Raw genomic sequence first — 115,343 nt, 5'->3', positions numbered from 1 at the left:
TTAGGCGTTCGTCTCTTACACCTTCAAGTAGAACCTCCCATTGCTGGGCCACTGCTTGGTTACCGGATGTATTCATTTGACTTATAAAAGTCATCAATTGGCCATGGTCAAACTGTCCTGTTTGCGGATTGGTAAATGCTTGTACGATCTGAGGAGAAGGATTTGGTCCTTTTACTAGATCATTTAATTCATCTTTACCTACTGTCAAACCGATTTTTTCAATCTCTTTTTTCAAGATCTCTCTGGATAGGAATTGATTCCAAACCTGTTGTACGGCATAAGTTCTCATTTGAGGAGTAACTGCACCGCCCATTTGTTGTTTGAACATTTCTTCGGCCTGTTCCACTTGTTGGTTGAACGCAGGATACTCAATTTCTGTTCCGTTGACTTCCCCTACACGATTTTGATGTCTCGCCCAAAAAGGGGCTCCTCCTCGAACGACATCGCCTAGTAAAAATGCTAAAATTGCGATAGCCATCGCTGCGGTCAATATGACACCAGCTTTGTTACGCAAAAAGCCCATTAATCCCATAGTCTGCTTATTGTGTTTATATTGTGTAAATACTTGTATTTCGTTAATTTATGCATAGCATAGCAAAATGCGGTGCAAGATACAATTTTTATAAAAAAAAACGGAATATTTTCCTGAATGTAATAAAACAAATTTGAAAACTATTTGTATGCTGCTGTTTTTTTATTGAAAATCTCTCAATCAGGCGATGCCAATAGGCCGCAAGGGTTCTGTTGTTGAGTTACTTGTATTTTCCGGGGCTTTAATTGCTCAGACCACTTCGCGTGCCTGTGGGACTTGCACATACGAGCTATCTCCCTATCGATGGAAATAGACTATTGTCCTTGATAATGACAACACCGGTCGCATTCTGTATGTTGGCATGGAGCAGATCCTTGTCCGAACTAAAAGAAGAACCCTGTAAGTTGCCACGTTGATCCTTGAAGAAAGCCTGAACAGGAAGGTTGTTGTAAAAAGTCCTATTAGGATCTTTTGCACCTTCGTCATAGACGATTTCCTCCGTTTTCAGAATAGATCCATCAGCCATGGTCACGACCACATTTTTGGTAAAGATCGTTGTTTTTTCTTTTTCTCTCCGGACGGCATGGTCAGAAGTAATACGTTGGGTTTCCTTGAGGTTTTCATCATAGAATATGATTTTTATGCTCTTTGGAAATTCATAGATTTCAGTGCTATCGTGTCTGATCCGCATTTCGGGGGCCGTGAGGTTGGCTTTGACCCGGGTTGAATCACTATAGATGATATCCACATGACGTGAGATATCCACGGCTTCCTCTTTTTTTAGATTAGCGATCCGGTCAACTTCCTTTAGGTCCGGCTCACAGGAGGTCAATAAGAGCGCCCCTAGCAAAAATAGAATTACCAGGGGCGATATATTTTGAAATATGGAACTTGCGAATACTTTGCGTACCATTATGCTAATCAATTGGGTTTCTTCTAAACCAGCGGTCATTGAGTGTAAAGCCAATATTGAAGTTGATATAACGTTCCCGTAGGAGACCATTGGCTGCTTTTCCCATCTGTCCGAATTCTGCCGATAAATTGACTTTTGAAAATGCACCTAAATACAGCGTTCTAGCTAATGGTAATCCCACACCTACAGTTACAGCCATATCATTGATGTTTTCACCGGCCTGAAAATACTGTGTTTTGTTGTATCTGAATCCAAGACGATAGTCTACCTGTTTTAAATAGTTAAGAGACGATCTGTCCGGAGTCAATTGTCCACCAAGAGCTACACCATAATTTTTGCGGAGTCTATTTTCACCACTTCTGACCTGAAATCTCGACCAGTCTGCATATTTGAAATCTGCCCCGACTAGCCATTTGCCATTTCGAGCAAGTGTAACCCCCACATTGTGTTTTAAGGGAAGGGTTAAATGTCGGCTGATACGATCGGACATGTAGGTCGTATCGATCGGAATATTTTGATTGTCTGGATCAGATGATGGAGCGGTCCTTGTGTCGATAATTGTTGTGCGTTCCTTGATATCGTTGTTCAGTGATCCTGAATAACCGAAGCTCAATACATGCTCTTTTCCTAGAGGCTGTTCATATTGTAAACCGTAATCAAAGATAATACCTTGGATTTCACGCTTATTCTGGCGTTGGGGGTTTAAAGCTCCGGAGGTGACCGGAAATTCAACACGGCTATAGTCATTTAAGGTTCCGAATAGGTACGACATATTCGCACCGATGCTCAACCCTTTGTAAACACGTACACCCCATCCGGCGTAAGCTTTTGTCAGACCGCCTTCACCAGTAAATACCTTGTTATAGATTTCGGAATTAATACCCTCCGGCGAACTTGTTCGGTAACCAACATCCGAGAATGGCAATATACCCATACTGATACCGCCGAACTTTTTCATTGGAAAAGTCATCGTGATATGGCTAAAAGCAAAATCAGCGGTGTTGTCCGCTCTGGTAGTGGATTTGAGTTGCGTATAGTTGCCATATAGACCGGCATCAAAAACACTCACGCGTGCTGCAGAGTAAGACGCAGGATTGCTCGGGTTGGTATTGTATACTCCGTCAAATGTACGGATACCTGTATTAATTCCCCCCATAGCTCTGTACTGAGGCAATAAATCTTCACGGATTTGACCTATTCCCAGTTGAGAATATGGCGAAGCTGATGTTGTTTTTTGGGCAAATGCGGTAGTAGAACTAGCTAAAATTCCACCTGCTAACAACAGTTGGAGGGATTTATTTCTTAGAGAGCTTATAAAGCGTTTCTGCATGGTCAACCTATAAAATTGAGAAACTAATGTTTATTTAGTTTTTGTGAAATCTTTGAGTTTTTTGACTCCTGTAATTAAATGTTCTTTGCTTTTATTCGCATACAAAACTATTCAATTTTTGTGAGCTTGTTAAGCCGATTTTGTTAAAAAAGGTTAAACGCTTGTTGTACAATTGTTTAGAAAAATTGGAAGTAGATTATCGTTAATACAATAATGGCGTAAACGACTTCAAAAAACCATTTCTTTTTGGCATACGTGAAGTAATAGGCCATATAAATGGCGATTGGAGGGGCACAGAGTAAAAAATGAGCTTCTGTTAGCTTCTTGTTCCAATAGAAAGAAGCCACGGCCAGGCATAACATGAAAAACAACAATTGGAAAGATTTCCGGATGTGCACGATACTTTTGAAAAAATTATCCTTGAGGATCAACAGGAAAAGGATCAGGGTAAAAAGTACTGGAACCAATACGAGGTAGTCAACTAGTTGAATACGAATGGCTGTTGGAAACTTATAGGTAAAGGGTAACCATATGGTGTAAAATAGTTCCATTTTTCCTACCCATAAGTAGATTACTGCCAATATAAAATAGATTGTAGCCAGTCCCAATAATGGTGTGATCCACTCACGCCAATTAAATGGCCTAAAAATAAGAAGACTTATCCATAACAGGAAAAACATGCTCAAAAAAGGGAAGTAGATGAGACTTCCGATACCGACAATCATACCCAGGTCAAACATTTCCGCTTTCACATCGGTCTGACGATATAAGGAAAGCAATTTACTGAGCATCCATATTGAAATAAAGTTACAGATGAGCGTGGGAGACAGGACCAGAAAAGGTAAAAATAAACTGGCCAATGTCATGTACATCAAAGCAACCAGAAAACTAGGTTTTCCGAGCAAGTTAAAGTGACTTGTGATCCGGTTGAGTATGGTTGCCTGAAAAATGGTCAGAATGAGTGTGATAAAGACATTGGTTGCCGGAGATAGATTGATTAAATTGTTTTCCCCCAATAGATTACCAAGAGCCGGTTCAAAAATAACAGAATCCAGTTTATCCGGAAGGTGTAGGAATATGCCGAGGCATAATACAAAACCCACGAAGGATAAAAAAAGGATATTTACTGGTGTATAATTTCTGAACTGACTTATAATCATGGTATGCAATAGATAGCTGACTATTTATTCTTTTTTTCCAATTTCGTAATGCGGCGGTCGAGCAAGAAAAGAAAGAAGGCCAAACCTAAAAAAATGACCAGCATCACGAGCACAACCACATAGATTTTGCCTTCACTACGTAATCCTGTTGCCATATCAACGTCATCCTGAGCGAAGGCGCTTACAGTTGATAAGATTAATAATGCAATTGACAATGTTATTTTTTTCATTCTATTATTTGTCTTTTAATAACTGATGAGTACTCGGGTAACTCTCCTGTTTCATCAGAACTTTATTTTTGATCAGTGTTATCGCCATTTGATCCGCTATAAACATTAGTAACAAATGGCTTATGCTTGTTTTCCGTTTTATTTCATGAGCTTAGGACTTATTATTGTCGTAATGCCCATTTTTAAGGAGGTTATAGCCTGTTTCTGTTCTTTTTAAGAATCGATTTGCAGCTCTTTTCTTTCCAATAGACGTACTCTGTAACGCATTGAACAGATCCAAAAAGCAATCATTGGCCATCCGATCATGGCGGCATAGAATGTCGGACGGAGCTCGTTGCTCATTTGTAGCTGGCCAAAGGTAGCATTGCCACCGCTTCCGGGATGAAGAGAATCTGTCATTTTTGGAAGAATATAAAGCAATACAATAATGATCGGAAATGCAAAGATATTATAGACAGCAGATATTTTTGCCCGTTTCTGCTCTTCTTCGAGCGCATTGCGGAGTACGAGATAGGCTAAGTACATTAATGTCGCGATTGCCGAACCGTTTAACTTGGGGTCATTTGGCCAAGGTTCTCCCCAGGTAATGTTGGCCCAAAGCATTCCCGTTGCCAGGCCAAAAAAACAAAAGGTAATACCTGTATTTACGGCTTCTATGGCCATTAAATCGTATTCTGCTTTACCTGTATTAAGGTATTTGACACTATAAATAACAGAAATCAGGTACATCACAATCATTGCAGACCACATCGGAACATGGAAATAGACATTACGGATACTTTCGTGAAGGATAAATAGGCGGGGGACAGGGCCCAAAAGACCATTGATAATGACTGCGCAGATAATCAGAACAGCTAATATTTTCCACCATTTTTTTCTCATGGTAAATTGAATTTAATGTGTTTCAATCCTAAAATTTAATCTCGCCAAAGGTACGGAAATAACAATAAAGAAATAGTGATCGTGATTACATTAATTGCGAGTAATACAATTATTTCTCTCATACTTGCTGCTCTTTCCATGCCTTCTATTGCATTGCGGGAGAGTTTGATCAGTACGATCAACAGCGGTATAATTGCCGGAAAACTTAAAATGGCCATTAGCGTGCTGTTATTGCCGGCTTTCGAACTTATGCCCGAAATCATGGTAAATACACTGGCGAAACTGATGCTGCCCAAAATGACCGAAATGAAATATAGCGTGGGGTCCCCGAGAGGATTTTGAAATATGATCGAATAAACGAAATAAGCAATGGAGGCCAGGATAGTCATCAATAACATGTTGTAAATGACTTTGGCAAGGATAATTGCCCGTGGGTCAACTAAGGAGTAATAATAGAGTTGTCGGTTGGGATTTTCCTGAACGAAGCTCTTGTTGATGGCATTGATGGATGCAAATAACATGATAATCCAGAACAATGCGTTCCAAACTGTGGTATCTACTGACTTGAATGCTTGATAACAAACAAATACAGTAGATACGACATATAGTAGGATTCCGTTGATGGCGTATTTTGATCGCCATTCCAGAATGATGTCTTTAAGAATTAAAGTTTTTACCTGTTGCAGTAAAGTCATATTCCGCAAAGATACAAATGTATTTTAACCACCGAATGCGGTTAAACCACCAATTCTTAAAAAAACGTTTTTTTTACTTATGCATTAGAAATTTTTGATTTAGCAGCATCGGTTGTGTTGTCGATTTTATTTGCTAAATTTTGTGCCGCATTGTTGGCGTGGTCCAAAGCTTCTCTGCCTGCTTCTTTTGCCTTATTTTTCAATGCATCTGCATCGTCCGTCGCTTTGCTGAAAGCTGCCTGTGCTTTTGATTTTAAGTTGTCCAGCTCAGCTGAAGCTCTATTGGCTAACTTTTGGGCTTTTCTAGCTTCTTTTTTCGAAAGATCTTTCAATGACTTAGTTAAGCTTTTGATGCCATCATTTGCACGATCTAATTGCTTTTTCCCGTCATCTGTTCCTAAAAGATACCATGCAGCAGCTCCCGCAGCCAATCCTACCAAAGCAAATGCCACTAATCCATTTTTGCTATTTTTCATAATTCTTCTATTTTATTGTGTATTCAAATGATAATCAAGTATGATACCAAATGAACAATCACTGGGACAATTTGTTTAAAAAGAATCAATAATTAACAAAATTTTACATATCTACTTTTTGCTGTTTGGATTGCAGGGTATAGAGGTGGCGGTAGAGTCCGGTTTCTTTCTGTAATAATTCGAAATGTGTTCCGCTTTCCGAGACGATGCCATTTTCGACCACGATAATTTTGTCTGCATCGACTATCGTCGATAAACGGTGAGCAATGATGATGGATGTGCGGCCACGCATTAATTCTTCTAGGGCATCTTGTACCTGACGTTCTGACTCGGAGTCCAATGAGGACGTTGCTTCATCCAGAATCAGAATCGCTGGGTCTTTAAGTAAAGCCCTGGCGATGGCGATACGTTGACGTTGCCCTCCGGAGAGTTTTACACCACGTTCTCCGACTACGGTATCATACTCTTCAGGGAAATTTAATATAAATTGATGGGCGTTGGCGCGTTTGGCAGCTTCTGTTATTTCATTTTCCGTAGCGTCTAATTTACCATAGGCGATATTCTCGCGGATCGTTCCGCCGAATAACAGTACGTCTTGCGGTACTATGGCCACTTGGTTACGTATATCGCACAGCTCAAAGTCCGAGGCTGGCTTGCCATCATAAAGTACTTCTCCCTTATTGCTGGTATAGAACTGTAGTATTAAAGAGGCTATGGTTGATTTGCCGGTGCCGCTAGGGCCCACGATGGCGATTTTATCGCCAGCATTGGCGGTAAAGTTAATGTCTTTGAGAATTTCAATATCAGGACGGCTAGGGTACGCGAATGCCACATGATCAAAACGGAGATTTCCACTTATCTTTTTACTGATCTCCTTGCAGCTCGGTTCAACTTTGATATCCTCCTGTGGTTCATCAAGAATTTCCAGGATCCTTTCGCTGGCACCGAGTGAACGCTGTATGTTTGCGTATAATTCAGGGAAACTCCCCATAGATCCGGCAACAAACATCGAATAAAGGATATATGTTGTTAGATCACCGACAGACATCTCATGGATAGAAACCAATGCGGCACCATACCAAATAACGGCGATAACAGCACCGAAAATACAGAATATGATAAACGAAGCAAAGGCTCCTCGAAATGTTGCTCCCTTGACCGCTAATTTGACAACAGAATCCATCTGATTACTGTAACGGTTGAATTCAAAGTATTCGTTCACAAAAGCTTTAACATTGCTAATGCCTAATAAAGTTTCTTGAACTATGCTATTTGATTCCGCCATCTTATCCTGCGCCTGTCTGGATAATTCACGAATAAATTTTCCGAAGACAATTGCGGCAACCACAATGACAGGTAATATGCAGAGATTCATCAAGGCCAATTTGGGCGATACCCAAACGAGCAGAAATACCCCAAAACAAAGGCTGATCAATTGTCTTAAAATTTCAGCCAATGTAGTGGTCAAGGTGTCCTGGATCTGGGATAGATCTGCGGAAAGTCTGCTATTTAATTCTCCCACGCGACGATTGGCGAAAAATTCAATCGGCAAGGAGATAAGCTTATGATAGGTATCTTTACGAATTTTGGACAAAGCGCGTTCAGCGATCTCGACGAAGATACGGATTCGAAAAAAAGAAACGACGGACGTAAAAGATAGAATGATAAAGGCTATTCCTCCAATGTAATACACTTCAGGGGGCAGCCAGGTGTATTTTTGCTTGCCTTGGGCGGCATCAATCATCGCACCCAAGAGTGCAGGGAAAGCTAGCATGGAAAGACTGGATAATACCAAAAATAACATTCCGATTCCAAACTTAACCCGATAAGGCCTTAAATAGGTCATTATTTTCGAAGCCCGTAATAGGAGCTCCTTATTTAACTTTGGTTTTGGTAGATCTTCTTCTTGTTTATTACCACTATTGAAACCTCTTGCCATAATCCGCTACTTCAATGTTTTGTTGCGAGGACAAATGTAAAGAGATTAAAAATATTTTGCTATCATACTTTGGTCAATTTTTTGGCTTTTGACAGGTTTAGTTATCATTTGATCAATTCGCGCGGTACATGTCATCGCTACATGCCCAAAAACACAAAGCCCTAGTCCGTATTTTTAGGGATTGGGAGTGATTTTCGTGTACGGCTACGATACAATAAGAGTGCTAGCGCCATGATGACGAGCAAGGCCATGTAAAGCCATATATTGCCGGACAGTCCGTTTCCGGCTGATTTGTCCAATTGTGCCCTGAGTCTTTCATTTTCAAGCTGAAGTTTATTAATTGTACCTATATAGGATGAGATCTGCTTATCGTATTCCGTGGCCATCTGCCGAAATTTGTTCTTTTCGAAATCTTTGATTTTGAGTAGCTGCTGGGTTTCCAAAAAGATGTTGTTATCCGTGATCACGACATCTTTGAGGATATCGATGCTTTTCTGCATATCGTCCTTGGATTTAAACAGTCCAAAAAGCCCTGTTTTCTGAGTGAGGCTCGTATCGTAAGCGCCGAATTTCTGCTGTCTTGCCTCAAGCAGGTTATTGACACGTTTGCGCTGTACTTCAAAAGCACTGGAATCTGCATTTTCCTGCGCTATCAAATACCCGAGGTTAAATAATAAAAGAAAGGACAGTAGCGTGTATTTTAAAGACTTCATAAACAATGAACCAATCAATCCCATATTAAGTTTGCTGAAATTGCTTTGCCTTGGCAGCATAACTGCTACAAGCGCTACCCCTGTCTTGGAGCTTGACCCATGTGCGCAAATAATTTCTAAGAATGAATTTATGAAATTAATCTTTAAATTCGATACGGATGACATTGGAATCGTCATCGTGAAGTCCCAAAAGCTGGCTCGCGTTGCCCTTGTTGATGGCAATTTCCAAATAATTACTGATTCCAAAGAGACATAATTTTTCGCCTTCGCCGACCTCATTGTAATGCCAGGAAAGGTTGGTGATCGTTTCGTTGCGCTTGAAATACAAGACAAAATTTCGCCCTTTTTGGACTTTATTGAACAGGTCTTTTGAAATATTGGTAATGGCATTGCCAAAGGCGTCAACGTAAATGACATTGCCCCGTATCATATCCTTATCAAAGATCGGCTGTAATGTAACTTTTTCTATCAGTTGATGCATTGGCGTGCCCACATCTTTCAGTTTCCCTCCTTTTGCAATATGACAGGCTGATTTTGAAAGAATGTCAGCGAGCGGGAAATGGAGGTATCGCAGGTCCTGCATCAGATTGAGTTCATACAATTCCTGGGGCTCATTTCCATTTAACAGCAAACTGAAAATACCATTGTCCGCGCCGACAAAATAATGGTCCTTGTATTTCATGCCGATGTATTTGGATTCTTCATGAAACAAGGTGTTGATACCGATGATATGTACAGTTCCCTTGGGGAAATAATGATAGGCGTTGCCAAGTACAAAGGCTGCGCGCGGAATGTTGAATGCTGGGATCTCGTGGGTGATATCGACAATATTAACATCAGACAACTGCGTTAAAAGGCTTCCTTTTAGCGCAGCTTGATAAAAATCCTTATGTCCTAGATCTGTCGTTAACGTAATTACTGCCATTATAATCTAAAGTAGACCGAATTGCTGTCGAATTCCCTTTTTGAATGAATAGAAATAGATCTTCTGTTGCTTATTTGTTCTGATGCTAAAAAATCTATTTAAATAGAGAGCAAAATTACTATTTATCAGCTGATTTGTAAAGCTAATTGAAGAACTTATTTTGAATATATCTTTTTCCGGTTGATACACACAAACATAGCTTCGATTAATATAAAAAAGAATCGGTTTTCGCACCCTGAAGATCCACTTTTAAAAGCAAAACTCAGGTGTAAAATACAAAAAAAATAATTTGGTTTTCTTTTTGCAAAAATCTCTTTGGTATGGTCTATTTTCTCATTAGAATACGTTAATTTTGAATAGTATTACGCATAAGAGCTATTGCGTGGTAGCTACAGTCTAATTAATTCTAAAATAGGATAAAATTTGAACGAATTACTAATTGCATTAGATGGTCTGAATTTACCCGTATTATGGGGAGCAGACAATGAGCACTTTGATTATTTAAAGAAGCAATTCCCAAAACTGCGGATTGTGGCTCGTGGAAGTGAAATGAAAGTGTTAGGTGATGCGAAGGAGTTGGAGCTGTTTGAGCAATCGTTTAAGGAAGTCATGGCTCACTTTGAGAAATTTAACAACATTACCTTGTTGGATTTTGAAAATCTCCTTGGGGCAAGTGCAGGTTCTGCTGTGCAACAGGAAAAGGAAATTGCTGCCAAGCAAGCTGCCTTTGGGTCTGAGCCCATAGTTTATGGCCCCAATGGTTTGATTGTCCGTGCGCGGACAGCCAATCAGCGACGGATGGTCGATAGTATTTCGAAAAATGATATCTTATTTGCCATTGGTCCGGCAGGAACAGGAAAGACCTATACGGCTGTTGCACTTGCTGTCCGGGCACTTCGAAATAAAGAAATCAAACGTATTATCCTGACAAGACCAGCGGTAGAAGCTGGAGAAAACCTCGGTTTTTTACCCGGAGACCTGAAAGAAAAGGTAGATCCCTATTTAAGGCCTCTTTACGATGCATTGGACGATATGATTCCGGCCGAGAAATTAAAAGGATATTTGGAAAACCGTACCATCGAGGTTGCGCCACTGGCATTTATGCGGGGACGCACATTGGATAATTGTTTTGTCATTTTGGATGAAGCCCAAAATGCAACGGATATGCAGTTAAAGATGTTTTTGACCCGTATGGGGCCGACCGCAAAATTCATTGTTACGGGTGATATGACACAGGTCGATCTCCCTAAAAAGAATCAATCGGGCCTTTCGACATCGATCCGTTTGCTGGAAAATATTGAAGGTATTGATATTATCCACCTTAGTGGTGGCGATGTGGTTCGTCATAAATTGGTGCGACGCATTTTGGAAGCATACGGCGACATTTAGTCGTTCGTTGCAAAAAAGATCAATTGTAATATCCCCGATCAGAAGCCCAGTACGGACCAAGAGGAGTTAGGGATATTCATATCGTCTTTAAAAGACACAATAAACTGGTTCATTTAGGCCTTTAGGAAAGGCCATGGATGAACAATCGAGTCTTGTTTTCAGACATGGCTATGAAAACAAAGACTGATCAATAATTATTTATTTGAATTTTACTTTGAACATGAACGCTATAAAAGAAACAAATTTCAATTTCGAAAACCAGACTGCTTTTTACAGAGGAAAAGTACGAGACGTGTATACGATTGCAGATACCTACTTGGCTATGGTGGCTTCTGACCGTATTTCGGCATTTGATGTGGTACTTCCTCGTCCTATTCCCTACAAAGGACAGGTGTTAAATCAAATTGCGGCTAAATTTTTGAAAGCGACATCCGATATTATCCCGAATTGGGTCGTATCTGTACCGGATCCTAGTGTGACCATAGGTCAAATGTGCGAACCGTTTAAAGTTGAAATGGTTATCCGCGGTTACCTATCAGGACATGCCTGGCGTGAATATGCTGCAGGTAAACGGGAAGTTTGTGGCGAGTCTCTTCCTGAGGGATTGAAGGAGAATGATAAATTGCCTGAACCGATTATCACACCGACGACCAAAGCAGCAGTAGGTCACGATGAGGATATTTCCCGCGCGGATATCTTGAAAAAAGGGATTGTAAGTGAGGAGGATTACGTGCAATTGGAGAAATATACCAGAGCTTTGTTTCAACGCGGAACCGAAATTGCAGCACAAAGAGGGCTGATCCTAGTGGATACTAAGTATGAATTTGGTAAAAAAGACGGTAAAATAGTCCTTATCGACGAGATTCATACTCCGGATTCTTCCCGTTATTTTTATGCTGACGGATATCAAGAACGTCAGGACAAAGGGGAAGCACAAAAGCAATTGTCAAAAGAGTTTGTTCGTAAATGGTTGATAGATAATGGATTTCAGGGTAAAGATGGACAGGTGGTCCCAGAGATGACAGATGAGATCATTGCTTCAATTTCCGAACGCTATATTGAGCTATACGAGCACATCGTGGGCGAAAAATTTGTTTATCCTGATCAGGAAAATGTACTGGAACGCGTGGAAAGAAATGTGACAAAAGCCTTAAAAGAGCTAAATTATTAGTACATTGTATCCTCAAACTAAGGAAATAAACTTATGAAGTATACTATTGATAAACACGATCGCTATATTGTCATAGAGCCTCATGTCGAAGTGATAGATGCGGATAATGCAGCGAAACTCAAGGGTGAGTTTCTGTTGCGCAATACTATTGGCCAACGCAACATTGTCCTGGATATGATTCATGTTCAAAAGACGGATGAAGTTGGGATCCGTTTGGGCATATTGGCGCACCGCCTATGTCAGTCTGTTGGTGGTGTATTTATTTTGGTCAATCTTTGTCCTAAATTAATGGATATGGTTCGCGTGTCGCACCTGGATAAATCGATAAAGATCGCTCCATCACTGAAGGTTGCGGAAGATTTGATCTTCGCGCACGAACTGGAATCTGAATACCGGGGGACAATTGAGGATTAATATGAAGTTTGAAGTTCTGATATTAGGAAATAGTTCCGCGACACCGATGTTTGATCGCCATCCGACTAGCCAAGTGCTGAACTTTAATGAACAATTGTTTTTAATAGACTGTGGGGAGGGGACGCAAATGCAGCTCAGCCGTTATGGAATTAAAAGCAATCGTATAGGACATATTTTTATTAGTCACTTACATGGAGATCACTATTTAGGTTTAGTGGGACTGCTCTCTTCGATGCATCTTGTTGGCCGCAAAAGTGATCTTCATTTATACGGACCGGCTGCCTTAAAAGAGATTCTGGATGTCCAATTTCTGCATTCGGAGACAGTCTTGCGCTATAATCTTATTTTTCATCCGATTTCACCTGACGGACCCGGTATTATTTTTGAAAACCGGACCATGAAAGTGAGCGCGTTTCCTTTAACACATCGTATTGCCTGCACAGGTTTTCGCTTTGATGAGGGACCACGGGCCAGGACCTTGCTTGGTGATGTGGTTCAAGCGTTGAATATTCCCACAGTATACTATCCCGCTATCAAGAAAGGGATGGATTATGTGGACGAAAAAGGGGATGTTTACCCAGCGGATCAATTGAGCCTGCCCGCACCCAAATCCAGAAGTTACGTATATTGTTCAGATACGGTACGCACAGAGGGTTATCTTCCCTATGTTCAGCATGCCGATCTCATGTACCATGAATCTACATTTTTACATGATATGGTCGACCGTGCAAAAGAAACTTTCCACACAACGGCATTGGAAGCCGGAGAAATTGCCAAAGAAACCCATGCAAAAAAATTATTGCTCGGTCATTACTCCGCACGGTACCGGGATTTGGCACCCTTGTTGGAAGAAGCTCGAACAGTATTCCCCAATACCGAACTTTCGATCGAAGGGAAGTGGTTTTTAGTTTAGTTTTTTGTGAATTTTATACCACATTTCTATGACCAAATGCTTTTAAATTGCTTATTATATTGCATTTGATAAACAATTTATCTAAGTTTACGGCTCTAATTTTTTTATAATGGATAATCCATTCAACTTAAACAACCTATTACGGGAAAATATTAAGAAGCTCGTACCATATTCGTCCGCAAGAGATGAATTTAAAGGGGAGGCATCCATATTGATTGATGCCAATGAAAATCCTTTTGGATCCCCACTTAACCATGATTACAACCGATATCCAGACCCACTCCAACATCAAGTCAAAGCAAAACTTTCAACAATAAAAGGTGTTCCTGCGGAAAATATTTTTTTAGGCAATGGAAGCGATGAGGCGATTGATATTTTGTACCGCGCATTTTGTACACCCGGTGTGGACAATGTTATCCTCGTTCCGCCGACCTATGGTATGTATGAGGTATCGGCGAATATCAATGATGTCGCTTTCAAAAAAGTAAACCTTACCGCAGAATACCAGTTGGATCTGGATGGAATAGCGAATGCCATAGATGCACATACCAAGCTGATTTTTATCTGTTCGCCAAATAATCCGACCGGAAATTCTATCCGTCGTCAGGACATCGAAACGGTATTGAATAATTTTAAGGGGCTTGTCGTCGTCGATGAAGCTTATATCAATTTTTCAGCAGTAAAATCATTTACACAGGAATTGGCTGAATACCCTAACTTGGTGGTATTGCAGACTTTGTCCAAAGCCTGGGGGCTTGCAGCGTTGCGATTGGGCATGGCATTTGCGAGCAAAGAAATTATAGCAGTTTACAATAAAATTAAACCACCTTATAACATTAATCAGGCAACACAAGATATCGTGTTAGAGGCCCTGAATAATGTGGATCAAGTCAATGACTGGATCAAAGAGACTGTTTCGGAACGTGAGAAACTGGTACGTGAACTACTCGAACTGGACTATGTACAGTATATTACTCCTTCTGATGCCAATTTTATCCTGGTCAAGATGGAACAGCCGAGAGAAGTTTATGACTATCTGGTTCAGTATGGGATCATCGTCAGAGATCGGTCAAAAGTCGAACTTTGTGAGGGCTGTTTGCGGATCACTGTCGGGACACCTGTTGAAAACAGAACTTTATTAGAAAAACTTAATCAAATCAATAAATAATACTATGCCTGATAACTTAAAACGTGTACTGTTTATAGACCGTGATGGAACATTAATTTTGGAACCAGAAGATGAGCAGATCGATTCTTTTGCAAAATTAAAATTCTATCCGGGCGCCTTGCAGTACCTGCCACGTATCGCGAAGGAACTGGATTTTGAATTGATCTTGGTTTCAAACCAAGATGGCCTGGGAACATCTTCCCATCCGGAAGAGAACTTCTGGCCCGTCCATCATTTTGTAATTGATACGTTTGCAGCAGAGGGTGTAGTATTTGCCAAAGAACATATAGATAAAACTTTTCCGCATGAAAATGCCGACACTCGTAAACCGGGGATTGGTATGCTCGGTGAATATTTCGATCCGTCAAAATATAATTTAAGTGAATCGTTCGTTATCGGTGACCGAGTCAATGATGTGAAGCTCGCTCAAAATCTTGGGGCCAGAGCAATATGGCTGCGTGCCAATGATCAATTGGGGGCTTTAGAGAACGTTGACATTGATCCTACAGTCGTAGCTTTAGAAACAATGGACTGGAAAACAGTTTATGAATTTCTGAAATTGGGAACGCGCACTGCCGAACATCATCGTAAAACTAACGAAACGGATATTTTTATTCAGTTAAACTTGGATGGCTCCGGTAAATCGGAAATCGAAACAGGATTGCCCTTCTTTGATCATATGTTGGATCAAATAGCCCGACATGGTGCATTGGACTTAACGATCAAAGCGAAAGGCGATCTTCATATAGACGAGCATCATACGATTGAAGATACAGGGATAGCTTTGGGTGAGGTATTTTTGAAGGTATTGGGAGACAAGCGTGGTATTGAGCGTTACTCGTACACCTTACCAATGGATGATTGCCTGGCACAGGTTGCACTGGATTTTGGTGGACGCAATTGGATCGTATGGGATGCAGAATTTAAACGTGAGAAAATAGGTGACATGCCAACAGAGATGTTCTTCCATTTTTTTAAATCATTTTCTGACGCCTCCAAATCAAATCTAAATATCAAAGCAGAGGGGGATAATGAGCACCATAAGATCGAAGCAATTTTTAAAGCCTTTGCCAAATCGATTAAGAAAGCGGTACGGAGGGATGCGGATCATATGCAGCTACCAAGCACCAAAGGTGTTTTGTAGTTTTGTTTAATTAATAAAGAGAACCCATGGGATACATGAGTAAAGATGAGCGATGACCGCATGATGCATAAACTTGTGGAGCCAAAGTCTTAATACTCAAATCTCAATACTCAAATCTCAAAAATGATAGGAATTATTAATTACGGCGCCGGGAATATTTTTTCCCTGACTGCTGCGCTAGATCGCGTGGGACTGACCTACGGCATGATCAATACGGCGGAAGAGATGGATCTCTACGATCGGATTATTATTCCCGGAGTAGGCCATGCGGGGGCAGCCATGAATAAATTACGGGAATCGGGATTAGTGCCTTATATTAAAGCACTGCGTAAACCTGTACTGGGAATCTGTGTTGGGATGCAGTTGTTGACCGATTATTCGGAGGAAGGTGATGCCGATCTGTTGAAATTGTTCCCGTTGAAAACGTTACATTTTGAAACCAGAGTAGCCGGCAAAGTGCCTCATATGGGCTGGAATAGCGTTTCGGTGCAAGCAAATAATCCTTTATTTGCGAATATAGCGGATCAGACTTATTTTTATTTCGTCCATTCGTATTATATTGAATATGATACGATATTTACGGCCGCTAAATGTGACTATGGGTTGCCATTTTCAGCAGCAATTTCCAAAGATAATTTCTTTGGCGTACAATTTCACCCGGAGAAGTCGGGAAAAGCAGGTGAGCAGTTGTTGCTCAATTTTTCAACTATTCAATTAGACTAAAAATATTCGATTATGTATATCATTCCAGCAATTGACGTTTTGGACAAAAAAGTTGTCCGTTTAAGAGAGGGTAACTACAACGACGTTACAACTTATGCGATTAGTTTAGAGGAGCAGATCGAGAACTACCATGCGAATGGTACAGAATTGGTTCATATCATAGATTTAAATGGCGCAAAAGGTGATTTTAGCAATCAGGCCTATTTATTTGATATCATCCAAAAGACCGATATGAAAATTCAGTATGGCGGTGGAGTCAGAAGCATTGATAAAGTAAAGGAATTGGTTGATGCCGGTGTATATCGTGTCATCGTGGGTACGCAAGCGATCACAAATCCTTCTTTTTTGGAAGAACTGGCAACCCTAAATGAAGGGAAAGTTAAATACGCAGATCATATTGTCATTGCAATTGATGTATTGGACGAAGTCATTAAATACTCCGGCTGGTTAGAAAGTTCGCCAATTAAATTGATCGAGTATATTGATAAATGCTTGGCTTTGGGATTTTTTAGGTTCCTTTGTACCGATATCAGTAAAGACGGTAAATTAGGTGGCGCAGGCGTGGAGTTGTATCAAAAATTGCTGGATCATTCTCCGATCATCAAGCTGATTGCTTCGGGGGGTATCAGCTCTATGGATGATATTCAAAAGCTTCAGGAGCTGGGTGGTGTAGAATCCGTTGTTGTAGGCAAGGCGATCTATGAGAATCGTATCTCAATTGATGAAGTCAAAGACTGGAATCTCAAATCATTAATCCGATTTTAACATGCTGGCAAAACGGATAATTCCTTGCTTGGATGTTAAAGATGGACGTACGGTAAAAGGGGTCAACTTTGTTGATTTGCGTGATGCGGGTGATCCTGTTGAACTCGCCTATGAATACTCCCAGCAAGGAGCTGATGAACTTGTGTTTTTAGATATTACAGCTACACATGAAGGTCGCAAGACAACGATAGATCTGGTAAAAGCGGTAGCTCGTCAGGTAAATATCCCTTTTACAATCGGTGGCGGTATCAATGAAATCAGCGATGCGGATATCTTATTGAATGCTGGTGCGGACAAGATTTCGATCAACTCTGCTGCGGTACGAAATCCGGAGTTGATCAATCAGATGGCTGCAGCTTTTGGAGCTCAGTTTGTGGTTGTCGCTGTCGATACAAGGTCGATCGAAGGAGAGGATTTTGTCCATTTAAGTGGGGGGCGTATCAAAACGGAGATCAATACCCTGGATTGGATCCGTGAAGCGCAAGAACGTGGAGCCGGAGAAATCCTGTTGACATCAATGGATCACGATGGCACGAAAAACGGTTTTGACAATAAATTCTTAAAGGCCATTAACGATCGTATTCATATTCCGTTGATCGCATCTGGCGGGGCCGGTAATCAACAGCATTTCATCGATGTATTTCAACAGGCCAATGTGGATGCCGCGTTAGCCGCTTCTGTATTCCACTATGGCGAAATATTGATTCCGGACCTTAAGCAGACTTTACACCAACATGGTATTGTCGTAAGATAATTGCGGGTAGAGATCCAGAAATAAAGCGCAAAGATCCAGAAATATGGATCAAAGAATAAAGAATTAAAAGAGGAGAAGATAGATAGTGAGTAAGCCTTGGGCTTGCGCTACCAGAGTCTCAATACTAGATACTAAATACTAGATACTAATACAATGTTAGATTTCGCAAAAAGTGACGGACTTGTTCCAGTGATTGTGCAAGACGCCCAAACCCTGGAAGTGTTGATGTTAGGCTACATGAATGAGGAGGCTTGGCAAAAGACACAGGCAGAGAAGCGCGTGACTTTTTTTTCTCGTAGCAAAAACCGTCTCTGGACTAAAGGAGAGGAGAGTGGAAACTTTTTAAACGTAAAGAGTATCCATATTGATTGCGATAAAGATACCGTATTGATTAAGGCTGATCCTATGGGACCCACTTGTCATACGGGAAGCCGGAGCTGTTTCAGCACAGAATTCAATCAGAATTTTATACTGGAGCTCGAACGTATCGTCAATCATCGTTACGAAAATCCTTCTGACGAATCCTATGTTAACCGTTTGCGGTCCAGAGGAATTAATAAGATCGCCCAAAAGGTAGGCGAGGAAGCTGTAGAAACGGTTATTGCCGCATTAACTGAAACTGAAACAGACTTTATCAATGAGACTTCTGACCTATTGTTCCATTTGATCGTATTGTTGCGTGAGAAGGGATTTTCGTTGGAAACAATCGCTAAAAATCTTGAAAGCAGACATCAATAACGCTGTTCCCCAAGAAAGCCTTTGTGACTGAATAGTATATGTGCCGAATTCGAATATACACGCAAAGAAATTTTATGGAAATCGGTAATTGGGCGAGGCTTTAAGGTAATATGACAAAATAGTCTTAGAAGTGCAGTATATTTGTGAATATGCTGCACTTCTTTTTTATTGTTTTCCGGCTGTTTATTTGGAGTTGGTAAATTTAAATTGATGAGGAAGCGAATTTCATTTGCAAGCAGGGCCACTTCGGTAATCATCCGGAGAATTTGAATAGATAACTATGAATATTAAATTAAGAGCAACATTATCGGGACATCAAAACCCAATTTTTTGTGTAGAGAAGGGATATTATCCGCATACTTTTTTTACGGGTGGCAACGATAAGGGCGTGGTGGAATGGGATATTGAAAAGAATGGTTTTAAGCGTATTCTGTGTGCGGTGACCTCCTCCGTGTATGCTTTAAAATTGATTCCTGGAACTGCGATACTGACGATTGCGCTGCGGGAGGGAAAGTTGCTTTTCGTGGATGTACAGGAACAGAAACTCGTGGCGAGTTTGCAGCTCGGCAATAGAGCTATCTTTGCACTTTCCTATATCCGGCAAAAGAATGAGTTGCTCGCCGTAGGGGAAGAAGGACGACTTTATGTAATCAACCTCGCCACATACAAGCGTATCTATGACGTAGAGCTATCCCAAACGACAGTACGAAGTATTGCAGTGGATGCCGATGAAACCAAGATTGCTCTGGGCGATAAAGATGGCTGGGTATATTTGTTGGCTAGCGAGGACTTTCATGTTATCGAACGGATGAAGTTGCATAGTCTGCCCACAACCTCTTTGGCTTTTCTTCAAAATAAACTGTTAAGCGGTGGACGCGATGCACAGCTTATTATTTCGGATGTCAATCAACTGAGCAATAACTTTTCCTTTGTACCACACTTGTTCACAGTGTATGGGATCTATCCACACCCTTTTGAACCATTTTTTGCAACAGTAAGCCGCGATAAGTCACTGAAATTCTGGTCTAACGCCGATTTTGCGCTTTTGAAGAACATGAGCCGCGACAAAATGCAGGATGGCCATCATCTGTCCGTCAATGCAGGAATCTGGTCCGAAGACGGCCAATATTTCTTTAGTGTCAGTGACGACAAGCTTGTTAAAATTTGGGAATTACAATAAGATAAAGACCGTGAGTGCTCCCGTAGAAATCATTTGTATGAATGATTCGACTTTGGATTATTAGGTTTTTGAAATATACCTTTTTGCTCATAATGCTTAACGTGTTATTTATCCAACAACTGCAAGATTTGGGTAAGGTACTTTTCGTCAATTTCGTCGAAGCTATCCAATTCACTGCTGTCCACATCAAGTACACCGATAATTTCCCCCTTTTTGTAAATAGGTAATACGATTTCAGAGCGTGACAGCGAACTGCAGGCAATGTGCCCGGGAAATTGCTCCACATCGGGTACAATAAGTGTTTTTTCCTGTGCCCAGGCTCCCCCGCATACACCCCTTCCTTTTTTTATGCGTGTACAGGCAACAGGTCCTTGGAAGGGACCAAGAACAAGTTCTTCAGCACCGTCTACGAGATAAAAACCAACCCAAAAAAAATTGAATTGTTCCTTTAATGCTGCCGCAATATTGGAAAGGTTTGCAATCTGATTATTTTCTCCCTGTAGCAATCCACCTATCTGTGGAAGTAAGTTTTGATATTGTTCTTCTTTGCTGCCTTTGGCAATTAACAGATCCTCAGCCATAGAAATTCTTTTTAAATTCTTGTAGTGATACCACACGTCAATTAAAAAGCGCTGATATCTGTTCAAAGTTAACAGAATATTAGCGCTTTCGCATGGACGAAATGATATTATTTCTTTGTATTGATAATGTTTACCCTAATGTAATTGCTTCTTTTTCCGGAAGGCGTTACAACTACGGCTTTGAATACCCGTTCTTTACTGTTTGGAACCGTCACCTTGACCGGCCCGGTATATTCAAGATCCAATTCTGAAGGGTCATAATTGTCCAGGGTATAATAGATTTTGGCACCTTCTACAGATGGCTTTAAATCCCGGATGGTATATTCTGATGCATATATCGTCGTGTCAGTGATACCATATGCCTCAGGTACACGATAGAATGTGTTTGTCTGATCGAGCTTTGCCAATTGGCGTGCCGCACGTTGTTCGGAAAAATTCTTCCAGTTTTTATTCTCCGGTTGTGTCCAGGCAATTTCCGAAAGAGCCAGTACACGCGGTAGGATGGTGAACTCTACTTTATTGGAAGAACCGATATATTCTGTCCAGATATTCGCTTGTACACCCAAAACGTGTTTCTTGTTGTTTTCCGAAATTTTGGTAGGCATAGGGTCGGCAGCATATACTTTATGCAATGTCGAAAGTCCACCGATGCTCAATGGCTCTCTATTTTGATCAGCACCTTGTTTGTGGTCAAAGTAAAGTCCATAACTGTTGGCTGTGATAATGACGTCATGTCCTTGGTTTGCCGCTTCGATGGCTCCTTGGTCTCCTCTCCAGCTCATAACAGTCGCATTTGGTGCTAATCCACCCTCTAAGATCTCATCCCAGCCAATGATACGTTTGCCTTTGCTATTAATGTATTTTTCCATACGTTGAATAAAATAGCTCTGCAATTCATGTTCGTCTTTGAGGTTATTATCCTTGATTCTTTTCTGACAATGTGGACAAGTCTTCCATTTGGTCTTAGGACACTCATCACCACCGATGTGAATGTATTCGCTTGGGAACAATGGAATGACTTCGTCGATAACATCTTCCAATAGTTTGAATGTCTCTTCTTTGCCAGCACAGAAAACATCATCAAATACACCCCAGGTCTGCGCTGCTGTGTATGGCCCAGGGTGATCACCACAACCTAGCTCTGGGTAAGCAGAAAGCGCCGCCAAAGCATGCCCTGGCATCTCTATTTCAGGAATGACAGTAACATACTTCGTTTTTGCATAAGCAACGACTTCTTTGATCTGGTCTTGGGTATAGAAACCACCATAAGGGGTATTGTCGTAGTCACCGTCAGTTTTATAGTTACCCAATAATGTCTGGTTACGATAGCCACCTATCTGTGTCAGTTTGGGATGGGATTTAATTTCAATACGCCAGCCTTGATCATCTGTCAGGTGCCAATGAAAAGTATTCAGTTTGTAGGATGCCAAAATATCAATATACTTCTTGACAAATTCTACGGGGAAGAAGTGACGGCCAACATCAAGATGCAATCCGCGGTAAGCAAAACGAGGTTCATCCTGAATGGATGCTTGCGGAATTTCGATACTTGCTTTTTTATCGACCGGAAGCAATTGAATCAACGACTGCATACCATAAAATAGGCCGGCTGCTTTTCCACTGACCGTAATTTGGTCAGAAGCGATGTTGAGATCATAGGCTTCCGTATTGGTTGATTTTGCACTTTTAGAAGAAAAATAAATACAGTTTTTACCTGCCGACTTTACCAGCGATAAATTGAGATTGTAGTTGCTTTTTAAAAAATCCTGAAATAAAGCGGCAACTTTTTTGTCCTCTTCACTATCAAAAGCAATTCTTGTGTTCGCATTGGTTTTGAATGAGCCATTTTTGATCTGGACATGTTGCGGTAGAGGCACAATATTCAATGTGACATCTTTTTTTTCCTGCGCAAATACTGCTGCTCCTATACTTAAAGCAAGCGCAAGTGAAAATAGTTTTTTCATGAGTGCGATTATAACTGAAATAAGAAGCCCTAAAAATAAAGGAATAAATACGATTTAGCAAAGGCTTAATGTAACAAATAGCGTGTTGAAATAGGATAGGATACTCTTCTTTGTGTTTTGTAGTGATTTGATTTACTGTGTTTTTAATTAAAACAATCGTTTGCATTGCCCGCTGAGGATACTGGTGATTTATCCCATTTGGATGCATATTTATTGTCGAATAAAGTTTATCTCATCCGTAATTTTATCTGAGCTTACAGTATTGGACGGCCCAGCTTATTAAAAAGCAAACGGTTCGATTCAATGATTGAACAAAATGCAGATTAGCTCTCGTTTAACATGTTTTTTATACGAGATTGATAAGAATATTATACGCTTTGATCCGAATGAAGTCCCTATAAAAGTCCCTATAAATCTTATGGCATTTATAAAGATACATCCTAGCAATCCTGAAATTGAAGTACAGCAGATGAAACTTTATTTGAGCCAAACCTGTATGCCTCTTTTTGTTAAGCGAATTGAGCCCGCCGTTTTTTAAAGCCTCTTTAGCGCTAATTTGATCATATCCTCCACAGAGAGGTTGGCTTCTGTTTTTAGAATCGTATTCAATACTTTTTCGGCCGCAGCTTTATTGAAGCCTAACATGACCAGGGCAGATAAAGCTTCGTCCGGTATGGATTGCGATTGAATCGTAGTTGAAAGTGCTTCCACGCCCTGTTTTTTCAATTTATCCTGAAGTTCAAGGATCAGACGCTGTGCTGTTTTGGGACCGATTCCTTTAATTTTTTGAATTAAGGCAACCTGACCATTGACAATGGCGGATTGTATTTCATCGGGTGTATTGGACGATAAGATCATCCGGCCCGTATTAGGGCCGATACCTGAAACGGAGATCAGGTTCTCGAACAGTTTTTTCTCACTCTCCGTGGCAAAACCATATAGCGTATGGGAATCTTCCCGAACTTGCAGTGAAATAAATAATTTACAGTTTTCCTGATCCTTGATTTGGGAAAAGGTATAAAGAGAGATGTGAACATAATAACCAATCCCACTCACATCGATAACAACATGAGTGGGGGCTTTATATGCTAATTTTCCATTGAAATATTCGTACATAGTACTACGAATATAGGAAGATTTTAAGCGATTCTATAAATTTTTGAGATGTGCTTGAACATCAACTACGGCAATGGTTACCATATTGACGATTTCGCGTACAGAGCTATCCAATTGTAGTACATGGATCGGTTTGTTCATCCCCAAAAGAATTGGACCTACAGCTTCCGCTTCACCGACTTCCTGTAATAGCTTATAGGCGATATTACCGGATTCCAGGTTCGGGAACACAAGTGTGTTTGCTGATTGTCCATTTAGACAGCTGAATGGGAAATTGTCGGTCAACATATCGCTATTTAAGGCGAAATTAGCTTGCAGGTCGCCATCAGCAATGATGTCAGGGTGCTGCTCATGAATGATCTGTGCTGCTGCCCTCACTTTGGTAGGAGTCTTTCCTTCACTGGAGCCAAAATTAGAGTAAGACAACAAAGCAATGCGTGGTTGGATATTCATGCGTTTAACCGCTTTGTCCAAAAGTAAGGTGATATCAGCCAGCTCCTGTGCAGTAGGATCCTCATTCACGGTAGTATCCCCCATGAAAATAGGACCTTTTTTGGTTAACATCATATACATACCTGCAACTCGGCTGCCCGGTTTGGCACCGATGACATGCAATGCCGGGCGGATGGTGTTTGCATAGTTTTTGGTCATACCAGAAATCAAGGTATCTGCCTCGCCAAACTCAACCAAAGAAGCCCCAAAGTAGTTGCGGTCAAACATCAGTTTGCGCGCATCGTAACGGGTGATTCCTCTACGTTGTCTTTTGGTGTAAAGGTGCTCGATGAATTTTTTCGAACGCTCTGATTCACTGTCAACCTCAGCCACTGGATCAATGATTTCCACACCGTCCAATTCAAAAGCATACTCTTGGATCAAGCGTTGGATTTTCTCTTTCTTACCTAATAGGATCGGTATTGCAATACCTTCTTCTTTTACGATTTGAGCAGCACGTAATGTTTTGTAATTATCTGCTTCAGCAAAGACAACACGTTTTGGGTCTCTTTTAGCGGCCATCGTGAGGTTTCGCATGATCGCATCATCTTTACCTAGGCGCTTACGCAATGCATCGCGGTATTTATCCCAATCTTCGATTGCTGTTTTTGCAACACCGGACTCAATTGCTGCTTTTGCTACAGCCATAGAAACCTCCGTAATCAGACGAGGATCGGTAGGTTTAGGAATGATATACTCTTCCGAAAATTTTAAATTGTTGGTATTGTACGCTTGGTTGACTTCTTCAGGAACGGGTTGTTTTGCCAGGTCAGCAATAGCACGTACTGCGGCAATTTTCATTTCCTCATTAATTGCTGTCGCGCGGACATCCAAAGCACCACGGAAGATGTAAGGGAAGCCCAATACGTTGTTCACCTGATTTGGATAATCCGAACGCCCAGTACCCATGATAATATCGCTACGGGTAGCCATTGCCAGATCGTAGGCAATTTCTGGATTTGGATTGGCCATCGCCAAAACAATCGGGTTAGCAGCCATTGATAACAACATCTCTGGAGACATGACATCCGCTGCAGATAAACCAATAAACACATCGGAGTCTTTGACAGCATCTGCTAGGGTGTGGATATCACGATCTGTAGCGTACTGTGCTTTCATGCTGTCCAGATTTTCTCTATCCGTACGAATGACGCCTTTACTGTCAAGCATCACAATGTTTTCTTTGCTTGCGCCTACGGAAATATACATTGCTGTGCAGGACATTGCAGCAGCACCGGCACCATTGACGACGATTTTTACTTTGGAGATATCTTTTCCGATAATTTCACAGGCATTGATCAGTGCTGCACCGGAAATGATTGCTGTACCGTGTTGGTCATCGTGCATGACCGGAATATTCATTTCCTCTTTCAGGCGGCGCTCAATTTCAAAACATTCAGGAGCCTTGATATCTTCCAGGTTGATACCTCCGAAAGTAGGTTCCAATGCTTTTACAATTTTAACGAACTCGTCAACATTTTTGGTGTCCACTTCGATGTCAAAGACATCAATGTCAGCAAAAATTTTGAACAATAAACCTTTTCCTTCCATGACAGGTTTACCTGCTTGAGCGCCGATATCACCTAGGCCCAATACAGCTGTACCGTTACTGATAACAGCAACAAGGTTCCCTTTTGCGGTATATTTATAAGCATCTTCTTTATTCTCGGCAATAGCCAAACATGGCTCCGCTACGCCAGGAGAATATGCTAACGATAAGTCTCTTTGCGAATTTGTTGGTTTTGTCGGAACAACAGCTATTTTTCCAGGTCTACCCATTGAGTGGTAATTTAACGCTGCCTGTTTACGATTAGTGTTACTCATTACGATTTTATTAATTTAAGGCTACAAATCTATCATTCTTTTTGATATTTGAAAATATTTGCCAATATCTTATTATAAATAGACAATAATATGTTATTTCAAAACGTCCAGCAATTTAAACATTTGCCTGCGCATATTTGCTCCTGATCCCGAATAATTATTGACCAATAAGGTATAGGTAAAAGACTGTCCATTTTTTGCTGTGTGCACGCCGGTATAGCCTAAGGCACCAGCAATTGTTCCGCTTTTCATCTTCATCTCATTGTAGGTCGGCAGGCTTTCGTAGAATACGGGATACCAGTTTTGCTTTTGCGCGTACTGCATGATTTTGTTCATGGCCAGGGTCGTAACTCTATTCTGTGGCGAAAGCCCCGAACCGTCCACGCTATTGATCTCGCCCGGTTTAATCCCTAACTTGGCGTTCCAGTATTTTTGGATATAATTGGCACCATCGTCAGTGCCCGTTTTTCCAGCGGTGGTATAGGCGATAGCCTTTAGTAAGGCTTCCCCATAGAGATTGATACTTTTTTGATTAAACCAATAGACAATTTTGTCCATGGTAGGCGATAGGTGCACATCCAGTGTTTGCTTTTGGGATACGTCTATCGAATCCATCTTCGCCCCTGTTGCAGGCGGTTGGATAGCAACAATGCCCTGTTTGTTGAGACCTTCATTCAATTGAAAGGCTAGATCATATGCAGGGTCCGGGGAAGCGAGTTCGATGGTTTTCTTTAAATCCTGACCATAGCTGCCACGGACAAATATTTTGGTCGAATAAGGTGCCGCATAGGCATACACATTGTCCCCCGTACCAGCTTTACCAGTGGTGGTTTCGTTGATAATGTTCAGGTAAGGAGCGCGGGTCGTGTCTTGGATAATTTCGGCTTTTGCCCCCACTTTATTGCTCGGACTGAAATTTATACCAAAAGCATTTTCGCGCCAGTTGAGCGATGAAATGCCTGCGCCGTAATAATTGCCCATGTCTGTCCAGATCCACCCCCCCGGTATTTGGTTGCCATTATATAGACGGTCATCGGCAATCACTGCTCCATTGATGCTTCGTATCCCTGCGTTTTGAATGGCCGTAATCCATTTGTTTAACACAATAGCTGCATTGGTCTCCGGATAACGGTCACTCCCCAGTGTAGGGTCACCGGTGCCCGAAACAATGATATTTCCATTGAGGACTCCGTTTTCATCGATTGAACCTGTATAATATAAGGTCGTTTTAAACTGATAGCTCTTGCCAAGAAAATCCAATGCAGTAGCAGCTGTAATGACTTTCATCGTTGAAGCTGTAGCCAGCCCGATATTTTCGTTGGCAGCAAAAATGGTTTGGCCTGTCTTTCCGTCAAATACTGTCAAAGAACTTATTGCGTTCTTCAGGCTTTCTTGGTTTTGAAATTGATTGAATGCTTCTTGGATCCCGGTTCTGATATTCTGAGCAAACAGGGAGCTTGTCACCGCGGTAAATGCATACGTCGATAGTGTTATGGAATATAGGGCGATTTTTTTCATCAACATGTAATTTCTTTGAAAATGAACTGTACGATTCTTTGATATTGCACCGTTGGTCCAATGTATATATAATTTTAACTAGCGTATATACGCATTTAATTCGTTTGTTTTATTTGCCTTAAAGTTAGGTATTCGACCCTAAAAAATCCTAACTTGCATAAAATTGTATAGACAACATGAAGCATATCGAAAAATTAGCTGCTATTCGTGAGGCTATGAAGATTCAAGGAATCGATGGATATATTATCCCGTCATCAGATCCTCATATCAGTGAATATTTACCGGAACGTTACAAGTGTATTGCCTGGGCCTCAGGTTTTACAGGATCTGCAGGTACTTTGGCTATCACGCAAGATTTTGCTGGCCTTTGGACAGATTCCCGTTATTTTGTTCAGGCTGTGGAACAATTGGAAGGAACCGGTTTTGAATTGGTTAAGCTGAAAGTCCAGGCAGCGGCGGAATATGCGGATTGGTTAGGTGAGAAATTGAATGCAGGAGCAAAAGTTGCTTTTGATGGTAATCTAGCCTCACTTTTGGTGGCTCAGTCTGTCAAAAATGCTTTGGAGCCTCTGGATATTCAGGTGGACGGTCATATCGATCTGTTATCTGATTTATGGGAGGGCAGACCGGACTTACCAAAGGAGCAGGCTTACCTGTTGCCAGAAAGCACCACAGGGCAGTCTACTGTTGCGAAGATTGAGGCTGTTCGGGCTGAAATGAAGAAAAATCGTGCCGATGCACATTTAATATCTTCCTTGGATGATCTCGCCTGGTTACTTAATATCCGTGGCCAGGATGTACCCTGCAATCCAGTTGTTTTAGGATTCGTATTGATTACAGCGGATACAGCAACGCTCTACATTGAGCTGTCGAAGTTGAGCACCGAAACAATTGCTGAACTAAAAGGCTATGGTGTAGAAATAGCTGCATACGAAAGCATCTATCAAACGATTGAAACATTATCGGCTAAGGCCATCTTAATCGACCCGAAGCGTACTTGCTTTGCTGTATTTGACAGCGTGCCTGATAGCATTAAAATCGTAGAAAAAATAAATCCTTCTACGACCTTAAAAGCCATTAAGAATAAAGTTGAAATTGAAAATAACAGGCATACTTTTGTAAAAGACGGTGTTGCACTTACGAAGTTTTTTAAATGGCTGGAAGAAAATGTTGCCAGCGAAGAGCTGTCTGAGCTGTCTATCGCTGATAAGCTGCGCGGCTTCCGTGAGGAACAAGACGGATTTGTTGATGTTTCTTTCACCACCATAGCAGGATATCTAGACCACGGTGCATTGCCACATTATTCGGCGAATGAGCAATCTAACTATACCTTGCGACCCAAAGGGCTGTTATTGGTCGATTCCGGTGGCCAATACAAAACAGGTACAACGGATGTTACACGTGTTGTTTCACTGGGAGGTCTTACGCAAGAGGAAAAAGAGGATTATACCTTGGTATTGAAAGGCACGATAGAAGGTTCGCAGGCTATCTTTCCTGCAGGTACACGGGGATATCAAATTGATGCCATTACCCGTCGTCCACTGTGGGAAACGTTACGTAACTATGGGCACGGCACAGGGCATGGCGTTGGATTTTTCCTGAATGTCCATGAAGGGCCGCAGACATTTAATGCTGCCGCAATAGATGTTGCTGTTGAACCCGGCATGATTACCTCTATTGAACCTGGTCTTTACCGTGTTGGTAAACACGGCATCCGTATCGAAAATCTGGTATTGACGCGTAAAGCGGGATCCTCTGAATTCGGTGACTTCCTGGATTTTGAGACATTGACAATCTGTTATATTGCGACGGACTTGATTGAAAAATCTCTTTTGGAAAAAAGGCATCTTTCGTGGCTGAATAATTACAATCAATGGGTATTTGATCAGTTATCAACACATCTTTCAAGTGAAGAAAAGAACTGGCTTGCAGAGAAATGTAAGGCAATCTAACAATGCAGATAAAAAAGGAAATAGGCATCAGTCTTTTAACTGATGCCTATTTTGCCTCTAAAGAACAGACTAATTGTCTGTTCAATGCTGTTATCCAGCATTTTGGAGATGGAGCGATCATCTTTAATGAGGCGCTCTCAGAATTTCATATAATAATTCTTTGCCAAAAGGTTTCAAAATAAAGCCACTTATAAAAGGATAATTTGCCAATTGTTCCTGGTCGCTCTGGCTGGTGGAAGAGCTTATGATAAATATCCTGGTCTGCTTGATAAAATCGGTTTTATCCTCTAAAACGTCCATCAGTTCCCAGCCTGTCATAAAGGGCATGCTGATATCAACAAACAGTACGGCTGGCCCGGATGATGCACTGATGTCATGCGATTCCATAAAATCCAGCGCGTCCAATGCATTTTTGAAAGGGTAAAATTCAATTGGATAATCCGAAAACCCCTGTAGCATGTAGCCAAAAATAGTGCGTAAGATCGCATTGTCGTCTATAAGGATGATTTTTCTTTTATTTTCCTGATTCATTACGTTCTTTCTAAAAATTTGACTGAAAAGACACTGCCTTCGTTCGGTTCACTTTGTACATCTATTTTCCCCCCCAGTGACTCCACCTGATAGCGCGTGAGAAATAATCCAATACCCTTACTCTCAAAGCCGCGATGGAAAACTTTTTTGAACATAAAAAGCTGGGATTTGTATTTAGGTAGATTGATACCTAATCCATTATCCTTAACGGTCAATAATGTTCCATTTTCCTCTAGGGAAGTCCTGATTTCAATACATGGCGCTTTATCGCTCGCTGTAAATCGAAGTGAATTACTGATGAGATTGCCAAGGATACTTTCCAGATAAATTTTTGGATAGTAGATATTGGTCACATTGAATTCGACAGAAATAATGGCATTCTTTTGCTGTATTTCTCCAATATACTGTTGTTTTACTTTATAAAATATTTGGAGAAAATCACAGTCTTCAAATACGAGCGATTTATTCGACCTCAATTCAAGTATCTCACCCAAGTCGTGTAACGTTTCGGTAAGTTGCTCCGTGCTGATCTTCAAAAGGTTCAGAAAATCAGCCTTTACCGCTTCATCTGTTGAGACTTTAAGCTCATCGATGAGCATCGGCATATTACTTAGCGGTCCCTTTAAGTTATGCGCAAGGATATTCGTAAATTCTTCCAGTTGTCTGACTTTGGTTTCGAGGTCCATTTTAACCAGATCAGATTCTATTTTTTGCCGCTTTAATATTTCGATATTTTTTTTTGATTCAGAAATATCCTGAACCTGAACGATCAAAAATAGGGGGGCATTGGCATTGTCAAAGACTGCTGCAATTGTCACTGAGCACCACACATAATGACCGAGTTTGTGTCGGTAACGTTTTTGTATGGTAAACGTTTCAATTTCACCACGAATAAGTTTTCTCCTGAGCTCGATGTCACGTTCGACGTCATCAGGATGGGTGTTGTGTGAGAATTTCATTGTTGACAACTCTTCCTGTGTGTACCCCAGAATCTTGGTTAATGTATGGTTGGATTCAATGCAATAACCATCTAGATTTGTCAAGGCAATGCCCAAACCAGAGAAATGGAAGGCCTGATTGAATTTATGTTCGTTAAATCGGATTTTTTCGGTTGATTCAATCTGCTTTGTAATATCGGAGACAACCAATGCGATCCGGTTTTGCGATCGATGAATAGGTTTGATCTGTAGACTATACCATTTGTCTATATGTTGTTCGGAAGGAGACTGAAACTCCATTTTAAATTCCCTGTTTAACCGTAAAGATTTCTGGATCAGTTGAATCGTTGGTATAGCCAGATCTGCCGGGAAAAGTTCGGTCAGGCTTTTGTTTAAAAATTCCTCCGGTGGGTAGAATAGTAAACCGGGATCATTGGTCCAATAGTTTTTAAACACTCCGGTATCGGTTACTTCAAAGACCAGATCGTTGAGGGAGGCAACCAGCAGTTGCAACTGCTGTTGTTTATCTTTCAGGGCATGGTTCTGATTGATAACTTTTGAAATATCGATGAAAGATATTAGGAGGCCGGTGTTACTTTCTTCGGAGAAAGGGCTGGTATGGAAAACAAACCATTTAAACATATCCCCTGTTGCAATTCCTAAGATTATTTCTTGGTCGTTAGGATTGTTTTTGAGCGCGATCTGAAAGCGAGTCTGTTCTGCTGTAAGAGGCGATACGTCCTCAGATGAATAAAATGTAATTAATTGATGTAATTTTTTGCCTTTTGCATCCTTAATCTCTAACGCTAAAAGCTCGCATGCGTGTTCATTGAGATGTAGAATGGTGCCGTCTTCCAACGTTGTAATCAATCCTTCCAACCCCGAACTTTGCGTTTGAGCGGAAGGCGCAGATAAAGAGTTCCGTTCTAGATGCATTAACCAACAATATTTAGGATCAATTTACTCATTTATAAGATATGACACTTGTCTGGCCTCAATTTACAAAATTGGTAACTTTTACCACAAAATAATAAAAAAATATTAAAATAGGTAATTTTTGCATAACGAGTTGCAGAGTAGGTTATTATGTGTAACACAGTAAAGAGCAAAAGGTTTCAGAGGGTATTCAATAAATCCTTTGTAAAATTATCCAATCAAAAATGATTTGAAAATATGGATTTAAACTGTTGAAGGAGGTTACATTAAAAAAATAAAACACAGTTTTCGAATAGTAAAAAAGGCTTATGAATACAAAAAATCATAAGCTCTTTTTTAAGTAGTTATTAATCTAAATAACTCAATTTTTTGTTTTTTCCAGCCATAACCAATTAAACCAGAGTGGAAGCCGCTGTTGACTTTTGTACGTCAGGATATATTTCCCCGGTTTATCAAATTTTAATGTTCCGATACGCTTTTCTATAAATTCTTCGGTGTAGTTATTTTCATTTGGCTCGACAACCATTTTATCTGTAGGATCAAAACTTCCCCTCAGTTGTTGGTTAGCAACGCTAATTTCGAAAGGAATATTTTCTTTATTGGGATTGTGCGCAGAGAAATCTATCGCATATGTTCCGGCCTCCGTAACCGTCACTTCCCAGTCGATCTTCGTATTTCCCGTGAGGACAGCATGGGTTGGATTTTTGCCGTTATAACGTACGATTTTCAGGTCATTATTGAGGCTATTGGTTGATTTTAGAGAAAAACCACCAAAAGTAGATTCAGGGACGGTATTTTTGTCCAGTTCCAAGGGACCATCGAAGGTCAATTTTACTTCCGAAACATAATGATCCGGTTGATCAACAGGCAGGTCAATATGGATTGAACTCAGCTTCTGCTCATAGTTCAAAGTCGTTGAACTGTTACCTTTCATCACTGCTATATTGGACGGTTTGGATTTGATACCTGTAATACGAAGTTTGTGATCCAAAGGCCAGTTAAATACATGCGCATAGACCACCGTTTTATTTTGTTCAGTTTTTGTGGTCAGGTAACCCCAGTCAAAATGGTTGTTTTTTAAAGAAAGACCCGTGGCACCATAGATGCTTTTGCCATAGGTATTTAACCAAGAGCCTACATCATGTAAGCGGCTTACGCTCTCGTAAGGAACAGTACCATCGGCACGAGGACCGATATTTAAGGTGAATCCACCGTTGAGACTAACGTTTGAAATCAATGACTGAAAGATCTGACTTGTAGATTTCCATTCGTTTTCCTGACCGTTGTAGCCCCAGGAGTGTGCGATCGTGCCCGGCGTCTCCCAAGGGTGAGCGATATACTTGCTGCCAAACTGATTGTCGCCAAGGGTTTCGAAATCTACGTTTTCAGCATCTGTTGGAAGGCCCAGTCGTGAATTGATCAGGCAGTTCGGTTGCAGCTCGCGGATTAATTTTACGACCTGAAGCAACTGTTCTTTTTTGATGATGGATTTTTGATAGGGGATCCACATGTCAAACCATATCAGTGAAATATCACCGTAGTTGCTCATGAGTTCACGAAGCTGGGGTATTACTTTTTCCTGCCAGTACTGATTATATTGTGCATCCGTAACATGTCCGGACAATTCTTGCTGATGATTCCAGCCATAGGGATGTTCCCAGTCGATCCAGTGTGAATAGTAGAAGCCGAGTTTTATACCATGCTTTTTACAGGCAGCTGCGATTTCTTTGATCACATCGCGGTTGGAGCTACTCAGTTTAGGTAAACTATAGGTTCCTACTTTGGTATCCCATAGCGCCACACCATCATGATGTTTGGTCGTGATAATCATATATTTCATTCCGGCCTCCTTTGCCAGAAGCACCCATTTTTCCGGATCTATCTTGTTCCAGTCAAAGCGCTTGGCCAAGCTGCCATATTCTTCTTTCGATACGCGGTTGCGGTAGCGTAACCATTCCGCATAATTATTCATATACCGTAAAGGCTCACCTTTCCACATACCTTCAGCAGCGCTGTATAAGCCCCAGTGGATAAACATGCCAAAACGGGCATCTTTAAACCAATCCGCCTTTCCATTGTCCTGAGCAAAAAGCGGTATGGAAGCGCTGACCAGTAGTAAAAATAAGATCGCGATTCTTTTGAGTCGTGGTATCATAAAGGTTGTTCTTGTTCGGATTACAAGATAAGTAAAAAATCGAATAACAATAAGCTAAATCGAATTTTGAGGGAAGGAGAGGTATTTCAGCTGCTTTGGTGGTTCCATAAAAATAAAATCCCCTGATTGTACAATCAGGGGATTTTATTTTGCGGATAGCATAGTACTATCTATGGGAATCTGTTGGGATCGGATACCCGATCTGTAAGCAGTATTTTTTTAGTTCAGCCTATAAGCCTTCAGAATCTTTTTGAAAATTTCAGTATTGTTGTAAACACCTATAAAATGCTGTGAACCGGGACCGTAAGCAAAGACCGGAACCATAATGTTGGTGTGATCATCGCTGCTAAAATTTCCTCTGACTGAACCTTTTCTATAATTGGCATCCAATAAGGATAGTCCACCCGTTTCATGATCTGCTGTCACAATGACTAGGGTTTCACCATCTTGGTCTGCAAATTTTAAGGCTTCGCCCACCAGTCTATCAAAATCATGTTGTTCTGTGACAACATAAGATAGGTCATTTGCATGTCCTCCATAATCGATCTGCGCACCCTCAGCCATGATAAAGAAGCCATGTTTATTTTTGGATAACAATTGTATGGTTTTTAAAAGCGAGGTTTTTAACATGTCTCCTCGTCCGTCTAGCACTTTTCTTGTCGCCGAATCCGCCAGAAGCACCAATTGTTTGCCCGAAGTGGCTTTTTCGAAGTCGCTCAATGTGGTCTGTAGTTGGTAACCTTTTTCATTCAATTTTTGCATCAGTTTACCGTTCTTATTCTTTAGAAAACTTTCCTGATGGGAACCTACCAAGATATCGACATGACTGTGGAGGAAGTCCGCTGCAATTTCTTGCGACATTGTCCTGTCCATTTGATGTGCGTAAAATGCTGCAGGTGTTGCATCGGTAATGTCTCCTGAGCTAATGATACCACTTTTGATACCATGGGAGGCCAAAGTATCGGGAATTGAGGCGATCAATTTACCATTTTCATCCACACCAATATATCGGTTGTTGGTTTTATGCCCAGTAGCAATCGCTGTTCCACCGGCTGCGGAGTCTGTAAAATCAGAGTTTGATGCTTCGGTGCGGGAAAAACCAATATGCTGCATATTGATGATATTTGATTGGCCAAAATTAGCGCTTAAACCAGCTTGAATTTGGGCTAAGCCCATTCCGTCTCCAATCAACAAAATAACATTTTTTATGTTGGTGGTGGCACCATCACTTTTATAGTTGGGTATGTAGGGACTGTAGGACTGTGGATTGCTGTATTCAACCTTGGCATTATTTAGATAGAAATTTTTTAATGCGGTTGGTTGGTCCGTATTGATCCAATCTACACCCATGTGCGCCAATTCTTTCCAGCTGTTAGGGCTATCTTTTGTAGCCCAAAAGCGGAAAGGTTTGCCCATTTTATGCGCTTTGTCAATGACGGTTTTCATTTTTTCGAGATCAGGTGGAGTAGGTGTTCCTTTGCCGTTCCAAACCGAATAGTGAGCAATACTCTGACTGATCATTCCAATGCGCTTCAACTGTTCAGGCGAGTAATCTTTTTCGGGCCTCCCGTCGAAGTAGATAAATTGTGGATAATGATTAAATTTTTCGACCGGAGGAATATTCCCACTGATAACAATCTTAATAGCTGAAGGATTTTTCTGCTGATCAAATACAGCCTCATATCCTTTTAGATTTTCCAACAAGTTAGAAAGTACCTGTTCGTAATTTTCCTTAATATCGATCACCAATTGCAACTTTTGACTGGGATCGGCATATGGACGGTTGCCATTTTCTTTGAAGAAGGCAATTAGAGGTTCGATGTAAAGCTTTTTTAAGGTCTTCCCGGGCTTGATTTCACTGCTTTCGTGTGCAACGTAGAGCTCTCCATTACGATAGAAGACATCAGCTTCGATAGAGCCCATACCAGCGTAGTAGGCCGCCAGCAATGGAATCTGTTGTTTGTAATCGTTATGGCTGTGCCCTGCATTAGCAGTCAGTTTCTGCTGAGCGGAAACTGACTGAATACTTAGACTGGCAAATAATAACCAAATTAACTTATTGCTTTTTACCATCCTGCATTTTGTTTAATTACACCTGAGCTGTTGTCGATTTCACGTTGTGGTATCGCCCAAACATCGTGCACCTGTGGGTTGAAGGTTCTGGCTGGCCAGATAACCGTACCATCGAAATCATGTAAAGGTTTGGCATAAGTGGCTTGTGCATCACCCCATCTGACCAGATCACGGTGACGGTCCGCCCATTCGCCAGCAAGTTCATTTCGGCGTTCACGTTTTAAATCCACTAATGTCATTCCGCTTTTCGGTAATAATCCAGCCCGTTTTCTGATTTTATTTAATTCAGTATCACCAGCACCTGAGCCATTTAAATTTATGATTGCTTCAGCTTTAATTAAAAGTACTTCCGCATAACGCATCAATGGTACATTTAAATCTGTTGTTCCATTATCACCGTTTGGGTTGACGTGTGTTGGAATAGGATCTTTGTATGAAAAAGGCTCCATGTACTTCTTGAATTGATAGTTGGATGTCGCACCACCATCTTTTGTAAAAGTACGTTCCGCACCGAAGAACTGGAATTTGTCGCCAGGTTTTAAGATCGTTGCTTCGCGACGCGAGTCACCCGTCTCAAATGAATCGTACAGTTCTTTGGTAGGCAGATAGTACCCCCAGCCGTTGTAAATTCCCCAAGCTTTATTGGTCAACATAACTCCCGGAAGCTTGCTTCCCCAGCCAGTTCCACCACCATCCGGCGTACAGACAACAGACCAGATATATTCTTGAGACCAGTTGTTGGCTGCTTTAAACACATCGACAAAGGTCGGTAGCAAATTATGTTTGCCTGAATTGATGACCATATCCGCATATTTTGCTGCGTTCGTATAGTCCTTTTTATAGAGATAGACTTTTGATAGGTAAGACCAAGCTGCGGTTTTGTGTCCTTTGCCATAATCAGATGAACTCATATCTGAAAAATAGGGTAGATTTTCGGCCGCTTTTAAAAACAAAGAGATAATATAGTCATAATTTTCGTTGACATTATTGGCACGCGGGACCGGTACTGTGGCATCTGTTTCTGGTGTGACAATTGGCACACCAGCTTTGTCGTTTCCGTAATTTGCTGCCAGTTGAAAGTAAACTAAGCCCGCATTAAAATAAGCATCGCCAATAATTTGCTTTTTCCGATTTTCATCCATTGAGATGCGCGGGACATTGATAATAATGTCGTTTGCTCTTTTGATGATGGCATAGCGCATACTCCATTGTGTTTCTGTGTAACCACCACCAATGTAGCTGCGGTTAAAATTCTTAATATTATCTGCTTCAGGTTTATTGCGTCCTGTGACCATATCGTCGCTTGCATTGATAAACCAGAACATCCCACGTCCATAGTAATCCTCTTCATTGTATTTTTCGTACATGCTGGCCTCTGCTTTGATCGCATCTTGTTCTGTTTTCCAAAAATTCTGTGAAGAGGGGGCGCCTTCTGGAGAAATATCCAATTGTTTCGTACACGATGCAAAGAGTGCTGTTGCTGCTATTGCAAAGTATTTTATATTCGTTTTCATCATTTGCTTATTTTCTTTTTTAATGATTGATAAGGGCCTAGACCAAATGGCTATAGATTGAACTATCCTTTGTTTAGATCCTGTTGGCATTATTTTAAGATTAAAAATTGACATTTAAACCGAAGATAAAGCTTCTGGCTTGTGGGTAACGACCAACATCAAGTCCATTGTTATCCATACCAATCTCTGGGTCGAATCCTGTATATTTTGTGAACGTGAACAAGTTGTTTGTAGTGGCGTAAACTCGTACGTTCCCAAGTTTAAATTTATCAGCCAAAGATTTTGGAAGGGTATAACCCAAAGTAACGTTACGGATGCGGAGAAAAGAACCATTTTCGATATAGAAATCTGAGGCATTGAAGTTACCATTGGCGTCTGAACTCGAGATAATTGGCACTTTTCCGTTCGGGTTTTCTGGTGACCAAGCATCAAGAATTCCTTCTAATTTATTGTACGAAGGGCCACTGGCGCTGTACGTCGTTCTCTTGACTGCATTGAAGAGTTTGTTGCCTTGTACACCTTGAGCAAAAATATTGAAATCGAAATTTTTGTAGTTGGCATTGAAACTTAGACCATAGGAAAAATCAGGATAGGCGCTGCCAGCGTAATAGCGATCTTCGGGACCAATGGAGCCATTGCCATCGATGTCTACAAATTTAAAATCACCGGCTTTTGCATTGGGCTGAACTTTTTGTCCATTGGCATTTTTGTAATTATCAGCTTCTGCCTGGCTCTGAAAAATGCCATCCGTCTTTAAGACATAATAGCTATAAAGTGGTTGACCGACAGTTATTGTTAGGGGAGCCAACTCATTTCTAAAGTTGGTACCTACGGCAATATTGTTCAATCCTGGAGCCAATTCCTCAACGTTGTTGGTTAATTTGGTTAGTGTCGCATTGATGGAGTACGAAAAGTCCTTGTTTTTCGCACTGCTATAAGTTAATCCTAATTCAAAACCTTTATCCTTTACAAGTCCCCCATTAATGGTCTGGGTATTCAATCCAGCTGTTCCCGGAAGCGTTCGTGTTAAGATCATGTTGTTTGTCTCCTTGACAAAATAATCCGCGACTAAACTCAAACCGTTCAAAATGCCAAGGTCCAAGCCTATATTGGTTTGTTTACTTTCTGCCCAGCGTAAATCCTCATTCGGTAAGACATTTTGTGCATAGCCATTCTGCAGCGTTGGTTTTGCTCCGAAATAACTCGTCGTACGTACTAGAAGTGGGCTGACGTCCAATGGGCTTAGATTGGCCAAGCCGCCTAAAACGCCATAACTACCCCTTAATTTTAATTCGTTTAACCAGTCTACTGAGCTGAGGAATTCTTCTTTGTTAAGGGCCCAGCCTGCTGAAACGGAGTAGTAGTTCCTGTATCTATTTTTTTCCTTTAACATGGATGATCCGTCCCGCCTTCCGATCAATGATAGTAGGTATTTTTCATCGTAATTGTAGTTTGCTCTTAAAAAAAGCGATGAAATTGCTGTTGAGGTATAGCCGCTTTCGGGCGGTTGCACTTCATTCGCATTATCTAAGTACCTATATTGTTTGGATTCGTCATCAAAATCACTCGCTGAGGTATTCAGATGCGTGCTTTTAGTCTTTTGAAAAGTATACCCACCGGTCAAATCAAGTTGGTGGGCATCAAACGAAGTTTTGTAATTTAGGACTTGTTCAGCGAGAATATCATTTGCGTCGCTAGCCCTTTCAACTAAGCTATTGTTCAATACCGGTTTACCTATTTCAGGACGTTTTGGTGTGAAGCTTTTATATCTAGCGTTAGTTTTGGTAATGCTTAAATTCGATCGGAATGTTAAGCCTTTGGCCAATTGAATATTTGCATAGGGATTGACGACTAATACATTTTCAGGTTGATTGATGTCAATACGCATCAGTTCGGCAACGGGATTAATAATATCCCCATAATCACCTGGAAAAGGACCTGGTAGACCTGCAAAACTGCCATCAGGATTATAAGGAGTTCCATTGGTCGGATAATAAACTGCAGAAAGGAGTGCCCCGGTGTAATCACTGCTGGTATTGGCGCCATTTCCATTGGTACTGCTATAGGACATGTTTTCCCCTACTTTTAACCAAGGGGTTATCTGATGCTCTGAGTTTACCCTGAAATTGTAACGTTGTGTTTTTGTATTAAGCACAATACCTTCCGCATTGCGGTAATTGAAACTCAAGTAAAAATTGGATTTATCATTTCCGCCATTGATAGCGGCATTGTAGTCCTGCAAAGTTGCATTTCTAAAGACTTCATCCATCCAGTTGGTTTTGGTAACCTGTCCGTCTGGATATTTTGCGGGGTCGAAAGCAGGCAAGATGGCCGTGCCACCATTTTTTGCGGCGGTGGCCGCTACTTCCGCACGTTGTTGGGCATTTAGAGGTTTTAGTTTGCGCCATGCACTTTGTTGGCCGATTTTAGCATCAACACTGATTTGCATCTGTCCTTTCTTACCTTTCTTCGTTGTGATGAGCACTACACCACCCGAAGCTCTAGCGCCATAGATCGCAGCAGAGGCATCCTTTAACACTGAAATAGACTCGATGTCGTTGGGATTTAATTGTGGGGTACCTAAGAAAATTGAACCATCAATAACATAAAGTACGTTTTCGCCATTGATACCTCCGGCGCCCCTAATATTTATACGTGGCGGTGAAGTTGGATCACCACCTTCGTTGGTCACAATCACTCCGGGAGATTTTCCTGCGAGCACTTCGCCAACACTGTTTACTGACCGTGAGGATAATTTATCAAGTGATACCACACTTACGGCACCAGTTAATGTTTCTTTTTTCTGTGTTCCGTAACCAACAACGACAACTTCAGATAATGTCGAACGTTCCTCGCTTAAGGTTACATTAATAACTTCATTGTCGCCCACAACCACCTCTTTTGAGCGGAAACCAATCATGGAAAACGAAAGTGTCGCCTGTGCCCCTGCTTCAATACGGAAAGAACCTTTGGCATCAGTCGTTGTACCAACTTGGGTTCCGACCACTTTTACAGATACACCGGCAATAGCGCTACCGAGGGTATCCCTAACAACGCCGGTAATGACACGATCTGCTTTGATGTTTGCTTGTGCGGTAAGTATAATATGACCATCTTTTTCTACCGCACTGATTCCAAGTTTATTCAACAACGAACGTACAGATTCCGTTTTGAAATTTCCATTGACAACAGTATTGTGTTCTTGCAGAAGGTCCGGATTGTAAACAAAACTTAGCCCTGAAAGATTCTCCATTTTATGCAGGATAGCATCAAGTTGTTGTCCCTTGCTTATTTTAATGTTTATTCTGCTTCTATCCAATTTTTGAGCCATTCCTGGAGATGCCATCAGAGAACTGCAGAATATGGAGGTAATTGAAAATGTTAGGCACGGATACTTCAGGATCCGATAAAAAGAGAGTTCTCTTTTGAGTGGAGGTGTTTTCATTTTTTTGTAATAATTAGGTAATGAATTACGCATGGTGACCAAGATTTTTTGCGGTTATTTTTATACATTATTTATGGATTTTAAATATCTTGTGGTTTTCGGTCGCACTATATTTAATATGGTGTAGGCTACAGAGAATACCCAAAATCTCCTCTGGTTTTTGTGTGCTATTGAAGGTAGCTGTAGTTTTTAAGGTGGAAAGTGCTTTGTCTTTCAGTACGATTTCAATGTTGTAGACATATTCCAATTGTTGTATCACTCCTTGTAACGAAGTCCCATTAAATTCGATTGTCACTGGCGTGGTATCTTTTGTTAAACTACAGGATGCTTGTTCGGTCTGTGTGCTGTAGCGCAAACTCTGGTTTTTGGTCAGCAAGCCCAGGACTTTATCTCCCCGTTGTACTGCAACTTTACCTGTTGCAACGAGAACCTCTATGTTTTGGGAAGCTTGGTATGTTTTAATTCGAAATGAGGTTCCTAGCACTTTTACTGCTAGGTCGGAAGCTAACTGTACATGGAAAGGATGCTTTTCATCATGTGCAATCGTAAAAAACGCTTCACCTTCGGCAAGCTCAATTTCGCGTATGTTGCCGTTGAATTTACTTGGGTAACTAATTTTGGACGAAGGCTCTAGAATAATCTCCGAACCATCCACTAATGTAATTTTTTTACGTTCCCCAGCCTGCGTTGTTGTCACGATTTGGGAAACGGCAGAAACAGTCTGTTCGTTCAGTCGTCCAACAAGGAAGCTTGCGGACACTATGATTAAAACCGCTGCTGCTATTTTCAGAATCGGATAGCGCGAGAAGAAATGCTTTTTGATTTGTTTTTCTGAAATGGCAGACTGAATATTAGCTAACAATTTTTCGCGGAGCACAGTTTTGCGCTCTTCCGAAACCTTATTGTTCGTATTATCCAGTTGAGCATACCAATCTTCAACCTGTTTGATCTCGGCTGCATTGGCTTCCCCATTTAAATATTTTTGCAGTAGTTGCTTTGCTTTTTCTTCCATCATTTGAATACATGTCACTTCAAATGGCAAATGGTACTAGTAGAAAATATTAGGGATATATTAATTTTTTGTTAACTGAAAATCAGTGAGTCAGGCAAAAGCTATGAAAGGCTTTTTTTGAGCAATTTCATCGCTGAGGTAATCTGGTTTTTTACAGTTTGCACGGAGATATTCAACTCAGCCGCGATCTCTTTGATTGATTTTTCCTGCTTTCGGCTCATCAAAACAACTTGCCGCATACGTTCCGGAAGTTGCATTAAAGCTTCTTCAACTTTTTGTTGGGCATCTTGTAGGATGATTTGATCGTCGGCTGCGTCTGCATATTGTTGGTTCATTAGTGTAGCGAATTCCGCTTGATGCCCATTTTTAACCGTATTATTTCTGAAATAATTGATTACCTTGAATTTTAAAGCCCCGTGTAGATAGGCTGGGAGACCACCTGAGAGGGCGATCCGTTCACGATTTTCCCAAAGAGAGATAAAAATTTCCTGCGTGATATCCTGAGCTACATTCTCTTCACCGATTTTTTTAAAAGCCGCATCAAAAATGGTTTCCCAATACAGATTAAAAATCTTTTCCATTGCAAAATGGTCACCTTTCTTTAATAATGCTATTAATATTTCGCTCACAGGATCAATTTGATTGGGCAAAACTAGTAACCGTATGTTCCTTTAAAGTTAATAAATCTTAAAGAGTATATTTTGTCTGCTATGAATTAATCCTGCAAGTTTATTTTTAAATTATTTCATATTTCGACCCCCGTTTGTGTATCAAATTACAACGGGGCTTTTTTCAGGCGATCACCGGATGCTGTTCGCGTCCCAGCTCTTACTCGCGGTACGCTTTTCCGGTATAAATATCTATGTAATAGTAATTATCTTTATTTTCCGCATCTTTTTCCCGTACCAGTCCATTTGAGCTGATCGTGTCATAACTTTTGCTTCCGATCTGCTTTTTTGTTTTATTATCGTACAAGGTAAAAGGCCCATCTTTTTGCATCTGTAAGGAAAAGATTTGTTGTTTGCCATCCAAGATATCAATATGCTGAAAATTTGGCGGTAAATCCCATTTTTTGGTCTCGGCATTCCAGAGGCCCATGGTTGGATCCTGCTCTCCTTTTTTGATGTTGATGAGGTATAATGCCTCAGTTTGATAGACGTATTTTATTTTTCCCGTTTTCCAATCTTTTTCAAGGGTATTCTTCGTAAACAACATATGCTTATCAGGCCAGACCAGATAACCTACCTGGTCCAAAATAAAGAAATCCTTGACGTTGATTTTATCCAATAAATTGCCATCCTTGTCAAGATATAACCAGTCATAAGCCCAGACCTCATGGTCATAATTAAATCTCCCCAAAATAAAGTAAGGTGAATTGTTGACAGAATACACGAGAGAAACTTCTTTTAGAAAATCCAACTGTGCTGCAGTAGCCTGTTTGATTTGTTTTGGCAAAGCTTTCTCATATTCCGGAAAAACATAGATGGCACCTGTGCTGTTGTCTTTTAACAATTTAGGCACTGTTGGTTTATAGCGATCCTGATTGATGGAATCCAGCTGTAAAGGCTGGCCATTCCAAAGCAAGTCTATTTTATCGACACCGACCAGATTGGAAAAAATAGGCCGGTTCTGTTGAATATCGTAGATCTCAAAACGATTTTCAGCAGGAGGAATATATCGGCCATTTTCCAAAATCATATCAATTTTTGTATTAAGCTTTTTTAGATGCTGATTTTTTAGTTCATAAAGATTCCCATTTAGGACGAAATGTTTATCATCCAGATCGTATACAGCCGAACTGTATTCGTTTTCGTCATAGGGAACATCTTTGTCCAACAGAATCTGGTCGGTTTCTAGCACACGGATTTCTACCTTAACATAGGTCGCTGTTTTTTTTATGCCACCACCCATGATACTCCAGTCCCAGTTCCAGAAAGGCAGTTTTTTCTCATGCTCCCGACGTTTCATAAGCAGCGTCACTCGGCCTAGTGGTTGTAACCCAAGATCAGTATCAGAATAATTTTCGATAAAATCCCCCTTTGAATTAATTAAAGCCTGCTGGTTCTTCTCATTTGAGACGATAGCATAGCCAGCGGAAGTGAAAGGTTCGGCTCCATAGAATTTTTGTGTCAGCTGCTTCCGTAGCGAGCTGTCCACATAGACAAATTGTTTGTCCTGGGTCTGCATCGGAATCCAATGGATAGATTTTAGCGATGAATTTATGGTGGACTCTTGTGCACAGGCCGTCATACAAAGAATGGTTATTAAACCTACTAATATTGATTTGATCATCTTTTTTCTTTTTAATTGAAAGCGTTTGCTGTTAAAAGAGCAAAGAAAAGTTTCGTATATACTCATTATGCCAATGCAACGCTTTATGACAGGATCCATGTTAAATACAGGGATCCTGAGGCTAAAGTAGACGAAAATTGCCTTTGGAAAAATAGCCGAATTCAGTGATTACAAAGCGACTTGATTGGTTGCTGGACAGCCATGTTAAGCTCGTTTGTTCCTGTATTATTTTTTCGATGAGCCGATTAAATTGGCTAATCGGCTCAAAATTTTCTTATATTTGATCCGATTAGGGTTTAAAATCGGCTCAAATGTATAATTGGCAATATAAAGAATGGCCCCATTTCAGCTATAGTATCGAAGATATTCTACCTATAGCTGTTGCATTTGCTAAAGAAATGGGAGAGCTAAATGGTTTGTTAACAGGATTAAATGCGGAACTAAAACAGGAAGCGTTTATGGAGATTCTGATCGCTGAGGCAATGAAAACTTCAGAGATCGAGGGCGAATATATGAGCAGAGAGGACGTAATGTCCTCCATCAAAAGAAATCTTGGCATTAAAGACGACGTAGTCGTTCATGACCAAAGAGTTACTGGTGTTGCGAAATTGATGACAACCGTACGGGAGAGTGCGGTAAAAGAATTAAGCGTCGATTTGATCCAGCAGTGGCATGCCATACTTATGGCAGGATTTCCGAAAATTAATGCGGGAGTATGGCGTACAGGTGATGAACCTATGCAGATAATTTCCGGCTCATATGGTAAAGAAGTTGTCCATTATGAAGCTCCCCCATCTGTTGTTGTTCCGAAAGAGATGGAGCAACTGGTTCACTGGTTTAAATCCTATGAAATTAAAGAGTCGGAGTATATTATCGGTGCCCTTATCAAGACAGCTATTGTCCATTTGTATTTTGAATCTATTCATCCTTTTGAAGATGGGAATGGACGGATCGGAAGAGCGCTGGCAGAATACACTTTATCTAATACGCTACAGGCGCCTGTCTTGTTGTCGATATCAAAGACGATTGAAAAAAATAAGCAGACTTATTATGAAAATCTAAAAATTGCTCAGGCTAGCTTGGATATCACAGGCTGGATAGGCTACTTTACCCAAGTTATTTTAGAATCTCAAAAAGAAGCAAAAGAACTGATTGAGTTTAAAGTAATAAAAGCAAAGTTTTTTGATCGTAACCGGGATTTATTGAATGAGCGGCAAATGAAGGTTATGAATCGCATGCTCGAACAAGGGATTGAAAGATTTGTCGGTGGTATGACCGCAAAAAAGTATATGTCCATTACGAAGACCTCAAAAGCTACTGCGACAAGGGACCTGCAATACCTGCAAGAGCATGGTATAGTTGAACAAATTGGGCTTGGAAGATCAGTACGTTATGAACTTATACTTAGTTAGACGACCGATTTTAAAATAATAGCATCAAGCGATATCATTATTTCTTCTTCACCGGAATAAGTTCTGCACCTCCCTCCTTGGGCCGGTACCAGTACTTGTTGCCCAGATCATCCTCAAAATCGTGATTTACTTTTGCTTTATCTACACTTCTGAAGCTTTTGACCTCGGGACCTTCAAAGATTTTATTGCCGACGAAAATCTGCTTGGCATCTTTAGCAACGGCACGTTTTAGCACTTCAAAGGTTTTTGGGTCAGCTTCAGATAGGAGCTGTCCGTTATAATAAATGTGATTTTTGTCGCCGGACCAGAACGAATTCCCACCAATTCCTTCCAATATTTTGAAGCTTTCGGCATCTACATCTAAGAAGGGAAAACGCTTTCCCAGAATGATAACCAATTGATCAATAATAATTGATTTTCTGTCCAACAATCTGATTTTATTGACCGTGGGCAAAGCCACTTCGAGTACACCTATGCCTTGGTAAGGTTCGTAATACAGCAGTTTTTTGCCATCCAAAATAAGATATTCACTGTTGACAACCTTAACATGTTCTGTTGTATACTGGAGCGGATTAATACCTTTCTGTGTGACAACGTAGAGCCGGTTTTTATCTTTTACAAAATTTTCATTCAAAATTTCGAATGTTTTATAATCGACGTCTATGGGTAAGGATTGGTAGAAATATTGTGTTTTGTCTTTGGAGAGCGACTGAAGTTGATCATAGAGCGTGGTGTATGTTTCGGGATCCGCGCCCTTCACGACGGTAAGCTGTTGTTTGCTACATGCGCCTGTTGCTGATGGAGAGCCCGTGAAATGAAAGACATGATGTTGATCCACCGGTATATTTTCTTTGAGTTTAAAGGTCTTTGCGTCTACGAGCTGTTGCGGGCAACCCATAAAATAGATCGTATTTTTGTCGCGCGCATAGACATTTTTAATGACAGAAAAACTGCTGATATCGGCCTCCATCTTTCTCGAACTGCGCTCAAAACCATTGCCGCCCGGAATAAAGTAAATCGTTTCTCCTTTTTTATAGTAATCTTCGGACAACGGACTCACCTGCTTTTTGCAGGAAAATAATAAGCCGATGCAGGCACTGATCATTCCCATCTTAAAAATATATTTCATACTTCCTTGTTATGATTTGCTCCATGATGACGTGCTATCCAGCGTATTGTTTTGGCTTTGGCATACCTATCCCTCCTTAATTTACCTTAAAATACGATGCGTTTGCAATACATGGAATAACGGTTTACGATTCGCTTATGGCTATTTATGATTCGTTTACCGTATACTGTAAACTTTCCGTTCTTTAATTTTCTCCTGCGCTACCCATGATTAACCTAAGCATAAGTTAGTAAATATTTTTACGATTTAAACAAGCGGGATTGGTGATCTCCCCGGCTGGATAAAACGTGTTTGCAGTATAGTTGTAGTATCGATTAAGTATTGATCAGGTAGTTCAAGCTAGATACATATCAATACGAAAACCTTGCTGTACCATGTGCATAGCGTACCGGAGACTTTTAGTACCCCACGGACGCTTAGGCGCCTGTGATTCGAAATAAAATAATATTCTCTAAAAATAATTGGTATTATATTTTTAATTCATATATTTGTATATATAAACTATATTATTGTATCGTAATGGTGTTTTGGAATAACCTGTAGCACCAATATTTATCTGTCTCTTTGTCGGCAAACAGATAGCTATATTTCACAAGTGCATTAGAAATTTCGATACGATTTTTTATGTTGATTGCCGACCTTTCCTAAAATAAACCAAGGTGCAAACGCAAATGCATTTTACCTGTTGATTTTCTATTTAATCACCTTGGTAGTCACTTCTGTTTTTTTTCCAATATAGCTATTGTTTTTTTACAATAATAGGTTTTAACTATATGTTGTTCAATAGGCTATATGTTGTAAGTTTTTATACTCATTAAGTCATTATTATGGAAATTAATAACCAATTGATTATCGATCGTTTATCTCAGCGCATGGATCTCGACCGGGTTTATCTCGTTAAATATCAGTTTTTGGATCAAGAATACCAGCACTTAGTTTTGACACTTAAACCTGTGAGCGGACTTTCGCACAAGATATTAAAACCTATTGTGGAATTATGTCTGTTGGATCAAGAATGCATTTCATTTGAATTGATTTTTACGCCTGAACTGAAAAATAAGATCAAGATGGGAAGTTTATTCTATTGTTATGCGGCTTTACCCAAGCACGAGATTTTTAGTTCCGGTGAGAACATTACTGCAATCAGTAAACCGAAAGAGATAAGGGGAATACTGGATCTCTCCGATAAGCATTATCAAAAGGTGCAGGCCGCTTCTGCGGAATTTTTGCAGGCGGCACAGACATTTGCTGATACGGCAAACTATCTCCGTGCATTATTTATGGTTCATCAAAGTCTGGAAAGCCATTTAAAATTGCTGCAAGTGATGGTGGAAGCGAAAGGAACTAATGTACACAGTCTGGACAGTAGAATAAGAAGCCTTGACACACATTTCTCGATGTTTAAAAAAGTCTTTATAGGTGAAGGCGATGAAGAGAAAGAGCGCTTCCGCTTATTGGATACTTCCTTTAATGCTGTCAATCAGAATAAAGATCTGGAGATTTCCGCTATAACAGCCTCACAGTTATACGATCATTGTGTGGTTATGCAAACAGCAATAGAAAAACTCTACCGTTACTTTATGGAGGAATTGCAGGCCGTGTACGAAAAAAATATGGCGACTGAAGCGGCCGTCCAAGCTGATCTTGCAAAGGCTAAACTGGCGAAAGAAGAAAAATTTAAAATAGCACAACAGGAAACGCTTGTCGCAACGTCTACTTTTCATGCATTCCCCTGGCCTGAACAGTATCAGTCTGATATACAGCGGCTCCTCCATCAGATCCGTCAGGACAACCAGGCTGAACAGGTGATGTTGCTCAATTATTATGTGAGTAAAACCCATGGAAAAGGGTTATTCGACTATCCTCCAAAAGATGTCGGAAATGTCAGCATTTACTTGGTTGTTATAAAAAAACGGATTGGACAATGTTACTTCCATAAAGTTTCTTTTGGTCGGGCGACAGCAGTTATTTCATTTTTAAGCAGCAGCTTTATCGCAGCGAAATTAAATATGGGAAGTCGCTTTTCACAAACGATCTGGAACGACTCTGTTGTCCTTTACCGCAATCCGGGCTATAAGCCGACCTATTCGCTAACTCCTGTAAATTGGCCCGAAACGCTGTTGAAAACAACCAATGCTTGGACACGTAATGCAAAGCTGATGGAGGATCTGGTGGCCATATTTTCTGATGGTATTCTTTCCAGCAAGCAATTAGCGGTGCTGTTATTAAATCAGTTGGTCTTGATCGGAATACATAGCTACCTCTACCTGCGGATCGGTTACACACCAATGAATGCTATGTTGGAGGAGTTGGTCGAATGGAGCTGTATCTGTGATAAAAAAGTAAGCGATTTTTTCACCTCAAATGAACCTTCCGAAGCGCTGTTGTACCAGGAGTTATTAAAGGATATGAAAGGGCGGATATATGAGCTGCCTATCGAATTGGACCGGCTGGATATGGATTACTTTAAATCCTATGCTAGTCGAATTATAGCCTTTTTTGCTGACCTATGTGAGCAGAGTTTAAGGTATATGGAAGTGAAATCGGGTATAAAAATAAATTGAAGCCCGCTATGAAAGGCTAGACCCTCATCTAAGCATGGTAGACTTATAAAATTAAACCATTATAACTAAACATAAACCAATGAAAAATGAAATAGATGTAACGATACCATGGCAAAATAAGCAAGAAAAATCCCTGTCTATCGTTTATCTGAAAGGATTTTTTAACGAAAAACCGGCAAGATTAACTTCGAATTTTAAAATAATTCTGGAAGAGAGTGTTTTTAATAATAAATATGCGTTTGAGAGTTTGTGTAAGGAAAATATTCGTGTCCTGATCACGTTAACCGCCGATCATTTGAAAGCAAATTGTTCGTGTGGGAGAATGAACACGAAATTATGTGAACATGTCTATGGTTTATTGCGTGAAAAGTTAAGTGGGAATAAACATTATTTTTTTCATTTATACGATCCAAAATGGTTTTTAGTCCATCCTGACCAACGTGAATTATTTGGTTTATCTCTTAAAGATGAACATAAGAGAATACCGAAAGTTAAAATCAACGCAACAGCAGATTGTGGGAGTATCTACGGTTTTCATAACCCATCAGAATTATGCCATGTAGCTAGCAATAGAGTTTATGCAAGTGAACCTTCAATATCGAAGTCAGAGGGCAAATTTATCGTGGCAATTCCGATAAATAATACGATTGATCAATTACCTTTTTTACTCCCATTTTTAAGTGGAGAAAGGAAAAAAAATGTTTTCAAAGAAAGCTATTTGTTAAAAGATGACATGCCGCATCCTGAATATCTTACCAGCCATGAGATGATGCTTGATGCTGTAGCAAAAAAAATGATGCAGCTGGGAGCCTCTGCATTTAACGTTATCAGACCAAATGAACTTTCAGTCGTTGAACGGAATGAGAGGGATCATCGAATAATGGATTTATGGAGAGATCTTATTTCAAATCAATTGTCTCAAAATGAAGTGATTTTTTTCTACTCCCATACGAATAATTTTGGCCTAAGACACTACCAATTCCGATATAGCTCTGCTTACAATCAATCCCATAAATTGAAAATAGCTAATGGCGACTTTAAGCTTAAGATTCAAGTGGTAGAGAATCAAAAAGGTTTATTGATGAAGGTGCTGGGCTATTATAAAGGTAATTTGATAAAGAAAATTAAGTTTTTAAGTGATGTGCATAGTTTCTTTGTCGAATTAAGTTCCAAGTATGTACTTTTTATTGACGATATACAAGTCGGGAAACTTCTAAATCAATTCAGGCATTCCGCATTCAAAATTTTTGTATTGCGACAAGATATCGCTAAATTTTATGAAGAAATATTGCATCTAATAGCTCAACACTTTCCGATAGTGTATAAAAATGAAACGCTTCAAGATCATGCAGCAACTAAAAAGAGAATTGAGGAGACGAAAGTATTGGAGGTGTCGCTTCAAGATGATGCGTTGCTATTAAAAGCATCCATAGATTTTGGAACAGTTAGCCTACCCATTGTTGAGATGCCCAGTTCAACTGTTTTAACTTATGTTGATAATGAAATTCAGGTTCAAGTACGAGACGTTAACGATGAGCTAGCCTTTAGCGATTTTGTCAAAAATCAACATGAATCTTTTGCGGAGCAAACTTCCCCGCATACTTGGGAATTGCGAACATCTCTAATTGCTCGAACAAATTGGCTAAAAAATCTGCGCAAGACATGCCAAGATCATCAGATAAAGCTTAAACTTATAGGGCTTGTTAAAGGATCTTATTACTATCCTTTCTCCTTGAAATGGGATGTAGTGGAACTAAAGTCTCAATCAAATTTGTTATATATCAATATAAAATTTAAGCTGGGTAAACTACTATTGGAACCTAGTCTATTTGAAAATTATCTATTTGAAAAGAAAAATTGGTTCAAGATCGATACTGAGGATTATATCTATATAAGCGACTCGTTGAAATCACTTTTTTTACCTCTATTCGGGCAGGCGCGCATAGAAGATCCTTACATCATTTTAACCTCAGCGCAATTGATCTCTTTTCAAACGCAATTAGAAAAGATAGATCCTAGGATTATTAATGATAGCACAAGAGAAAGAAGGGATAAACTAGCCAATATGACTGAAATTCCTTTATTAGATGTTCCGGATACGGTCAAAGCAACGTTGCGTCCCTATCAGAGGATTGGTTTTAGTTGGATGGGATTTCTACAAGAATTTCAATGGGGTGGTATTCTGGCGGATGATATGGGACTTGGAAAAACATTGCAAGTAATTACTTTATTGGAATATTATTACCAAAATAATCCTGATGCAAACCCTTCTCTTATTATTGTTCCTAATTCATTGTTATTCAATTGGCAAAATGAAATTGAAAAATTCGTTCCGGAAAGAAATTATTATATCTATCATGGTATAAAAAGAAAAGGCCAAGAGACGTTAGCAAAAGCATCATTTGTGCTGACAACCTATGGGACAGCGATGGCCGACCTTTCCTTTCTTCAATCTAAATCATTCAGCTATATGATTTTGGATGAGTCTCAAATGATAAAGAATAGGAATTCTAAACGATTCGAAAGCTTGTTTACAATTATAGCCTCGTTTCGAATAGCAATGACCGGTACGCCAATTGAAAACGGCATTCAAGATATTTATGCACAAATGACTATGGTTAATCCTGGCTTTTTTGGGAATTACAGAAATTTTAATAAAATGTTTAAGTCTATGGGAGATGGGGAGGAGGTCGATACGCCACTCACGAATTTGCAAAAGATGATTGCTCCATTTATTCTGAGGCGAACCAAAAAACAAGTCGCAATAGACTTGCCAGATAAAACGGAGACTATTCTGTATTTGGATATGCAAGATGGACAACGGAGAATCTATGATAACTATCGTAAAAAATATCGAGATGAGATTGAAGAGAATTTAAACCGTGAAGAGTCTGCAAAATCCAAATTCTTAGCCATAGAGGCCCTACAGAAACTACGGCAGTTGTGTAATTCGCCTGTATTGATGAAAGAGGGTAATTTTGTTAACGAATCTGTCAAGATGGATTTTATAGACGAAATGATGGAAGAAGTAGCGCCAAATCATAAGATTCTTCTTTTTTCATCCTACACGTCTATGCTCAAGCTTGTAGCTCAACGGATCGAAAAGCACGATATAGGATATACCTATCTTGATGGTAGAATGAATCAGGAACAACGGCAAGCTGCGGTCAAAAGATTCCAAAATGACGATATGTGTCGTGTTTTTCTAATCAGTCTAAAGGCCGGAGGAACCGGCCTGAATCTGACAGCTGCGGACTATGTGTATATTTTGGATCCTTGGTGGAATCCAGCCGCTGAAGCCCAAGCGATCGACCGTTGCTATCGCATTGGACAAGATAAGCATGTGATGGCCTATAAGATTGTTTGTCGAGACTCTGTCGAAGAGCGAATCCTAGAACTTCAGGACAGTAAAAAAAGAATGGCTGAGGGTGTAATCTTGGACGAAGCCAATCTGATGAAATCTATTAGTAAAGAAGAACTACTGAAATTATTCGAGTAACCAATTATAAACTTAACTTATGAATACCGGATCTACAACCAAAACTTCCTATGCTGGAATGATGTATTCACATGATTTTCAGCTATGGTATACGTATTTCAAGCGGCGGATAGAAAAAGAATGGCGGCCCGAGGAGCTTTCATTCTTACTGGGCAAGCCTGATCATGCCTATCTGGATTTTGAGAAAATGTTTCAAGTCCGAAAGTTTTTAACGCAAGAATCTATTTTATTGGATGGAATATATGCTAGTTCGCGGATCGAAACTATGGAATTCCATAGAGAAGAATATGAAGTATCCGAGGAGCGTCTGGTACGTCTTAAAATTGAGGAGGATGAAGTGAAATGGAGTTATTCGATTGAGGTACCTTGGACTTTTGAAACGGGTAAAAAAAAACCTCCTGCGCCAGACTTACAATTTGAAGAATGGAAATCCGAGAAAGATCTTCAACTTGAATCGGACGCTATGCTCCATATCCGGCAAAAACTGGAAGCATTATTGGAGGGTGAATACTTTGAAAATGGTGCTACAGCGTTGCAAATGTTTCGTCAGGTCGAACCTACCGGTCTTGTTCATTTACAAATTTTCCCACGACACCTTAAAAATGTCTTGTATAGCTTCATCCAACAGAACAAACTCGTTGTTAGAAATATAGAAAATCGTTATTCTTTTTTCTTAACGGATTCTCAACAAGCTAGTCGCAAATAGTATTTATTAAATGGCTGGCGTTGAGAAAAAAACTATCATTATATTTATCCCAATGAATATAATGATTCCCGGACATAAGACAGCCATCGTACCAGCCCTTCTAAAAGGAATAGCTGGTACGATAGCTGTTTTTGCTGTTTTGACAGCGCTCTCTTATCAGAATCAACTGCCTGTAGATGGTAAACTGGTAATCGGATTTCCTTGGGAATTCTATTCAAGTGGCGCAGGCTACAATGTCGAACGCGATGAATATATGGGCTTTGAAGATTTTGAACCACTCAAACTGTTCGGCAATATCCTCTTCGCCGTCGTTGTGTACCTTATAGTACTGCTGTCGCTTCGTGCCCTTTTTTTGCGAAAAGGAAGCGCTAATTAATGTTATCCTTTTGTTAAAGTTCTATTGCTTGCTAACTCGGTTTAGTTAAGAACTATTAACCTTTTATTGATGCTATCTTCATATTGCATTTGTAATCTTGTACCCATAAATCAAATGCACTACTTATGAAAATTAAAACCAACAATGTCTTTTGGTTATTATGTGCTATTGCAGCAAGCTCATCCGCTGTTCAAGCTAAACCTCTTTCACTAACCGAAGTCCAGTTCAGGCAGGTACAAAATCCCGTTAGAGGCCGTGTGGTCGATGCGCAGGGTAATGCCGTTTCGGGGGCAACGATCCAAAATCTGAAAAGTAAAAAATCTGTTCAATCCGATGAAAATGGAAATTTTCAGATCGATGCGGAGATCAGTGATAGACTTAGTATCTCCTATGTAGGATTTAGTAACCTTATCCAGCCTATAACGCAATCCAATGGGCAGATCTTTGTCCTACAGACCAATGAAAACACGCTTGAAGAAGTAACGATTTCTATCGGTTATCAGAAAATACGAAAATCCGATGTTACTGGTGCCATTGCAAGTGTGAAGGCCGAAGAATTAAACCTAAGTGCGCCAAAACTATCACAAGCTTTAGTTGGTAAAGTAGCCGGGGTACAGGTGATGCAAACAAGTGGTGCCCCTTATGACGGGACCAAAATGCGTGTCCGCGGTATGGGATCGATCAACGCCGGTTCGGATCCATTGTACGTTATTGATGGTTACCCATCTGGAAACAATTTAAATATCAATCCCAATGATATTGAATCCATAGATATCCTTAAAGATGCGGCATCTGCTGCTATCTATGGATCCCGTGCAGCAGGCGGTGTGGTACTGATTACGACAAAGCGCGGTAAAGAAAGTAAAAACAATGTGGATTATGAAGTACTGGGTGGCTTTGGTCAGCTTTCAAAAAAAATTGATTTATTAAATGCCGAACAGTTTATTGATCTGCTGATCGATGGACGTAATAATTCTTATAAAGATCTTTTGGCAGCAAAAGGAATTGCATGGACCGATAGCAAGCGTTTTGATGATAACAAAACACGTGTAGCGAATGTGGGAAATGCAGGTTCGGTAAGTATTCCAGAAGAATATTATGATTTCCCAACAGGTACAGCAAAAAAATCAAAATACGACACCGATTGGCAGGACGCGTTATACCGTAATGCCCCTTTTCAACGGCATAACTTGTCAACCTACGGTGGCAATGAAAAAAACAGATATTTTTTAAGTGGTTCGTATCAGAATCAGCAAGGTATTATGTTGGGGACGGATCAAAAGACATTTAACTTCCGCGCCAATATAGATAGCAAAGTTAACGAAAGATTGACGGTGGGCGCCAATGTATCCTTCACCTACAACGATAACAATGAAGTGACCACGGGAAGGTACGACCGTAGCCCATCTATGGCGGCCCTTATCTATCTTCCAACATTGCCTGTCTATAACGAGGATGGTACCTATGCACAATTCTTAATGGGCGAGTTATCCGCTGGTAGTTTTGGTATACAAAACCCTGAAAATCCTTTGGCGTACGTGACCAAGATCAAAAATAACCGCCGTGGAAAAAGGGGACTTTACAATGCCTTCGCCGATTTTAAAATTATTGATGGACTGAACTTAAAAGTAAATGGTGGTTTATCTACCTACGATGAAAAGTACGATTATTACCGCCCAACAAGTATTTCAAACGGTGATAAAAGGCCTTATTCGCCTGAGGCCATTACTGCAGCTTACGCAGACGCCAAAACAAAAAATGAACTGGATAAGTTGTTGGAAACAACGTTGAATTACAATAAGACTTTTGGCGGGAAACATCAGATCTCAGCGCTCTTAGGATATTCTGCACAGCGCACTGATTATGACTATCAAGGAGTCAGAGCCAACGGCTTTAGTAATGATGCTATAGGCGAAATTACGGATAAAGGGGCTAACCCATCCAATTTCCAATTGTTGAAAGATGATACTTTTAAACGTATAACCACCCTTCAATCGTATTTCAGCAGGGTAAACTATAATTTTGATTCTAAATATTTCCTTTCAGCTTCGATCCGGACTGATGGCTCTTCACGTTTCGGCCCAAATAATAAATGGGCAACCTTTCCCTCTGTTTCTGGAGGCTGGACAATTTCCAAAGAAGATTTCTATACCGATTGGCTAGGACAGCAGTCGACGTTAAAGTTGCGGGCGAGCTGGGGACGTAGCGGTAATAACAATATCAAAGAGTATCGTTCCGTCTCGGTATTTAACTCGCCAGCAGGTGTTATTATCGGGAATGATGTAAAAACTGGTTATACCGCAGGTGACGTATTTGATCCCAATCTAAGCTGGGAAACAACCTCGCAATACAATGCGGGGCTTGATCTTGGACTACTGAAAGGCCGCTTAAACATTATGGCTAATTTTTATTTGAGCCGTTCCTTTAATTTATTATTCGATCAACCAATTTCCGCGGTATCTGGTTCAACGACAATATTGACAAACTTGCCAAATTCTCAGGTACAAAATAAAGGTTTTGATCTACAGGTCGACGCAACGCTAATTCGTAAGAATGACTTTGAACTTGGCTTTAGCGGAAATATCAATGTAAACCGTAATAAGGTGTTAGATTTGGGGGGATCATCGACGATCTTAACTAATGGTGCTGAGCGCTCTTACTTGACCCATATTACGCAGGAAGGCAGTCCTATTGGTATGTTCTATGGCTTTAAAGTGCTTGGCGTAGCAACAGAAGATAATTACAAAACTGTCGCGCCTTCTGCGGCTTCAACAACACCTCTACAACCCGGAGATCTTTACTTCGAAGATGTGGACGGCAATGGCATCGTCAATGACGCTGATAAACGGGTGATCGGCAATCCGCATCCTAATTTTACCTATGGCTTTGCCGTCAACGCACGCTATAAGGCATTCGATCTACGCGCATCATTTAATGGTTCCCAAGGGAATAAAGTGCTGGATGGCTATGATTATTACCTCTACAATATGGAAGGCTCCGGCAATCAGTATGCCGATGTCGCACAACGCTACCGATCAGCACAAAACCCAGGTAATGGTAAGGTGTACCGTGCTTCCCGGGGTGGCACGCAAAGTAACAGTACGCGTCTGTCAGATTTCTACCTGCAGGATGGTTCGTTTTTACGTATGACCAATATTGCTCTGGGCTATAATATGCCAAAAAACATCGCTGAAAAATTGAGTTTATCCGGAATACGGGTGTATGCAACAGTGGACAACCCTTTTACGATCTCCAAATACAAAGGTTATAATCCTGAACCAGATTACAACCAACGTGGTAATTTGACACCGGGTGTGGATTATGGTCTTTATCCATTGGTCAGATCCTATAACCTAGGTGTAAAAGTAACTTTCTAATATTCATGTTCATAAGGCCATTATGATTTGTTACAACATATCGAATGGCCACACTAATAAAAAAATATTTCAATGAAAAAAAGATATTTATTACCGTTTATGTTGTTTACGCTGTCTTCATGCAGCAAAGATTTTCTAAACCAGAAAGATCCTAATGCAGTACAGATTGATGATTACTTTAAATCTGAAAACGATGTATTGTTAGCTGTTAATGGTCTTTATCAAACGTTACGTTCAGGTAACACAATTGGTGAAGGTAGTACCCTCTACAATGAAGAACGCTCGGATAATACCGGACGAAACGATAACCAGTCCAATGCCGGAGAACCATTCCAGTTCAATGACTTTTCATTATTGCCGAGCAACACCTATCTGAAAACACACTGGGCTGCAATGTACGCTGGGATTAGTCGTTGTAATGTTATTTTAACTCATATTGACGAAGTCTCTTTTTCAAGTGAGGCACTAAAACAACGTTACATGGCCGAAACAAAATTTGTCCGTGCTTTATTGCTGTTCCATATGGTGCGTAAATTCGGTGATATTCCCATGGCAACTGTCCAGGTAATCAGCAAGGAACAGGCAAATGAACTGGCGTTTCGTCAGAAGGAATCGGCTATTTATGAACAGATTATTAAGGATCTTACCGAAGCCTTAACAAGTGATTTGCCCAATACTCAGCATGAGTATGCCGTAGGGCGTACATCAAAAGCAGCGGTGAATGCTATTCTAGGACAGGTATATTTGACTTTAGGAGCTACACAAACTACAGGGGCTGTAGAAAATCTTACAAAAGCGGAACAATATCTCAATGCGTCTTATCAAATGCGAACTTTTGACAAATTGAAAGAAATTCCTTATACACAGGTTTTTGATGTGAAACAAAAGATGGCATGCAAAGAATTAGTTTTTCAGATTCAATACCTACAGGGTGATCAAAATTATAGTTCAAGCATCGCCCGTAACTATCAGGCGAGAGGAGAGTCTATTAATTCGCGATTTACTTCAACAGGAGCGGGAGAAGTTGTAAAATTAGATCTGATCAAGGATTATGAACAAAATGATATCCGGAAAGATTTTTCGGTCAAATTTGCACCGGATGCGAAAGTAAATGACTGGTTTGTGACTAAATTTAGGGACAATAGTGCAGAGGCTGGAATCAACGGCTGGGGTGGAAACGACTGGATCTTGATCCGCTACGCCGACGTCATGTTATTATTGGCGGAGACCAAATACCGTTTAGGTAAAGAAGCTGAAGCTATTGCGTTGCTGGATCAGGTGCGTGAACGCGCAGGGCTACCTTCTTATGCAGCCTCAATGTTAAACAATGACTATCGCACAAAATACCCAACATTAAAAGAAGCGATTTTACATGAACGCCGTGTGGAACTGGCTTTCGAAAATCATCGTTGGTTTGACTTAATCCGGAACTATAATCCGCAGGAATTGGTGACGTACTTTAAAACTAAAAACCAGGCGGATTATGGGAATGCTAAAATCTCCAATATTTCCACAAAGGATAGGTACTATCCAATTCCTTTTGATGAATATAAATTGGATCCACAGCGTATGTATCAAAATCCTGGCTATTAATCTATCAGGGTATACGGGAATTGGGCTATGTTCCTTTGCCCGAATTTCGGATGTTATCGAATTTCGGGCAAAGGAAGAAACGTTGATGATAGATCCAGATGAGCCATTGAATCCCTGATGGATCGTTTGAGATATATTGGAAAAAGGTATATGGATGATGTCCATATACCTTTTTTTGTGCTAAGATCAATTTAATAAAATTGACTTTCCTTCCTTTGCGGAACGCTTGGCTGCCTCCAATATCTCAACAACCGTCACATTGTTGCTGATGGAACCTAAATCGCCTTCAGGCAGCTGATTTCCTCTTAATACATGTTCCAGATACTGGATGTGATTTTCGAAATAGTGCTGATCTGTTTGAATAACGGTCGGCTCCCCATTATGCTGTACATATTTCAATAGCTTTTTATCATTTTTTGCATAGAGCTGAGCCTTTGTTCCGAAAACTTGTAGATCCTTGACACTATATGGCCATGCCCAAGAGGCCTGGATAATACCTGTACTGCCATCGCGGTAATTTAAGATAATCGTGGCATCATCTTCGACTTTTGGATAAACTTCGGGCTTCAGTTGATGCGTAATGGCACTGACAGAAATAGGACGTTCACCATTCTTGATCCAGGTCATGAGATTGGCCCCATAACAGCCGAAATCCATTAATGCACCACCGCCATTTTTCTGTGGATCTGTTAGCCAATCGAGAAAATAGCTGCTACAGCCGATCTCTTTGGGCCCTTCATGTCCATCTTTTACAATCATCCGTGTCACTCGACCCACTGCATTTTGATCAATCAATTGCTTGAGCTGTTGGTTGCTCTTGTACCAGGTCGTTTCATAATTGACCAAAAAAGCCGTTTTGTTTTCCCTAGATAAAGTTGCTATGCGTTTGGCATCAGCCAATGTGGTTGCCATCGGTTTCTCTACCATGACGGGTATTTTGAGCGGTAGGCAGATTTCCGCTACATTGATATGCTCATTGGTGGGGTTGTAAGCAAGAACGACATCGGGCTTTACTTTTTTGAGCAAGGAACTTAGATCTGGGTAAAAAACGGACTTCGGAAGATGGTATTGTGCCAGAATTTTGCCGGCTAGGACACTGTTAGGCTCGGCTATTCCAATAATATCGACCTTCTTCTCTTTGTATAGGTTCAAAAGGAGGTATACATGGTCGTGATTGAGTCCCGCAACAGCGACTTTAAGTGGACTGTCCGCATAAGCAACATGCTGAAATAGCATCGTCAACAAAAAAAATATCTTTACTATATGTTTCATGGTATTCTGTTTAGGTTCGATAAAGATACCAATTTGAATTCTTTAAATCCTTTAGTAAATCCAGTCAATCTTTGGATGCGATTGTATTATTTCCGCTACGATATCGAAATAAGTCTGTCCTTTTCCAGCTTGTAAATCGGCTAGCTTTTGTTGGAAATAGGTATGATTGAATGGTGAATTGGCTGCAAGTTTCTCCTGGTAATAGGCGAGCGTGGTGGTCACACCTAATGCAGCCCGACTGTGAGCGATATCCCGCCAAATGATCGTATGCTTTTTTGCGTCCTGCAATTTCCCAAATCCCCCGTAAAGCAGGTCGTCGAAACCGTCCAAACTGCCAATTTTCCAATTCTCACCGGCCATATAGACCTTATTGATTTCGGTGTAAAAACTCGCAATATCTGCAATATGAGCCCCTTCGATAACAACAAAACCCCATTCGGGATGAAGGGAAATGAGTTTGGTAAAGTCTGCCCAGAGCTCCGCTATCGGGATCGGAAAAGACGCTTTTGACCATTTTTCCGCAAACCGAAAAAGGTTTGGCAAGAAGTGCTCCGGAGTACTTTCGCGTAGGCTTGTCAGGGACTCGGACAAAGCCTGCTCCTGAAGATTTCCGACCAGAACTTTAGCAATAATCACAAGTTGATTTCTGTCGTTTATTTCCATCAGCTTCACATTAGATTTACTTATATAAAGGACTAAAAAAAAATGAATTAACGAAATCGTTTTCGATTTTTTTACAAAAATACAATACATTTAAGGTTACATTTAGCTATAAATCTAATGCTATGGTCTATCGGAAAAATGTGCTTTCGTATACTTGCGGTGTTGAGTATACTTTCTCTAATCGAGATTCCTGTCTATGCACAACAGCGACCCAATGTTATTGTGATCCTGAGCGACGATGGTGGATATGATGATTTTGGCTGCTTTGGCGAAAAAGATGTTCATACTCCGCATATTGACCAATAAAAAACGAATGAAAATCATACTTATACTTTTACTCGCATTTGGAGCTGTCATGGCTAAAGCCCAGGACAGCCATACATTTGACCGCATCAAAAAACATGTGTACGACGACGAATTGCAAAGTTCGGCCGCGCCCAGTGATAAAGCCACAATTTGGAGGAGTCAATTGACTGAAGCTGGTACTTGGTCTGATATAGATTACACAAGTAAATCAATTTCACTCTGGCCTCCGGGAGAACACTTAGACCGCCTGAAAGCTTTGATCGTAGCTTATGTATCTCCCAAAAGTAAATTTTATCAGCAAAAGTCGCTTTATGACAAGATTGTACAGGCAGCGCAGTATTGGGCAAATAATCGCTTTGAATCAACGAACTGGTGGCACAATGAAATTGCCTCTCCCAAAGCAATAGGTGTCTGTCTGATCCTGATGAAATTTGGTCAGGAGAAAATTCCACCTACCTTGGAAATGCAGCTGGTGAAACTCATGGAGCGGGGAGATCCTTATAAAAAAACAGGTGCCAACAAAAGTGATATTGCCATGCATTACTTTTACCGGGCACTGATCCTGGAAGATGAGAATCTATTGGCTGCAGCAATGGAGCAATTGCTCCTTCCCATCCAGTTAGTGGATGGCGAAGAAGGCTTACAATATGATTTCTCTTACTTGCAACATGGCCCACAACTGTATATTGCGGGCTATGGTGAAGAATTTTTAAAGGGTATTTCCAAAGTCATGGCCTATGTCCGTGAGACACCTTATGCGGTTAATAAGGAGAAATTGGACCTCTTCGAAAAATTTCTTTTGGAAACCTACCTGCCGATCATACGCGCACGTTATATTGATTTTAATGTGCATGGACGCGGGATATCGCGACCAGATATATTGCGCAAGGATCAGGAGGTCGGCCTATTGCAGCAGATGCAATTGATCGATCCGGCCAACAATGCTGTTTGGAAGAAAGGAATGGCAAAATTAGATAGCCTTCAGGCTTTTGATGCTGAATTTACTCACCGGCATTATTGGAAAGGGGATTATACCACTCATCTCAGAAAGCAGTATCATTTCAACGTACGCCTGGCAAGTAAGCGAACCAACAAATCGGAATCGGGAAATGGGGAAAATATGCTTGGAAAAAATATGACGGATGGTGTAACCAATATTCAGGTTTTTGGACCGGAATACTATAATATCATGCCGGTATGGGAATGGGATAAAATTCCGGGTACGACAACACGGGATTATCCGGATGATCAGGAACTGAAAGAACAGTGGGGGGTTCTGGCGACCAATGCTTTTGCCGGTGGTGTCAGCAACGGTACGATCGGTGCATCGGCGATGTCTGTTCAATATGATGGTGTGAGTGCACAGAAGGCATGGTTCTTTTTCGACAGGGAGATCGTTTGCTTAGGAAGTGGAATTACATGTGCTGCGGTGGAACCGGTCGTAACAACACTGAATCAAACTTGGTTGAATGGCCCGGTCGTATGGAATGGAAAAGAGATCTCGACAAGGGATTCTCTGATCAGAAATGTAAAAGGTGGTGAATATGTACTGCATAATCGGGTCGGCTATTATTTCCCGGAAGCAATGAAAGTCGCTCTGACGGCAAAAGAACAATCGGGCTCCTGGTACCGCATCAATCGTTCCCGATCAAAAGATGCTGTCCGTGGTAAGGTATTTAAATTATGGGTTGAGCAAGCAGCGAAACCTGTAAATGGAAGTTATGCTTATATTGTTGTACCTGGTGTAGATCAGATAGATAAGAGGGCTATGCAGCAGCTAAAAATCTGGCACAATACACCTGCTATTCAAGCCGTAGAACATCAGGGGCTGGCTGCTATTCAGGCAGTGTTCCATCAGTCAGGTACCTGTCAAATTGGGGCTTGGTCTATTCAGGTGGATAAACCGGTCATTCTGCAAATTACAAAGGGAGATAGCGTATTCAAGCTGGATGTGGCAGATCCCTTACAACAGGAAAAAGCCATACATGTTCATCTCATCAATAAAAGTGCAAAAGTAAATCAAATCGTCGAGATAGCTCTGCCGCAAGCTGAGTACGCGGGTAGTACGGCGTCAAAAATAATCACGATCGGTAAATAAGTAAAGTCTTACCCCTTTCGTAATTGTCGTGAATATTAAAAAGGAAGGTCCAGGATCTGTAAGGAACCTGGACCTTCTTCATTTATTTGACCGTAGTTTGCTATTCACGTCGCTGGTCTATTAGAATTCTATTCTATAGTTAATCGTTGGGATGATCCCGGTCCATTTTTGTGGCTCAATGATACGTTTGCTAAAATTGTAATGCATACCGACCGTATTCTCTCTATTAAGGATATTTTGAATGTCCAGGATGATGAGGTGGCTCACTTTCTTGCGGTTGATGCGGTAGCTTGATGAAAAGTCAAGTCGGATATAAGGATCGGCAGTTAGGGTGTTAATCCGGCTTTGATCGATGATTTCCTCATCTAAACGTAAGGATTCATCTTCCAGCACCGGAGAGTATTTTCTTCCGCCGGCGTAGATCAGTTTGGCGTTCATCCCGAATAGGTTATTTTTATTTTTTCCCACTGTCCATTCTTTTCCCAATAATAGATTGCCGACATAGCGTGTATTGAATGTTGTATTGTATTCTTTGCCATTGAGTGCTTTGAATTTGGAATCAAATACCGAAGTGGTGGCCATAAAATAATAGCCCTTGCTGAGTGATTTTTCAACTGTTAGTTCAACGCCATAGTTTCTGCCTGTACCTTTATTGACCAATTGACGATAGGTCGACGTTCCGATTGCCGAAATATCCGATACGTTGAGCAGGGAGAAGTTCATGTCTGGATCTGAGGAGACAGGTACATTGTATAAATGTTGGTAATAGACTTCGGTTTTAAATCTCAGCGTGCGGCTTAGATTTTTTTCATAGCCCATAACAGCCTGCGCGGACTTGGTAGGGGATAGCGCTGTATTGTCTGTTGTATTTTGTCCGGTTCCTCCGCTCTTGGCAAAGTAATAACTGAGTGGTTCTAAACGATTGTAGAGTCCTGTGCCAAAGGATATCGTCTGATCTGCCGCGACTTTCCAGTTTAAGCCCAGTCTAGGTTCTGCAGTCCAGCTTTTACTTAAGGCAAAATAGTTGGCATGTACCCCCGTATTTAGTGTCAGGCGATCGGACAGTTCTGTTTTGAGCTGTGCAAAAGCGTCATAGGTACTGGTATTTCCCTTTTCATTGACCCGTTCTTTTAATGCGGCAAGTTCGGTATCATAGGTTAAGGCGTAGAGATCATAGCGAAGCAGACTGGCATTGATTCCCGCCCGGATCGTGTTTTTACTGTTTGCTCTGTAATTCAGGCTACCGGCATACCGTATTGCGGTATTTGTAAATTTATCTTTGTGATATAGGCTTGCCACGTAGTCCTGTGTCAGGGTATCTGTTTTATTGGAATTGCGGCTGATTGATGCTGAAATAATGTTATTGAAATACAATCTATCGTTAGCGATATACTGATGTTTTAGTCCGGCACTTCCAGCGTTAAATCCCAGGTTCATGTCCTGCGCATCTGTCCGTTCCTCCCATTCATGGAAATTGCGTTTGGCAGTTTCGTTTATCTTTCCGAGGCCGCCGATTCCAAAGAGCGAAAATGTTCCGGCCTTCTTGGTCGGAAAAACAAAATTAAAGGAGAGGTCCTGGTACTTTGGAATACCTGTATCCGAGACTTTTACACCTATTTTTTCCAATAGACTCAATGAGGAGTAACGATAGCTGATCAAATAAGAGGCATCGCTTCCTTTTTTGAAAGGGCCCTCTAAAGTTGCACCTACCCCCAACACACCGACATTGAATGTATATTCGCGTTTATCGGTATTTCCCTTTCTAAATTTAAGGTCAAATACTCCTGATATGGCGTTGTTGTATTCAGCAGCCAGTCCACCAGTATAGAAATCAGATTTTCCTAAAACCATCGTATTAAGCATACTTATCCCCCCACCAGCGGCACCTTCGGCTCCAAAGTGGTTGGGATTTACAATTTCGATGCCTTCCAATCGCCATTGTAAGCTTTTAGGCGAATTTCCACGCACAATGATCTCGTTGTCGTCACCACCGGCAACAACACCGGGAAAACTTTGCGCCATTCTGGCCGGGTCAAAAAAAGCTCCAGCATAACGGTTGGTCTCCTCTGGAGAAAAAGAGCGCCCGCTGGTCATCGCCATTTGATTTAATGGTTGCTTTCCAGTGTTGGCATAAACCACAGCTTCGTTTAAGGTGTTTGCCTGTGGTTCCATTTCAATATTAAGGATATTCTCACGGCCGGAGGTGATGAGCAGTTCTGACAGTTCTTCCTGTCTATAGCCCGCCATACGTACCCGTAATACTTGACGTCCAACAGGAACCTGCATTAGCCTAAATACTCCCTGCTGATCTGTACTAACGGATTTTGTATCACCGTCGGAGGAAAGGATAATGGTGGCACCGATCAGTGGTAGTCTTGTATTTTTGTCCAGTACAGTCCCTTTGACAGTCTCGGTCACCATCCGTCGGTTTGTCTTCGTCGAATCTTGTACCTGGGCAAGTGATTGCGTGGCCTGGGTCGCCATTGCAATTATTAAGATTGATGTTAGTTTCATATTGATTAAGCTTTATTTTTATGACAGCTAACTTTCGTTTTACCCTTAGCAACCGCGATAATTTTTTTAAACAGACTTTTTTGTCCTTGAAAATAGGATGAAGTAAAAACGTTATTAACATAAATAGCATTTATATAGAGCAAATTAACAGTGTTGTTAACATTTTTATGATTGCACGATACCTCGAAAGGATCGGGCGATGAATTGACTATTTCTTGTAAGCAAGCACAGAAAAATTACCCACCTCATGCTGGGCAGGTTTTCAACAAAATGTCTTTTAATGCTTAGGTACTTAACACGGTTATTAACAAAAATAAAGGCTTATTGTACAATATCGCTCCCATCTCATATAAATGGGAAGCTTGTGTTTGAAATCTTCCGGAAAAATTAACATTCCCGTAATCTTGCGCCACTATCTTTGTAAGGTGAAAACGACCAAAGGCCATGTAGATAACCATTATTTATCACGTTTTAAAGCGGGTGATCCCAAAGCTTTTACCTATTTTTTTGATTTGTATTGGGAGGAGCTGTATACAACGGTCTTTCGCCATCTTAGGGATGAAGCCTCCGCAAAAGATCTCGTACAGGAAGTTTTTATACACATCTGGGAAAAACGCCATCTCATTAACACCGATTATAGCTCCTTGAAATCTTATCTCTATACTTCTGTTAAAAACAAAGTACTCAATTATTATGCGACGGAGCGGGTGCGTAAACAGGTGTTTGATCAGGCTGCCGAACGAATGGAGCTATTTACCAATTTAGATGATCACAATCTGGCAAAGTACAAGGCGTTGGAGGTCATTGTGGAAGAGTCTATTGGACGGTTGCCTAAATTGATGCGATCGGTTTATTTGATGCGCTATGAAAACTATTCGATAACGCAAATCGCCAAAGAGTTAAACCTCGCCGAACAGACTGTCAAAAATTATTTGTCGGGTGCAAGAAGAATCCTGCGTCAGGAATTGACACAACGATTTGCTGATCGTGATTCTATTTTTTTACTCTTCGCCGGTAGTTGTCTGCTTCATTATTATTTAATATAAAAAACACATTGAATTAAAGTACTTCGAGGGTATTCACCTGTATTAGAATAAAAAATAATAACAGTGAATATCGAGAACTTTAAACGTATAATACAAGATTACCTGCAGGGAAAATTGACCGAAAGGGAAAGTGAACAGGTGGATAGTTGGTATCAGTCTATTACAGAAGAAGATATTAATCCGTTTCATGATGCAGCCCATCGTCATGCGGTAAAGGACGAACTGTCTAAACGGCTTGTACCAACCCTACGAGCTGAAAGAAAAAGCGCAGTTCGGATCCAGCGGTTTCGCTGGTTGTCTGCCGCTGCGGCAATTCTATTACTCGGTATCTCATCTCTTTTATTTTTGCGGAATCATCAACAAGCTCTTCCTTCTAGGAAAATATTAGCTGAAATGCAGCTTACGCAAACAGTGACGAAAGCTGGTGAATTGCGGGAGATTTTTCTTCCTGACGGAACTTCCGTTTTTCTCAATGGAAATACACAGATTCGTTATGATAAGATAAACTATGGGAAAAGTAGAGCCATTTTTTTAGATCGGGGCGAAGCTTTTTTCAAGGTCAAGCGTGATACCCTGCATCCATTTACGATAGCATCAGGAGCTGTCTCAGTCACTGTATTGGGGACATCCTTTAATGTCAATCGTTCGCAGGCTTCCGGACAAGTTACGGTTGAAGTTAAAACCGGACGTGTAAAGGTGTTCGCTGAAGAAAATGGGGAACAACGTATCCTGACTTGGGGTAAAGCTGCACGTTACAGTCTGGCAAAAAAATATTTTGAAATTTTTGATCAGAATCCAAATACCGTAAACCTATGGACACAGGGGGGAATGCTATTGAACAATGTGGGATTCAATGCGCTTAAAGAAATTATCTACAACCGTTATGGTGTTGTATTGATTGCAGACAACCTTGATACGGATAAATTCAATTACTCCCTGATGATTCCTCAGGTTGAGTCATTGGATCAGGTCTTGACTATGATCTGCACTATTCATCAAATCAAATTTAGGAGGGAAAAAAATGAAATAATCTTACACAAATAAGCTGCATTAGCAGGAAACGACGGAAAATCTAACAAAGGAAAAGTGCTCATCTGGCAAACCGCTAAATCGACCAGTGAGCACCTTAATAAGTCATGTTAAAAAACATTCGTACAAATATATGTATAAAATAACAAAGCTCACCAGCCTGGCAGCAAAGCTCGCGCTCTGTTCAGTGCTTTCTATTTCGGGAACAAATAGTCGTGCCGGGTCAATGGATAGCGTACATCTGATACCGAGCGATCTGATCAATATTCATCTTCGTAATGGTAATGCGGCTGAGGCTGTGCTCCAGCTGTCACAGGAAACAGGTCAGGCAATTGGTTATGATCGGAATATTCTCCAGCTGGAGCGTATAGCAATAACTGAAAAGGTATTCCGCAATGTGCGTGTCGATGAGGTATTGAACTATATTTTGAGAGGTACCGACATTCAATCAAGGAAAGTCGCGGGCGGGATTGTCCTTGTTCGAAATGCGAGCAAGCAAACCTCTTATCCGCTGAAGTTGCAGATTTTAGATGAGGACAACAAACCTGTAGCTGGTGCGTCGGTGCATGTGCTCCAGGCGGAACAGAAGAGCTTGTCCAATGCAAAAGGGGAGGTAACCATCAAGTTGCCCGCAGGTGAATATCATGTGGTGATTACACATGTTGGCTATGAGAAAAAGGAGCTTCATAATGTAAAACTGGACGATAACAATACTGCTGTACGTCAGGTGTTCTTAAAAGGAAATGATAGTGTGCTTGATGAAGTTGTGGTAACGGCACTAGGGATCAAACGTCAGGATCGTTCCCTGGGTTATGCCGTCGGAAAGATTAAAGGCGAGGATCTCAACCGTGTCAACAATGATAATTTTTTGGTTGGAATGGCGGGGAAAGTTCCGGGAGTCACGATCAGTTCAACGGGGCCGGCAGGCTCGACAGTCAATATGGTGATTCGGGGAGCTTCTTCGTTGAGTACAGACAATCAGCCGCTTTTTGTCGTCGATGGGGTGCCGTTAATGAATAGTCTGAATAATATCGGTCAAATAGGGGATGACAATAAAGTCGATTATGGTAATGCCATTGCCAATATCAATCCCGAAGATATCGAGAATATCTCGATCTTGAAGGGACCCAGTGCGGCAGCTCTTTATGGTTCCAGAGCAGGCAATGGTGTCGTACTAATTACAACTAAGACAGGTAAGAATGCAGAAAAAATGACGATTGCTGTCAATAGCAATACGGTATTTGATATTCCCTATAAGTTTATCGACTTGCATAACAAGTTTGCTAGCGGTACCATGCCCTGGAAACCCGGAGACCAGCCCGGAGATTTGATCATCGAGGAGGAGTCAAGTGCGATGGTCGGCCCGGCCTTAGACAAAGGATACAAAGCTGTTCAATGGAATAGCCCGCTTGATGAGCAGGGTAAGCCGATCCCAACGGAATTGAAATCGTATCCGGACAATATTAAGAATTTCGTACAAACGGGTATTACAAGCTCCAATGGTATTTCCCTGAGTAACCGTAGTGAACGATTGGATTACCGTTTTTCGTATTCTAATATGGCAAATAAAGGGATTATTCCCAATGCAGACCTTTTTCGAAATACGTTAAATATCAATTCAACAATGCGAATTCGAAATAGTCTGACTTTAGGTCTTTCACTGGATGCCAGCCGAAATAATTCAAATAATAGACCTGCAGGAAATCGGGGTACAAATCCCATTCAGGCAGCGTATGAGGTCGCTCCTCATATTAATATTCTCGATCTAGAAGAATATTGGCTCCCCGGACAGGAACAGATACAACAGCGTTCCCAATCCATTGGCAACCATAATAATCCATATTTTCTGGCCTATGGCGTCAATAATGCCTTCACACGGGACCGTGTATTTGGAAATCTACGACTGGATTGGAAGATTAAAAAAGACTGGACCGCGATGCTGCGCTATGCCACAGATGTTTACTGGGAAAATAGGGAAACGAAAATCCCTTATAGTTACACCAATGAACCCAGAGGTGCTTACGGTATCGTGAATCTGATGAATATGGAACAGAATATTGATTTTCTAACCACTTACACGCAGAAAATAGGCAATTTCAATGTAGCTGGTTCATTGGGTGGCAACCTCCGTTATAATCACGGTAAGTCTGTACAAAACATATCAAAAAATGGTGCCGGTCTGATCACACCTGGCTTATATACTTTGGCAAACATCAGTCCGCTGAATCTGGACTTCTACAGCTCTATCTCGGAAAGAGCAATAAACAGTGTGTATGGATTGGTGAATCTCAGTTATCGTGATATGGTTTATCTGGATCTGACAGGGCGTAACGATTGGTCTAGTACGCTTCCGGTAGACAACCGATCCTATTTTTATCCTTCGGCATCATTAAGTCTACTGGCCAATCAGGTATTGAAGCTACCTAAAGCTATTCATTTAATGAAGCTTAGAGCTGGAGTTGCACGTGTCGGAAATGACACCTATCCTTATAACTTATCCAATGTGCTGAGTAATCCGGGTAGCTGGGGTGATGTACTGCGCCTGACACGCTCCGGAGCGCTCTTGATTCCTGACCTGAAACCCGAGATCGCCACGTCTTATGAGTTAGGGATGGATCTGGGGCTGTGGAACAATCGCTTAAAGTTTGAGGGGACTTATTACAAGTTAGAGAATAAAAACCAGATCATCTCTACGACGCTCCCAAGTTCAAGTGGTTTCAATTCAAAAAATATTAATGCCGGCTTATTGAGTAGCCGCGGTATCGAGCTGGCCCTCTCGGGGCGGCCTATCGCCAAAGAAAATTGGTCCTGGGATCTCGGGCTCAACTGGCATCGCAACCGTACGCGTATTGATGAATTATCGGAAGGGGTCGAATTTTATACCTTTTGGACCGACGGCAGAGGCGGAGCACGAACCTACGTAGGGGAAGAAATCGGTGATTTATACGATTCGAAGCTGGTCACAGTTGAAGATCAGTCATCACCTTATTACGGATTTCCAATCCTGAACAAAAATGGTTCCTGGCAGGCTGTCCGGATCAATAATAGCCGGAATAAGATCGGAAACTTTAATCCGGATTTTACCATGGGGCTGCAGTCCAGCTTAAGGTATAAAAAGTGGACAATGAATATCGCGGCGGATATGCGTTTTGGTGGAAAATTCATGTCACAAACTTATCGGTATTTTGAATCCAACCTGACCACACAGCGTTTTCTTGATCAGCTGATCAACCCCAAAGGAATGACAGGAGAGACACTTCGAAATTACCTGATAGATAATAATCTGGTGCGAGTGGAAGGGAACCGCTATCCGATTGTGGGGGGGCCGGGGGAAGAGTATGGCGGTTATCCTGTGAATGTGGGCGGTGTCACCGGAAATTTCGGTGTATTTAACCCCGGGGTGATTGCCCAATACGATGATAAGGGAAATATCACAGGCTATACTGAAAATTTAGGCGCCGAGGGGACCAAATATATTGCTTACTCAGATAATTATCCCTGGGACTTTATGAATGCCGCAACATTCGATGCTTCATTTGTCAAACTTCGTGAACTTTCTTTTAGCTACGATCTGTCGGGAAAATGGTTGAAACGGCTCGGCATTGCGAATGGAAGCCTAGGGGTTTATACACGCAATCTGATCTTATGGACCAAAGCAAAAGTAGGAATAGATCCCGAAATGGCTTTCCAACCCGAAACAGGCATCGGATTTAAGCAAGGAATTGAGCGTTATAACGTGACGCCTTGGTCAATGCCGATAGGATTTAAAGTAAATGTGACATTTTAACACCGCTAATAACGATGAAAAAACAGTTGAAGACATTAACAACAATGATCATTGCCTTCGGGATGGTTTTGAATATTTCTGCTTGTAAAGACTTGACAGAACTCAATATCAATCCGAACGGAGTGAGTGAAGAGGATGCAAATCCCAATCTGCTATTGCCAACGATATTGACGGGAGCAGCACAAAAATACAATGAATTAAGTTTCTCCGATCTTGGTGGAGTGATGCAACATACGCAGTTTGATGCTTGGTTCAACTCGCACAATGACTATGAATGGACAGGGGGGATTTTGAGCTGGGACAGTTACTATGGTTTTCTGCGTGATAATGAACTGATGCGTAAACGGGCGGAGAAATTGGGGCTGGATTTTCATCAGGGTGTTGCCCTGGTGATGCGTGCCTATCTGTTTGGCCTGATCAGCGATTTATGGGGCGATGCGCCTTATACGGATGCCCTGAAAGCAGAACTTGGAGATACAAAATATAATTTTCCAAAATACGATAGCCAGGAGGTGATCTACAAAGGTATTATTGAAGAACTAAAACAGGCAAATGAACTGCTTTCACGACCGGATGCATCCTATGAGGTATTGGCGGGTGCTGATGTGTATTTTGGTGGTAAAGCCTCCAAATGGCGCCGTTTTGCCAATTCCCTAGCCTTGAGGTATTATATGCGTATTTCGGAGAAGGCGAATACTTTTGCTAGGCAAGGGGTTGAAAACATGCTGGCCAATCCCGATAAATTTCCACTGATCACCAATTCGGCAGACGAGGTACTGATGGATTTTGCTGGCAATAATGCCGCCGATTCGTGGCCGTCAAATACGGTGTATGATGCCAGTGGAAGCAATTTCAGAAGAATGAAAATGTGTGCGACATTTGTCGATCGACTTCAGGAATTGAATGATCCACGACTGGCTGTGTGGGCAAAAAAGGTCGAGATACCAATAGAAGTGAGCAGCACGGTACCCCCTGGTACTGATAAAATTGTTAACGGCATTCGCATCCTGTCACCCGATGTAGTCAAGGGGATACCTATTGATACAGACAAGGATTATGTGGGCTTACCACCAAGTGGATCGAAAAATCCTTCTGCCTATAATTTGAATCCAACGCCAGGACAGACTTCCATCAATCCGCATGTTTCTTACCTTAACGATATTTATCGCTCGGCCAAGGGAACTTTGCTCAAAGCGAGGTTGTTGACTGCGGCCGAAGTGGAGTTTATCTTGGCTGAAGCGGCCTGGAAGGGCTGGGCTGTACCTGAGACTGCGCGTGCATATTATGAACGTGGTATTCAAGCCTCGCTGACAAGCTGGGGAAAAGCGTCAAATTACGCAGATTATATTCGCCAAAAAGGTGTGACTTTTGAAAATACACAAGTACAGATTATGGAGCAAAAATGGATCGCTAGCTGGTCCACTGCTGCACAGGCTTGGTTTGATTATCGGAGAACGGGGTATCCAAAATTAAATGCTGGACCAGCAGCGATCCGTACACAGCTCCCGGTACGTGTACCTTACATGCAGACAGAAATGAGTGTGAATCAAAAGAATGCCGAAGAAGCGTTAAGCCGTATTGAGAAAACAGCGTATTCGCAGGCCGATAATGAAAATAGTGCCTGGTCCAAACCTTGGTTATTGCAAGGAACGGGCAAACCTTGGTAAAAATTACAGGATATATAGATTAAAATAACAAATGAAAATAAAACCTCTTTTTCTAGCAATAGCGTTATGTTGTTCCATGACGTATGGTCAGGCACAGTCCAGTGTGACAGATAAACAGCCGGATCGGATTATGTTGACCTGGTCTGACGATCCGAGCAGCACACAGTCAGTCTCCTGGCGCGCGACAGGTAATGGCGATAAAATAATAGGACAGATTGCCGAAGAGCAAAGCAATCCCGATTTAGAAACAAAAGCGCATACAGTTGAAGGTACCCGATCGTATCTGGAAAGGGGCGAGCAGAAGGATATTTACAACCATGTTAGCTTTCGGAATTTAAAACCCGGAACAACCTATACCTATCGTGTCGGTGACGGTATACACTGGAGCCCATGGAATCAATTTAGAACGGCGGCACAATCGGGTGATTTTTCCTTTATCTACCTGGGGGATGCACAGAATGATTTGCGTTCGCGCTGGTCAAGGACGATTCGTCGTGCTTTTCAGCAGGAATCAAACGCTCGTTTTATTGTTCATGCCGGTGATCTGATCAATCGTTCCAATACGGATGAGGAATGGGCTGAATGGTATGAAGGGACAGGGTTTATTCATCAAATGATACCTGCTATCCCCACGCCAGGGAATCATGAATACCGACGGGATTCGACAGGGCGTCTGGTTCTGGATCCGCATTGGAAAGTACAGTTTAACCTGCCAAAAAATGGACCTGAGGGATTACAGGATGCAGTTTACTATTTGGACTATCAGGACCTGCGCATTGTTTCTCTGAACTCCCAATTAATTATGCTGGATTCGGTAGCGGCTTCTACACAAGAAAAATGGCTGGAGCGTGTACTTTCCTCTTCCACAAAAAAATGGAATATCGTCGTGATGCATCATCCGGTATATTCTACAGCCAAAAGTCGTGATAATACGATATTAAGAGAACGATTTAAACCCATCTTGGAAAAATATGGTGTTGATTTGGTTTTGCAGGGCCATGATCATACCTATGCCCGGGGCAGTCTTGGCCGAAAGCGTCCTGTATACCTATTGTCGGTGGCCGGACCGAAGATGTATGAGTCCGATTCTGAACGATGGATGGATGTTGCAACGGAGCAAACACAGCTGTACCAAGTAATAAAACTCACGGCAAATAAGCTCTATTTTGCAAGTTATAAGCTGAATGGACAATTGTTTGATTCATTTGAACTGTCAAAAAAGTGATTTCACCTTATGGCTGAATAAAAAAATGCTTAAAAAATACCTGTATATGATGAAAAAGACGCTGTTTTCTACTCTCTTGTTGAGTATAATAATAAGTTTTACGACGAGTCTATATGCCCAATCAATTGATTTAATAAAAAGGCTGGACCAAAAAAGTCTGCATATCGTAGCACATCGTGGGGCACACCTGGAACAGCCAGAAAACTCGATCGCTGCTATTGAAGAAGCCATTCGGCAAGGCGTTTCAGTAGTTGAGGTCGATGTGAGAGCGACCAAAGACGGTGTACTGGTGCTCATGCACGATAAAACCTTAAACCGCACCACAACTGGAGAAGGTGAGGTCTCCAAACATACCTTCAACGAGATTCGACAGCTACGCTTACGTACCAAGGCTAACGGTGAAGCGTCGGAATATGCTGTACCCACGTTAGAAGAAGCTTTACGCGTAGCGAAAGGAAAAATTATTGTAGATCTAGACTTTAAGGAAGATCGAAAAGAGTTGATCGAGAAAACCTATGATCTTGTTGAAAAAGAAGGGATGGAAGATGAGGTGTTGTTCTTTCTTTATGATTATAAGGATATGCCTAGGATTTACAAACTCAATCCAAAGGTGACGCTCTTTCCACGGGCACGCAGCATGAATGATTTGAATGCCATTCTAAAGATGAAGATAACCTCAATCGTTCACCTTGATGAGTCGTTTACGGATACCAAAAGGCTTGATTCAATGCGGCAGCAAGGTATTTATTTTTGGATGAATAGTCTTGGTGAATATGACGATAAGGCAGGACAAGAGGGCGAAGACATTTATCGGTCTTTTTTGGAAAAATATCCTTTTGTACGGCTGATTCAGACAGATTATCCCAACCTTTGGCAAGAAGTCCTTAAAAGATTTTAATATGTTTTTATTACGTAGTATATTTCCTATAACATTCACTAGAAAGACGGCTTGCCGTCTTTCTCACTTTTTTATCAATACATTTGATATTTATTGCTAATTTTCAGTATCAGGGATCACAGATCACATTTTTTCGATCAGCTATGTAAACGAGAACATTCGTTGCCAAATTGATTATCGAGAGGACTAAGGAAACAAAAATATTAACTTGTTTATTTCTGCTAAATCGTTAATTTAGTGTTTTGAAACCGGTTGCATAAATCGTGTGATACATAAATTTAGGTTTCCGTATAAGAATAGAAAATAGAAAAATAATAATCTACTTATGAAAGTCCGCATATTACTTTTTACTGCAATGACAACATTGCTCTCGCCAAAAATTCAAGCCCAGCAATTTCCATATAAAAATAGCACATTGCCCACCGAAAGAAGGGTCAGTGATCTGTTGGGGCGAATGACTGTTGAAGAGAAAGTTGGACAGCTGAGTAAATTGCTTGGATGGGATATGTATGAGAAACAGGGAAAGCAAGTTGGGGTTAGCGATAAGTTGCGGAAAGCGGTCAAGGAGCAGCATATCGGCTTGTTGTGGGCCACGTTGCGCGCTGATCCCTGGACACAAAAAACCTTAGTCAATGGCCTTACTCCCACAGAAGCCGCACGGGCGACCAATGCCATCCAGCGATATATGTTGGATAGCACCCGCTTGGGTATTCCATTGTTACTATCTGAAGAAGCTCCGCATGGACACATGGCCATTGGTGCTACGGTATTCCCGACGGCAATAGGACAGGCGAGTACCTGGAACCCGGATTTAATTCAGCGTATGGCGTCGACAATAGCACAGGAAACCTACGCCGTAGGTGGAAAAAATGGCTATGGTCCTGTATTGGACTTGGCCCGGGACCCCCGCTGGTCCCGCACGGAGGAAACCTATGGCGAAGACCCTTACCTCATCGGACAGATGGGAAGTGCCATGATCCGTGGTTTTCAGGGTGAAAAGCTTGGGCAACAGGATAAAATTATTGGTACGTTGAAACACTTTGTCGCTTACGCGGCACCCGATGGCGGACATAATGGTGAGTCTGTATCTTTTGGTGAACGAAGCCTGAGACAGTATTTTCTACCGCCATTCGAGCGTGCAGTTAAATCCGGTGCGGGGTCGGTTATGACGGCTTATAATAGTATTGACGGTATTCCTTGCTCCGCAAACCCCTGGCTGTTAAAAGATATTTTACGTAAAGATTGGGGGTTCAAGGGATTTGTGGTGTCAGATCTATTAAGTATTTCTGGTCTCAACGGTGGGCATGCGACAGCGGCGACTGCAGCAGAAGCCGCTTCACAAAGTATACATGCCGGATTGGATGTGGACTTGAGCGGATCGGGATATGGCCCGAATCTGTTACAAGCGGTGCAACAAGGGCTGGTCGAGCCGGCAGTATTGGATACAGCAGTGGCGCGGGTGCTACGCATGAAGTTTAAACTTGGTCTATTTGACCGTCCTTATGTGGAGGAGAAGCTTGTTGCTCAGAAAGTTGCCACAGCACAGAATAGATCTGTTGCAAGACAGGTTGCACGCGAATCCATCATCTTGTTAAAGAACGAACAAAATATCCTGCCATTAAGTAAATCGTTGAAACGGATTGCGGTGATCGGACCAAATGCTGACAATGGCTATAATCAATTGGGTGATTATACTGCGCCACAGGCCGAAGGCAAGGTTCAGACTGTATTGACCGGTATTCGCTCGGCTCTGGGAAAAGGAACGCAAGTTGATTATGTCAAAGGTTGCGCCATCCGTGATACAGCAAATTCTAATATTTCAGCTGCGGTAGCAGCTGCTGAGCAAGCAGATGTGGTGATTTTGGTTCTCGGAGGTTCGAGTGCACGGGATTTTAAAACTTCCTATCAGGCTACGGGAGCAGCGAATGTAGATCCCAATACTGTCAGTGATATGGAAAGTGGTGAAGGATTTGATCGCGTTTCGTTGGATATGATGGGCGATCAATTAAAACTGATGAAAGCGATCCGGGCAACAGGAAAACCTCTAGTCCTGGTTACGATCATGGGAAGACCTTTAAATCTTAATTGGGCTTCGGAACATGTTCCTGCGATCGTCAATGCTTGGTATCCTGGACAGGAAGGTGGATTGGCTATTGCAGATGTGTTATTTGGTGATTATAATCCCGCTGGAAGGCTACCGATTTCTGTGCCGCGCGCTGTAGGCCAACTTCCTGTACACTATAATCATGCAAAACCCAAACACCACGATTATGTTGAAATGTCAGCTAAACCTTTGTATGCTTTTGGGTATGGGTTAAGTTACAGTAAATTTGAGTATAGCAACCTACAGGTCGCATTGACGGAAGGTGCAGCTGATTTTGTGTGTACGGTTTCCTTTGATGTCGAAAACAACGGTTCTGTAACGGGCGATGAAGTAGCACAGTTATATGTTGTCGATGAAGTCAGTTCTGTGGTAACCCCCATTATGCAATTGAAACAGTTTGCGCGTAAAAATATTGCGGCAGGGAAGAAGGAAAGTTATTCTTTTCAATTGACCAAAGAGGATCTTAAACTTTGGAATGCGAACCAGGAGTGGAAGACTGAAAAGGGAAAGTTTAAGCTATTGGTAGGCACTTCATCGGATGATATTCGACTTAAGGGAGAAATGGAATTAACGAAGGATTATTAATTAATCCTTCGTTAATTTATAGATATAGCTATTGTTTTGATAAGGAGCTTTTGACAAATTAAGATCTTTTCCATCGAAAGAATACGTGTAGTCATAGTTCAATATCAATGCCCAGTCGAAATCTGCAGTCCAAATATTTTTGTCTTTAAAAATAATTTGGTCTCCAACAATTTTGTACGTTCCTGAACCACCGGCAGGAAATCGGTTTTTGTTTGCTGTACAAAAGAAACTGTCTGCTTTAAATCGGACGGTTACGTCTCCAGTGAAGGTTTGGTCCTGATTTTTATAGTTGACTATAAATTTCCCCGAATAACTTCCTTCGAGATACCGGTTTTGATTAGAAGTTTCCTTTGAGCAACCTGCGCATACGAAGCATGCTAAGCATGTTAATAATTTTGATATTGATCTCATAACTCGGTTTTTAGAATATTACGAAGTTACTGCCATTTTTGCTACAACTATCCTACTTATTTGAGCACAACATGCTTAATACTCTTTCTATTCCATGTATACGTGATATGTATTAAACCACTGGTATCTTGAATAATTGTGGGGTAAGAATACTCGTCCCCCTTGACTCCGTCTTCAAGTATAAGAGCATCTTTCCATTGAAGACCGTCTTTTGAAATTGCTACATGAAGCTTTGTACGCCCTTCCCACCAATCCTTCCCAGCTATAGCGGGGTTGTAAACGATCATAAACAAGCCATTTTTTAATCGAATGGCATCAGTTGCCGAATTCGGATTGAGCAAGTTTGTTGCCTGCCAGGATCCCCAAGTAACACCCTTATCCGTCGAAAAAGCTGCCATAACCTTGTTTTCTTTACTTCGGCAGAGCACCTGAATGCGTCCATCCGAATGTTGGACAATGCTTGGCTGGATGACTTGAATGCTCGTATCGGGGCGTATGTTGCTGATGGACCAGGTTTTACCCTGATCCCGACTGATTTCTATATGCGCCTTCCATATTTCTTCTTTAGACTCTGTGCTGGAAGGAGATAGTATGTCACCGTTGGACAATGTAAATGGTTTATTTTTGATCGGACCCAAAATACCATCGGGTAATGCCTGTGCTGCAGACCAGTGGTAACCTTTATCGAGGGAGTATTTGACATAGCCTTTCCATTCGCGTGGATTAGGACCAATTTTATAGAATAAATATAGGGTGTCGTTCTTTGGGTGTTGATAGAGTACAGGGTTCCAGGTCGGATAACGCTTTTCTGCAAGAATCCCATCTGCGATTTGGACTGGTGTTTGCCATTTTCCATTTGTATAATGAGAACTCCATATCACCACATCAGGATTGGATTCTTGCGTGCCACCAAACCAGCAAGCCAAGAGGCTGTCTTTGCCGAAGGATTGTATGGTCGAAGCATGGCATTGTTTGAAAGCAGCCTGGCCTTCTTGAAAGATCTGCCCAGAAGAAACTATCTGTGGCTTGTAGGTTTTACATGAATAAAATGCTAAGAATAGGAGGGCTAAAAATGGGGTTATATTTTTCATTCGGTTACTATTTGCTGCCAAGTTCACAAGTGGCGTTTTTTATAGATAGTATATTTAGTTATTCGGATAATGATTAAGGGTAGAAATCGGGGGATTTGTATTTACTGGTTTTCAGCAGTAAAATGAAAGCCTCTGAAACCACCTGAAGTCGGATAACAAAAAAACAGCTGGATGTAATCCAGCTGCTTTTTTGTTACTTGCTTTGCAATTGAATCGCGGTAGCATAATTGAATCTTGTGCCCGGACTTCTCAGGGTGATCTGATTGTCACGTTGCGACCAGTCCAAGCGACCTTTATGGCCCAAAATTGCTATTTTTTTCACTTTAAAATTGTCTGGCACCTGAAAGACATATTCATTCGGTTGCTGATAAGTGTCACCTTCCGAAAGGTGAAATACATTGACGATTTTACTGTCCTTACTTCTGGTGTAATAGTAATCACCTTGATGGTAAGGGGCGATGGTACGCGTGGCATAAACGGCATTTTGGTTGATCTTCATCCAGCCGGCCAATTCGTTTAAGCGGTCATATGCGGCCTGATCATAATCACCTTTGGGACCGGGAGCGATGTTAAGCAGATAGTTTCCGCCACGAGAGATGATCTTGACGAGAGTCTCAACGATCTTCTTTGTTGGTTTGTAGTTATCATTGGGAACGTAGCTAAAAGAATCGCCCATGGTAATGCAGCTTTCCCAGGGGATATCCAGTGGATGTTCGGGTATAGCCTGTTCTGGTGTTACATAATTTTCCCAGTTTCCGGGAACGGTGCGGTCGACAACAATAATTCCCGGTTGATTTTTTCGGGCCATTCCGCCGATACGGTCCATGTCAATATCTTGTTCAACTTTAATGGTTTTTTGCCAGTCGACGGACTGATCGATCGTTTTGAATGGACGTACCCAACCACCGTCTAACCATAAGATATCGACCTTTCCATATTCGGAAGTGAGCTCGTTGATCTGGTTGTAGGTATAGTTTTTGAACTTTTCCCAACGCTCAGGATGTTTTTTGGGATCGTAGTTTACATTGCGATCTTTTGGTGGGAAATAATTCCACCAGTAAAAATCCGTATGCCAATCCGGTTTGGAGAAATAGGCGCCAATTTTAAATCCGTCATTGCGAAAGGTATTGAATATTTCTTTGGTGACGTTAGCTTTTGGGTTTGAAGAGAAAGGGGTTTTGCTGGAAGTAATTTTGTAATCCGATTCCTTGGTATCGAACATGGCGAATCCATCGTGATGCTTGGTCGTAAAGACGACATATTTCATGCCGGCTGCTTTTGCGGCGTCGGCCCATTTTTGTGGGTTGAAATCCGTAGGATTGAATGTTGTCTGTAGATTTTCGTAGTTCTTTACGTATTCGTTATAGGTTGCGCCGTGCTCTGGTTTACGCTGTGTCCATCCTTCATCTTCGGGACATAAGCTCCAGCTTTCCACGATACCCCATTGACTATAGGTACCCCAGTGCATGAAAAGACCAAATTTCATATCCTGCCATTGTTCGAGGTTTTCGATCACCTGTGGGTCGGTAGGTTTTTGGTAGCCACCCGACACATTGTGTGCTTGACCAAAGGCTAAAGTTGTGCTTGTCGTTAGCAGTGCGGTTGATATAAGGGTTGTCAGTTTTTGCATGTATAAATATAATGAAAATGATAAAAAGAAAGCCACTTGAAGGTGGCTTTCTGTAGGAGATGTAGTGTCGATTAATTGACGTCCCAGAAAATTTTAGTATCACGTGTATCTTTTGATCGTACAGCCTGATAGTTTTCACTATTGTTAGTAATCTCGGATGAAGGATATGTCAATCGCACAGGAGGACGTTGAAATCCATTTAAGCTGGAAGTTGGAAATGCTGGCAAAGTTGGATACCCCGTTCTTCGGTATTCAGACCATGCTTGTTCGCCCTGTAACCAACCAAAATGTAACCATTTTTGTGTTCCTATAAGCTTTAATTTTGCGTTTTTATCACCACTGAAGGCAATATTTGATTCAGTAACAAATTTATCGATTACATCATTACTTGGTTTAGTTGCTTTTGCGTTATTTGAAGAGCTTGCATTCAGATAATAATAAAAGTTAACAGACTGCTTTACTGCTGTTTCATATGCTGTTTTTGCCGCAGCATCAGTACCCCATCTTTCTTGGGCTTCTGCTTTAATTAAGTTTGTTTCAGCGGCAGTCATCAACACGCCAGGTAGTTTATTATTGATCCAAGCAGTTGCAGAATCAACAACTGAGTACTTCATGAATTGTGCATCTGCTTGAGCAGCGGTGAATGTAATTGGCATTGCTTGGTATTCCTTATTGGGAATAAATTTTTCACCTACTGTCTCTCCAAACTTGTCGAATAGCACAGCAGTCCGAGGGTCATTTGCAGTTTTTAAAACTGTATTTAGCATATAATCAGGAGCATAATAACTTGGAAGTTCTCTTACGGCATCTAGTAAACTTGAGGTATAGGTAGTTAAAGGTTTCAATAGAATATCTTCTGAACCTACACTATAATCGCCAGTGTTTTTACCATCAACTAGAGGATATTCTGTTGGGTTGCTTAACATGTCCATAATCTCAGTCTTAGCTTTATTTTCATCGACATTAGAGATTCTCATCAACAAGCGTAAACGTAAAGAATTAGTATATTTGCGCCATTTTTCTAAATCTCCAGAGTTTAATATGTCTGCTCTGTTAAATTCGGACGTACTATTTGCTGTTTTAAAAAAAGTATTGATTTCTTTTAGCCCATCGATAAATATAGTATACAACTCCTTTTGATCATCAAATTTTCCCAGCTTGATCACATCTGTTAAAGGAAGACTCCCAGCTTCTGAAAAAGGTATGTCGCCAAAGTTATCGACTAATTTCGAGGCTTGATCGTATAAAATGACTTTGGCAGCATTCATATATAGATCCCGGCTTACCTTTTCTTCAGTAGATAAGTTGTTATAAGATCTCTCCATTGATCTATAAACGCCGATTATGCCAGGTGAATAAAAATCTTTCCAATAGTCATTAATATAAGAATCACTTTGTTGATACATTGTGTTTTCATTTGCGAAATATGCAGTCTGCGTATATCTTGCTTGATGCATCAATATAAAGGTACGGTAATGCCAATATTCCGATCTTAAACGAGAATTATTCAGTATTTGTGAAAAAAATGCTGGTATATTGGGTAAAGTTGTCTGTTCTGGATCCGTATAGCGATCCTCTAATTCAGTTTTACAAGATTGAAAGCTTCCCAATGTTAAAAGAATACTTCCAAATAATAGTATTTTATTAAATTTTTTCATTGCTTTAAGTGTTAAAATTTAGCATTAAGAGAGAAACCAAAACTTCTTGTTGCTGCATTCGAGCCGATATCAATACCTTGCGAGTACCAATAGTTACCAACAGGTGCTTCTGGATCGATATCTTTGATCGAACGATAGAAGTAGAAGAGATTTCTTCCTATTAGAGAAACACGTAAACTATTCAATTTTAATTTTTGCGTAAATGATTCAGGGAGATTATATCCAATAACAACTTCTCTTAGCTTGATGAAATTATTATCTAGGACAGCAGCTTTCTCATTCCAAGCATTGTTGCCCCAATAGAAATTATTAATATAATATTCAGCTCCAGAAAGATGAACATCATTTTTAGCACCGGTATTTTGGTTAACTCCATCTAAAGTTATGCCTGATTCACGATATTCCAATGTGCTTTCTAGTCGACCAGCTCCGTAAGCATATTTGTGCGGCGTGGAGATCATTTGCCCTCCAAATCTGTAGTCAGCAGTAAAGTCTAAACTAAAGTTTTTGTAATTGAAGGTATTTGATAATCCTCCAATTGCTTTAGGCATAATATTACCCGCTTTAACATAAGTTGACTTGTCAATTACGTAATTACCTTCATCGCTGATTAAAAACTCTCCGTTTTCATTGGTAGCGCGAGGAAATACGTAAATATTTCCAAGAGTTTCCCCAGGTCTTGCTTCCATGCGGATAGAACTTTGATCCGCATCATAGAATATTAATTTTGGCACACCTGAAATTAGAGCGTCAAGTTTGGATTTATTATTCGAGAAATTCAGTCTAGCATTCCATCTGAAATTTTCTTTTTGAATAGGTGTACCGCTTAATGAAATTTCCCATCCTCTATTGGAGATTTTACCCACATTAAGGAATTGTGTTGACGCTCCAGTTGAATGTGCCGTAGTTAACGGCATAATTTGATCATCTATAAAATTAGAATAATAGCTTACATCTAAACCTAATCTATTTTTTAAGAATTTCAAATCTAATCCAATTTCCTTTTCTGTTTTTTTCTCAGGTTTTAAATCTTCATTTCCATATGCAGAATTAGTGGCCAAAGATGGTACTGGACCATTAACCGTTATTAATGAAGTTTGTTTAAAAGCGAGATTTGACGCATAAATTGGTGCATCATTACCAACTATGCCATAAGATGCTCTTAGCTTTCCATAGCTAAAGAAATCAGGTAATTTAAATGCATCAGAGAATACAAAACTTGTATTTACAGAGCCATAATGATACGGGTTATTTTTTGCTGGCAATGTTGAGGAATACTCCTTACGTCCTGTACCTTCCAAGAATAAATAGTTTTTATAGGAGAGGTTTAACAACCCAAAGTAAGCATATTTAATCAGCTCTTTTCTAACGTGTGTAGTAACAGCTTGACCGAAAGTGTTATTTAAACTAAACCAATTTGCTGAAACTAAACCACCTTCCGTTCTTGACATTTGATCATCATAGTTTTCCATACGTGACTGAAAACCTCCACTTAAACTAAAATCAAAGTCATCTGACAATTTGTCGGCGTAGGTTAATAATGCATCACCATAAATAATTTTATAGATTCCTTTTGAAACTTCAAATTTACCAGTGCTATTCGTTTCATTGTATTGAACTGCATATTCATTATGCTCTTTGTTTTCGATATTTAGTCCGGTGAAATCTGTACCTAAACGACCTCTAAATTTTAATTTGTCTAATATACCCCAGTTCAACGTTGCGCTTCCCAAGAAACGGTTTTCCTTCTCTTCATAGCTGTTTCGTTTTTGTTGCCAAAAATAATTTAGGAGATTGACGGCTCTATAATTGACTGGAAATGCCCCAGGTCGATTTGAACCAAAAGGATTGTATCTGTAGCCATCTGAGGTTTGGTAGAGTTGATTTTTCATTTTCTCAACGTCTTCGGCACCGCTGAAAAAACCAGCATAAGAACCCAGAACATCTCCCATTAAACCGGGTCTGTTCTTTGTAATTGTACTGATATAAGATGCAACTACATCCAAGTCCAAGCGATCTGCAAGCTTGATCGAACTGTTCAAATTAAAGGTACTTTTATTCATCTTACTTCCTGGTACAATTGCCTTGTAATCCATATTGGAAGCGGATAACCTATAATTTATTTTTTCAGTTTGATTGGAGATGCTTAAATTAAAGTTGCTATTGTGCCCTGTATCAAAAATATCACCGTAATTTCCTTTGTTAGCCGAGTATTTTCGAAGTGAACCATCCCACCAGCGGACATCCTGTCCGTCATATTTCGGTCCAAACTGGCCCCATGCGTTATAATTTAAAAGTCTATCGCCTGGGAAAAGCGGATTTGTCATCCAGCCTTCTTCCGTTGCGCCTGATTGTAAGTTCGTCGCAGCATCATAACCAGGTCCATACTCATACTGTAATCTAGGAAGGAAAGCGGCAGTTTCGATTGACCCAGTATAATTAAAGTCGATTCCAAGACCTTTCCCTTTTACTCCTTTTTTAGTCGTGATTACGATTACACCACTAGCGGCATCAGAACCGTATAACGCAGTTGCACTGGCTCCCTTTAAAATTGTCATGGATTCAATATCATTAGGGTTTAAATCTAACATACCATTTCCACGTATTCTGTTATCTGACCATATAGCTTGACCTCCGGGATCTGTTATACCGCCGGTGTTATTCAAACCTTTTGAACCCGCCTGTTGATCGTTTCTAATCATGACCCCGTCAACAACATATAAAGGTTGCCTATTGTTACTTAGGGAATTAATACCGCGGATTTGGATGTTAACCGCACTGGAAGCTCCTCCGGGAGCTGAATTAATTTGTACGCCTGGCGCTTTTCCATAAAGGGCAGAACCAATGTTTGTTGTACCTGCTTGAGTTAGTTCTTTTGAACTTATTGTAGATGAAGCGTATCCAAGGGCTTTAGCTTCCCTTTTTATGCCCATTGCGGTTACAACAACTTCGTCCAATGCGGAAGCATCTTCAGTCAATTTGATGTTAATTGCTTTGGTTGATCCAACGACAATCTCTTGAGCTTTGTATCCAACGATAGAAACACGTAATGTTTCGCCCTGTGAGGCTTGAATTGTAAAAGATCCATTGGCCCCAGTTTGCGTGCCCCTGGTTGTTCCTTTTACAGAAACAGTCGCGCCGGAGACTGGTCCCTTAGCATCTGAAACTATCCCAGTAATGCTTTGCTGCGCATAGAGAGATGTGGCACTAAAAAGTGTACATAACGCCAATCCTGCAGTTTTTTTGTAAAATAGACTCATGTTTTAGGTGTTTGTGTAAAATATTAGTTAATTATACTGTTCATAAATTTTTCGATAACTAAGGCTGTTGTACCAAGTTGCTGCGCACTTTGTAGTTTTGAAATTTCAATAGTTGTCTTTTTAGCAATCTTTGGAATACAATATTCATTAACAGCTACTTGAATATGAGGTGCAAGAATATCTCCGATTTCTGCCCCTTGTCCACTAATGATAATCTTATTGGGATTAAGTATATGGATTAATGTAGAAATACCTTTCCCTAATAAGTAGCCGATTTTTCCAATGTTGTTTATTGCAACTTGGTCACCTATCCTTGCCGCTTCTACCATCGCTTCGACTTTGTTGTTATATTCTTTTGCTAGTTTATCATAAATTGAATATTCTCCATTTTTTATGTCTTTTTCAATATTTTGAATCGCGGCGCTTAATGAAGCCTCAACTTCCAGACAGCCCCGTTTTCCACAAGAGCATAGGGTCTGCGCATCTGAAATTGGGATGTGACTAAATTCGCCAGCAAATCCTGATGTACCTTTGAAAATATTGTCGTTAATGAGTATACCTAATCCAACACCCCAATTGAGATTAACAACAAGGGAATGAGAAGAATCCCGAGCTTCACCGAATTTTTTTTCCGCCCAAGCGACACAGCGTGAATCGTTATCAATTACAGCCGGTTTATTGAATTTGAGTTCGATCTGTTCTTTGATGTTATATAAAGGTGATTGGCTACTATAAGATTCATTTAAACCGGAATCAGCATTTACGAAACCGGGCATACTTATTCCAATTCCAATGACATATTGCAATTCAATGGAATTGCTGGAAATAAACTGATCTATTGTTTCCATAATCATGTATGCTGCATCTGGATTCCTGAGATCAATCTGCATATTGTCTTGGGAGAATAGCACACCTGCATGAAGATTGGATAAGGCAATTGATGTGTAGAACTGATCAATTGATATGCTAATAATAGTGTATCGTAGATTTTCGTTAAGCATATATTGAATGGCTTTTCTTCCACCTGTTGAGGGTGCATAACCATTTTCAACGATAATGCTTTTTGAGAGGAGCTCATTGATCTGTTTTGTCACAGAAGGAATACTTTTGGACAGCGAACTGGCAATGTCTGCAATCGGTTGCATTGGCCGATAATACAAATTTCTTAAAATCTCGTCGACCATATCTAGTTAAACTTCATTAATGCGTAATTATTGGGTTCTAATATTCGTATCTGATATTTATTTATATCATAGGTAGCTAACTGTAAACGCTCCTATTTAACCTGAGGAAAACTAGGATATTTATTTTAGCTGTTGTTAGCATGTGAAATAAAGATATATATTGTTTATTTAAAGTTCCAAATTCTTTTTAAAAAATTTAAAAAGAATTTAATAGATTCTTTATTTGCAAGTCATATACCTAAGTCTTTTGTCTAATTAATAAATGTAATTGTAACAAATATATTTCCTTTACTACCACAAACAGAAAAGCCGGCTCAGGGCCGGCTTTTTTTATCAAAATGGAAAAACTTATTTTTGTTTTGCCCAATATAAGGGGGTGTACACATTATCGGCGCCACCTAAAAGTGTGACTGCTTGACTATATCCATCACTTGATCCACTTTTGAAATTTGAGGGGTAGGGTAATCTTTGTGGAAAGAATTTGATATTGCTTGTCATATAGTTGGAACTTGTTAGATCTGGCATATTCGTTAACGGAATCTCTATTGCAGGGTTTTCAAAGAAAGGAAGTCCGAGTCTGCGGTGATCATTCCATGCCTCTAATGGTAGCCATGGTAAATTTGCAATATATTTTTGTGTAATAATTTTCGTTAGGATGTCATTCTTAATAGTTCCATCTTTATAAAGATTATTTACAGGATACTTAATATTGACCGTTCCAGCAACGTTAGTGTAACCGTCGATGTAATTCATGGTGTGTGTGCTACTTGGTTCAGCTGTATGCGTAAACTTAACGGATGTTCCAACACGGTTGAAATCTTCAGAATTTAAATATTCACCAACAAATTGACTAACGCCCCAATATGCAAAATTTGCTTTTATACCATTTTCGTAAGCAGCTTGTGCTGTTGTTCCTGTATTCCAGCCACGCAATGAGGCTTCGGCTAATAAGAAATAGGTTTCCCAGTTAGCGAAGAAAATACGAGAGCTTGCTGAAGCCCGGAAAGCTTGCGATAACGCAGGAACTTTACCTACAATGATATTGAACATATTATTTTTACTTCCTTTATCACCCCAGCTTCCCAATGAAAATGCATTCCAAGTATATTTTGTGTCTAATTTAATTGTATCACCTGGAGCGTTGACAAGATAACTTTTAGTTGTCATAGCATCATTGGTCCAAGATGGATATTTCGAAAAGTTAGGGTTGGTAAAATCTCCTGGAGTGTAAAATGCTTTGTAAGCTCTTGGGTCAATTTTATTTGGAAGTCCATCTAGCCAATATCCAGCGGAAGGGTCATTCGTTAATGAAGTGAATTGTTTATCGTATTTTTTACCAATGTAGTTTTCAGCTTTAATTGAACCAATCATAGCCGCATTCACTTGTTTTGATGAGGATACACCACCTAAGCCAATAAAAATGTTATTCATAGTAGCCGACAATGCTTGTGAATTCCATTCTCTAGACATAACGCCAGTAAGTCCGTCCCACCCAGATTTTTCTGCTACAGTAAAGTTTTGTTCAGTACTTTCAATAAATTTACCAAATTTTACCGCGTCTTCAAACTCTGTTTTAGCTTTCCCGGGTTCAATTTCTGATAAGCGCATTGCTAAACGCAAACGCATAGAGTTGCCATATCGTTGCCATTTTTCCCATGAAAACTGATAGGCACGATCATATTTTTTAATAGCATCATCTGTACCAACAGTAAGATCCATTTTGTTGACTGCATCTTTTAATTCGGCTAAAGCGTAAGCATATACGTCTTTTACTGATGATGGAGTTGGATTTGTACCTTCGGAATTGACAATAGGGACAGGACCAAAATTGTCGGCAATCTCAGTCAAAAGGTAAGCGCGCCATATTCTGGCAGCTTGTAGCATGTTGGAAGTATAGGTAAAACCAGCGTTGCTCGCCAATTGGACTTCCGATTTGTTGATCGCTAGATTAATGTTGCCAATCCATTGGCTAGAATATTTCCAGTATTCAGCGGACCATGAATCGTTAGCGGACCCTGTGGCCAACCCATTACTTAAGTGTTGTCTACCTGCGGTTTTCCAATCCAACACAAATACCCTTTCAGCAATATTTGGGTCTTGCTGAGCATCAGTTAATGATTTATTAAAGAAATACTCAGGCTGAGTCTGTGAATCATTGACATTATATGGATGTGTATTGATTTCATCAAATTTTGAACAGCTAGCAGCTGTGGTGCCCATGGCTATAATGAAAGCTATTTTTTTTATGTTGTTTTTCATTTTTTTGTTGATTAAAATTAAAAGCCAATTGTTACGTTAAGGAAATAGGACCGTGCTGTTGGGGTTGAGAAGTTTTCGAAACCAACTGCATTAGAGCTGATTGCAAAAACAGATTCTGGATCTACGCCATTTGCATGACTTTTGATCATCCACACGTTGTTAGCTGTTAAGCTTATTTTTGCCCTTTGTACAATTGAGTTTTTAAGTATTGAATTGGGCAATGAATAACTCAAAGATAGGTTTCGTAAGCGAATATTTGTCGCATCATACATATTTCGCTCTGTAATTCCTAAATTTGGATTTCCAATAGCGGCCCAATACTGTTGTGGATTGACTTCTGTAGTATTGTTAACATAACCACCTTTGCCATCACTGACAACACCGTCAACAACGAACTTATCTCTACTTCCATTAACAACCGTTACAGCAGCAACACCCGCCTGTTGTAAGGCAGCATTAGTTCCAGAGAAGAACTTTCCTCCAAAGCGTCCATCAACTAGGAAGCTTAGCCCTATGTTTTTGTAGGAAAAGGAGTTTGTTACTCCTAAGAGTGCAGACGGGTTCTGTTTTCCAAGGAATGTTGAAGCTCCTTCTAATGGTAGACCGTTTGCTCCTAAAATCATTTTTCCGAAAAATTGGCTGCTGGGATCAGTTACTCGCTGATAAGTGGAGCCAAATATTTCTCCATAATCGTGCCCCTCATCAGCTTTTATTGAGATGTTTTCTAACGCAATCAAATTGTAAGTTTTTGTCACATCCGATAACTCTAGGATTCTATTTTTGTTTTTAGAAAAATTGATATCCATGTTCCAGTTTAATTTTTCAGGAGCATTCAGGATCTTTGCGTTTAAAGATATCTCAATACCTTTATTCTCGATGTTTCCGGCATTGATATATTGACGTTGGAATCCACTGAATGGATCCATTGGAACATCAATAATTTGATTTGTCGCATTAGTTTTGTACCAGGTGAAATCTAAACCTAAACGATTATTGAAAAAACGCGTTTCGATACCCGCTTCAATTGTTTTAATCAATTCAGATTTTATGTTTTCATTGTATTTTACATCTTCCCGGCTGGTTACCGTATTGCCATTTGGATCTTTTTCTAACTTATAGGTATTAACTAATTGATATGGATCTAAATCATTACCTACTGCGGCATAAGAACCTCTAATTTTTGCGTAATTCCACCAAGTTGGTAATGTACCCCCTGTTTTAGTGATAAGATCCGTCAGGATTAGAGATGTATTTACTGAAGGATAGAAGAATGATCGATTTTTCTTGCTAAGAGCGGAGGACCAATCGTTTCTGCCTGTAAGATTTAAAAACCAAAAATTATCATAACTCAATTCGGCAGTTGCGAAAAGAGAATTAATTTGCTTCTTTGATGGCGTCGCTCGTATAGCGGGATTTGAGATACCGTTATTTGGATTAAAGACATTAGGAACAATAAGTTGACCTATATCGGTAACTTTATATTCTGACTTTGTTGTCATTATTTGACCGAATATGGAAGCTGCGCCACCCCATTTTCCCCATAGGTTGTCTTTTCTGGCATTAAGGGAGAGCATGTAGTTATTTTCGTAGAAGTTATTTGACCCAAATGAATAACTGCCTTTCCCATCTGTTGTCAATGGACTTCCTGCGTAGGTTCTATTGTCTATGGTGGTGTAATACATATCAGAACCTAACTTGGCCTCTGTATTCAACCAATCATTAAATTGATATTTTAATGATCCACTCAATAAAAAGCGGTCCCTAATGTCATTGTTTAGCCTATATTTTTCCAACCAGTATGGGTTTACCTGATTTCCTGTGCCAAACCAAAGCATGTTACCATTTGGTTGGATCGCATCGCTAAACTGGGTAATATCTAGGGATCTTGGAAACAAGAATAGGGTATTATACATATTTGATTGATTCTGACCCGAGATCGGCCGATTTTTGGCATTCATTTTCATGTATTGAGCCTTGACATCGGAAAACCATTTTTTGTTGGGACCAAAGTTTGATGATACACGTGTCATTAAATTTAAACGTGTCATTGATGATCCTGGGATTATACTCTTGTCATTTAAATAAGTGGCTGATGTATATATGTTGGTGTTATTATTCAATTGTTGTTGAAATGCGATGTTTTGTGTATGGTTAATCCCTGTATTAAAGAAATTTCCAATATTATCGTAGCTTTTCAAAGGAATATTTGTCCCATCCCAGTTTGTTACATTCTGGCCTTCAATTTTTGCTCCCCAGCTATTTGTCGTGGTATTGACGAAACTGCCATCAGTACCTTGACTGAAATCGTTTTGCAGGTCTGGACGCATAAATAGTGTTTCAATACCAATAGTGGATGAATAGGTTATGCCAGAACCTTTTTGTGCTTTACCAGACTTAGTAGTGATCACAATTACACCATTTCCTCCCCTAGAGCCATATAAAGCCGCTGCCGCACCACCTTTAAGCACAGACATGCTCTCAATATCTTCGGGGTTTAAATCACCTAGACCATTTCCGAGGTCAGTAGAGGGATTCCAAAAATCGTTGTTCTTGTCGGGATTACCAGCTCTATTATTCATTGGTACACCATCAACGACAATTAATGGTTGATTATCTCCTTTCAGGGAATTAAAACCACGCAAGATAATTTTCGAGGAGGAGGCTGGCCCGTTGGATCCTTTTACTACTTGAAGCCCTGATACTTTCCCTGTAAGCGCATTGGAAATATTATTTTCCTTAGCGTCAACCAATTGATCTCCTTTGACATCTTGAAAAGAATACCCTAAAGTTTTCTTTTCTCTTTTTATTCCCATTGCGGTAACAACAACTTCATCGAGAGCAGAAGCCTCATTTGTCAAAGTGACATTAATCGTTTTAGTCGCTCCAACCAAAATTTCTTGTGTTTTATAACCTACCAAGGAAATACGGATTGTCTCGCCTTGAGCAGCTTGGATACTAAATGCCCCATTTGAATTTGATTGGGTAGCCCGAGTTGTCCCTTTTACAGAGATCGTAGCTCCCGATAATGGCCCCTTGGCATCTGAAACTGTTCCAGAGATGCTTTGCTGTGCAAAAAGCGATGTAGCACTGAAGAGTGTGCACAACGCTAAGCCAGCTGTTTTTTTGTAGAATAGACTCATTGTTTAGTGTTTAATTTGTTAATAATTATTTAGTTAGGATCCTGCTGATATGATTTTCTGCGACAATAGCAGCAGTACCCTTTACCTGGGCATGTTTGTTTAATTCAGACATCTGGATTTGTGTGGTCTTTGCAATTTCAGGTATACAAAACTCGTTGATTGCAATCTGAATCTGCGGATTCAAAATGCGCCCCAATTCGGCGCCTCTGCCACTGACAATAATTTGTTTGGGATTTAAAATGTGAATCAATGTTGAAATTCCTTTCCCCAGCATATAGCCTATCTTTCCAAGATTGTTAATGGCTATTTGGTCTCCCACATTGGAGGCTTCAATCAGCGCATCGATTTTGTTGAGATTACTCTTAACAAATGTGCTGTAAATGGAATACTCATTTTTCTCGATATCATTTTCGGTATTCCGAATAGCCGCATTCAACGAAGCTTCTACTTCTAAGCATCCGCGTTTGCCACAAGAACAGAGCGTATTGTTATCAGAAAGTGGGATATGACTAAATTCGCCCGCAAATCCTGATTCTCCCTTAAATACAGTTCCATTAATAATAATCCCTAAACCAACGCCCCAATTTAGGTTGATGATCAAAGAATTTTCGATGTTTTTTGCCAAGCCAAATTCTTTTTCAGCAAGTGCTATGCAACGCGAATCATTTTCGATTACTGTGGCGACCTTGTATTTTTTCTCTATTTTATTTTTGATCTTATAGAGTGGATGGGTGACGGGGTATGACTCGTTGACACCAAGTTCCGAATTCACAAAACCGGGCATGCTGAGACCAATACCAATAAGCCTATCAAGGGGTATGGCAGAGGAAGTTAAGATTCGCTCAATTTCTGAAAGAAGTAAGTCGGAGGAATTATCGGATTGTAGCTCCAATGGAATATCGCGATGTTCAGCGATTATATTTTGGCCTAAATCCGTCAATGTGAATGTTGAAAAATATTGATCGGCAGATATCGTTAATATATGGAAATTCAATGATGGGTTAAGTGCAAACTGTATTGGGCGCCTTCCTCCGGTGGATTCAGCAAACCCGCATTCGACAATTATCTTTTCCTGCAAAAGGTGATTGATAACCTTTGTAATTGAAGGTGTACTTTTCGAAAGCTTTTTTACCAACTCTGCTATAGAGAGTGCTGTATCAAAATAGAGGTTTTTTAGTATTTCTTTTTCCATTGGTATTTGAAATTCTTCATAAAAGCTGGTTAAACTTTTGTTAAAGATATGTTAAAAAGAATTCAAGTTCCAAATACTTTTTAAAGTTTTTTAAAAAGTATAGCTTTTTTATATAAAATCGGTGTGAACATATTTTTATTGTAACAATTCTATTTGTAAAGTATTCTTCCCGTTTATGCCATTTATATAAACATTATGCATAAAAATGAATTCTGTAATACCTATATTTACGAACTAATCACTTAATTTATGATGAAACAACGTTATTATTCCTTGGATGTATTTCGTGGAGCTACTGTGGCGCTGATGATTATGGTAAATAATCCGGGGACATGGGCGCATATGTTCGCGCCGCTGAAACATGCAGCCTGGCATGGCTGTTCTCCTACGGACTTGGTTTTTCCGTTTTTTCTATTTGCGGTAGGAAATGCCATGTCCTTTGTGATTCCCCGATTACAGGAAGCTGGTCCTGCGGTTTTCTGGAAGAAGGTGCTTAAACGCACGGTCTTAATTTTTGCAATTGGTCTTTTTATTAACTGGTGGCCTTTTATTAAATGGGAAGGAGCAGAGCTGGTTCTTAAACAATGGGTTGATCCCAGTGATCCGAGCCGGGGCATTCGTATTCTGGGCGTATTACAACGTATTGCGATCGCCTATTGTTTTGCATCCATATTAGCGTATTATTTTAAAGAGAAGGCGATTATTTGGATTTCTGCTGGTATATTATTGTTGTATTGGGCTGTTTGTGCAATGGCAGGGGGAGCTGATCCGTATAGTTTAGAAGGATGGTTTGGAACAAAGTACGATATCGCTATCTTGGGTGTGCCCCATATTTACAAAGGAGAAGGTGTTCCATTCGACCCGGAGGGATTGATGAGTACCTTACCGGCGATCGTGCAGGTTGTGTTTGGCTATCTGGTCGGTGTGTTTATCAAGAAGCAAGGACAGGTGGACTGGTTATGGTCTAAGGTGCCTGCTTCAAACGAACCTCATTTTAAATTGTTGGCGGGGATGTTTGTGACTGGTTTTATCCTTGTTGTTTTGGCTTGGGTCTGGGCGCTCGGTTTTCCGATCAATAAAAAAATCTGGACAAGTTCGTATGTGCTTTATACAACGGGGCTTGCTACAATGACTATTGGTGGTATGATCTGGTTTATAGAAGTGCAGGGCGTTAAAAACAAATTGACGCAATTTTTTGATGTGTTTGGCAAGAATCCTTTGTTTATATTTGTACTGAGTGGAATTTTGCCACGTTTTCTGGGGTTATTTCGAATTTCAGATGGCGTAGCAGAAGATGGAACACAAAAATATATAGATGCTTTCGCTTGGTTTTATAAATATGTCTGTGCCAAAGTTCCCGGAATTCCAGAAGTTGGTTCTTTCGTCTATTCGCTGTGCTTTTTGACACTCATGTGGGTGATTTGCTACTGGTTGGACAAGAAGAAAATATACGTGAAAGTATAGTAAAGGTGAGGAGGTTATGAAAATGGATTTGCCAATCTGAAAAAAAACACTACCTTTGCACGCAATTAATAAATTTTTTAACGCTTTAATATTATTCAAGAGATGTATTTAAGTAAAGAGTACAAAGCTGAGATCTTTGCAGAATTTGCTGGATCAGCTACTAACACTGGATCTACAGAAGGTCAAGTTGCTTTATTCACTAAGAGAATTGCTCACTTAACTGAGCATTTGAAAAAGAACAGAAAAGATTTCGGTACACAACGTGCCCTACAAATGTTGGTAGGTAAACGTCGTTCATTATTGGCTTATCTTTACAAAACTGATATTAACCGTTACCGTGCGATCATTAAAGCGCTAGGTTTACGTGATATCATCAAATAAGCTTTTGTACAAAGGTTTTTTAGGAAAGCCATCCAAATTTTGGATGGCTTTTTTTATAGAATATCTCGTTTTAGGTATCATACCTATATGATGGTGTCATTAATAACTATAGTCACACGTTTATCTTGCCCAAATGCAGGCTGTCTGTATTACCTCCACCATAGCTCTCTACAAAAAATATATACACTTCATAAGTCGCTTCCTTTCTATGTTCTGGAATGGCGATATCTTGTTTGCCAGCTATTAAGCTGTTTTTCGAGTCGTTCGTCAAAAGAGGATATTCAACTCCATTATCCCCTGCGCTATATAGTACTAAGAAGGAGTCGTAAGACCTTGTGTCAAACTTCTTCTCCAGATAGGCATCATATTCCCAAGTAACCTGAAGCACTCCGTTTTCTTGATCGAAATCCATCGTGTAAGAAGTGATGGGGTTGGGGCTTCCTTTGGCAACCATAAATTTCTTCCAGTCAACTACAAAACCGTCTCCTTCCTGCATAAGTGCTTCGTTCAGATTATAAGACATCGCACCATCATATGCCCGCTTTGGATAGCTGTACGCCTTATAGCCTATCTTGATGATCGGATTTAACATACTAATATGTGACCTCACAATTTTGAAGCGTGTTCTACTGAGCAGCTGTTCAGGACTGGGCTCCCGTTTTTTAACGCGAGGGAGAGAGCGTACATAATTTCCTGTTTTCGTCAACACAAATACAACAGAACCTGCTTTCCCGGAAACAGTTCCATTAACGCCATTTTTGATAATTGCCATAACTAACTGATTAGAAAATAGATAATCAAGATAGACATTAAAACCGAAACATCCTAATACCAAATTATACCTAATCACAATTTTTAATCAATTTTTAGACAGTAATCAGTCATTGATTATTCAGTTTATACTGAGTTATCACTGAACCATCACTGAACAAACACTGAACAATTAATGTTAAAAGGTAGAATTTGATCCCTATTTGATCATAATGTGCTGTCTTTAAAATTAAAAGAGGAAAAAGGAAAGGAGCTAGGCTTGTGTAACAAAAATGTCCAAATTTAAAATCACAATTTCTGGCTTGATAAGTTAGATCTAAATATATTAAAAGCACCCAAGGTCCGATCTTTTCTGGATGGGCCGTTGTTATTCGGAAAATATTCAAAAAAGAGTACTTAAAAAAGGCACTCGAAGGTGCTTTTTTAAGAGCAGATTTCCAAAGAATGTCATCGGATGCTTCAGCTCCCTGTGGCCTGAGTATTGGCTTTGCATATTTAGCCCGATGTTAATTGCATTAATCTTAATATTTTAATTTACCTTTGTGCTGAAATCTAACGTATTTAAAATATAGGCACGCTGCCAACAAGATGAAAAGCGTGTCAAAAATAAGATTAAATGAATTACAACGAAATTAAAACAACCATCGATATGGGTAATGGCACCCAGATCGAATTGTCTACAGGAAAATTGGCAAAACAGGCTGATGGTGCTGTGGTATTAAAACAAGGTGATACGATGTTGCTTGCAACTGTCGTTTCTGCCAAAGAAGCTAAATCTGGTGTTGATTTTTTACCACTTTCAGTAGATTATCAAGAGAAATATGCGGCTACTGGCCGTATTCCGGGGGGCTTCCTACGTCGTGAGGCTAGATTATCAGACTATGAAGTATTGATTTCTCGTCTGGTAGACCGGGCTCTACGTCCATTATTCCCTGAAAACTATCACGCAGATACACAAGTTGCCATCAGCTTGATCTCTGCGGATAAAGATATTATGCCTGATGCGTTAGCAGGTCTGGCGGCTTCCGCTGCTATTGCAGTTTCTGATATTCCTTTTAACGGTCCTATTTCAGAAGTTCGTGTAGCAAAAATTGATGGTCAATTGGTTATCAATCCAAAATTATCTGAACTTGAAAATGCAACTTTAGAATTTATCGTTGCCGGCTCTGCACAGGATATCGGTATGGTGGAAGGTGAAGCAAAAGAAATTTCCGAAGCTGAAATGGTTGAAGCAATTGCTTTTGCTCATGAAGCGATCAAAAAACAAATCGCAGCACAGGTTGAATTGGCGAATCTAGTCGGTAAAACTGTAAAGCGCGAATATAACCACGAGCCTGAAAACCTTGAATTGAGAGATTCAATATTTGCAGCTACGTATGATAAAGTTTATGCTATCGCAAAATCTGCTTCAGCGAAACATGAGCGTTCTGAAAATTTTGCGAAGATCGCTGAGGAATATAGAGCAACAATGCCAGAGGAATTGGATGATGATACTGCATTCTTATTCAAAAAATATTTCCACGATGTTCAGTATGATGCTGTTCGTAACCTAGTCTTGGACGAAGGAATTCGCTTGGATGGCCGTGATGTACGTACAGTACGCCCGATCTGGTCTGAAGTGGATTACTTACCAGCAGCACACGGTTCTGCCGTATTCACACGTGGTGAAACACAGTCATTGACTTCGGTTACTTTAGGTGCTAAAGACGATGAGCAAATGATTGATGGTGCTTTTATCAACGGTTATAATAAATTTATCCTTCACTATAACTTCCCTGCGTTCTCAACAGGTGAAGTAAGACCAAATAGAGGTCCGGGCCGCCGTGAAGTTGGTCACGGTAACCTCGCGATGCGTTCATTGAAACAAGTATTACCTGCGGATAGCGAAAATCCGTATACAATCCGTGTGGTTTCCGATATTTTGGAATCCAATGGTTCATCCTCAATGGCGACTGTATGTGCCGGTACATTAGCTCTTTTGGATGCTGGTGTGAAGTTGAAAGCTCCTGTATCGGGTATCGCAATGGGATTGATCTCTGATGAGAAAACTGGTAAATATGCAATTTTATCGGATATCTTGGGCGATGAAGATCACTTGGGTGATATGGACTTTAAGGTAACAGGTACTGAAAAAGGTATTGTTGCTTGTCAGATGGACTTAAAAATCAATGGTTTGAAATGGGAGGTGTTGACGCAAGCATTGGATCAAGCGAAAGAAGCGCGTTTACATATCTTAGGTGAAATGAAGAAAACCATTTCTGCTCCACGTGAAGACTACAAACCACATGCACCTCGTATCGTTCAGTTGTTGATCGATAAAGAATTTATTGGTGCTGTGATTGGTCCAGGTGGTAAGATCATCCAAGAAATGCAACGTGAGACGGGTGCAACAATCTCTATCGAGGAAGTTGATAACAAAGGTGTCGTTCAGGTATTTGCAGACAATAAAGCCGCAATTGACGATGCTGTAGGTCGTATCAAAGCGATTGCTTCTAAACCTGAGATTGGTGAAACTTACGAAGGTAAAGTAAAATCAATTATGCCATTTGGCGCATTCGTCGAGATTATGCCAGGCAAAGATGGTTTATTGCACATCTCTGAAATCGACTGGAAGCGTCTTGAAACAATGGACGGTATTTTCAAAGAAGGTGATAAAGTAACGGTTAAATTATTGGATATTGACAAACAAGGTAAAATGAAACTTTCTCGTAAAGCTTTATTGCCTCGTCCTCCAAAAGAAGATAAACCAAAACAAGATAAGCCGAACGGCGAAGCTCCCGTAGTTGGTGCCGGACAGGAATAAGCTTATATGAATTACTATAGAAAAGCCCGCTATGTAGCGGGCTTTTTTTTGTGGGCTTAATTTGATTAACTTAGTGCTATACTTTAATTATGATCCGAATATATTGTTTTCTGTTTTTATCGGTATTATATCGGCCGGTTGTGGCGCAGGTATCAAAAAATACTGATACAAGCCATATCTATACCGCCGTGGACATTTTCCTTGTACCGGGGAGCGGGATGGATAACTTTAAGATCCATTGGCTAAATTATCTAAAAGAAGCTAAGCGGGATGGCCGGTTGGACAAAGCGATACATGCTGACCATATATTTGAGGTATTCGTCACAAAAAACGGGGAACTATTGGGCAGGAAAAGTGGTTCTGAAGATCGAGTTCTACTTGATTTTCTAAGAAGGCAAAAAAGATGGAGTCCGGGGGTTCAATCGGGGCGCCCGATATGTTATCTTTTGAAGCTCAAAGTCCCGAAAGAATTGTTTGATAAGGTAAGGATGGAAGAACTGGTTGGTCAAGGCGATTTGGTCAGGCAGGAACTTCTTGAACAATAAACAAAAGAGGCTGTCATTTCGACAGCCTCTTTTGTTTTTATAGCATAATAACGCCTTTTATCTTGGATACTTCTTTGTAGAAGTAAATGACCTGATCTGCATCTTTTACATTTACATTAACCGTGATCGAGGTGTATTTGCCTGTTTTGGAATCCTTGAAGTCAAAACGTGCATCAGTATCATCAAATACACTTTGGATCTGATTGAAATGATCTTGATCTTTTGGTAAGATAAATTTGTACGTATAGTCTTTTGGAAAGGTTTCCAAGTCCTCTAATCTCTCTTTAAAAGTTTCATAGAAGTCTTTTGGACTATCACCTCCGTCGGGGATGTCTTGTATGTTGATGTTTTTGTAATCTGCCATTTTTTGTTCTCCTTAATTTATACAGTAAGGTGTTAACAAATATTAATCCACGAATGTTTTGCTGACAATTTTTCAGTTAATTATTGTCAATACTTGATGGCCTGTCTGCTTTATTCTTTCCAAAGTTCTTATTTGGCGTAGCGCTCATCTCAATTTCCATCTGACCACCCTGTAGCAATTGTGCATGTGTGATAAATGTCTTTGTATAAGGCTTTCCGTCCAGTTTGATGGATTTGATGTACTGGTTTGCTTTGCCTTGGTTTTTCACCGTTATTGCTAGGGTTTTGCCATTTGGCAAATTAATGTTGGCCTGTTCCATCATCGGCGAGCCAAATACATAAACACCGCTCATCGCATTCAACGGATAGAATCCCATCGCGGAGAACACGTACCATGCGCTCATCTGGCCGACGTCATCGTTACCACAGAGTCCTGCTGGTGTGTTTGTGTAAAACTCAGTCATTGCTTTACGTGCTAAGGCTGCGCCCTTCCATGGCTGTCCCGCATAAGCATATAGGTAAGGAATATGATGGTTGGGCTCATTACCCTGTGCGTATTGGCCGATTAGTCCCGAGATATCTGGTGAGGCTTCGCCGCCCAAATCCGAGGACATGGTTGTGAAGTAATCCAGTTTCTTCAAAAATTGTTGTTCGCCACCAAAAAGACTGATCAAGCCTGTCACATCTTGTGGTACCAACCAGGTATATTGCCATGCGTTTCCTTCACAGTAATCATTCTCACGGTGCTTGGCCATTAGCGGATCAAAGGGACGGCGGAAGTCGCCATTAACTTTTTTGCCGACAAAGTGGCCAACTTCTTTGTCGAAGTATTGTTCGTAAAGTTTATAGCGTTTTTTGAAATAGGCAGCCTCTTCGTTTTTACCGAGTTTCTCTGCTATTTTATAAGCACCAAAATCAGCGATAGCATATTCCAGTCCCCAAGCGACCGATTCATTCGGCATGCTGTCAATAGGGATATAAGTCAGGTCACGTGCGTATTTTAGGCCGTGATCATTACCCATTGCTGTGGTCTTGACAGCTTCCCATACCAAAGGATAATCTTTCTCGTCAATGATTCCTTTTAAGAATGCATCGGCGATCACTGGAATAGCTGGCAGGCCGACCATGGTATTGGTCTCATTTCCCTGCAGATGCCACATCGGTAACTTCCCTTGTTGTTGATAGATCGCAAGCATGGTTTTGATAAAATCCTGATTGATTTTGCGGTCCTCAAGGATGGTCATCAGTGGATGAAGCCCACGATAGGTATCCCATAGGGAGAATACGGTATGATTTACAAAATCTTGCTTTTCATAAACTTGCTTATCCGTACCCAAATAATCACCGTTTGCATCGTTGAAAATTGTAGGGGCGAAATAGGTATGGTATAAAGCGGTATAGAAGATTGTTTTTGTATCCTTATCTGCTTCAAACTGGATTTTGTTTAAGGTTTTATTCCAACGTTGATCGGCTTCTTGCTTTACTTTTTCAAAATTCCAGCCTGGAATCTCCGCATTGATATTATTTAAGGCATTGGTAGAGCTGACGGGTGAAATACCGACTTTCAGTTCAATGTTCTTGTTTTTAGCTGCATCAAAGAAAAGCGCTGCTTTGATGGCTTGTCCTTTGAAGGTTGTCTGACCGAATTTTTCGTCTTTGCCATCAAAGAATCTAACCTTTTGGATAGGCTGAGAAGTTTTTATAGCAAAGTATAGCTTTTGGTCACTGGCCCAACCGGTGGAAAAACGATAACCAACGAATGTAGAATCATTGACCTGTTTGATATAGGTATCAGTTGGTTTATCCCAATTGATGTGATACCCCAGATCTACTAAAATATGGGCATTGTCTGTTTTTTCGTATTGGTATTGGTGATAACCAACTCTTTCTGTTGCTGTTAGATTCGCCTGAACGTTATAGTCATCCAGATACACACTGTAGAACCCGGGTTTAGCGACTTCATTTTCTTTTTTGAAAGATGAACCATAACCTGTATTCATCTTATTGAATTCTGCTGGGGTTAATTGCAGTTTGCCATTGGCCGGAACGATCATCAGATCATTGAGGTCACCTATACCTGTTCCGCTCAGGTGGGTGTGGGTGAAACCCAGTATTTCCTGACTTTTGTAATTGTAGCCGCTGCACCAATCCCAGCCATTGAATTTGTCCCAGATCTGTGGGATCTGCGTTGGGCCAAGCTGTACTGCACCTAAAGGTACATTGGCTCCGACAAACACGTGCCCGTGATCTGCTGATCCAATAAATGGATTGACATATTGTGTTAAATTTTGCTGAGCTTGAACGCAAAATGGTAAAATTAGCGTGCCCAACACTGTTGTGATGAGTTTATTTCCTATCATAGGTTTTGTGTTCGGGTATTTGAAACTGCCTAAAATTAGTAAATAAAACCTTTTAGCGCAATTTTATTATTATTTTAGTAAATTGTCGTTAAATTTTTTACTTTAGTAATCTTCGAAATAAAAACTAAACAAACCTACTCTACATGAAGAAACGTATTCTGATCAGTGATATCGCAAAGGCGTTGGGAATTTCTGTAACTACAGTATCCTTTATTTTGAATGACAAGGCAAAAGAGAAGCGTATCAGCGAGGCGTTGACCAAGCGCGTATTGGATTATGTCAAGAAAGTAGGGTATAAGCCAAATGAATTGGCGAAAAGCTTGCGTACCGGAAAAACCAAGATATTGGGTTTGATTATCGAAGACATCTCGAATCCATTTTTCGGTAATATCGCACGTCTGATCGAAAGCAAGGTTTACGAGCAGGGATACCGCATTATCTATTGTAGCACAAATAACGATGTGGACAAGGCGAGGGAGTTAATTCAGATGTTTTACGACCGTCAGGTCGATGGCTTTATTATTACCCCATCAGATGGCTTGGAAGATACTGTTAAGCAACTGCAGCAAAGTAATATACCCGTTGTGCTCTTTGACCGCTATTTTCCGAACCTGGAAACAGATTATGTAGGGGCTGACAACTTTCAGGGGGCCTTTGATGCCACCAATCATCTGTGTCAGCAAGGGTATAAACGTATTGGCTTTGTGTCCTTATATTCTGACCAGACGCAGATGAAAGAACGCTCAGACGGTTACCTGAAAGCAATGGATAATAACAAACAGCAAAGTTTTATACAGAAGGTGCAAATGGATGCTTCGGATGACGAAGCAATGGAGTCATTAAAAGATTTTATTTGTGAAAACCGTCTGGATGCTGTTTTATTCTCGACCAATTATCTGGCGATTTCGGGATTAAAGGCTTCGAAGAAATATAATTTTGCCATGCCTGCGATGATCGCCTTCGATGATCATACTGTATTTAAATTACTGGAGCCATCCATCACTGTTGTTTCACAGCCGATCAAGGAGATCGCAGAAAATCTGATCAATATACTTTTACTTCGATTACAGGGAAAAATAAAAGCAACACGTAAGCTCGTGTTGCCTTGTGAATTGAAAATTCGTGAGTCAACGAAAGCAAAGGCTACTTTGTAGTATTCGCTACAAATTTCATTGAAATAGAATTGACGCAATGGCGCGTGTTTTTTGCCGTGAAACCTTCTCCAAGAAAAACATGCCCCAAATGCGCACCGCATTTAGTACAGAGAATTTCTGTGCGGCGTCCATCTGCATCTGTGATCCGCGTGATTGCTTCAGGGATCTCATCATCAAAGCTCGGCCAGCCACAACCAGATTCAAATTTTGACTCCGAACGGTACAGTGGACTATCGCAACGTCGACAAATGTAAGTTCCTTTCGCTTTGTTATCCAAAAGTGCACCCGTAAAAGGACGTTCCGTCCCTTTATGCACAATCACATATTCCTCTTCTTTGCTTAACGGGTTGTATTTTTTATTCGTTTCCATTTTCGTAGTCTGTTTAATGTTCTGCTGCCCCTGACAGGAATAGCCTATGAGGAACAAACAGATACAGTAGCTATATAATAGCGCTTTCATACCTATAAAGTTACGAAATTAATATGGAAAATGTTTTTTTTAGTCCGGAATGATCTTGATATTCAGGTATTTTAAATTGTCATAGTAATGTCTTATATTTGATTGAACGACGTAATGAAAAGTTGTAGCGAAAGAGCTACTTTTTACTATAATAGTGATTTCACGGTGGTTTAAAGGCAATTGTTTAGAATGATTATAAATTGATATTAAAGGTCACAAAATTGTCAGCGATTTATTAATAAATCATACTTTTGTGGCATTGTTAGGGGGGTAGTGGCTCCTTTAACCATGGGAGTTAATTTTTTACATTCACAAATAAATAGTATAAAGTGCTAAATATGAGAACTATCTCATCCGTTTTGGGAAGCCTTGCGAGGGTGGTGTCAACGAGTTTGATGCTATTATTTGCCGTTACGACGTTGCATGCGCAAGATGTCAAGGAAGGTGAAAAAATCTTCAAATCTAAGTGTACATCCTGTCACGCCATTGACAGAAAAGTAGTTGGTCCTGCGTTGAAAGGAGTTCCAGATACAAAATCTGAAGAATGGTTGATTAAATGGATCCGCAACTCTCAAGCTCTAATTGCTTCTGGTGATGCCGAAGCGGTTAAAATCTTTGAAGAGTACAACAAGTCTGTGATGACTTCTTTTACGGATTTATCTGATGATCAGATTAAATCGGTAATCGCGTTTATCAAAGATGCCTCTGTAGAGAAACCGAAAGATCCTACTAAAGATGGCGCAGCAGCAAAAGATGACAATGCATCTATGTTCATGATCTTGGGCTTGATCGCGGTTGTTGTTTTGGCAGTTGTTGTGATCGTGGTGTTGAACCGTGTGATCCGTACCTTAGAAAATGTAATTGCTAAAAATCAGGAAGCTATTGCAGCGCAACAAGAACCTGAAGACAATCAACGTTTTGTGAAGTTTGCGAAAGCATTCGTTAAAAACAAAAAATTGGTTGGATTTACCGTGTTGATGCTTGTTGCTCTCTTGGCAGTAGGTGGTTGGAAGACGATGTGGAACGTAGGTGTCCACGAAGGTTACAAGCCTGTTCAGCCAATCAAGTTCTCACACCAAATCCACGCAGGTGTAAATAAAATTGAGTGTCAATATTGTCACGGTGGTGCATTTAAATCTAAAAATGCGTCTATTCCATCGGCCAATGTATGTATGAACTGTCACAATACAATCACTGCATCAGAGCATTACGATGGTGAAATCTCACCAGAAATCGCGAAGATCTACCGTGCGTTAGATTGGAATCCTGAGACACGTACTTATGGTAACAATCCGAAGCCAATTCAATGGGTTCGTATCCACAACTTGCCTGATTTCGCTTACTTCAATCACTCACAACACGTTGTGGTTGCTGGAGTAGAGTGTCAGACTTGTCACGGACCGATCCAAAATATGGAAGAAGTATACCAATATTCTCCATTGACCATGAAATGGTGTGTGGACTGTCACAAAAAGACAGATATCAAATCGGATAATAAATATTATGAAGATCTGATCAAGGCACACGAAAGAATTAAGAAAGGTGAGAAAATGACTGCAGCCATGATCGGTGGTCTTGAGTGTGGTAAATGTCACTATTAATAATTATTTGAAATACGCAATCTTATATACAGCTTAAATGGATAGCAATAAAAAATATTGGAAAGGTTTGGAAGAGTTAAATCAAACTCCTGCTTTCGTTGAGGGAAGCAAGGGTGAGTTTGCCGAATCTATTCCTGTAGAAGATGTATTAAACGAAGCTGGCTTGAGTACTAAAACTCCTCGCCGTGACTTCTTGAAAGCATTAGGTTTTGGTTTGGGTGCTGTTTCTTTAGCGGCTTGTAACCGTACTCCTGTGCATAAGGCAGTTCCTTACTTGATTAAGCCTGAAGAAATAACTCCAGGTATACCTAACTACTATGCTTCGACATTCAATGGTCAGAGTATCTTGGTTAAAACGCGTGAAGGTCGTCCGATCAATGTTGAGCCTAATCCGAATGCGATTGGTTTGAACCAAGGTTTGGATTCAACGACCGCTGCTTCTGTATTAGATTTATATGATGAGTCTAAATTGAAGCAAGCACAATTGAAAGGTCAAGATGTAGAGTGGTCTAAATTGGATGGGGAAGTTGTTAAAGCATTGACTGCTGCTGCATCTTCTGGCAAACAAATCACGATCGTTTCGAATACCGTAAACAGTCCTTCAACTTTGGCAGCTATCGCTGCTTTCGCAACGAAATTCCCTACAGTTAACCACGTACAATACGACGCTGTTTCTTACAGCGGTATTATCGAAGCAAATAAAGCTTCTTTTGGTAAAGCTGTAGTTCCTTCATACAATTTTGATAAAGCAAATGTAATCGTTTCAGTTGCTGCTGATTTCTTGGGAACTTGGTTGGCAGGTGAAGAACATACACAACAATACGCTAAAAACCGTGACTACAAATCATTGAAAAATGGAAAAATGTCACGTCACGTACAATTTGAGTCCGGTCTTTCGATGACGGGTACAAATGCGGATGCGCGTATTGCGATCAAACCTTCGGAAGAAGGTGCTACGTTGATCGCTTTATATAATGCAATCACTGGTCAATCATTGGCTGGCGCGACTGCAAACAAAAAAGCACAAAAAGGTGTAGCCCTAGCGGCAAAAGAATTGGTCAACAGCAAAGGTGCTGCCGTAGTTGTTGCCGGTTCAAACGATGTGAATGTTCAGGTATTGGTCAACGCGATCAACGTTGCATTGGGTGCTTACGGTACAATCATTGATTTAGATAACTATTCGAAACAATACCAAGGTTCGGATTCTTCTTTCCAAGCTTTCTTAGCTGCTGCAAAAGCTGGTCAGGTAGGTGTAGCGTTCTTCTTGAACAGCAACCCTGTTTATGACTACTTCAAAGCAGAGGATGTCAAAGCTGTATTGAAACAGATTCCTTTCACTTTATCATTCGCACAACGTGCTGATGAAACTGCGTCGGAATTGACAGCGATTGCTCCCGCAAGTACTTTCTTGGAGTCTTGGGGTGATGCTAATCCGAAAGAAGGTTTATATTCAATCGTTCAACCGACAATCAATCCTGTTTTCCAAACACGTCAAGCTGAACAAAGCTTGTTGACTTGGGCAGGAAACACAACAGATATGTACAACTTTGTTAAGAACTTGTGGTCTACACAAATCTTAGCTGGTTCTACGAAAAACTGGGATGCTGTATTGCAAACTGGTTTTGAATATAAAGGTGCCAAAGCTTCAACTGCTCCTGCATTTACAGGAAATGCTGCTGCTGCCGCTGCTGCAATCGAAGCTTCTAGCAAAGCAATCACTGGCGAGTTTGAATTGAAACTTTACGAACCTGCTGCTCTTCGCGATGGTCGTTATGCAAACAATGCTTACTTACAGGAATTGCCAGACCCAGTATCTAAAGTAACTTGGGACAATTATGCAGCCCTAAACCCTAAAGATGCTGAAAAACTAGGCTTGGGTGAAGATGGTAAAGTAACAGTAAAAGCAAATGGTGTTGAATTGGAATTGCCGGTTGTACAACAACCAGGTCAAGCACAAGGAACGGTTTCAGTTGCAGTAGGCTACGGTCGAACTAAAGTTGGTAAAGCAGGTAATGAAGTTGGTAAAAACGCATTCCCATTCGCATCTATCATCAACGGTACAGTTCAAGGCATTGCAAAAGCAACTGTAGCGAAAGCTTCCGGAACTTACCAATTGGCACAAACACAAACACACCACACGATCGAAGGTCGTAACGTGATTCGTGAGACGACATTTGCAAAATATTTGAAAGATCCTAACTCTGAGGCAGGACGTTTTACAGATAATCACAAAACGTACGATCTGTGGAATAAATATGAGCAACCGGGCCACAAATGGGTGATGGCAATCGACTTGAACGCTTGTACAGGTTGTGGTGCTTGTATCGTAGCATGTAACGTGGAGAATAACATCCCTGTTGTAGGTCGTGATGAGGTTCGTCGTCGTCGTGAGATGCACTGGTTACGTATCGATCGTTACTATACAATCGAAGGCAAAGAGAAAGATCTGACAAAAGAGAAAGAGATTGCGAAAGCTTCAGCTGAATTGGATTTCGAAGATATCACTGTTGTTCACCAACCGATGTTGTGTCAGCACTGTGGTCACGCTCCTTGTGAAACGGTTTGTCCAGTATTGGCAACAGTACACTCTTCAGAAGGTTTGAACCATATGGCATATAACCGTTGTTTTGGTACACGTTACTGTGCGAACAACTGTCCGTTCAAAGTTCGTCGTTTCAACTGGTTCGCATACTGGAATGATTCACGTTTTGACAACTACTTGAACAATGAGTTCACACAATTGGTCTTGAATCCAGATGTGGTCACTCGTTCACGTGGGGTAATGGAAAAATGTTCAATGTGTATCCAACGTATCCAAGCAGGTAAATTGCAGGCTAAGATTGAAAACCGCAAAGTGAAAGATGGTGATATCCAAATGGCTTGTCAACAAGCATGTTCGGCAAATGCAATCATCTTCGGTGACGCTAACGATCCAGAATCAGAAGTATCCAAAGCATTGCGCAACGAGCGTGTTTATTACGTACTTGAGGAAATCAATGTTCAACCGGGTATCGGTTATATGACAAAAGTTAGAAACACTTTTGAGGCGTAATCTTGTACAATATTTGAAATAAAAATACTATGTCATCGCATAACGAATCAATATTAAGAGAACCATTAATGACCGGTAAAGACATCACGTATGCAAAAATTACGGATGATATCTTACTACCGGTTGAAAATAAACCAAATAAAGCATGGTGGATTGGTTTTACCGTTGCTGTATTGGGAGCTTTATTATGGGTAGTTAGCGTTAGTTATACCTTTTGGACAGGTATCGGCGCTTGGGGTCTGAATAAAACTGTAGGCTGGGCTTGGGATATCACCGACTTCGTATGGTGGGTTGGTATCGGTCACGCCGGTACGTTGATTTCGGCCGTATTATTAATTTTCCGTCAGAACTGGCGTAATTCCATCAACCGTTCCGCAGAGGCGATGACGATCTTTGCGGTAATCTGTGCGGCTACATACGTTGTCGCTCACATGGGGCGTCCTTGGTTGGCATATTGGATTTTCCCACTTCCAAATCAATTTGGATCACTTTGGGTAAACTTCAACTCTCCATTGGTATGGGATGCGTTTGCGATCTCAACATACTTCACAGTATCCTTGGTATTCTGGTACTGTGGTTTGTTGCCGGATATCGCGACTATCCGTGACCGTGCTACTGGATTAAAACAAAAGATTTATTCTGTATTATCATTCGGTTGGAATGGTTCTGTGAAGACTTGGCAACGTTTTGAAATCGTGTCCTTGATCTTGGCAGGTATTTCAACTCCACTGGTACTTTCTGTACACACCATCGTATCCATGGACTTTGCAACTTCGGTTATCCCTGGATGGCACACGACGATCTTCCCGCCATATTTCGTGGCAGGTGCGATCTTCTCAGGTTTCGCGATGGTACAGACCTTATTGTTGATCTTACGTAAAGTAATGAACTTTGAGAACTACATCACGATGTTCCACATTGAATCGATGAATATCATCATCATGACGACAGGTTCTATCGTGGGTGTGGCTTACTTAACAGAGTTGTTTATTGCAATGTACTCTCGTTCAGAATACGAAATGTATGCTTTCGAGAACCGTATGTTGGGTCCATACGCTTGGGCTTACTGGTCAATGATGACTTGTAACGTAATTTCTCCGCAATTATTCTGGTTCAAAAAAATCCGTACAAGTATTCCGATCTCATGGATTCTATCCATTGTAGTAAATATCGGTATGTGGTTTGAGCGTTTCGTAATTATCGTGACTTCATTGCACCGTGATTACTTGCCTTCATCGTGGGCAATGTTCTACCCAACTTGGACAGACGTAGGTATCTTTGTAGGTTCAATTGGATTATTCTTTACGTTATTCTTGTTGTTCTTACGTTTCTTGCCAGGTATCGCAATTGCCGAAGTTAAATTGTTGTTGAAATCATCGTCATTACAACATAAAACTAAATTGGCTCAAGAAGGTGCTTTCCCTGCAGAGCAAGTGGAGTACTTCCAAGAATCATTGGAAAAATATGATTCAGTGACAGAAGAAGAGATTAAAGAATTATCAGTTAGAAAATAATCAGCAATGAGCAATACAAAATATATATTAGGTAGTTTTGCGGATCCGGATGACATGATGCATGGGATCGACAAATTGCAAGCAAACAATATAAGTATTTATGACTGCTTTACTCCGATGCCTATCCACGGCATCGAAGCGAAGTTAGGTGTGAAACCTTCTCGCTTGCCTATCGCAGCATTTTGCTTTGGAGCATTGGGAACGACATTAGGTTTTAGTTTGTTGTATTATACTATGGTATACGATTGGCCAATGAATATTGGTGGTAAACCATCTTTTGCAATGCCAAACTTTGTTCCTGTAACATTTGAGGTTACCATCTTATTGTGTGCTTTGGGTATGGTTGCTACATTTTTCTTCCGTAACCACCTATTCCCGGGACGTGCACCACGTGTGATGGACTTGCGCGCAACTGATGATCGTTTCATCCTTGCAGTAGATGCCAAAGAAAATGCAGACCACGCTTTGATCGATAGTTTATTGAAAGAAGCAGGTGCTGTTGAAGTTAAGTACAATGATAGAAAATATGTTAGCTATGAATAAGAAGAATTTACTTGGAACTGTATGCGCAGCTGTAGCATTAACAGCACTCGTTTCTTCTTGTGGTGATAAAACAACTCGTAGTACAGGTTTGGAATTTTCCCGTAACATGTACGATCCGCTTGCGTTCAATCCGGATCAACCTAACGCGAATTTTGCTGATGGAAAAACAGCGCAAACTCCGCCAAAGGGTACCGATCCAGTTGGATTCACTCGTTTCGAGTATGCCAATACATTAGAGGAGTACGAACGTGCGGGACGGGAAGTTAAAAATCCTTTGGTTGTCAATGCAGAAAACCTTGAAAAAGGAAAAGCATTGTTCACCACTTACTGTTCGGTATGTCACGGACCAGAAGGTAAAGGGGATGGACCGCTGACGAAAGATCGTAGTGTAACTGATTCTAGAGGTACCCGTCAATTAGAGAACTTTCCGCCGCCACCATCTTACCATAGAACGGATAAGGCGAACTCTTCAAGAGGTGGTTTCATGGCTGACTTGACGGATGGTAAAATCTACCATACGATTTATTATGGACATAACTCCATGGGATCACATGCATCGCAATTGTCTCCAGAAGAGAGATGGAAAGTTGTTATGTATGTTCACGAATTACAAAAGAAATAATCTAACATCAGATATATAAATGGGAACTCACAGTCATCATCACGATTATAATTTCAACGAGCGATACGAGTTTGCTGGCAAAGCTAAATTGTACAGTATTATCGCTGTTGTACTAGGCGTAGCTGCTGTAGCTATCGGGTTGCTTTCGGGCGATCACGTTACTGTAGAGCGTACATACGCCAACTTGTTATTGATGGGTTATTACTTTACATGTGTATGCGCAGCTGGAGCATTCTTCGTTGCTTTGCAATATGTAACACAATCTGCATGGTCTGCAGGTCTGGTACGTATACCTCAAGCTATGGCAAGCACCCTGCCTATCGCAGCACTCTTGTTAGTGGTTATTGTTGGATTGGGTTTATCTACGCATAATCTTTACCACCATTGGCATGGCGAAGGTTTGTTGGATCACAATAGCCCAAACTATGACCCTATTATTGAAGGAAAGTCTGCATACTTGAATGTACCTTTCTTTTTATCTCGTCAAGTTATCTTTTTAGGAGTATATAGCATTTTTGCTGTTATCCTTGCTAAGCTTTCATACAAAGAGGATTTAGAAGGCGGTTTGGCTTCTTACAAAAAGTCATTCAAATTGTCTGCAATCTTCTTGGTTATCTTTGGATTTACAACACCAATTTGGGCATTCGATACGATTATGTCTCTAGAGGCACACTGGTTTTCAACGATGTTCGGATGGTATAACTTCGCAGCAATGTGGGTGAGTGGTATCTGTTGCATTACCATCATTGTTGTTGTCTTGAAAAAAGCGGGCTATATGAACTGGGTAAACGAAAATCATTTACATGATTTGGGTAAATTGATGTTCGGTTTCTCCATCTTCTGGACCTATGTTTGGTTTGCACAATTCATGTTGATCTGGTATTCAAACATTCCTGAGGAAACAGTTTATTTCTACAAACGTTGGGAGCCTGAATACAAACCTTGGTTTTGGTTGAGTATTATCATTAACTTTGTGTCTCCATTGCTTATATTGGTAGATCGCGATGCTAAACGTAAACAAAATGTTATGTTGTTCGTAGCGATTCTATTGTTGGCAGGTCACTGGCTTGATTATTATATCATGGTTATGCCCGGTACTGTTGCTGAACATAGAGGATTTGGTATCATTGAAATCGGAACTGCACTTGGTTTCTTAGGTTTGTTCATCTTTTTAGTGATGAGTAAATTAAGCAAACAAGCCTTGGTGCCTAAAAATCATCCTTTCTTGGATGAGAGTTTACATCACCAGATATAGTTTCACTTTTAAAGGAAGGTTACGTAAAAACGTTATAAAAGAAATGAGCTTTAAATTAAATAATAGATTCAAATCCATCTCGGGTTTTGTGCTTGCACTAGGGCTGCTTTTTGCAAATCCTATTCTTGCAAGTCAACAAGATACAGTAGCATCTGATTCTGCTAAAGTGGCGACTACAGCGGTAGCTGCCCCTGCAGCAACGGATTCGGTTGCAAAAGATACAACAGCGGCAGCAGGTACTGCTGCTGTTGCATCTGCTAGCTCGACGACAGAGGCTAGTGCAGCTGCTCCTGCTGTTGAAGAAGTGAAGCAAATAGACCCTCAGGTTTATAAAAACTTCACATACTATGTGTTATTGTTCTTGGTCATTTGTACAGTCATTGCTGTTATTGGCAAGGTACTTTCGATCTACGAATTGACACGGAAAATGAACGGTCGATACAATCCATTTGCGAATAACACATTCCAATCGGCATTGTTGTTTATCTTCTTGGTTGTATTTCTTTACGGTGTCTACTGGTCATACGTACATTGGGGCGCCGCATATTGGCGGTCTGCGGTGACAGAACATGGTGAACGTATTGATACCATGTTTATCATCACAACGGCAATTACAACATTTGTATTGGTTATTACACATATTTTGTTGATGACTTTTACATTCTTGTACCGCATGCGTGCAAAACGTCAAGCGTACTACTACCCGCATAACAATGCGATCGAGAAACTTTGGACAATTGTTCCTGCTGTGGTTTTGACCGTATTGGTACTGTTCGGTTTCTTTACATGGAGATCAATTACCAATATCCCTGAAGATCTTCAAAAATCTGCTTTGCAGGTTGAGGTGTTAGGTGAGCAGTTTCAATGGCAAGTACGTTACCCTGGTACAGACGGCGTTATTGGTAAACGTAATTACAAAATGACGACACCGACAAATCCTTACGGTATCGATTTTAATGATAAAAATTCATGGGATGATATTCAAGGTTCTGAAATCTGGTTACCAGTAAACAAACCAGTTCGTTTCCATATCGTTTCAAAAGATATTATTCACTCTTTCTTTATTCCAGATTTCCGTGTTCAGATCAATGCGGTACCGGGAATGACTAATTACTTCCAATTCACCCCTACTGTAACTACAGAAGAAATGCGTGATCGTTTGGGAGACTACAACTATGATTTTGTGATGTTATGTAACAAGATCTGTGGATCCGGTCACTACAACATGCAAAAGAAAGTGGTTGTTGTTACAGAGGCACAATATAAAGAGTGGTTAGCTAAACAAAATAAATATTTTACCGAAGATCTTCAAAAGGAATTCAGCGGTAAGACGGCTAACGTAAAAAAGGATAGCGTACAGGTTACAGCATCTTTGAACTAATTAAGAATTTTTGAATATAAAATCGAATATGTCAAGTACAGTAATATCGCATAGCGCTGAACATCACGATTCGCACGGACATCATCACGAGGAATCATTCATCAGAAAGTATATCTTTTCTGGTGACCACAAGATGATTGCCAAGCAATTCTTGATCACTGGTATCATCATGGCAGTTTTTGCGATGCTTTTATCAGTATTATTCCGTATCCAATTAGCATGGCCGGATAAAGATTTCCCTATATTAGAAGTATTCTTGGGCAAATGGGCTGAAGGTGGCCGTATTAAGGCAGATTTTTTCCTTTCCTTGGTGACCATCCACGGTACCATCATGGTATTCTTCGTGTTGACAGCGGGTCTATCGGGTACATTCAGTAACTTATTAATTCCATATCAGATCGGCGCGCGCGATATGGCGTCGCCTTTTATGAATATGTTATCCTACTGGTTGTTCTTCATTGCATCAGTAATCATGATCGCTTCTTTCTTTGTAGAGAGCGGTCCTGCTTCTGCTGGTTGGACAATCTATCCGCCATTGTCGGCTGTACCAACTGCGATCGCTGGATCTGCGACAGGTATGACCTTGTGGTTGGTGAGTATGGTTCTATTCGTTGCTTCGCAGTTGATCGGTGGTATCAACTACGTGAGTACGATTTTGAACATGCGTACAAAAGGTATGGATCTATGGAAAATGCCATTGACAATCTGGGCGTTTTTCTTAACTGCAATCGTGGGTATGTTGTCATTCCCGGTATTGGTATCTGCAGTGGTTCTTTTGATTTTTGACCGTGCCGCTGGTACGTCATTCTACTTGTCTGACTTGGTTGTACAAGGACAGATTTTACCTAACGAAGGTGGTTCCCCAATCTTGTTCCAGCACTTATTCTGGTTCTTGGGTCACC

84 protein-coding genes (2 of these 84 cut by a window edge) are annotated in these 115,343 nt (G+C 40.6%); 41 read left to right on the top strand and 43 right to left on the bottom strand.

The window, feature by feature from the left end; all coding sequences use genetic code 11:
* The 11 genes from D7322_RS17740 to D7322_RS17690 all read right to left on the bottom strand — a co-directional run.
* Positions 1-532, bottom strand: partial view of a peptidylprolyl isomerase gene (locus tag D7322_RS17740; RefSeq protein ID WP_121125586.1) — the 5' end (the start) only. It extends 1,574 nt beyond the left edge of the window; the window shows 532 of its 2,106 coding nt (coding positions 1-532); it begins with the start codon at positions 530-532; its stop codon lies beyond the left edge, outside the window.
* 289 nt (positions 533-821) lie between these two features.
* Positions 822-1,445 carry an LPS export ABC transporter periplasmic protein LptC gene (lptC, locus tag D7322_RS17735; RefSeq protein WP_121125627.1) on the bottom strand — a complete coding sequence of 208 codons (624 nt, stop codon included), beginning with the start codon at positions 1,443-1,445 and terminating at the stop codon, positions 822-824.
* A gap of 4 nt (positions 1,446-1,449) precedes the next feature.
* A complete protein-coding gene (locus tag D7322_RS17730; RefSeq protein WP_121125585.1) occupies positions 1,450-2,775 on the bottom strand; it encodes a hypothetical protein in 1,326 nt (441 codons plus the stop codon).
* 176 nt (positions 2,776-2,951) lie between these two features.
* Entirely contained in the window at positions 2,952-3,935 is a 984-nt protein-coding gene (locus D7322_RS17725) for a DUF6427 family protein (protein ID WP_121125584.1), read from the bottom strand.
* Positions 3,936-3,955: 20 nt separating this feature from the next.
* Complete coding sequence (locus D7322_RS17720; RefSeq protein ID WP_121125583.1) at positions 3,956-4,165, bottom strand: CcmD family protein; 210 nt, start codon at positions 4,163-4,165, stop codon at positions 3,956-3,958.
* A 213-nt stretch (positions 4,166-4,378) separates the two neighbouring features.
* The gene (ccsA, locus tag D7322_RS17715) at positions 4,379-5,047 is read right to left on the bottom strand and encodes a cytochrome c biogenesis protein (protein WP_121125582.1); all 669 of its coding nucleotides are present in this window, start codon (positions 5,045-5,047) and stop codon (positions 4,379-4,381) included.
* Positions 5,048-5,082: 35 nt separating this feature from the next.
* Positions 5,083-5,742 (bottom strand): heme exporter protein CcmB, encoded by a 660-nt coding sequence (locus D7322_RS17710; protein WP_121125581.1) that lies wholly within the window; start codon positions 5,740-5,742, stop codon positions 5,083-5,085.
* 77 nt (positions 5,743-5,819) lie between these two features.
* Positions 5,820-6,218 (bottom strand): hypothetical protein, encoded by a 399-nt coding sequence (locus tag D7322_RS17705; RefSeq protein ID WP_121125580.1) that lies wholly within the window; start codon positions 6,216-6,218, stop codon positions 5,820-5,822.
* A gap of 103 nt (positions 6,219-6,321) precedes the next feature.
* The gene (locus tag D7322_RS17700) at positions 6,322-8,157 is read right to left on the bottom strand and encodes an ABC transporter ATP-binding protein (RefSeq protein ID WP_121125579.1); all 1,836 of its coding nucleotides are present in this window, start codon (positions 8,155-8,157) and stop codon (positions 6,322-6,324) included.
* Positions 8,158-8,318: 161 nt separating this feature from the next.
* A complete protein-coding gene (locus D7322_RS17695; RefSeq protein WP_147430466.1) occupies positions 8,319-8,870 on the bottom strand; it encodes a hypothetical protein in 552 nt (183 codons plus the stop codon).
* Between the two features lie 136 nt (positions 8,871-9,006).
* Entirely contained in the window at positions 9,007-9,795 is a 789-nt protein-coding gene (locus D7322_RS17690) for an SAM hydrolase/SAM-dependent halogenase family protein (RefSeq protein WP_108636061.1), read from the bottom strand.
* A gap of 423 nt (positions 9,796-10,218) precedes the next feature.
* On the opposite strand from D7322_RS17690, the gene D7322_RS17680 reads away from it, so the two are divergent.
* The 10 genes from D7322_RS17680 to hisIE all read left to right on the top strand — a co-directional run bounded on the left by D7322_RS17680 (position 10,219) and on the right by hisIE (position 18,974).
* On the top strand, positions 10,219-11,184 hold the full coding sequence (locus D7322_RS17680; RefSeq protein ID WP_121125576.1) for a PhoH family protein: 966 nt from the start codon (positions 10,219-10,221) through the stop codon (positions 11,182-11,184).
* A 220-nt stretch (positions 11,185-11,404) separates the two neighbouring features.
* Positions 11,405-12,355: a phosphoribosylaminoimidazolesuccinocarboxamide synthase gene (locus tag D7322_RS17675; protein ID WP_121125575.1), complete on the top strand. Its 951-nt coding sequence runs from the start codon at positions 11,405-11,407 to the stop codon at positions 12,353-12,355.
* Between the two features lie 33 nt (positions 12,356-12,388).
* Positions 12,389-12,769 (top strand): STAS domain-containing protein, encoded by a 381-nt coding sequence (locus tag D7322_RS17670; protein ID WP_104385068.1) that lies wholly within the window; start codon positions 12,389-12,391, stop codon positions 12,767-12,769.
* A 1-nt stretch (position 12,770) separates the two neighbouring features.
* On the top strand, positions 12,771-13,682 hold the full coding sequence (locus D7322_RS17665; RefSeq protein WP_121125574.1) for a ribonuclease Z: 912 nt from the start codon (positions 12,771-12,773) through the stop codon (positions 13,680-13,682).
* A 109-nt stretch (positions 13,683-13,791) separates the two neighbouring features.
* Positions 13,792-14,850 carry a histidinol-phosphate transaminase gene (gene hisC, locus D7322_RS17660; RefSeq protein WP_121125573.1) on the top strand — a complete coding sequence of 353 codons (1,059 nt, stop codon included), beginning with the start codon at positions 13,792-13,794 and terminating at the stop codon, positions 14,848-14,850.
* Positions 14,851-14,854: 4 nt separating this feature from the next.
* Positions 14,855-15,994 (top strand): bifunctional histidinol-phosphatase/imidazoleglycerol-phosphate dehydratase HisB, encoded by a 1,140-nt coding sequence (gene hisB, locus D7322_RS17655; protein ID WP_121125572.1) that lies wholly within the window; start codon positions 14,855-14,857, stop codon positions 15,992-15,994.
* 123 nt (positions 15,995-16,117) lie between these two features.
* A complete protein-coding gene (hisH, locus tag D7322_RS17650) occupies positions 16,118-16,717 on the top strand; it encodes an imidazole glycerol phosphate synthase subunit HisH (RefSeq protein WP_121125571.1) in 600 nt (199 codons plus the stop codon).
* Between the two features lie 12 nt (positions 16,718-16,729).
* A complete protein-coding gene (locus D7322_RS17645) occupies positions 16,730-17,482 on the top strand; it encodes a 1-(5-phosphoribosyl)-5-[(5-phosphoribosylamino)methylideneamino]imidazole-4-carboxamide isomerase (RefSeq protein ID WP_121125570.1) in 753 nt (250 codons plus the stop codon).
* Between the two features lies 1 nt (position 17,483).
* Positions 17,484-18,236 (top strand): imidazole glycerol phosphate synthase subunit HisF, encoded by a 753-nt coding sequence (hisF, locus tag D7322_RS17640; RefSeq protein ID WP_121125569.1) that lies wholly within the window; start codon positions 17,484-17,486, stop codon positions 18,234-18,236.
* Positions 18,237-18,389: 153 nt separating this feature from the next.
* A complete protein-coding gene (gene hisIE / locus D7322_RS17635) occupies positions 18,390-18,974 on the top strand; it encodes a bifunctional phosphoribosyl-AMP cyclohydrolase/phosphoribosyl-ATP diphosphatase HisIE (RefSeq protein ID WP_121125568.1) in 585 nt (194 codons plus the stop codon).
* On the opposite strand, the gene D7322_RS17630 is transcribed toward hisIE, so the two are convergent.
* Positions 18,968-19,231 (bottom strand): hypothetical protein, encoded by a 264-nt coding sequence (locus D7322_RS17630; protein ID WP_121125567.1) that lies wholly within the window; start codon positions 19,229-19,231, stop codon positions 18,968-18,970. The genes hisIE and D7322_RS17630 overlap by 7 nt on opposite strands.
* 23 nt (positions 19,232-19,254) lie before the next feature.
* On the opposite strand from D7322_RS17630, the gene D7322_RS17625 reads away from it, so the two are divergent.
* The gene (locus D7322_RS17625; protein ID WP_121125566.1) at positions 19,255-20,154 is read left to right on the top strand and encodes a WD40 repeat domain-containing protein; all 900 of its coding nucleotides are present in this window, start codon (positions 19,255-19,257) and stop codon (positions 20,152-20,154) included.
* A 104-nt stretch (positions 20,155-20,258) separates the two neighbouring features.
* Here D7322_RS17625 and D7322_RS17620 read toward each other — a convergent pair whose 3' ends face one another.
* From D7322_RS17620 to dacB, 5 genes are all read right to left on the bottom strand, one after another.
* Positions 20,259-20,735, bottom strand: coding sequence for a GAF domain-containing protein (locus D7322_RS17620; protein WP_121125565.1), 477 nt, complete (start codon positions 20,733-20,735; stop codon positions 20,259-20,261).
* Positions 20,736-20,842: 107 nt separating this feature from the next.
* On the bottom strand, positions 20,843-22,699 hold the full coding sequence (locus D7322_RS17615; RefSeq protein WP_121125564.1) for a beta-N-acetylhexosaminidase: 1,857 nt from the start codon (positions 22,697-22,699) through the stop codon (positions 20,843-20,845).
* A gap of 534 nt (positions 22,700-23,233) precedes the next feature.
* Positions 23,234-23,815 (bottom strand): Holliday junction branch migration protein RuvA, encoded by a 582-nt coding sequence (gene ruvA / locus D7322_RS17605; RefSeq protein WP_121125562.1) that lies wholly within the window; start codon positions 23,813-23,815, stop codon positions 23,234-23,236.
* A 33-nt stretch (positions 23,816-23,848) separates the two neighbouring features.
* The gene (locus tag D7322_RS17600; RefSeq protein ID WP_121125561.1) at positions 23,849-26,131 is read right to left on the bottom strand and encodes an NADP-dependent malic enzyme; all 2,283 of its coding nucleotides are present in this window, start codon (positions 26,129-26,131) and stop codon (positions 23,849-23,851) included.
* Between the two features lie 93 nt (positions 26,132-26,224).
* Complete coding sequence (gene dacB, locus D7322_RS17595) at positions 26,225-27,649, bottom strand: D-alanyl-D-alanine carboxypeptidase/D-alanyl-D-alanine endopeptidase (RefSeq protein ID WP_121125626.1); 1,425 nt, start codon at positions 27,647-27,649, stop codon at positions 26,225-26,227.
* Between the two features lie 176 nt (positions 27,650-27,825).
* Here dacB and D7322_RS17590 point away from each other — a divergent pair, with 176 nt between their 5' ends.
* Positions 27,826-29,601 (top strand): aminopeptidase P family protein, encoded by a 1,776-nt coding sequence (locus tag D7322_RS17590; protein WP_121125560.1) that lies wholly within the window; start codon positions 27,826-27,828, stop codon positions 29,599-29,601.
* 123 nt (positions 29,602-29,724) lie between these two features.
* On the opposite strand, the gene D7322_RS17585 is transcribed toward D7322_RS17590, so the two are convergent.
* The 9 genes from D7322_RS17585 to D7322_RS17545 form a co-directional block, all read right to left on the bottom strand.
* Entirely contained in the window at positions 29,725-30,132 is a 408-nt protein-coding gene (locus D7322_RS17585) for a response regulator (RefSeq protein ID WP_121125559.1), read from the bottom strand.
* Positions 30,132-32,006 carry a PAS domain S-box protein gene (locus D7322_RS17580; protein WP_121125558.1) on the bottom strand — a complete coding sequence of 625 codons (1,875 nt, stop codon included), beginning with the start codon at positions 32,004-32,006 and terminating at the stop codon, positions 30,132-30,134. The genes D7322_RS17585 and D7322_RS17580 overlap by 1 nt, the downstream gene beginning before the upstream one ends.
* Positions 32,007-32,367: 361 nt before the next feature.
* Positions 32,368-34,161, bottom strand: a complete 1,794-nt coding sequence (locus D7322_RS17575) for an alpha-L-fucosidase (protein WP_121125557.1) — start codon at positions 34,159-34,161, stop codon at positions 32,368-32,370.
* Positions 34,162-34,380: 219 nt separating this feature from the next.
* Positions 34,381-36,234: an alkaline phosphatase gene (locus D7322_RS17570; protein WP_121125556.1), complete on the bottom strand. Its 1,854-nt coding sequence runs from the start codon at positions 36,232-36,234 to the stop codon at positions 34,381-34,383.
* Complete coding sequence (locus tag D7322_RS17565; RefSeq protein WP_245971371.1) at positions 36,228-37,751, bottom strand: RagB/SusD family nutrient uptake outer membrane protein; 1,524 nt, start codon at positions 37,749-37,751, stop codon at positions 36,228-36,230. Before D7322_RS17565 ends, D7322_RS17570 begins: the two co-directional genes overlap by 7 nt.
* 97 nt (positions 37,752-37,848) lie before the next feature.
* Positions 37,849-41,193 carry a SusC/RagA family TonB-linked outer membrane protein gene (locus tag D7322_RS17560; protein ID WP_245971370.1) on the bottom strand — a complete coding sequence of 1,115 codons (3,345 nt, stop codon included), beginning with the start codon at positions 41,191-41,193 and terminating at the stop codon, positions 37,849-37,851.
* A gap of 67 nt (positions 41,194-41,260) precedes the next feature.
* Positions 41,261-42,208: a FecR family protein gene (locus tag D7322_RS17555; RefSeq protein WP_121125555.1), complete on the bottom strand. Its 948-nt coding sequence runs from the start codon at positions 42,206-42,208 to the stop codon at positions 41,261-41,263.
* Between the two features lie 98 nt (positions 42,209-42,306).
* Positions 42,307-42,834 (bottom strand): RNA polymerase sigma factor, encoded by a 528-nt coding sequence (locus D7322_RS17550; protein ID WP_147430464.1) that lies wholly within the window; start codon positions 42,832-42,834, stop codon positions 42,307-42,309.
* 199 nt (positions 42,835-43,033) lie between these two features.
* Positions 43,034-44,497, bottom strand: coding sequence for a hypothetical protein (locus tag D7322_RS17545; protein ID WP_147430462.1), 1,464 nt, complete (start codon positions 44,495-44,497; stop codon positions 43,034-43,036).
* Between the two features lie 311 nt (positions 44,498-44,808).
* Between D7322_RS17545 and D7322_RS17540 the strand changes: the two genes are divergently transcribed.
* Positions 44,809-45,909, top strand: a complete 1,101-nt coding sequence (locus D7322_RS17540; protein ID WP_121125552.1) for a Fic family protein — start codon at positions 44,809-44,811, stop codon at positions 45,907-45,909.
* 37 nt (positions 45,910-45,946) lie between these two features.
* On the opposite strand, the gene D7322_RS17535 is transcribed toward D7322_RS17540, so the two are convergent.
* Entirely contained in the window at positions 45,947-47,038 is a 1,092-nt protein-coding gene (locus tag D7322_RS17535; RefSeq protein WP_121125551.1) for a DKNYY domain-containing protein, read from the bottom strand.
* Positions 47,039-47,865: 827 nt separating this feature from the next.
* On the opposite strand from D7322_RS17535, the gene D7322_RS17530 reads away from it, so the two are divergent.
* The 6 genes from D7322_RS17530 to D7322_RS17505 all read left to right on the top strand — a co-directional run bounded on the left by D7322_RS17530 (position 47,866) and on the right by D7322_RS17505 (position 59,153).
* Positions 47,866-49,602 carry a hypothetical protein gene (locus D7322_RS17530; RefSeq protein ID WP_121125550.1) on the top strand — a complete coding sequence of 579 codons (1,737 nt, stop codon included), beginning with the start codon at positions 47,866-47,868 and terminating at the stop codon, positions 49,600-49,602.
* A 79-nt stretch (positions 49,603-49,681) separates the two neighbouring features.
* On the top strand, positions 49,682-53,101 hold the full coding sequence (locus D7322_RS17525; protein ID WP_121125549.1) for a DEAD/DEAH box helicase: 3,420 nt from the start codon (positions 49,682-49,684) through the stop codon (positions 53,099-53,101).
* 19 nt (positions 53,102-53,120) lie between these two features.
* Positions 53,121-53,807 carry a hypothetical protein gene (locus D7322_RS17520; protein ID WP_121125548.1) on the top strand — a complete coding sequence of 229 codons (687 nt, stop codon included), beginning with the start codon at positions 53,121-53,123 and terminating at the stop codon, positions 53,805-53,807.
* A 52-nt stretch (positions 53,808-53,859) separates the two neighbouring features.
* Positions 53,860-54,183 carry a hypothetical protein gene (locus tag D7322_RS17515; protein WP_147430461.1) on the top strand — a complete coding sequence of 108 codons (324 nt, stop codon included), beginning with the start codon at positions 53,860-53,862 and terminating at the stop codon, positions 54,181-54,183.
* A gap of 125 nt (positions 54,184-54,308) precedes the next feature.
* Positions 54,309-57,560: a SusC/RagA family TonB-linked outer membrane protein gene (locus D7322_RS17510; RefSeq protein ID WP_121125546.1), complete on the top strand. Its 3,252-nt coding sequence runs from the start codon at positions 54,309-54,311 to the stop codon at positions 57,558-57,560.
* A gap of 72 nt (positions 57,561-57,632) precedes the next feature.
* Positions 57,633-59,153, top strand: coding sequence for a RagB/SusD family nutrient uptake outer membrane protein (locus D7322_RS17505; RefSeq protein WP_121125545.1), 1,521 nt, complete (start codon positions 57,633-57,635; stop codon positions 59,151-59,153).
* Between the two features lie 186 nt (positions 59,154-59,339).
* Here the strand turns inward: D7322_RS17505 and D7322_RS17500 are convergent, their stop codons facing one another.
* Together D7322_RS17500 and D7322_RS17495 are read right to left on the bottom strand one after the other, a co-directional pair.
* Complete coding sequence (locus D7322_RS17500) at positions 59,340-60,425, bottom strand: Gfo/Idh/MocA family protein (protein WP_121125544.1); 1,086 nt, start codon at positions 60,423-60,425, stop codon at positions 59,340-59,342.
* A gap of 51 nt (positions 60,426-60,476) precedes the next feature.
* Entirely contained in the window at positions 60,477-61,088 is a 612-nt protein-coding gene (locus tag D7322_RS17495) for a hypothetical protein (protein ID WP_245971369.1), read from the bottom strand.
* Positions 61,089-61,205: 117 nt separating this feature from the next.
* Here D7322_RS17495 and D7322_RS17490 point away from each other — a divergent pair, with 117 nt between their 5' ends.
* Positions 61,206-61,394, top strand: coding sequence for a sulfatase-like hydrolase/transferase (locus tag D7322_RS17490; RefSeq protein ID WP_245971368.1), 189 nt, complete (start codon positions 61,206-61,208; stop codon positions 61,392-61,394).
* A gap of 7 nt (positions 61,395-61,401) precedes the next feature.
* On the top strand, positions 61,402-63,492 hold the full coding sequence (locus D7322_RS17485) for a polysaccharide lyase 8 family protein (RefSeq protein WP_183078742.1): 2,091 nt from the start codon (positions 61,402-61,404) through the stop codon (positions 63,490-63,492).
* Positions 63,493-63,612: 120 nt separating this feature from the next.
* On the opposite strand, the gene D7322_RS17480 is transcribed toward D7322_RS17485, so the two are convergent.
* Positions 63,613-66,006: a TonB-dependent receptor gene (locus tag D7322_RS17480; protein WP_121125542.1), complete on the bottom strand. Its 2,394-nt coding sequence runs from the start codon at positions 66,004-66,006 to the stop codon at positions 63,613-63,615.
* 425 nt (positions 66,007-66,431) lie between these two features.
* Between D7322_RS17480 and D7322_RS17475 the strand changes: the two genes are divergently transcribed.
* From D7322_RS17475 to D7322_RS17445, 7 genes are all read left to right on the top strand, one after another.
* Positions 66,432-67,052 carry an RNA polymerase sigma factor gene (locus tag D7322_RS17475; RefSeq protein WP_183078741.1) on the top strand — a complete coding sequence of 207 codons (621 nt, stop codon included), beginning with the start codon at positions 66,432-66,434 and terminating at the stop codon, positions 67,050-67,052.
* 63 nt (positions 67,053-67,115) lie between these two features.
* Positions 67,116-68,096, top strand: a complete 981-nt coding sequence (locus D7322_RS17470; RefSeq protein ID WP_121125540.1) for a FecR family protein — start codon at positions 67,116-67,118, stop codon at positions 68,094-68,096.
* 118 nt (positions 68,097-68,214) lie between these two features.
* The gene (locus tag D7322_RS17465; protein ID WP_245971367.1) at positions 68,215-71,868 is read left to right on the top strand and encodes a SusC/RagA family TonB-linked outer membrane protein; all 3,654 of its coding nucleotides are present in this window, start codon (positions 68,215-68,217) and stop codon (positions 71,866-71,868) included.
* A gap of 14 nt (positions 71,869-71,882) precedes the next feature.
* Positions 71,883-73,535 carry a SusD/RagB family nutrient-binding outer membrane lipoprotein gene (locus D7322_RS17460; protein ID WP_121125539.1) on the top strand — a complete coding sequence of 551 codons (1,653 nt, stop codon included), beginning with the start codon at positions 71,883-71,885 and terminating at the stop codon, positions 73,533-73,535.
* Between the two features lie 31 nt (positions 73,536-73,566).
* The gene (locus D7322_RS17455; RefSeq protein WP_121125538.1) at positions 73,567-74,760 is read left to right on the top strand and encodes a purple acid phosphatase family protein; all 1,194 of its coding nucleotides are present in this window, start codon (positions 73,567-73,569) and stop codon (positions 74,758-74,760) included.
* A gap of 46 nt (positions 74,761-74,806) precedes the next feature.
* Positions 74,807-75,658 (top strand): glycerophosphodiester phosphodiesterase family protein, encoded by an 852-nt coding sequence (locus tag D7322_RS17450; RefSeq protein ID WP_183078740.1) that lies wholly within the window; start codon positions 74,807-74,809, stop codon positions 75,656-75,658.
* Positions 75,659-75,983: 325 nt separating this feature from the next.
* Positions 75,984-78,347: a glycoside hydrolase family 3 N-terminal domain-containing protein gene (locus D7322_RS17445; RefSeq protein ID WP_121125536.1), complete on the top strand. Its 2,364-nt coding sequence runs from the start codon at positions 75,984-75,986 to the stop codon at positions 78,345-78,347.
* Here D7322_RS17445 and D7322_RS17440 read toward each other — a convergent pair whose 3' ends face one another.
* From D7322_RS17440 to D7322_RS17400, 9 genes are all read right to left on the bottom strand, one after another.
* Entirely contained in the window at positions 78,348-78,758 is a 411-nt protein-coding gene (locus D7322_RS17440) for a hypothetical protein (protein ID WP_121125535.1), read from the bottom strand. It abuts the gene before it with no gap.
* A gap of 56 nt (positions 78,759-78,814) precedes the next feature.
* Positions 78,815-79,849 (bottom strand): sialidase family protein, encoded by a 1,035-nt coding sequence (locus D7322_RS17435; RefSeq protein ID WP_121125534.1) that lies wholly within the window; start codon positions 79,847-79,849, stop codon positions 78,815-78,817.
* Positions 79,850-80,042: 193 nt separating this feature from the next.
* Positions 80,043-81,479, bottom strand: a complete 1,437-nt coding sequence (locus tag D7322_RS17430; RefSeq protein WP_121125533.1) for an alpha-L-fucosidase — start codon at positions 81,477-81,479, stop codon at positions 80,043-80,045.
* A 71-nt stretch (positions 81,480-81,550) separates the two neighbouring features.
* On the bottom strand, positions 81,551-83,137 hold the full coding sequence (locus tag D7322_RS17425; protein WP_121125532.1) for a SusD/RagB family nutrient-binding outer membrane lipoprotein: 1,587 nt from the start codon (positions 83,135-83,137) through the stop codon (positions 81,551-81,553).
* A gap of 11 nt (positions 83,138-83,148) precedes the next feature.
* The gene (locus D7322_RS17420) at positions 83,149-86,397 is read right to left on the bottom strand and encodes a SusC/RagA family TonB-linked outer membrane protein (RefSeq protein ID WP_121125531.1); all 3,249 of its coding nucleotides are present in this window, start codon (positions 86,395-86,397) and stop codon (positions 83,149-83,151) included.
* A gap of 23 nt (positions 86,398-86,420) precedes the next feature.
* Complete coding sequence (locus D7322_RS17415) at positions 86,421-87,491, bottom strand: ROK family protein (RefSeq protein ID WP_183078739.1); 1,071 nt, start codon at positions 87,489-87,491, stop codon at positions 86,421-86,423.
* A gap of 438 nt (positions 87,492-87,929) precedes the next feature.
* Positions 87,930-89,840, bottom strand: a complete 1,911-nt coding sequence (locus D7322_RS17410; protein WP_121125529.1) for a SusD/RagB family nutrient-binding outer membrane lipoprotein — start codon at positions 89,838-89,840, stop codon at positions 87,930-87,932.
* A gap of 17 nt (positions 89,841-89,857) precedes the next feature.
* Entirely contained in the window at positions 89,858-92,980 is a 3,123-nt protein-coding gene (locus D7322_RS17405; protein ID WP_121125528.1) for a SusC/RagA family TonB-linked outer membrane protein, read from the bottom strand.
* A gap of 25 nt (positions 92,981-93,005) precedes the next feature.
* The gene (locus tag D7322_RS17400) at positions 93,006-94,172 is read right to left on the bottom strand and encodes an ROK family protein (RefSeq protein ID WP_121125527.1); all 1,167 of its coding nucleotides are present in this window, start codon (positions 94,170-94,172) and stop codon (positions 93,006-93,008) included.
* A gap of 249 nt (positions 94,173-94,421) precedes the next feature.
* Here D7322_RS17400 and D7322_RS17395 point away from each other — a divergent pair, with 249 nt between their 5' ends.
* A complete protein-coding gene (locus D7322_RS17395; RefSeq protein WP_245971366.1) occupies positions 94,422-95,636 on the top strand; it encodes an acyltransferase family protein in 1,215 nt (404 codons plus the stop codon).
* 102 nt (positions 95,637-95,738) lie between these two features.
* Entirely contained in the window at positions 95,739-96,017 is a 279-nt protein-coding gene (rpsO, locus tag D7322_RS17390) for a 30S ribosomal protein S15 (protein WP_077437930.1), read from the top strand.
* 112 nt (positions 96,018-96,129) lie between these two features.
* Here rpsO and D7322_RS17385 read toward each other — a convergent pair whose 3' ends face one another.
* Positions 96,130-96,789 carry a DUF6266 family protein gene (locus D7322_RS17385; RefSeq protein ID WP_121125525.1) on the bottom strand — a complete coding sequence of 220 codons (660 nt, stop codon included), beginning with the start codon at positions 96,787-96,789 and terminating at the stop codon, positions 96,130-96,132.
* Between the two features lie 615 nt (positions 96,790-97,404).
* Between D7322_RS17385 and pnp the strand changes: the two genes are divergently transcribed.
* A complete protein-coding gene (pnp, locus tag D7322_RS17380) occupies positions 97,405-99,591 on the top strand; it encodes a polyribonucleotide nucleotidyltransferase (RefSeq protein ID WP_121125524.1) in 2,187 nt (728 codons plus the stop codon).
* A gap of 89 nt (positions 99,592-99,680) precedes the next feature.
* Positions 99,681-100,136, top strand: a complete 456-nt coding sequence (locus D7322_RS17375) for a hypothetical protein (RefSeq protein WP_121125523.1) — start codon at positions 99,681-99,683, stop codon at positions 100,134-100,136.
* Positions 100,137-100,173: 37 nt separating this feature from the next.
* On the opposite strand, the gene D7322_RS17370 is transcribed toward D7322_RS17375, so the two are convergent.
* Positions 100,174-100,500 (bottom strand): DUF493 domain-containing protein, encoded by a 327-nt coding sequence (locus tag D7322_RS17370; protein WP_121125522.1) that lies wholly within the window; start codon positions 100,498-100,500, stop codon positions 100,174-100,176.
* Positions 100,501-100,576: 76 nt separating this feature from the next.
* Positions 100,577-102,859: a GH92 family glycosyl hydrolase gene (locus D7322_RS17365; RefSeq protein ID WP_121125521.1), complete on the bottom strand. Its 2,283-nt coding sequence runs from the start codon at positions 102,857-102,859 to the stop codon at positions 100,577-100,579.
* Positions 102,860-103,002: 143 nt separating this feature from the next.
* Between D7322_RS17365 and D7322_RS17360 the strand changes: the two genes are divergently transcribed.
* The gene (locus D7322_RS17360) at positions 103,003-104,013 is read left to right on the top strand and encodes a LacI family DNA-binding transcriptional regulator (RefSeq protein WP_121125520.1); all 1,011 of its coding nucleotides are present in this window, start codon (positions 103,003-103,005) and stop codon (positions 104,011-104,013) included.
* Here the strand turns inward: D7322_RS17360 and D7322_RS17355 are convergent.
* Positions 104,003-104,473, bottom strand: a complete 471-nt coding sequence (locus D7322_RS17355) for a methionine-R-sulfoxide reductase (RefSeq protein ID WP_121125519.1) — start codon at positions 104,471-104,473, stop codon at positions 104,003-104,005. The two genes, D7322_RS17360 and D7322_RS17355, sit on opposite strands and share 11 nt — an antisense overlap.
* A 338-nt stretch (positions 104,474-104,811) precedes the next feature.
* Here D7322_RS17355 and D7322_RS17350 point away from each other — a divergent pair, with 338 nt between their 5' ends.
* From D7322_RS17350 to D7322_RS17315, 8 genes are all read left to right on the top strand, one after another.
* The gene (locus tag D7322_RS17350) at positions 104,812-106,074 is read left to right on the top strand and encodes a cytochrome c3 family protein (RefSeq protein ID WP_121125518.1); all 1,263 of its coding nucleotides are present in this window, start codon (positions 104,812-104,814) and stop codon (positions 106,072-106,074) included.
* Between the two features lie 37 nt (positions 106,075-106,111).
* Positions 106,112-109,126, top strand: coding sequence for a TAT-variant-translocated molybdopterin oxidoreductase (locus tag D7322_RS17345; RefSeq protein ID WP_121125517.1), 3,015 nt, complete (start codon positions 106,112-106,114; stop codon positions 109,124-109,126).
* A 29-nt stretch (positions 109,127-109,155) separates the two neighbouring features.
* A complete protein-coding gene (gene nrfD, locus D7322_RS17340; RefSeq protein WP_077437920.1) occupies positions 109,156-110,640 on the top strand; it encodes an NrfD/PsrC family molybdoenzyme membrane anchor subunit in 1,485 nt (494 codons plus the stop codon).
* A gap of 6 nt (positions 110,641-110,646) precedes the next feature.
* Entirely contained in the window at positions 110,647-111,183 is a 537-nt protein-coding gene (locus tag D7322_RS17335; protein ID WP_104385006.1) for a DUF3341 domain-containing protein, read from the top strand.
* Between the two features lie 106 nt (positions 111,184-111,289).
* On the top strand, positions 111,290-111,805 hold the full coding sequence (locus D7322_RS17330; RefSeq protein WP_317125734.1) for a c-type cytochrome: 516 nt from the start codon (positions 111,290-111,292) through the stop codon (positions 111,803-111,805).
* Positions 111,806-111,824: 19 nt separating this feature from the next.
* A complete protein-coding gene (locus D7322_RS17325) occupies positions 111,825-113,060 on the top strand; it encodes a quinol:cytochrome C oxidoreductase (protein WP_121125515.1) in 1,236 nt (411 codons plus the stop codon).
* A gap of 43 nt (positions 113,061-113,103) precedes the next feature.
* Positions 113,104-114,441: a cytochrome c oxidase subunit II gene (locus tag D7322_RS17320; RefSeq protein ID WP_121125514.1), complete on the top strand. Its 1,338-nt coding sequence runs from the start codon at positions 113,104-113,106 to the stop codon at positions 114,439-114,441.
* Positions 114,442-114,469: 28 nt separating this feature from the next.
* Positions 114,470-115,343, top strand: partial view of a cytochrome c oxidase subunit I gene (locus D7322_RS17315; RefSeq protein ID WP_183078738.1) — the 5' end (the start) only. 998 nt of this gene lie beyond the right edge of the window; 874 of the gene's 1,872 nt are visible here — the first part of the coding sequence; its start codon is at positions 114,470-114,472; the stop codon falls past the right edge of the window.

Source organism: Sphingobacterium puteale, from assembly GCF_003627955.1.
GTDB lineage: Bacteria > Bacteroidota > Bacteroidia > Sphingobacteriales > Sphingobacteriaceae > Sphingobacterium > Sphingobacterium puteale.
Note: the sequence above shows the minus strand (reverse complement) of the source record. Positions and strands in the feature narration are given on the sequence as shown.

What these genes read in the sequence shown, in the direction of transcription:
- lptC (WP_121125627.1), bottom strand. Translation starts at nt 1,445, where the DNA reads ATGGTACGCAAAGTATTCGCAAGTTCCATATTTCAAAATATATCGCCC.
- D7322_RS17730 (WP_121125585.1), bottom strand. Translation starts at nt 2,775, where the DNA reads ATGCAGAAACGCTTTATAAGCTCTCTAAGAAATAAATCCCTCCAACTG.
- D7322_RS17725 (WP_121125584.1), bottom strand. Translation starts at nt 3,935, where the DNA reads ATGATTATAAGTCAGTTCAGAAATTATACACCAGTAAATATCCTTTTT.
- D7322_RS17720 (WP_121125583.1), bottom strand. Translation starts at nt 4,165, where the DNA reads ATGAAAAAAATAACATTGTCAATTGCATTATTAATCTTATCAACTGTA.
- ccsA (WP_121125582.1), bottom strand. Translation starts at nt 5,047, where the DNA reads ATGAGAAAAAAATGGTGGAAAATATTAGCTGTTCTGATTATCTGCGCA.
- D7322_RS17710 (WP_121125581.1), bottom strand. Translation starts at nt 5,742, where the DNA reads ATGACTTTACTGCAACAGGTAAAAACTTTAATTCTTAAAGACATCATT.
- D7322_RS17705 (WP_121125580.1), bottom strand. Translation starts at nt 6,218, where the DNA reads ATGAAAAATAGCAAAAATGGATTAGTGGCATTTGCTTTGGTAGGATTG.
- D7322_RS17700 (WP_121125579.1), bottom strand. Translation starts at nt 8,157, where the DNA reads ATGGCAAGAGGTTTCAATAGTGGTAATAAACAAGAAGAAGATCTACCA.
- D7322_RS17695 (WP_147430466.1), bottom strand. Translation starts at nt 8,870, where the DNA reads ATGAAGTCTTTAAAATACACGCTACTGTCCTTTCTTTTATTATTTAAC.
- D7322_RS17690 (WP_108636061.1), bottom strand. Translation starts at nt 9,795, where the DNA reads ATGGCAGTAATTACGTTAACGACAGATCTAGGACATAAGGATTTTTAT.
- D7322_RS17675 (WP_121125575.1), top strand. Translation starts at nt 11,405, where the DNA reads ATGAACGCTATAAAAGAAACAAATTTCAATTTCGAAAACCAGACTGCT.
- D7322_RS17670 (WP_104385068.1), top strand. Translation starts at nt 12,389, where the DNA reads ATGAAGTATACTATTGATAAACACGATCGCTATATTGTCATAGAGCCT.
- D7322_RS17665 (WP_121125574.1), top strand. Translation starts at nt 12,771, where the DNA reads ATGAAGTTTGAAGTTCTGATATTAGGAAATAGTTCCGCGACACCGATG.
- hisC (WP_121125573.1), top strand. Translation starts at nt 13,792, where the DNA reads ATGGATAATCCATTCAACTTAAACAACCTATTACGGGAAAATATTAAG.
- hisB (WP_121125572.1), top strand. Translation starts at nt 14,855, where the DNA reads ATGCCTGATAACTTAAAACGTGTACTGTTTATAGACCGTGATGGAACA.
- hisH (WP_121125571.1), top strand. Translation starts at nt 16,118, where the DNA reads ATGATAGGAATTATTAATTACGGCGCCGGGAATATTTTTTCCCTGACT.
- D7322_RS17645 (WP_121125570.1), top strand. Translation starts at nt 16,730, where the DNA reads ATGTATATCATTCCAGCAATTGACGTTTTGGACAAAAAAGTTGTCCGT.
- hisF (WP_121125569.1), top strand. Translation starts at nt 17,484, where the DNA reads ATGCTGGCAAAACGGATAATTCCTTGCTTGGATGTTAAAGATGGACGT.
- hisIE (WP_121125568.1), top strand. Translation starts at nt 18,390, where the DNA reads ATGTTAGATTTCGCAAAAAGTGACGGACTTGTTCCAGTGATTGTGCAA.
- D7322_RS17630 (WP_121125567.1), bottom strand. Translation starts at nt 19,231, where the DNA reads ATGATTACCGAAGTGGCCCTGCTTGCAAATGAAATTCGCTTCCTCATC.
- D7322_RS17625 (WP_121125566.1), top strand. Translation starts at nt 19,255, where the DNA reads ATGAATATTAAATTAAGAGCAACATTATCGGGACATCAAAACCCAATT.
- D7322_RS17620 (WP_121125565.1), bottom strand. Translation starts at nt 20,735, where the DNA reads ATGGCTGAGGATCTGTTAATTGCCAAAGGCAGCAAAGAAGAACAATAT.
- D7322_RS17615 (WP_121125564.1), bottom strand. Translation starts at nt 22,699, where the DNA reads ATGAAAAAACTATTTTCACTTGCGCTTGCTTTAAGTATAGGAGCAGCA.
- ruvA (WP_121125562.1), bottom strand. Translation starts at nt 23,815, where the DNA reads ATGTACGAATATTTCAATGGAAAATTAGCATATAAAGCCCCCACTCAT.
- D7322_RS17600 (WP_121125561.1), bottom strand. Translation starts at nt 26,131, where the DNA reads ATGAGTAACACTAATCGTAAACAGGCAGCGTTAAATTACCACTCAATG.
- dacB (WP_121125626.1), bottom strand. Translation starts at nt 27,649, where the DNA reads ATGAAAAAAATCGCCCTATATTCCATAACACTATCGACGTATGCATTT.
- D7322_RS17590 (WP_121125560.1), top strand. Translation starts at nt 27,826, where the DNA reads ATGAAGCATATCGAAAAATTAGCTGCTATTCGTGAGGCTATGAAGATT.
- D7322_RS17585 (WP_121125559.1), bottom strand. Translation starts at nt 30,132, where the DNA reads ATGAATCAGGAAAATAAAAGAAAAATCATCCTTATAGACGACAATGCG.
- D7322_RS17580 (WP_121125558.1), bottom strand. Translation starts at nt 32,006, where the DNA reads ATGCATCTAGAACGGAACTCTTTATCTGCGCCTTCCGCTCAAACGCAA.
- D7322_RS17575 (WP_121125557.1), bottom strand. Translation starts at nt 34,161, where the DNA reads ATGATACCACGACTCAAAAGAATCGCGATCTTATTTTTACTACTGGTC.
- D7322_RS17570 (WP_121125556.1), bottom strand. Translation starts at nt 36,234, where the DNA reads ATGGTAAAAAGCAATAAGTTAATTTGGTTATTATTTGCCAGTCTAAGT.
- D7322_RS17565 (WP_245971371.1), bottom strand. Translation starts at nt 37,751, where the DNA reads ATGATGAAAACGAATATAAAATACTTTGCAATAGCAGCAACAGCACTC.
- D7322_RS17560 (WP_245971370.1), bottom strand. Translation starts at nt 41,193, where the DNA reads ATGAAAACACCTCCACTCAAAAGAGAACTCTCTTTTTATCGGATCCTG.
- D7322_RS17555 (WP_121125555.1), bottom strand. Translation starts at nt 42,208, where the DNA reads ATGATGGAAGAAAAAGCAAAGCAACTACTGCAAAAATATTTAAATGGG.
- D7322_RS17545 (WP_147430462.1), bottom strand. Translation starts at nt 44,497, where the DNA reads ATGATCAAATCAATATTAGTAGGTTTAATAACCATTCTTTGTATGACG.
- D7322_RS17540 (WP_121125552.1), top strand. Translation starts at nt 44,809, where the DNA reads ATGTATAATTGGCAATATAAAGAATGGCCCCATTTCAGCTATAGTATC.
- D7322_RS17535 (WP_121125551.1), bottom strand. Translation starts at nt 47,038, where the DNA reads ATGAAATATATTTTTAAGATGGGAATGATCAGTGCCTGCATCGGCTTA.
- D7322_RS17530 (WP_121125550.1), top strand. Translation starts at nt 47,866, where the DNA reads ATGGAAATTAATAACCAATTGATTATCGATCGTTTATCTCAGCGCATG.
- D7322_RS17525 (WP_121125549.1), top strand. Translation starts at nt 49,682, where the DNA reads ATGAAAAATGAAATAGATGTAACGATACCATGGCAAAATAAGCAAGAA.
- D7322_RS17520 (WP_121125548.1), top strand. Translation starts at nt 53,121, where the DNA reads ATGAATACCGGATCTACAACCAAAACTTCCTATGCTGGAATGATGTAT.
- D7322_RS17515 (WP_147430461.1), top strand. Translation starts at nt 53,860, where the DNA reads ATGAATATAATGATTCCCGGACATAAGACAGCCATCGTACCAGCCCTT.
- D7322_RS17510 (WP_121125546.1), top strand. Translation starts at nt 54,309, where the DNA reads ATGAAAATTAAAACCAACAATGTCTTTTGGTTATTATGTGCTATTGCA.
- D7322_RS17505 (WP_121125545.1), top strand. Translation starts at nt 57,633, where the DNA reads ATGAAAAAAAGATATTTATTACCGTTTATGTTGTTTACGCTGTCTTCA.
- D7322_RS17500 (WP_121125544.1), bottom strand. Translation starts at nt 60,425, where the DNA reads ATGAAACATATAGTAAAGATATTTTTTTTGTTGACGATGCTATTTCAG.
- D7322_RS17495 (WP_245971369.1), bottom strand. Translation starts at nt 61,088, where the DNA reads ATGGAAATAAACGACAGAAATCAACTTGTGATTATTGCTAAAGTTCTG.
- D7322_RS17490 (WP_245971368.1), top strand. Translation starts at nt 61,206, where the DNA reads ATGCTATGGTCTATCGGAAAAATGTGCTTTCGTATACTTGCGGTGTTG.
- D7322_RS17485 (WP_183078742.1), top strand. Translation starts at nt 61,402, where the DNA reads ATGAAAATCATACTTATACTTTTACTCGCATTTGGAGCTGTCATGGCT.
- D7322_RS17480 (WP_121125542.1), bottom strand. Translation starts at nt 66,006, where the DNA reads ATGAAACTAACATCAATCTTAATAATTGCAATGGCGACCCAGGCCACG.
- D7322_RS17465 (WP_245971367.1), top strand. Translation starts at nt 68,215, where the DNA reads ATGTATAAAATAACAAAGCTCACCAGCCTGGCAGCAAAGCTCGCGCTC.
- D7322_RS17460 (WP_121125539.1), top strand. Translation starts at nt 71,883, where the DNA reads ATGAAAAAACAGTTGAAGACATTAACAACAATGATCATTGCCTTCGGG.
- D7322_RS17455 (WP_121125538.1), top strand. Translation starts at nt 73,567, where the DNA reads ATGAAAATAAAACCTCTTTTTCTAGCAATAGCGTTATGTTGTTCCATG.
- D7322_RS17450 (WP_183078740.1), top strand. Translation starts at nt 74,807, where the DNA reads ATGATGAAAAAGACGCTGTTTTCTACTCTCTTGTTGAGTATAATAATA.
- D7322_RS17445 (WP_121125536.1), top strand. Translation starts at nt 75,984, where the DNA reads ATGAAAGTCCGCATATTACTTTTTACTGCAATGACAACATTGCTCTCG.
- D7322_RS17440 (WP_121125535.1), bottom strand. Translation starts at nt 78,758, where the DNA reads ATGAGATCAATATCAAAATTATTAACATGCTTAGCATGCTTCGTATGC.
- D7322_RS17435 (WP_121125534.1), bottom strand. Translation starts at nt 79,849, where the DNA reads ATGAAAAATATAACCCCATTTTTAGCCCTCCTATTCTTAGCATTTTAT.
- D7322_RS17430 (WP_121125533.1), bottom strand. Translation starts at nt 81,479, where the DNA reads ATGCAAAAACTGACAACCCTTATATCAACCGCACTGCTAACGACAAGC.
- D7322_RS17425 (WP_121125532.1), bottom strand. Translation starts at nt 83,137, where the DNA reads ATGAAAAAATTTAATAAAATACTATTATTTGGAAGTATTCTTTTAACA.
- D7322_RS17420 (WP_121125531.1), bottom strand. Translation starts at nt 86,397, where the DNA reads ATGAGTCTATTTTACAAAAAAACTGCAGGATTGGCGTTATGTACACTT.
- D7322_RS17410 (WP_121125529.1), bottom strand. Translation starts at nt 89,840, where the DNA reads ATGAAAAACAACATAAAAAAAATAGCTTTCATTATAGCCATGGGCACC.
- D7322_RS17405 (WP_121125528.1), bottom strand. Translation starts at nt 92,980, where the DNA reads ATGAGTCTATTCTACAAAAAAACAGCTGGCTTAGCGTTGTGCACACTC.
- D7322_RS17400 (WP_121125527.1), bottom strand. Translation starts at nt 94,172, where the DNA reads ATGGAAAAAGAAATACTAAAAAACCTCTATTTTGATACAGCACTCTCT.
- D7322_RS17395 (WP_245971366.1), top strand. Translation starts at nt 94,422, where the DNA reads ATGATGAAACAACGTTATTATTCCTTGGATGTATTTCGTGGAGCTACT.
- rpsO (WP_077437930.1), top strand. Translation starts at nt 95,739, where the DNA reads ATGTATTTAAGTAAAGAGTACAAAGCTGAGATCTTTGCAGAATTTGCT.
- D7322_RS17385 (WP_121125525.1), bottom strand. Translation starts at nt 96,789, where the DNA reads ATGGCAATTATCAAAAATGGCGTTAATGGAACTGTTTCCGGGAAAGCA.
- pnp (WP_121125524.1), top strand. Translation starts at nt 97,405, where the DNA reads ATGAATTACAACGAAATTAAAACAACCATCGATATGGGTAATGGCACC.
- D7322_RS17375 (WP_121125523.1), top strand. Translation starts at nt 99,681, where the DNA reads ATGATCCGAATATATTGTTTTCTGTTTTTATCGGTATTATATCGGCCG.
- D7322_RS17370 (WP_121125522.1), bottom strand. Translation starts at nt 100,500, where the DNA reads ATGGCAGATTACAAAAACATCAACATACAAGACATCCCCGACGGAGGT.
- D7322_RS17365 (WP_121125521.1), bottom strand. Translation starts at nt 102,859, where the DNA reads ATGATAGGAAATAAACTCATCACAACAGTGTTGGGCACGCTAATTTTA.
- D7322_RS17360 (WP_121125520.1), top strand. Translation starts at nt 103,003, where the DNA reads ATGAAGAAACGTATTCTGATCAGTGATATCGCAAAGGCGTTGGGAATT.
- D7322_RS17355 (WP_121125519.1), bottom strand. Translation starts at nt 104,473, where the DNA reads ATGAAAGCGCTATTATATAGCTACTGTATCTGTTTGTTCCTCATAGGC.
- D7322_RS17350 (WP_121125518.1), top strand. Translation starts at nt 104,812, where the DNA reads ATGAGAACTATCTCATCCGTTTTGGGAAGCCTTGCGAGGGTGGTGTCA.
- D7322_RS17345 (WP_121125517.1), top strand. Translation starts at nt 106,112, where the DNA reads ATGGATAGCAATAAAAAATATTGGAAAGGTTTGGAAGAGTTAAATCAA.
- nrfD (WP_077437920.1), top strand. Translation starts at nt 109,156, where the DNA reads ATGTCATCGCATAACGAATCAATATTAAGAGAACCATTAATGACCGGT.
- D7322_RS17335 (WP_104385006.1), top strand. Translation starts at nt 110,647, where the DNA reads ATGAGCAATACAAAATATATATTAGGTAGTTTTGCGGATCCGGATGAC.
- D7322_RS17330 (WP_317125734.1), top strand. Translation starts at nt 111,290, where the DNA reads ATGTACGATCCGCTTGCGTTCAATCCGGATCAACCTAACGCGAATTTT.
- D7322_RS17325 (WP_121125515.1), top strand. Translation starts at nt 111,825, where the DNA reads ATGGGAACTCACAGTCATCATCACGATTATAATTTCAACGAGCGATAC.
- D7322_RS17320 (WP_121125514.1), top strand. Translation starts at nt 113,104, where the DNA reads ATGAGCTTTAAATTAAATAATAGATTCAAATCCATCTCGGGTTTTGTG.